Origin of the sequence: Streptomyces sp. NPDC088147 (genome assembly GCF_044741565.1) — a bacterium.
Taxonomy (GTDB): domain Bacteria; phylum Actinomycetota; class Actinomycetes; order Streptomycetales; family Streptomycetaceae; genus Streptomyces.
Genome location: NZ_JBIUSY010000011.1, coordinates 1 through 115,343, shown reverse-complemented (window position 1 = coordinate 115,343; position 115,343 = coordinate 1). Strand labels below are relative to the sequence as shown.

The 115,343-nt window shown below is 71.3% G+C and carries 64 protein-coding genes, 1 pseudogene and 1 riboswitch (1 of these 66 running past the window's edge); of the genes and pseudogenes, 29 read left to right on the top strand and 36 right to left on the bottom strand.

The features are described 5' to 3' along the window. Positions 1-507, top strand: partial view of an ABC transporter ATP-binding protein gene (locus ACIOGX_RS33430; RefSeq protein ID WP_383971886.1) — the 3' portion only. The gene continues 255 nt to the left of window position 1, outside the view; only the last 507 of its 762 coding nucleotides appear in the window; its start codon lies beyond the left edge, outside the window; its stop codon occupies positions 505-507. Between the two features lie 163 nt (positions 508-670). Beyond that, positions 671-1,915, top strand: a complete 1,245-nt coding sequence (locus ACIOGX_RS33425; RefSeq protein ID WP_401918404.1) for a vanadium-dependent haloperoxidase — start codon at positions 671-673, stop codon at positions 1,913-1,915. Between the two features lie 59 nt (positions 1,916-1,974). Here the strand turns inward: ACIOGX_RS33425 and ACIOGX_RS33420 are convergent, their stop codons facing one another. The 9 genes from ACIOGX_RS33420 to ACIOGX_RS33380 all read right to left on the bottom strand — a co-directional run bounded on the left by ACIOGX_RS33420 (position 1,975) and on the right by ACIOGX_RS33380 (position 13,950). Next, complete coding sequence (locus ACIOGX_RS33420; protein WP_401918402.1) at positions 1,975-3,033, bottom strand: chitinase; 1,059 nt, start codon at positions 3,031-3,033, stop codon at positions 1,975-1,977. Between the two features lie 158 nt (positions 3,034-3,191). After that, positions 3,192-4,004 (bottom strand): class I SAM-dependent methyltransferase, encoded by an 813-nt coding sequence (locus tag ACIOGX_RS33415; protein ID WP_356517002.1) that lies wholly within the window; start codon positions 4,002-4,004, stop codon positions 3,192-3,194. Positions 4,005-4,229: 225 nt separating this feature from the next. After that, positions 4,230-4,943, bottom strand: a complete 714-nt coding sequence (locus ACIOGX_RS33410) for a response regulator (RefSeq protein ID WP_401918400.1) — start codon at positions 4,941-4,943, stop codon at positions 4,230-4,232. Then, a complete protein-coding gene (locus ACIOGX_RS33405) occupies positions 4,936-6,213 on the bottom strand; it encodes a sensor histidine kinase (protein WP_401918398.1) in 1,278 nt (425 codons plus the stop codon). Before ACIOGX_RS33405 ends, ACIOGX_RS33410 begins: the two co-directional genes overlap by 8 nt. A 287-nt stretch (positions 6,214-6,500) precedes the next feature. Next, positions 6,501-10,640 carry a Pls/PosA family non-ribosomal peptide synthetase gene (locus tag ACIOGX_RS33400; protein WP_401918396.1) on the bottom strand — a complete coding sequence of 1,380 codons (4,140 nt, stop codon included), beginning with the start codon at positions 10,638-10,640 and terminating at the stop codon, positions 6,501-6,503. A gap of 222 nt (positions 10,641-10,862) precedes the next feature. Next, on the bottom strand, positions 10,863-11,258 hold the full coding sequence (locus tag ACIOGX_RS33395; protein WP_356516994.1) for a DUF2267 domain-containing protein: 396 nt from the start codon (positions 11,256-11,258) through the stop codon (positions 10,863-10,865). A 118-nt stretch (positions 11,259-11,376) separates the two neighbouring features. Beyond that, positions 11,377-11,628, bottom strand: a complete 252-nt coding sequence (locus tag ACIOGX_RS33390; protein WP_356516992.1) for a DUF6296 family protein — start codon at positions 11,626-11,628, stop codon at positions 11,377-11,379. A gap of 223 nt (positions 11,629-11,851) precedes the next feature. Next, a complete protein-coding gene (locus tag ACIOGX_RS33385; protein WP_401918394.1) occupies positions 11,852-13,276 on the bottom strand; it encodes a sensor histidine kinase in 1,425 nt (474 codons plus the stop codon). Next, the gene (locus tag ACIOGX_RS33380; RefSeq protein WP_401918392.1) at positions 13,273-13,950 is read right to left on the bottom strand and encodes a response regulator transcription factor; all 678 of its coding nucleotides are present in this window, start codon (positions 13,948-13,950) and stop codon (positions 13,273-13,275) included. Before ACIOGX_RS33380 ends, ACIOGX_RS33385 begins: the two co-directional genes overlap by 4 nt. A gap of 255 nt (positions 13,951-14,205) precedes the next feature. On the opposite strand from ACIOGX_RS33380, the gene ACIOGX_RS33375 reads away from it, so the two are divergent. The 4 genes from ACIOGX_RS33375 to ACIOGX_RS33360 all read left to right on the top strand — a co-directional run bounded on the left by ACIOGX_RS33375 (position 14,206) and on the right by ACIOGX_RS33360 (position 18,641). Next, positions 14,206-16,206 carry a glycoside hydrolase gene (locus ACIOGX_RS33375; protein ID WP_401918390.1) on the top strand — a complete coding sequence of 667 codons (2,001 nt, stop codon included), beginning with the start codon at positions 14,206-14,208 and terminating at the stop codon, positions 16,204-16,206. Then, positions 16,203-16,454: a hypothetical protein gene (locus ACIOGX_RS33370; protein WP_401918388.1), complete on the top strand. Its 252-nt coding sequence runs from the start codon at positions 16,203-16,205 to the stop codon at positions 16,452-16,454. Before ACIOGX_RS33375 ends, ACIOGX_RS33370 begins: the two co-directional genes overlap by 4 nt. Positions 16,455-16,783: 329 nt before the next feature. Further along, complete coding sequence (locus ACIOGX_RS33365; RefSeq protein WP_356516982.1) at positions 16,784-17,500, top strand: lysophospholipid acyltransferase family protein; 717 nt, start codon at positions 16,784-16,786, stop codon at positions 17,498-17,500. An 85-nt stretch (positions 17,501-17,585) separates the two neighbouring features. Continuing rightward, entirely contained in the window at positions 17,586-18,641 is a 1,056-nt protein-coding gene (locus tag ACIOGX_RS33360) for an NAD-dependent epimerase/dehydratase family protein (RefSeq protein WP_401918618.1), read from the top strand. Between the two features lie 172 nt (positions 18,642-18,813). Here ACIOGX_RS33360 and ACIOGX_RS33355 read toward each other — a convergent pair whose 3' ends face one another. The 12 genes from ACIOGX_RS33355 to ACIOGX_RS33300 form a co-directional block, all read right to left on the bottom strand. Continuing rightward, positions 18,814-20,391: an alpha/beta hydrolase gene (locus tag ACIOGX_RS33355; RefSeq protein WP_401918386.1), complete on the bottom strand. Its 1,578-nt coding sequence runs from the start codon at positions 20,389-20,391 to the stop codon at positions 18,814-18,816. Between the two features lie 147 nt (positions 20,392-20,538). After that, the gene (locus ACIOGX_RS33350) at positions 20,539-21,330 is read right to left on the bottom strand and encodes an urease accessory protein UreD (RefSeq protein WP_401918384.1); all 792 of its coding nucleotides are present in this window, start codon (positions 21,328-21,330) and stop codon (positions 20,539-20,541) included. Then, a complete protein-coding gene (ureG, locus tag ACIOGX_RS33345; protein ID WP_356516976.1) occupies positions 21,327-22,004 on the bottom strand; it encodes an urease accessory protein UreG in 678 nt (225 codons plus the stop codon). The genes ACIOGX_RS33350 and ureG overlap by 4 nt, the downstream gene beginning before the upstream one ends. 56 nt (positions 22,005-22,060) lie before the next feature. After that, complete coding sequence (locus ACIOGX_RS33340) at positions 22,061-22,735, bottom strand: urease accessory UreF family protein (protein ID WP_356516974.1); 675 nt, start codon at positions 22,733-22,735, stop codon at positions 22,061-22,063. Continuing rightward, positions 22,735-24,456: an urease subunit alpha gene (locus ACIOGX_RS33335; RefSeq protein ID WP_401918381.1), complete on the bottom strand. Its 1,722-nt coding sequence runs from the start codon at positions 24,454-24,456 to the stop codon at positions 22,735-22,737. Before ACIOGX_RS33335 ends, ACIOGX_RS33340 begins: the two co-directional genes overlap by 1 nt. Further along, positions 24,449-24,760: an urease subunit beta gene (locus ACIOGX_RS33330; RefSeq protein WP_356516970.1), complete on the bottom strand. Its 312-nt coding sequence runs from the start codon at positions 24,758-24,760 to the stop codon at positions 24,449-24,451. Before ACIOGX_RS33330 ends, ACIOGX_RS33335 begins: the two co-directional genes overlap by 8 nt. A gap of 16 nt (positions 24,761-24,776) precedes the next feature. Next, positions 24,777-25,079 carry an urease subunit gamma gene (locus ACIOGX_RS33325; RefSeq protein ID WP_356516968.1) on the bottom strand — a complete coding sequence of 101 codons (303 nt, stop codon included), beginning with the start codon at positions 25,077-25,079 and terminating at the stop codon, positions 24,777-24,779. A gap of 266 nt (positions 25,080-25,345) precedes the next feature. Beyond that, positions 25,346-25,660 (bottom strand): type II toxin-antitoxin system Phd/YefM family antitoxin, encoded by a 315-nt coding sequence (locus ACIOGX_RS33320; protein ID WP_401762335.1) that lies wholly within the window; start codon positions 25,658-25,660, stop codon positions 25,346-25,348. Between the two features lie 84 nt (positions 25,661-25,744). Continuing rightward, entirely contained in the window at positions 25,745-26,764 is a 1,020-nt protein-coding gene (locus tag ACIOGX_RS33315; RefSeq protein WP_401918378.1) for a GNAT family N-acetyltransferase, read from the bottom strand. Between the two features lie 10 nt (positions 26,765-26,774). Then, positions 26,775-27,803 (bottom strand): L-threonine 3-dehydrogenase, encoded by a 1,029-nt coding sequence (gene tdh / locus ACIOGX_RS33310; RefSeq protein WP_401918376.1) that lies wholly within the window; start codon positions 27,801-27,803, stop codon positions 26,775-26,777. Beyond that, positions 27,800-28,342 carry a pyridoxamine 5'-phosphate oxidase family protein gene (locus ACIOGX_RS33305; protein ID WP_401918374.1) on the bottom strand — a complete coding sequence of 181 codons (543 nt, stop codon included), beginning with the start codon at positions 28,340-28,342 and terminating at the stop codon, positions 27,800-27,802. The genes tdh and ACIOGX_RS33305 overlap by 4 nt, the downstream gene beginning before the upstream one ends. Next, the gene (locus ACIOGX_RS33300) at positions 28,339-29,076 is read right to left on the bottom strand and encodes a class I SAM-dependent methyltransferase (RefSeq protein WP_401918372.1); all 738 of its coding nucleotides are present in this window, start codon (positions 29,074-29,076) and stop codon (positions 28,339-28,341) included. The genes ACIOGX_RS33305 and ACIOGX_RS33300 overlap by 4 nt, the downstream gene beginning before the upstream one ends. A gap of 279 nt (positions 29,077-29,355) precedes the next feature. On the opposite strand from ACIOGX_RS33300, the gene ACIOGX_RS33295 reads away from it, so the two are divergent. The 3 genes from ACIOGX_RS33295 to ACIOGX_RS33285 all read left to right on the top strand — a co-directional run bounded on the left by ACIOGX_RS33295 (position 29,356) and on the right by ACIOGX_RS33285 (position 32,684). Then, positions 29,356-30,726, top strand: a complete 1,371-nt coding sequence (locus tag ACIOGX_RS33295; protein ID WP_401918370.1) for a hypothetical protein — start codon at positions 29,356-29,358, stop codon at positions 30,724-30,726. A gap of 319 nt (positions 30,727-31,045) precedes the next feature. Then, a complete protein-coding gene (locus tag ACIOGX_RS33290; RefSeq protein ID WP_356516956.1) occupies positions 31,046-31,693 on the top strand; it encodes an ATP-dependent Clp protease proteolytic subunit in 648 nt (215 codons plus the stop codon). A 317-nt stretch (positions 31,694-32,010) separates the two neighbouring features. Next, positions 32,011-32,207, top strand: a riboswitch (cyclic di-AMP (ydaO/yuaA leader). Positions 32,208-32,210: 3 nt separating this feature from the next. Further along, the gene (locus tag ACIOGX_RS33285; protein ID WP_356516954.1) at positions 32,211-32,684 is read left to right on the top strand and encodes a C40 family peptidase; all 474 of its coding nucleotides are present in this window, start codon (positions 32,211-32,213) and stop codon (positions 32,682-32,684) included. A gap of 111 nt (positions 32,685-32,795) precedes the next feature. On the opposite strand, the gene ACIOGX_RS33280 is transcribed toward ACIOGX_RS33285, so the two are convergent. Then, entirely contained in the window at positions 32,796-33,236 is a 441-nt protein-coding gene (locus ACIOGX_RS33280) for an ATP-binding protein (protein WP_383975406.1), read from the bottom strand. A 256-nt stretch (positions 33,237-33,492) separates the two neighbouring features. On the opposite strand from ACIOGX_RS33280, the gene ACIOGX_RS33275 reads away from it, so the two are divergent. After that, complete coding sequence (locus ACIOGX_RS33275) at positions 33,493-34,347, top strand: helix-turn-helix transcriptional regulator (protein WP_356516950.1); 855 nt, start codon at positions 33,493-33,495, stop codon at positions 34,345-34,347. A gap of 8 nt (positions 34,348-34,355) precedes the next feature. Beyond that, positions 34,356-34,562 (top strand): DUF397 domain-containing protein, encoded by a 207-nt coding sequence (locus ACIOGX_RS33270; RefSeq protein ID WP_129769217.1) that lies wholly within the window; start codon positions 34,356-34,358, stop codon positions 34,560-34,562. A 19-nt stretch (positions 34,563-34,581) separates the two neighbouring features. Here ACIOGX_RS33270 and ACIOGX_RS33265 read toward each other — a convergent pair whose 3' ends face one another. Further along, the gene (locus tag ACIOGX_RS33265; RefSeq protein ID WP_356516948.1) at positions 34,582-35,733 is read right to left on the bottom strand and encodes an 8-amino-7-oxononanoate synthase; all 1,152 of its coding nucleotides are present in this window, start codon (positions 35,731-35,733) and stop codon (positions 34,582-34,584) included. Positions 35,734-35,875: 142 nt separating this feature from the next. Between ACIOGX_RS33265 and bioB the strand changes: the two are divergent. The 3 genes and pseudogenes from bioB to bioD all read left to right on the top strand — a co-directional run. Then, positions 35,876-36,911: pseudogene (gene bioB / locus ACIOGX_RS33260) on the top strand (biotin synthase BioB); the annotation flags it as partial. Between the two features lie 129 nt (positions 36,912-37,040). Next, the gene (locus tag ACIOGX_RS33255; RefSeq protein ID WP_384770032.1) at positions 37,041-38,330 is read left to right on the top strand and encodes an adenosylmethionine--8-amino-7-oxononanoate transaminase; all 1,290 of its coding nucleotides are present in this window, start codon (positions 37,041-37,043) and stop codon (positions 38,328-38,330) included. Positions 38,331-38,333: 3 nt separating this feature from the next. After that, the gene (gene bioD / locus ACIOGX_RS33250; protein ID WP_401762357.1) at positions 38,334-39,050 is read left to right on the top strand and encodes a dethiobiotin synthase; all 717 of its coding nucleotides are present in this window, start codon (positions 38,334-38,336) and stop codon (positions 39,048-39,050) included. 97 nt (positions 39,051-39,147) lie between these two features. Here the strand turns inward: bioD and ACIOGX_RS33245 are convergent, their stop codons facing one another. Together ACIOGX_RS33245 and ACIOGX_RS33240 are read right to left on the bottom strand one after the other, a co-directional pair. After that, positions 39,148-39,519: a fic family toxin-antitoxin system, toxin component gene (locus tag ACIOGX_RS33245; RefSeq protein ID WP_383975391.1), complete on the bottom strand. Its 372-nt coding sequence runs from the start codon at positions 39,517-39,519 to the stop codon at positions 39,148-39,150. Continuing rightward, positions 39,516-39,743, bottom strand: coding sequence for an antitoxin (locus tag ACIOGX_RS33240; protein ID WP_356516938.1), 228 nt, complete (start codon positions 39,741-39,743; stop codon positions 39,516-39,518). Before ACIOGX_RS33240 ends, ACIOGX_RS33245 begins: the two co-directional genes overlap by 4 nt. Positions 39,744-39,862: 119 nt before the next feature. Between ACIOGX_RS33240 and ACIOGX_RS33235 the strand changes: the two genes are divergently transcribed. From ACIOGX_RS33235 to ACIOGX_RS33200, 8 genes are all read left to right on the top strand, one after another. Then, entirely contained in the window at positions 39,863-40,744 is an 882-nt protein-coding gene (locus tag ACIOGX_RS33235; RefSeq protein WP_356517123.1) for a TIGR03621 family F420-dependent LLM class oxidoreductase, read from the top strand. A 54-nt stretch (positions 40,745-40,798) separates the two neighbouring features. Beyond that, a complete protein-coding gene (locus tag ACIOGX_RS33230; protein WP_356516936.1) occupies positions 40,799-41,302 on the top strand; it encodes a GNAT family N-acetyltransferase in 504 nt (167 codons plus the stop codon). A 103-nt stretch (positions 41,303-41,405) separates the two neighbouring features. Next, complete coding sequence (locus ACIOGX_RS33225) at positions 41,406-42,743, top strand: hemolysin family protein (RefSeq protein WP_384770047.1); 1,338 nt, start codon at positions 41,406-41,408, stop codon at positions 42,741-42,743. Further along, positions 42,743-43,756, top strand: coding sequence for a hemolysin family protein (locus tag ACIOGX_RS33220; protein ID WP_356517121.1), 1,014 nt, complete (start codon positions 42,743-42,745; stop codon positions 43,754-43,756). The genes ACIOGX_RS33225 and ACIOGX_RS33220 overlap by 1 nt, the downstream gene beginning before the upstream one ends. A gap of 118 nt (positions 43,757-43,874) precedes the next feature. Further along, a complete protein-coding gene (locus ACIOGX_RS33215) occupies positions 43,875-44,684 on the top strand; it encodes an SGNH/GDSL hydrolase family protein (protein ID WP_401918364.1) in 810 nt (269 codons plus the stop codon). Positions 44,685-44,839: 155 nt separating this feature from the next. After that, positions 44,840-46,273, top strand: coding sequence for an adenylosuccinate lyase (gene purB, locus ACIOGX_RS33210; RefSeq protein ID WP_129769208.1), 1,434 nt, complete (start codon positions 44,840-44,842; stop codon positions 46,271-46,273). Positions 46,274-46,336: 63 nt separating this feature from the next. Then, positions 46,337-46,873 carry a G/U mismatch-specific DNA glycosylase gene (mug, locus tag ACIOGX_RS33205; protein WP_401918362.1) on the top strand — a complete coding sequence of 179 codons (537 nt, stop codon included), beginning with the start codon at positions 46,337-46,339 and terminating at the stop codon, positions 46,871-46,873. A gap of 134 nt (positions 46,874-47,007) precedes the next feature. Next, complete coding sequence (locus ACIOGX_RS33200) at positions 47,008-47,520, top strand: DUF6328 family protein (protein ID WP_356516928.1); 513 nt, start codon at positions 47,008-47,010, stop codon at positions 47,518-47,520. An 18-nt stretch (positions 47,521-47,538) separates the two neighbouring features. On the opposite strand, the gene ACIOGX_RS33195 is transcribed toward ACIOGX_RS33200, so the two are convergent. Continuing rightward, positions 47,539-47,985 carry a hypothetical protein gene (locus ACIOGX_RS33195; RefSeq protein ID WP_401918360.1) on the bottom strand — a complete coding sequence of 149 codons (447 nt, stop codon included), beginning with the start codon at positions 47,983-47,985 and terminating at the stop codon, positions 47,539-47,541. 174 nt (positions 47,986-48,159) lie between these two features. On the opposite strand from ACIOGX_RS33195, the gene ACIOGX_RS33190 reads away from it, so the two are divergent. Next, positions 48,160-49,317 (top strand): ROK family transcriptional regulator, encoded by a 1,158-nt coding sequence (locus ACIOGX_RS33190; RefSeq protein ID WP_129769204.1) that lies wholly within the window; start codon positions 48,160-48,162, stop codon positions 49,315-49,317. A gap of 37 nt (positions 49,318-49,354) precedes the next feature. Here the strand turns inward: ACIOGX_RS33190 and ACIOGX_RS33185 are convergent, their stop codons facing one another. Together ACIOGX_RS33185 and sigJ are read right to left on the bottom strand one after the other, a co-directional pair. Beyond that, positions 49,355-50,119: a GntR family transcriptional regulator gene (locus ACIOGX_RS33185; protein WP_129769203.1), complete on the bottom strand. Its 765-nt coding sequence runs from the start codon at positions 50,117-50,119 to the stop codon at positions 49,355-49,357. Positions 50,120-50,377: 258 nt separating this feature from the next. After that, positions 50,378-51,274 carry an RNA polymerase sigma factor SigJ gene (gene sigJ / locus ACIOGX_RS33180; RefSeq protein WP_401918358.1) on the bottom strand — a complete coding sequence of 299 codons (897 nt, stop codon included), beginning with the start codon at positions 51,272-51,274 and terminating at the stop codon, positions 50,378-50,380. A gap of 307 nt (positions 51,275-51,581) precedes the next feature. Between sigJ and ACIOGX_RS33175 the strand changes: the two genes are divergently transcribed. The 5 genes from ACIOGX_RS33175 (at position 51,582) to ACIOGX_RS33155 (ending at position 60,745) form a co-directional block, all read left to right on the top strand. Further along, complete coding sequence (locus ACIOGX_RS33175) at positions 51,582-53,213, top strand: alkaline phosphatase D family protein (protein WP_401918356.1); 1,632 nt, start codon at positions 51,582-51,584, stop codon at positions 53,211-53,213. A gap of 72 nt (positions 53,214-53,285) precedes the next feature. Next, a complete protein-coding gene (locus tag ACIOGX_RS33170; protein ID WP_401918354.1) occupies positions 53,286-54,662 on the top strand; it encodes an SWIM zinc finger family protein in 1,377 nt (458 codons plus the stop codon). Next, positions 54,659-57,340, top strand: coding sequence for a DUF6493 family protein (locus tag ACIOGX_RS33165; RefSeq protein WP_401918352.1), 2,682 nt, complete (start codon positions 54,659-54,661; stop codon positions 57,338-57,340). The genes ACIOGX_RS33170 and ACIOGX_RS33165 overlap by 4 nt, the downstream gene beginning before the upstream one ends. Positions 57,341-57,371: 31 nt before the next feature. Continuing rightward, the gene (locus ACIOGX_RS33160) at positions 57,372-58,817 is read left to right on the top strand and encodes a GNAT family N-acetyltransferase (RefSeq protein WP_401918350.1); all 1,446 of its coding nucleotides are present in this window, start codon (positions 57,372-57,374) and stop codon (positions 58,815-58,817) included. Between the two features lie 245 nt (positions 58,818-59,062). Further along, positions 59,063-60,745 (top strand): DUF885 domain-containing protein, encoded by a 1,683-nt coding sequence (locus ACIOGX_RS33155; RefSeq protein WP_401918348.1) that lies wholly within the window; start codon positions 59,063-59,065, stop codon positions 60,743-60,745. A 151-nt stretch (positions 60,746-60,896) separates the two neighbouring features. Here ACIOGX_RS33155 and ACIOGX_RS33150 read toward each other — a convergent pair whose 3' ends face one another. The 5 genes from ACIOGX_RS33150 to ACIOGX_RS33130 all read right to left on the bottom strand — a co-directional run bounded on the left by ACIOGX_RS33150 (position 60,897) and on the right by ACIOGX_RS33130 (position 66,994). Further along, on the bottom strand, positions 60,897-61,748 hold the full coding sequence (locus ACIOGX_RS33150; protein ID WP_401918346.1) for an SDR family oxidoreductase: 852 nt from the start codon (positions 61,746-61,748) through the stop codon (positions 60,897-60,899). 123 nt (positions 61,749-61,871) lie between these two features. After that, a complete protein-coding gene (locus ACIOGX_RS33145) occupies positions 61,872-64,976 on the bottom strand; it encodes an AAA family ATPase (RefSeq protein ID WP_401918345.1) in 3,105 nt (1,034 codons plus the stop codon). Next, complete coding sequence (locus ACIOGX_RS33140) at positions 64,973-66,139, bottom strand: exonuclease SbcCD subunit D (protein WP_401918344.1); 1,167 nt, start codon at positions 66,137-66,139, stop codon at positions 64,973-64,975. The genes ACIOGX_RS33145 and ACIOGX_RS33140 overlap by 4 nt, the downstream gene beginning before the upstream one ends. Beyond that, entirely contained in the window at positions 66,136-66,381 is a 246-nt protein-coding gene (locus ACIOGX_RS33135; RefSeq protein ID WP_401918342.1) for a hypothetical protein, read from the bottom strand. The genes ACIOGX_RS33140 and ACIOGX_RS33135 overlap by 4 nt, the downstream gene beginning before the upstream one ends. Then, the gene (locus tag ACIOGX_RS33130) at positions 66,374-66,994 is read right to left on the bottom strand and encodes a YigZ family protein (protein WP_401918340.1); all 621 of its coding nucleotides are present in this window, start codon (positions 66,992-66,994) and stop codon (positions 66,374-66,376) included. The genes ACIOGX_RS33135 and ACIOGX_RS33130 overlap by 8 nt, the downstream gene beginning before the upstream one ends. Before the next feature lie 283 nt (positions 66,995-67,277). Between ACIOGX_RS33130 and ACIOGX_RS33125 the strand changes: the two genes are divergently transcribed. Further along, the gene (locus ACIOGX_RS33125; RefSeq protein ID WP_401918338.1) at positions 67,278-68,777 is read left to right on the top strand and encodes an MFS transporter; all 1,500 of its coding nucleotides are present in this window, start codon (positions 67,278-67,280) and stop codon (positions 68,775-68,777) included. A gap of 255 nt (positions 68,778-69,032) precedes the next feature. Here ACIOGX_RS33125 and ACIOGX_RS33120 read toward each other — a convergent pair whose 3' ends face one another. The 3 genes from ACIOGX_RS33120 to ACIOGX_RS33110 all read right to left on the bottom strand — a co-directional run. Further along, positions 69,033-82,169, bottom strand: coding sequence for an amino acid adenylation domain-containing protein (locus ACIOGX_RS33120; RefSeq protein ID WP_401918336.1), 13,137 nt, complete (start codon positions 82,167-82,169; stop codon positions 69,033-69,035). Positions 82,170-82,310: 141 nt separating this feature from the next. Beyond that, complete coding sequence (locus ACIOGX_RS33115) at positions 82,311-105,677, bottom strand: non-ribosomal peptide synthase/polyketide synthase (protein WP_401918334.1); 23,367 nt, start codon at positions 105,675-105,677, stop codon at positions 82,311-82,313. A gap of 165 nt (positions 105,678-105,842) precedes the next feature. Continuing rightward, positions 105,843-115,343 (bottom strand): amino acid adenylation domain-containing protein (locus ACIOGX_RS33110; protein ID WP_401918332.1); only part of this gene is annotated, 9,501 nt, incomplete at its 5' end.

The window sequence follows — 115,343 nt, the reverse complement described above, 5'->3', positions numbered from 1 at the left end:
TTCCAGGACGCACGGTTGCTGCCCTGGAAGCGGCTGCTGGGCAATGTCGTCCTGGGCCTGAGCGGCCCGGACGCCCAGGAGCGCGGCCGGGCCGCCCTCGCCGAAGTCGGCCTCGAAGGGCGCGAGCGGGCCTGGCCTGTCGAGCTGTCCGGCGGAGAGCAGCAGCGCGTCTCGCTCGCGCGCTCCCTGGTACGCGATCCCCAACTCCTGCTCGCCGACGAGCCGTTCGGCGCGCTGGACGCACTCACCCGGATCAGGATGCACACCCTGCTGCGGCGGCTGTGCGAGCGGCATCGGCCGGCCGTGCTGCTGGTCACACACGACGTCGACGAGGCGATCGTCCTCGCCGACCGGGTGGTCGTCCTGGAGGAGGGGCGGATAGCGGCCGACCTCCCCGTGGAGCTCCCGGCACCGCGCCGCCACGGCAGCACCGAGTACGCCGCTCTGCGCCACCGCCTGCTCGCCCAGTTGGGAGTGGACCTTGCGGAGGAGGAGAGCGCGGCATGACCGCGGTGCGGTCGCGGACGACTCCGGGACGACGAGACGCCGGTCGCCGACCGGACGGCGGGCGGCTTCGCCCGCACCGACCGGATCCACGCCATCGGCCATGACGAAACGCAGACCGACTGCCGGCGGCCCGTCGGCAGGTACGCCTCACTCAAGGAGACACATGAGTCCGTCCGGATCCCGTCCCGCCCTCGTCGCCCTCGGTGCGGCAGTACTGCTGACCACGTCCGTCGCGGTACCGCAGGCCGTCGCCGCCGGCGACCGCGGCTCCACGGCGCTCGCCTGGTACGACACCACCGCCGAGACCATAGCCGCAGCCGGCGCGCCCACTCAGATCACCAACAACCGTACGTGGGCCATCAGTTGGCTCGCGGCGGCACGGGCCACCCGTCATGTGCCCGCGGGCGTCCAGCGCGGCGCCTACCAGGACGCGGCGCTCGCGGCGGCCGTCCACCGTGCACTCGTGGCGCTGGTACCGGCCCGCACGGAGCAGCTGGGCATTGCTTTCAAGGAGACCCTGGACAAGATCCCCGACGGCCCGTCGGAGGAGCGCGGCATCGCGGCGGGAGAGCGGCAGGCCGACCTCATCCTCACGTCCAGGCAGGGTGACGGCCTCGACCCCGCCTCGGTGAACGCGCCGTACACGGTGCCCGCCGCGGCCCCCGGAATCTGGCAGCCCACACCACCCGCGTACGCCCCGGCGGCGCAGTACGGCAACCGCGTCGCCAAGCCCTTCCTGCTCAAGACACAGAGCCAGTTCCGGCTCGGCCCGCCGCCCGCGCTGGACTCCAAGCGCTACGCCGCCGACCTCACCGAGGTACGTACATACGGCGCCTCGGACAGCACCGCTCGCAGCGCGCACCAGACCGAGACCGCCGACTTCTGGTACGGCTCCTCGTACACCCTCTACACGGAACCGCTGCGCGTCGCCCTCTCCCGCTCGGCGCAGGGGATCGCCGGGCAGACGAAGCTGGTCGCCCTCTTCCATGTGGTGCAGGTGGACACACAGATCGCGACCTCCGACTCGAAGTACGCGTACGAGAGGTGGCGCCCCGTCACCGCGATCCGCACCGGCACCATCGACCCCGACCCGGACTGGACACCGCTGCACACCACTCCCGCGCACCCGGACTACCCGAGCGGGCACAACACCTACTCCGGTGCCGCGGAGGCCGTGCTGTCGACGCTCCACGGACCCCGCACCGCCCCGTTCGAACTGACCAGCCCCACCGCGCCCGGGGTGACCAGGACCTACACCACCTGGAAGCAGCTCTCGCGGGAGAACACCGACGCGCGGATCTTCTCGGGTATCCACACCCGGACGGCCGACGAGCGGGGTATCACGCTCGGCGCGAACGTGGCCAGGTACGACCTGGAGAACGCCGGGCAGCTCCTCGGCCCACGCTGACGCTCCGGTCGAGTGGTCCAAGGGCACTCCGGCGAGGGGGTGCCCTTGGACGCGGTGCCTCAACGCCCCTGGAGCGCCTTGACGTTGTTGCCGAACGTCCAGCCCTTCGACCCGTCCCAGTTGATCGACCAGGTCATCAGGCCCTTCAGCCCGTTGCCGTAGGTGTTCCAGGCCTGCGACACCAGGTTCGGCGCCATGTGGCCGCCACCGGCGCCCGGCTGCGCCGGGAGTCCCGGCACCTGCTTGTCATAGGGGACCTTGATCGTGGTGCCCTGGACGACCAGGCCCCTGTTCAGGCAATCCGTCTGCGCGGTGAACCCCTGGACCGTACCGGCGGAGTAGGAGTCGCCCGAGCAGCCGTACATGCTGCCGTTGTAGTACTGCATGTTGAGCCACCAGAGCCGGCCGTTGTCGGCGTACTTCTTCACGATGGGCAGATACGCGCCCCAGATCGAGCCGTACACCACACTGCCCCCGGTGACGTAGGCCGTCTCGGGCGCCATCGTCAGGCCGAAGTTCGAGGGCATCTGGGCCAGTACGCCATCGATGATGCGGATGAGGTTGGACTGCGACGCCGACAGTGTGTTGATGTTGCCACTGCCGACGAGCCCGGTCTCGATGTCGATGTCGATGCCGTCGAAGTTGTACTTCTTCAGGATCGGCACCACCGTCGCGATGAACCGGTCGGCGACGGCGCTGGAGCTGAGGTCGATCCCGGCCGCCGCCCCGCCGATGGACATCAGGGTCGTGAGGCCGGAGGCCTTGGCCTGGCACATCTCGGCCGGGGTCGCGACCTTCACGGTGGCGTCCATCCCGTCCTCCCACAGGACGGTGCCGTCCGAGCGGATGACCGGGAACGCCGCGTTGATCACGTTGTAACCGTGGTCGCGGATACGGGAGTCCGTGATCGGAATCCATCCGAGCGGCGGGTGTACGCCGTTCGCCGCACCGTCCCAGTTCTCCCAGTACCCCTGGAGCACCTTCCCCGTGGGTTTCGACTTGACCGCGCAGGTGTCGGCGGCCGGCGCCGCGCCGGGCGCCGCCGCGGCGACCAGTGTCTGCATGACGAAGGCCATGGCGAGGCCGGCCCCCAGCACGCGCGAGATTCGGCGGATCATGCTGTGCCCCTTCCGACCATGTCCGCCCGCGACCGCATCGGGTGCGGCGAACTGGGAACGTACGTCGGGTAGTTGGGGGAACCGTAGAGTGGTCCAGACCTTCCGTCAATAGGTCTGGACCAACTACAGTCGCAGCGGTGCAGTCGACCGCCGCCCGGTCACGGAAGCCGGCCGGACTCCGTGGTGTGAGCGGGCGCGGAGACACGGATCTTGGACTGGCCGTGCGGTCGCTTCTCCCAGTCGTCCATGAAGCGCGCGGCGAGCCCGTGCTTGTGGGCCAGGGCGATCAAGGTCTCCGTACGGTAGTAGAAGTCCTCCCGCAGCACCTGGTGTTCGGTGCCCTCGGTGCGGTCGAAGGTGAAGTCGAAGAATCCGCCGGGGGCCAGGATGCGGCCCACGTGCGCGAGGCACTCGTCGATGACCTCGATCGGCGAGTGGGAGAAGACGCTGTGCGCGTGGACCACGTCGAAGTGCTCCTGGGGCAGGAAGTCCAGGGACAGGTTCTCGGTGATGGTGAGATGCGGAAGCTTGTCCTGGAGGTGATAGGTGGTGAGGGTCCGCTTGGCGGCGATGAGGATGTCGGGCGAGATGTCGATGCCGTAGTAGTTTCCGGCGTCCAGGTGGTCGATGAAGCGCCAGCCGGCGCGCAGATTGCCGCAGCCGATGTCCAGCATGCGGTGGCGGGGAGTGAGGCCGTGTTCGGCGAGATACGCGAACTGCATCTCCCCGAGCGCCAGCCAGCGTTCGTGGGTCTGACTGCCGACGGCCGCCTGGGGATTGCGGCTGGTGTCGGAGGCCATCACCGCGCGGTAGTAGTCGACGTGGTTCGGGTGCTTGTGGCTCAGCCACTTGTCCCGCAGGGAGCGTCGTATGTACGGGGCGATACGAGCGGGGTTGCGCAGGGCGTAGCCGACGCGGTGGGAGAGGGCGGAGCGGTCGGCGGTCAGGGACGCCGTGGTCTTCTTCGGCATTGCGTGTCTTTCGTGAGACGGAGGGACAGGAGCGGGGGACATGGGCAGGCGGGGGTAGGGAGTTGGCCCTGGGAGAGGATGCGCGGGCGGGAGGGACGCGCGGGGTGCGGGACGCGCGGGGTGCGGGACGCGAGGGGTGCGGGACGCGAGGGGTGCGGGACGCGAGGGGACGCGTGCCGGATACGAGGGCGGCAGGCGGGCGGGCTCGGGCTCAGGTCATCCAGGTCATCGACGGCGCCCGTTCGCGCTCGCGGTGACCACCACCCCGTTCTCGTAGGCGAAGATCGCCGCCTGGGTGCGGTCACGCAGGCCCAGTTTCACGAGCATCTTGCTGACATGCGTCTTGACGGTGGATTCGGTGACGAACAGATGGCCGGCGATCTCCCCGTTCGACAGGCCCTGCGCGATCAGTGCCAGGACCTCCGTCTCCCGTTCCGTCAGACCGGCGATGCCGGTCCTGGCCGGGGGCCGCGGGCCGGTGCCGGTTCCGGCGGCGGTGCCGTGCAGGCGGGTGAACTCCGTGATCAGCCGACGGGTGGCGGAGGGAGCGAGCAGCGAATCGCCGGCGGCCACCACCCTGATGCCTTCGGCGAGTTGGCGTGCCGAGGCGTCCTTCAGCAGGAATCCGCTCGCTCCGGCACACAGCGCCTGGTAGACGTACTCGTCCAGGTCGTAGGTGGTGAGGATCAGCACCTTGGTGTCGGGCGTCCTGGCGGTGATCTCGCAGGTGGCCTCCAGACCGTCCATCTCGGGCATCCGGACGTCCATGAGGACGACATCCGGGCGGAGTTCATCGACTTTGACGAGGGCCTCGCGGCCGTCCGCCGCGGCGCCGACGATCTCGATCCCCGGTTGCGCCGCCAGTACGACGGAGAACCCCTCACGCACGATGATCTGGTCGTCCACGACGAGAACCCGCACGGCCGGCCGCTCAGACATCCTGGTACCCGTTCTCGTCGGCGGGCGGCACGTCGGGCAGGAACGCGCTGACCTCGAAGCCGCCCCCGGGGGTCCGCTGTGCCGTCAGTCGTCCGTCGAGCATGGCGACCCTCTCGCGCATGCCGAGGAGTCCGTGTCCGGCTCCGGGCGAAGCCCCGGCCGGCTGCTCGGCGGATCCGTTGACCACGCGCACACCGAGACCGGTCACCACGTAGGAGAGCTCCACGCGGACCTCCGCGCCGGGTGCGTGCCGCATGGCGTTGCTCAGCGCCTCCTGGACGATCCGGTAGGCCGACAGCTCGACGCCGGGGGCCAGTTCACGCACTTTCCCGGTGACCGTCTTCTCCACCGGCGCCCCGGAGACGCGCACCGCGTCGATCAGCCGGCCCAGGCCGGAGAGGGTGGGCTGTGGGGGCAGGGCCCGCCCGGCGAGCCCGTTGTGCGGTGTGTCCGCGCGGATGACGCCCAGAACGCGGCGGAGTTCGGCGAGGGCGGCGACGGCGTTCCCGCGTACCGCCGCGAGCGTCTCCGCGAGTTCGGGCGGCGGGTCCTGCACCCGGTACTGCGCCGCCTCGGCCTGGATCGCGACGGCCGACATGTGATGCGCGACGACATCGTGGAGTTCCCTGGCGATGGTCGTACGCTCCTCCAGCCGGGCGCGGCGGCCCCGCTCGTCCTCGGCGGCCGACGCCTGTTCCGACGCCCGCGCGCCGGCCCGCGACCAGCCGCTCAGCAGCACGGCGACGACCAGGGCGACAGCGAAGGCGAGGCGCGAGTCCCGGAGGCCGTCGCCCGTGAGCGCCCCGAACTCGACGAAGACGGCCGCGCTGATCAGCCACATCCAAGCCGCTGCCCAGGGCCGTAGCCGCAGTGTGCACAACACCAGCACCAGCGGGGCGGTCACGAACAGGACGGACAGCCGCAGGCTGCCGAAGCCCGCCAGATCGACCGCCGCGGCCGAGCCCGAGAGCAGGGTCAGCCACCAGGCCGCCACCGGCATCAGCAGAGTGAGTGCGACGGGGATCCCCACCAGCAGGCCGGCCGCCATTCCGGTGAAGGGGGATATCCAGGACTGCGCCGACATGGCCAGTACCGCGAGGGCGCACACCGCCAGGTGCGGTGCCCAGCGGACGGCGTCGCGCAGGCCGTGCGGCAGCAGGCGCCGGGCGCGGTCGAGCGCGGGTGACTCGGAGAGCGCGGGCAGGGGCCGCCGGGCGAGCGCATGGCGGACGAGGTCGTCGCGCAGCGCGGTGAACGCCGCCGTGGCCATCTGCCCCGCGGCTGCCTGCCCCGCGGGTGCCTGTCCAGCGGGTGCCTGTCCAGCGGTTGTCTGTCCTACGGCCGCCTGCCCCACGGCGCCCGGCGCACCGCCGGTGGTGTCGCGCACTAGGTCCGCCGTCCGGGAAGAGGGATGGATCGAAAGCTCATAGGACGACAGTAGAAAGCGTGGAGGGTCGCTGACATCCCTCGTTGGTCCTGTCCCCGGAACTCGGTCTTACGGGCTACAGATGCGGTACTTGAGTACAGGCCCGAGCACAGGACGGGCTTCCCGGCGCCTTACGAGCCTCTCGTCCGGCCGTCGAAGGCCGGGACGTCGAAAGCCGCCACGTCCCGGGCCGGGGCGTCCGGGGCCGGGGCGTCCGGGGCCTGGACGGGACGCCGCTCGACGACGCCCTCGGCGGGGATGCCGCGCCAGCTCGTGCCCGGTGTGAGGTGCTCGCCCTTCATGAGCAACGACAGCGCGCCGAGCTGGACGTCCCGGCCCACGACGGAGTCGTAGAGCACGACCGCGCGGGTGCCGACACTCGCGCCGTCCTCGACCGTGACCAGCGACATCTTCATCACGCGGTCCTCGAAGAGGTGTGTCTGTAGCGATACGCGCAGACCGATCGCGGCGTCGTCCCCGATGTCGACGAGGTCGAACTCCGTGAGGAAGGTGGTGCCGATCCAGGTGCCTCGTCCGATGCGCGCCCCGAACCGGCGCAGGATCACCGGCAGATACGGCGTTCCGATCAGGAAGCCCACCCCGGCCGGTACCGCCGCCGCCTCGAAGAGGCCGGTGACGAACTCGGTGCGGCGTACGAACAGACTCCACAGCGGTTCGACCCGGGGCCGATAGACCCCGATCACCACCCGCTTGACCGCCGCGCAGTACGCGATCACCAGGAGGCTCGCGATCATCACGAGGACCGGTGCCACGAGCACGGGCACCAGCAGGCCGGGACGGCTCGTCACCCAGGACAGCGCCAGCAGGTACAGATAGGCGCTCACGGCCAGCACCGACGCGGGCATCGTGATGCGGAAGAACTCGGTGCCCAGACGCTGGAGCACGGCCTTGCGGGCCGGCCGGAACGTCAGTTCCTCGGGGAACGATCCGCTGCTCTGGCGCACCGGCAGACGGATCGCGGGCGAGCCCAGCCAGGTGGTGCCGTCGGCCACATCGCCCTGCGGCGGGACCGTACCCACTCCGATCAGGGAGCCGGGTCCGGTCCGCGTTCCGGCGAGCAGGAGCGCCGAGTTGCCGATGAACGCGCGCTCCCCCACCTCGGTGGGGCCGAACGCGACCTGGCCGGCCGCGAAGGTGGCACCGCCGACGTTGGCCAGGTCCGCGACGAAGCTGCCGTCGCGGAGGGTGAGCAGGTCCGGGTCGATGTGCGAGACGGTCGAGACCTCGGCGCCCCGGCCGATCCGCGCGCCGAGCAGTCTGAGCCAGGGCACGGTGTAGAGCGTGGCGTACAGCGAGTTGGTGAAGGTGAGGCTGATCTCCAGCAGCTTGTCGGACATCCACTTGCGTACGCCGAGCGCGGAGCGCACCGGATGGACACCGACCGGCACTCTCGGCAGGATCAGCCACTTGCCCATGGCGACCACACAGCAGACGGTGGCCACGAACACCGGGCCCGACAGCGCGGTGGCGACGAGGCCGGCCGCGATGCCCCAGGTCAGCGTCGCCCACCAGAACAGCGCGATCCCCGGCACGGTCGCCGCCAACGCGGCGGTCTCCAGCAGCACCAGCCCGACGAGCGCGGCGGCGAGATGGCGCGGCCTCCATCCGTCCGTACCCCGGCGGGCGCGCATCATGGCCTCGACTCCGGGGGCGAGCGCGTCCACCGGGAGCGGTGGCGATCCGGCCCGGCGCGCGCCGGCGGGAATCGCCTCGTCCTGGCCGATGACGGACTGTTCGCCGAGGCCGGCGCCCGCTCCCATGCGCGCACCGGGTTCGAGGACGGCGTTGGCTCCCACGAAGGCGTGGGGCCCGATCTCGATGGGGGCGACCGTCACCCAGCCGTCCGCCACCCGCCACGGACTGACGGACACGCCGTAGCCGACCGAGGTGTCACCGCCGATCCGCAGCATGGCGGGCAGTGTGATCGTGCCGGTGGCGATGGTGGTACGGGGGCCGATGCGCGCGCCCAGCAGCCGCAGATAGGCGGCCATCATGGGCGAGCCGCTCAGCACCGGCAGCGGGCCGAGGCTCAGCAGCAGATTGACCACCCAGAGCCGTATATAGACCGAGCCCCACAGCGGATAGCGGCCCGGCCGGATACCCGCCGACAGCGGGCGCACGAGAGCGACCGGTACGAGCCAGCGCACGACCAGATAGCTGAGGTACACACCGATCGTCGTCTGTGCCGACGCACCGACCGAGATCCGGCCGCCGTGCAGGCTGTACACATACGCCACCGGCAGGGTGAGCACGAGCAGCAGCAGGTAGATCACACCGGCCTGGGCCGCTCCGGCGCCCGCGATACGGCCACTGGTGTGCCGGATCGGGGTGGGGCGGGGCGGCGCGGACCGCTGTCCGGTGTTCTTCGTCGCGCTCAGCCGGGCGGCCAGACCGCGCACGGTCGGATGGGCGTAGAGGTCGCGCAGCGCGGTGTTCGCGCCGATGTCCCGGCCGCGCAGCACGGATACGACCCGGGCCGCGAGGAGTGAGTGCCCGCCGAGGTCGGTGAAGAAGTCCGCCTCGGCCGACAGCGCCTCGGGCTCGATCCCGAGGACCTCGGCCCAGGCGTCCCGTACCCGCGTCTCCAGCTCACCGTGGACCGCGACCAGCCGACCGCCGCCCACCAGCCGCCGGCCGGTCGGGGCGGGCAGCCGCTTACGGTCCACCTTGCCGCTGGACATGGAGGGGAGAGCGGGGAGGATGTCCAGGAAGGACGGCACCATGTACGCGGGGAGTCTGCGCCGCAGCGTCTCGTGCACCCGGGTGATCAGGGTGTCCTCGTCCTCCGCGCTGCCGGGCGCACGGACCACGTAGGCGCACAGTTCACCGCCTCCGCCTCCGCCACCTGCGCCACCGCCTCCGCCACCTCCGCCACCTCCGCCACCTCCCCCATCGGCGCCGCGGTCCGGTGCGGCCGTCAATGTGGTGACCGCCTCGGCCACGCCGGGATCCTCCAGCAGGACGCTGTCGATCTCGCCCAGATCCACCCGGTATCCCCGGATCTTCACCTCGTCGTCGGCCCGGCCCAGGAACTCGACCTCCCCGTCCCGGGTCATCCGGCCGAGGTCCCCGGTGCGGTAGAGCCTGCTGCCCCGGGGGGCCAGCGGATGCTCGACGAACCGGTCGGCGGTCAGCTCGGGCCGTCCGACATAGCCGTCGGCGACGCCGGGGCCGCCGATGCAGATCTCACCGACCTCGCCGTCGGCCACGGGCCTGAGCAGTTCGTCGAGCAGCACGACCGAATAGGTGGGCAGCGGCTTCCCGATCGTCACCGCCCTGCCCGGCGTCAGTTCCGCCCAGGTCGCGGTGACGGTGGCCTCGGTCGGGCCGTAGGTGTTGAGCATGCGCCGCCCCGGCCTGCTCCACCGCTCGACGAGCTGACCGGGGCAGGCCTCACCGCCGACGACGATGCTGCGGAGGTACGGCAGTTCCGCCGGGATCGTCTCCAGCAGCGTCGGCACGCAGTACAGCATCGTGATCCGCCGGCTGTGCAGGAACTCGCCCAGTTCCGCGCCGAGATGACCGGCGCCGTCCGGGCCCGCGACGAGCGTCGCGCCGACCGACCAGGTCGGCCAGATCTCCTCGATGGAGAAGTCGAAGGAGATCGTCATGCCCTGGTACACACGGTCGTCCGGCCGCACGTCGTAGAGCTTGGGCACGACATCGAGGAAGTTGCAGATGCTCGACTGCGCGACCCGCACCCCCTTGGGCCTGCCACTCGACCCGGAGGTGTACATGATGTACGCGGCGGGGTGACCGTCCTCGGGGCATGGCTCGGGCCGGTCCGGGAGCGGCCGGCTGGTGGGTGCGCCGGCGACGTCGCGACCGTACGGGTCCAACTCGACCACCCGGCACGGGAGACCGCCCACGGCGGGCGCGAGAGCGGACGTGGTCAGCACCAGATCGACGGCGGCGTCCTCCATGATGAAGGCGAGCCGGTCCGGCGGGGACGCCGGATCGACCGGCACGAACACCGCGCCGGCCTTCCCCACCGCGAGCAGGGACACGTACATCTCGACCGACCGCGGTATCAGGATCGCGATCCGGGACCCCGGGCCTGTCCCGAGACCGCGGAGGAAGTGCGCGAGCTGGTTGGCGCGCGCGTCGAGTTCGGCGTAGGTGAGTGCGTGGTGCGCGCACTCGAGTGCGGTGGCCGAGGGGGTACGGTCGCAGGCGGCCTCGAAGAGGCGGTGCAGGCGCCGGTCCGCCCCTCCCGACGGTGTTCCACGCGCGGAATCGAGCAATCTCATGACGTCTGTCCTTCATCGCGGCGCACTGCGGGACTGCGGGGGTGAGATACCGAATCCCGGGATGTCATACGACGGAAGAGCCACCGGCCCGGACCTGGGGGCGCGGTCACGCCCCGGTCCGGCGAATCGTTCGATCCAGCGATCGATCAAGCCGCTTCATCAGTGAAACGGCATCCGCTCACTTCGGCATCCCGAGCGGACGGTTCCCCGAGCGCGGTGCGCTCACGTCGGCTCCGGCCGGCCGAAGAGGAGGTCGTAGCCCGGCGGGAGCTGGAGGAGGACCCGGCGCATCAGTTCCTCGCCCGCGGCGTCGGACACCACGCTCAGGACGGCGCCGACGTCCCACTTCGCGGTCTCCTCGTTCGCGCCTTCGATCCATGCGGCGGTGGCGCGGGCGAACCGTTCCGGGGTGAGCGGCTCGGCGGCCGGGAGCGGGTCGAGGAGCACCAGGGCGCACGATTCCGGCAGCCGGGCGGCCAGCTCGGCCCTCTCGGCGCCCACCACATGGGCGCCCAGCAGGGCCAGCACGACGCGGACCGCCCGTTCGGCTTCCTGCGGAGTGGGGTACTCACCGCGCTCCTGGACCGCGGCCAGGAACGCGTCCCACCGCATCACCATGGCGGCCGCACCTCCTCCTCAGCGCTTGTCCCGACGGGACCGACGGGACCGGATGGGACCGGGACCGGCGAGGCCCACGGGCCGACAGGACCGACTGGACCGACAGGAAGCCCGCGGCTCAGACCGGGCGCGCCCGGACCGACGCCTTGAGGTCCTGGTGCCCGCCGCTGGCGACCATCCGTACCTCGTCCTGGTCGCTGATCTCCGCCAGGACGATGCCGGTCTCGTCCGCGTACAGCGCGTGCCCGCCGGGCCCCAGCCGATCCGTACGGTGCACCACCACGACATCCTCGTCGTCCGGATCGGCCGGATCACTCACGGGCGCGTCCGGGTACGCGAAGACCAGCGTGTACGTATCCGAGATTCCCATGCGGCCTCCTGGAACAGCTCACCTCTCGCGGGGAGCGGTGCCTCGTGGCATCGGGAGCCGTACTCACGATGAGCCGGACCCCACCACCCGGCGGGCCCTCCCACCGATGTAATCAAACGGACCCCACGGCCGCATCCCGGCGAGGTTCGGCGATGGCGCCCGCTGTCGCCTGTGCCGGATGCCCGATCATCGTCGGATGCCTGATCATCCTGGGCGACCCGCGTCACGGCTCATGCGCTCGGCCGACGGAGTGGCCCGCTTCGGACAGCAGCCGGAACAGCGCCCCGCCGCCCGGTGCCGCCTCCGCGGTGAGATCGGCTCCGTGGGCGCGCGCGATCTGCCGGGCCATGGCCAGGCCGAGTCCCGAACCGGGCAGCGCGCGGGCCGCCTCCGCGCGGTAGAAGCGGTCGAAGACATACGGGATGTCCCGCGGGGCGATGCCCGGTCCGTGGTCGCGGACAGTCAGCTCCACCGTGCCCCCGGAGGCGGCCAGCGCGACCTCGACCGGGGCGCCCGGCGGGCTGAACTTGGCGGCGTTGTCGAGCAGGTTGGTCAGCAGGCGGGTGAGGCGGGCCGGTACCCCGGGCCGTGTCACCGGCGCGGCGTCCGGGGCGATGTCCAGCAGGAACGTGGTCATCGGCCAGTGGGTCCGCGCTGTCCCCACCGTGTGCTCGACCAGCACCGCGAGCCGTACCTCTTCGAGCAGGGGCCGGGGCTCCTCGTCCCGGGCCAGTTCGATCAGGTCGTTCACCAGCCCCGTCACTTCGCGCAGCTGGCGGCCCAGCGCCCCCGACGCCCGGTCGCGCTGCGTGGCGGTCAGCCGGTCGCCGCGGGCCAGCAACTCCGCGTTCGTGCGCAGCGCGGTGAGTGGGGTACGGAGCTCGTGCGAGGCGTCCGCGACCAGCCGGCGCTGGGCGGTGACCGACTGCTCCAGCTCGCCGAGCATCGCGTTGAAACTGGCCGAGAGCCGGGTCACCTCGTCCTGGCGGCCCGGCGGACCCGCTGGCAGTTCGATGCGGTGGCGCGGGTCACGGGTGGCCGCGATGCGCTCCGCGGTCGAGGTCAGCCGGGCGACCGGTGCGAGAACGGTGCGCGCCACCCAGTAGCCGAGCCCCGCGGCCAGCAGGACGCCTGCCCCGCCGACCGCCGCCAGCACTCCGGCGGCCTGGCGGACCCCCTGTTCCACCGTGTCCGAGCGCAGGGCGACCTGAAGCGCCTTCTCCCTGCCGAAGGGGGTGGTCAGCATGCGTACCGGCTCACCGAAGAGCGTGGTGTTGGTGAAGTACGGCGCACGCTCGCCCGCCGCGACCTCCCGGACCGGGGTGGAGACCGGCAGCAGGAACGGCCGGGCCGGATCGTCGGCCGGTGCGGCGGGGACGATCTGCGCGCAGGCCGGAGCGGACAGGTAGCGGCACTCGCCCGCGAGCACGTCGGGGCCGCCACCGCGATGCTCCTGGGTCAGCCGGGTCGCCGACTGGGTCAGATTGAGGTCGAGCTGGTGGAACATCTCGTAGCGGATCACGAAGAACGCCGCCGTGCACACTCCCACGGAGACCAGCGCCACCGCGGCCGAGGCCGCCAGTGCCAGCCGGGTGCGCAGCGGGCGCTGCCGCCGCCGGCGTGCTCCCCGTCCGCGGGCACCGCTCACACCACGTCCAGGCGGTAACCGACGCCGTGCACGGTGTGCACCAGGCGTGGTTCGCCGCCCGCTTCCAGTTTTCGGCGCAGGTAACCCACGTACACCGCGAGCGAGTTGGAGTCGGGACCGAAGTCCTGGCCCCAGACGCGCTCAAGGAGCGTCTCGCGCGGGAGCACCTGGCCCCGGTGGCGGATCAGCAGCTCCAACAGCGCGCATTCGGTACGGCTGAATTCGAGGGGACGGCCCGCCCGGTCGCCGGTGCGGGTCACCGTGTTCAGCGACAGACCGGCGAAGGCCAGTTCGCCGTCCGCCGCCGCGGGTGCGACCCGCCTCAGCAGCGCGCGTACCCGTGCTGTCAGCTCGTCCAGTGCGAACGGCTTCACCAGATAGTCGTCGGCGCCCGCGTCCAGCCCGTCGACGCGTTCGCTCACCTGGTTCAGCGCGGTCAGGACGAGGACCGGGGTACGGTCTCCCATCGCCCGGAGCCGGCGGCAGACCGCCAGCCCGTCCAGCACCGGCATCATGACATCGAGGACGATCGCGTCGGGCTGCCACATCGCGACCGCCGAGAGGGTGGCGAGGCCGTCCGAGGCGCCCCGTACCTCATGTCCCTCGATGGTCAGCGCGTCCTCGACGGCCGCCCGCACTTCCGGCTCGTCATCGGCCACCAGAATCTTCGTCATACCGTGAAGCCTGCCAAACCGGGCTCTTAGAACCTTCTTAGGCCACGTCGTGAGTGTGGCCGCCACGCGCACACCACGCTCCGTCGTGATCGGTGCCGGCGGCACCGGCGGCCCTGTCCACCCCGGGCTCGCGCCACCCCGGGCTCGCGCCACCCCGGGCTCGCGCTCGCCGAAGCGCCGCGCCGGGGCCGTCCCGACGCGGTGAGATCCCCCGAGGTAAGAAGCCCTCTTATCCTCGCCGACTACAACATCCCCATGCGCTACGTCACTTCACCTCACCGCACCCGTGCCGCCGCGGCGGCCCTGGTCGCGTCCCTGTCCTGTCTCGCACTCGTCGCTCCTTCCCAGGCGACCACGTCACCGCGGCCGCACGCGACGGGCGTCGTCCGGGGCAACCTCGTGGACATCCCCGTCAAGGGCGGCACGGCCACCGTCGACACCGCCTCGCTGAGGGTCACCGCCGGCACCGCCCGCGGCGCAGTGGAGTTGTCGGCCCCCGCCGCGACCGCCCCGGGCGCCCCTGGTCCCGTGACCACGGGCGCGGACGGCGCCGTCCGCTGGCAGCATCCGGGCAGCGGACTGTCCGTCACCGCCCGCGCCCAGCAGGGCCGTCTGGTCATGACGGTCACGGCGGCCGGCGGGACCGACCGCTCGCTGTCCTGGCCGGTCACCGGCACCGACCCCGCCGCCACCGCCCTTCAGCTGCCACGCGGCGAGGGCCTCTCCCTCCCCGTCGCCGATCCCTTCTGGAACTCCGCCGAGGCGCAGCTCGTCGGCGGCGACGTCGCCATGGAGGAAGCCCTGTCGCTGCCGCTGTGGGGTCACACTCTGGGCGGCCGGAGCGGCGTCAGCTATCTCGTCCCCACCGACATCGGCACCACCTTGGGCACCACCTCCGAGAAGGGCCGGCTGCGGACCACCGCCACCCACCGCTTCTCCCGTGCCGAGGGCACCACTCGGTACACCGTCGCCTTCTCCCTGACCGACGGCTCCCCGGTCGCCCCCGCCAGGGACTACCGCGCGTGGCTCGCCCAGCGCGGGCAGCTCGGCAGCCTCCGGAAGAAGATCGACGCCAACCCCGCGACGGGCAGACTCCTCGGCGCCTTCCACGCCTACCTGTGGGGTGACGCCCGCACGGCCCGGGGAGTCCGGCAGCTGAGCGCGCTCGGTGTGGACCGCATGTGGCTCGGCTACGACGCCGACGACCGGCCGATGGACTCCGAGGCCGTCGCCGCGGCCGAGGAGGCCGGCTTCCTCGTCGGGCCCTACGACTCGTTCGCCAACGGCCAGGACCCCGGGACCTCGGACGCCCCCACCTCCGTCTGGCCCGACCGCGTGTATCCCGACTTCTGTGTCCGGGACGACACCGGGCGCCCCGTCCCCGGCTTCCACGAGCGCGGCTGCTACCTCAGCTCGGAGGCGTTCGAGAAGGCCGAGCCGAGCCGTGGGTACCTCGCGGATCGCACCCGCGCGATGACGGCCAACGGGGCCGACAGCTATTTCCTGGACGTCGACGCGGCCGGCGACTTCTTCCGCGACTTCAGCGCCGACCACCCCATGACCGAGGAGCGCGACCGCGCCAACCGGCTCGCCCGCATGAAACGGCTGACCGGCTCGGACGGCCTGGTCCTCGGCTCGGAGTCCGCGGGCGGCTGGGCGAACCAGGTCCTCGCCTTCGGCCACGGCTCCGGCACTCCGGTGGCGGACGGGTACTGGGGCGTCCAGCAGGACAAGGAGACATGGGGCGGCTACGCCCCCGCCAACGCGCCGGCCCTCTTCTTCAAGCCCGCCAAGCTCCCCGGGAACGTGGCCAAGGCCATGTACGACCCGGCCTACCGCGTCCCGCTGTACGAGACCGCCCTCCACGACTCGCTGGTCACCACCGAACGCTGGGAGCTGCCCTACGACAAGCTGCCTGCGCAGAAGACCACCCGCGCCCTGCTCGCCATGCTGTACAACACACCGCTCAACTTCGTCCTCGACGGGACGTCGATCACCGAACGGGGCGAGGAACTCGCCACGCTCCAGGCGTACTTCGCGCCCCTGCACCGCGCGGCCGGCACGGAGCCCATGTCCGGCTTCCGGACCCTGACCGGTGACCGTACCGTCCAGCGCACCGAGTTCGGTGACGGCGTCCTCACCGTCACCGCCAACTTCGGTCCCACGGCATACGACGGCCTGCCCGGCGGCTGTGTCGACGCCACGCTCAAGGGAGACACGAAGCCGCGCCGCCTCTGTCCCGGCGCGCGGGAATGACCTTTCAGGACGAGTTCCTGGCCGTCGTCACCGGCCTCGTCGGGGAACGCAACGCACAGCACCACGGCGCCCTGCTGCTCGCGGGCACCCACGGCATCGCGGACATGGAGCTCAGCGGCCACCTCGGCACAGCCGCGTTGCGCACCACCGCGGACGAGCTCGTCGACACCCTCGTCCGCATGGTCGCGAACGCCGGCGAACCGACGGGGCAGCGCCCACGCCCCGACGATGACCCCGGCCGTCGGTGAGGCTCTGACCACGAAGGGGAACCACCGAACGGCGGAGCCGTCCGCCGAACCACGCCCGCGAGGTATCGGCCCCGGCCACCGGCCGACGGGACCCGACGCGTGTACGCCTGTCTCCTGAGGGCACACGGAGAGAGCGCGGCTCCGGCGAGTCGGCCACGATGGTCACATCGCGGGTGTGAGCGAACCCGGCACCGAGTCGGCGGGGACCTGCCCCGGGAAGGGGCGGTTACAACCGACGACACCCGCACATACACTTGCGACCGCCGGAATCCCCGTTGACCTGGGACAACGCGTCCCGTGGCCGGTCGGGCCAGTGAGGAGCGCTCTCCGTGTTCTATTACGTGCTGAAATATGTACTGCTGGGGCCCCTGCTGCGGCTGCTCTTCCGGCCCCGGATCGAGGGCCTCGAACACATACCCGCCGACGGTGCCGCGATCATCGCGGGCAACCACCTGTCGTTCTCGGATCACTTCCTGATGCCGGCCATCCTCAAGCGGCGCATCACCTTCCTCGCCAAGGCCGAGTACTTCACCGGCCCCGGGCTGAAAGGGCGGCTGACGGCCTTCTTCTTCCGCGGCGCCGGGCAGATCCCGGTGGACCGGTCGGGGAAGGAGGCCGGGCAGGCGGCGATCCGGGAAGGGCTCGGGGTGCTGGCGAAGGACGAGTTGCTGGGGATCTATCCGGAGGGCACCCGCTCGCACGACGGCCGGCTCTACAAGGGCAAGGTCGGGGTCGCCGTGATGGCGATCAGGGCGCAGGTGCCGGTGGTGCCGTGTGCCATGGTCGGCACCTTCGAGATCCAGCCGCCCGGCCAGGTCGTCCCGCGGATCAGGCGGGTGACGATCCGGTTCGGTGAGCCGATGGAGTTCGCGCGCTACGCGGGTCTGGAGAACGAGAAGGCGGCCGTCCGCGCGGTCACCGACGAGATCATGTACGCGATCCTCGGGCTCTCCGGACAGGAGTACGTGGACCGTTACGCGGCGGACGTGAAGGCGGAACAGGCGAAGGCGGAGCCGGCCGGGAAGTTCCCGCGGCTGCGTCGCTGAGAGCAGATTCGCGACCGGCGAACTCCCCTGGGCGCGCGGGCTCGGTACCTCTAGCGTCCCCCGTATGACCAGGGGACACGCAGTGGTGATCGGTGCGACGGGACAGACGGGGCGGGTCGCCGTGCGGGCGCTCGTCGAGGACGGCTGGGAGGTGCGCGCGGCCTCGCTCGGCGGCGGCCGGGACGCGCACTGGCCGGAGGACGTACGGGCGGTACGGCTGGACCGCGAGGACGACGCGGCGCTGGCCGCCGTGGTCGGCGACGGCTGCGATGTGGTCGTGGACATGGTCGCGTTCGGGCGGGCACACGCCCACCAGCTGACCGGGCTCGCCGGCCGGATCGGCTCGGCGGTCGTCCTCTCCAGCGGCGCGGTGTACGAGGACGACCGGGGCCGGGGCTTCGACACCCAGGGGGAACCCGACGGCGGCCCGCGCTATCCGGTGCCCATACCCGAGACACAGCGGACGGTGGCTCCCGGCGAGGCGACGTACGGCACGCGAAAGGTGCTGCTGGAGCGCGTGCTGCTGGCGGCCGGCGACGCGCTGCCCGTGACGCTGCTGCGGGCGGGCGCGATCCATGGTCCGTACTGCCGCACCCCGCGTGAGCTGTACTTCGTCAAGCGGCTGCTCGACGGCCGCCGGCGGCGCGTCCTGGCGTACGGCGGCCGGAGCCGGTTCCATCCCGTCCATGTCACCAATCTCGCCGAGCTGATCAGGCTTGCGGCGGCGCGCCCCGGCTCTCGCGTGCTCAACGCCGGTGATCCGCAGGCCCCGGCCGTCGCGGAGATCGGCGCGGCGATCGACAGGGTGCTGGACCGCGAGACCGAGACGGTGCTCGCCGACGGGGCGCCGGAGGACGGTGTCGGCGACACCCCGTGGAGCCTGGAGCATCCCGTGGTCTACGACATGGCCGCCGCCGAGCGGGAGTTGGGGTACCGGCCGGTCACGGGCTATGCCGAGTCCCTGCCCGGGACCGTCGCCTGGCTCACCGACCGGCTGCGCGGCCGGGACTGGGCGGAGGCGTTCCCGAAGATGGCCCTGCACTACGGACGGGACAGCCTCTTCGACTACGCGACGGAGGACGCCTGGCTGGCGCGGTACGACCGGGAAGCCGCGTCCAGGGCGGGTGGTCGTAGTCAGTAGCCAGGTCCTGGCCGACCCGGGAGACGCCCCGGAGACGGACCGGGGGCGCCGGGGACGGCCGCGGAAAAGGCGGACGGCCGCGGAGATGGCGGACGGGGGCGGAAATGGCGGACGGGGGCGGAAATGGCGGACGGGGGCGACCGGTGAGCCGGCCGCCCCCGTCCCCGGGTCCTTACGGCTTGGGCGTGGCGTGCGGAGCGCACGTCACATCGGCGCTGTCCAGCGCCCCCGTCAGCAGATAGGACTTCACCCGGTCGTTGATGCACGGGTTCAGCAGATTCGTGATGCCGTGCGAACCGGCGTCGCGCTCGGTGATCAGACGCGATCCCTTGAAGCGCTTGTGCAGCTCGACGGCGCCCTCGTACGGCGTGGCGGCGTCCCGCGTGGACTGCGTGATCAGCACGGGCGGCAGTCCCTTGCCGGTCTTGACCTCCACCGGGGTCTGCTGCTTGGCGCTCCAGGTGGCGCACGGCAGGTTCATCCAGGCGTTGGACCAGGTGAGGAACGGGTGGTCGCGGTGGAGCCGGGTGTTGTCCCGGTCCCACTGCTTCCAGCTCGTCGGCCACTTGGCGTCGGCGCACTCGACGGCGGTGTAGACCGCGTTGCCGTTCTCGGACTTGGCGTTGCCCGCGGTGTCCGACATGTCGGGGGCGGCAGCGTCGATCAGCGCCTGGGTGTCACCGGCGAGGTACTTGCTCCAGACCGAGGCGACGGGCACCCAGCTGGAGTCGTAGTACGGAGCGCCCTGGAAGAGGCTGAGCAGCTCGGCCGGTCCCACGACACCGCCGATGGGGTTCTTCTTGGCGGCGGCGCGGAGCGTGTCCCACTGCTTCTCGACCTGGGCGGCGGTGGTCCCGATGTGGAAGGACGCGTCGTTCTTGGCGACCCACTCCATCCAGTCCTGGAAGCGGGCTTCGAAGGCGACGTCCTGGTCCAGGTTGGCCTGGTACCAGATCTTCTCCTTCGACGGGTTGACCACGCTGTCGACGACCATACGGCGCACATGCGACGGGAAGAGCGTGCCGTAGACCGCGCCGAGGTACGTGCCGTAGGAGACGCCGACGTAGTTCAGCTTCTTGTCGCCGAGCGCGGCCCGGATGACATCCAGGTCACGAGCGGTGTTGGGCGTCGTCATCTGCGGCAGCATCCAGCCGCTGCGCTCCTGGCAGCCGTCCGCGTACTCGGCGGCCAGCTTGCGCTGGGCGCGCTTGTCGGCCTCGCTGTCGGGGACCGGGTCGAGCTTCGGCGCCTTGACGAACTCCTGCGGGTCGACGCAGGAGATGGGCGTGGAGTGGCCCACCCCGCGCGGGTCGAACCCGACGAAGTCGTAGGCCTTGGCGGTGTCGGCCCAGATCGCGTTCTTGGTGACGACACGGCGCGGGAAGGCCATGCCGGAGCCGCCGGGACCGCCCGGGTTGTAGACCAGGGAGCCCTGGCGCTCCTGCTTGGTCCCGGTGTTGCCGATCCGGTCGACGGCGATCTTGATCTGCCGTCCGTTGGGCTTCGTGTAGTCGAGCGGGACGCTCACCCAGCCACACTGGATGGGCTTCTCCAGTGCCCAGTCGGCCGGGCAGTCCTGCCAGTCGATGCCCTTGTTCGCGGCGCGCTCGGCGGCGACGGTGGCGCCGTACGCCGCCGGGTCACCGTGGTGGCGGCCGTCGGCGGTCGCCGCCGGCGCGGCTATCGCGCCCGCTATGAGCGTTCCCGTGAGCAGCGTGCCGGCCGAGCCGAGCACTGCGGTGCGTCTCAAGTGGAACCTCCCCCTCCGTGATGCGCTGCCTGCCTGCGACAACGCGTTCGATTGGACTCCCCGGGATCCTTTCGTCTGTGTGGTCGCCGAGAACAGGCCACCCGGCCATTTCTTTACCGAACCAATAACCGGTAGGCGCTGTCCCGCTCAGCGGTACGCGGCGACGGATCCCTGGGCCGTGTGCGCGCGCAGCACCTCGTCCAGGACCCGCCGCAGCCGCAGGGCGTCCGGGGCGACCGCCGTGACGAGGGCCGCGGGTCCGGCGAGCGGGGTGAGGACGGCGGTGTCGCCCAGCAGCCGGGGTTCCACCGGCTTCTCCTCGAACTCCGGCCCCGCGAGGAGGAGTTGCCCGACGGCCCGATAGCCGCCGAGGACCGCTCCGCCGTCCCAGCCGCCGGCCGCGCCGGGTCCGTGGGCGAGTTCCTGGTCGAGCAGCGGGCGCCCGGCGCGGTGGACGGTGAGCCGGGTCAGGAGCGTGCCGGGGCCTTCGCCGTGCCGGCCGAGGATCTGCTCGTCGCGCAGCACCAGCCGGGCGGTGGCGGCGAGGTCGACGCGGGTGCGCATCCGCAGATCACTGCCGTACGCCGAGATGAGCTGCTCGGGGAGCCAGTGCAGCTCCGCGCCCTCCCCCACGGTCAGCCGCACGTCGTAGTGGGCGGGGCCGGCGGCGCGTCCGGGCAGCGCGACGGTCGCCGCCGTCGCGTCCACGGTGAGCCGCGCGCCGTCCTGTACGTCGGCCTCGATCGCGAGCCGGTCGCCGCCGAGCGGTGCGCTCATGGCGCCGACGACGGTGACCCGGGTGCCCGCCCCGGTGGCGCGGGTGCGGCGCAGCGCCAGCGGTCCCTCACCGGTCAGTACGGGCAGTCCGGCGCGGGTGGCGACGATACGGGCGGTGGCGTGGACGCTCCTCTGGTCCGGGCGGTGAGCGTGGGCGCTCATGCGGTCCAGGCGGCGAGCCGCGCCAGCACCCAGTCCGCGACCGGCGCCACCCCGTCCTCGCCGGTCAACGAGGTGAAGGCGACGGGCAGTTCGCCGCGCTGCTCCTTGGCGTCGCGGGCCATCCGGCCGAGGTCGGAGCCGACGTACGGCGCGAGGTCCGTCTTGTTGATCACGAGCAGATCGGCGGTGGTGACACCGGGCCCGCCCTTGCGCGGGATGTCGTCGCCGCCCGCCACGTCGATGACGAAGATCTGCGCGTCCACGAGGCCCTTGGAGAAGGTCGCGGTGAGATTGTCGCCGCCGGACTCGACGAGGATCAGATCGAGCGGACCGACGGCGTCCTCCAGGTCCTCGACGGCTTCCAGGTTGGCGGAGATGTCGTCGCGGATCGCGGTGTGCGGGCAGGCACCGGTCTCGACCGCCTGGATGCGCTCGGGCGGCAGCACCGCGTGCCGGAGCAGGAATTCCGCGTCCTCGCGCGTGTAGATGTCGTTGGTGACGACGGCGAGCGACAGCCGGTCACGCAGAGTGCGGCAGAGCGCCGCGACGGTCGCGGTCTTGCCCGAGCCGACGGGGCCGCCGAGGCCGATACGCAGAGCGCGCCGCCTGCCGTCGGGGCGCAGGGCGTCGGCGCTGACGGCGGCCGGGCCCGAATGGCTGTGGTCGAGATGCATGGTGCGGCTCCTGTCGGGGCGGTACGGGAATGAGGATGCGGGGGCAGGGGCGGGTCTCACGAGGCGAACAGCCGCACCGGCCACCCCGCGTGCGCCTCCGCGGTGATGTCGAGCAGCGGGGCCGAGGCGGCAGGCAGCGCGTCGAGACCTTCCCGCGCCGCCCGTCCCGCCAGCTCCGCGGCCCGCCCGGCGACCCGGTCCAGTTCGGGTGCGAGACGGGCGAGGACGGCGGTGGCCTCGAAGGGGTCGAGGCTGAGCAGCCGTACGGCCGCGGTCGCGGGGCCGCTGACCGTTTCGTACCCGGCGCAGTACGCGGCGTCCTCGGGGCCGAGCCCGGCGGAGCGCGCGGTGAGGCCGAGGACGACGGGCTGGTGCGCGCCGCGCGGCCGGGCGGCGGCGAGCGCGTCCAGTTCGCCGCTGGGCCAGGTGGCGCGGGCGGCGCGCATCAGCTGTCGGCCGAGCTTGCGCGCGGTCGCCCGGAGCGCGGGTGAGGGCGTGCGGGCGTCGGCGGCCTCGTCGAGTTCCCGTGGGTCGAGGCCCCCGGCTGCCGCGGCGGCGAGGGCCGCCGCGGTCAGCCCGGTGGTGTGCAGCCGGCCCCGGCAGAAGGCGGCCAGGCTGGGGGCGTCGTGGATCCGCCCCGCCCTGACGGCCGGTTCGGCCCCGCCCGAGTGGGCGTGACCGCCGGCGGGGAACCGGCCGTCGGCGAGCACGAGCAGTGCGGCGCGGTTCATCAGAACAGGAAGTAACGCTGGGCCAGCGGCAGTTCGGCGGCGGGCGCGGGTTCCACCGGCTCGCCGTCGATGGTCACCGTGAAGGTGTCGGCGTCGACCTCGACGCGCGGCAGCGCGTCGTTCTCCCGCATGTCCGCCTTGGTGATCCCCCGGGTGTTGCCGATCGGCGCGAACCTCTTGGCCAGGCCGAGGCGTTCGGGCAGCCCGTCCTCGATCGCCGCCTCCGCGACGAAGTTGACCGAGCCCGCCGCCGCCGCGCGGCCCAGCGCGCCGAACATCGGTCGCGGCAGCACCGGTTGCGGGGTGGGGATGGAGGCGTTGGCATCGCCCATCTGCGCGTAGGCGATCTGTCCGCCCTTGAGGACGAGGTGCGGCTTGACGCCGAAGAAGGCCGGGTCCCAGAGCACCAGATCGGCGAGCTTGCCGGTCTCGACGGAGCCGATCTCCCGGTCGAGTCCCTGCGCGACCGCCGGGTTGATGGTGTATTTGGCGACATAGCGGCGGGCGCGGTGGTTGTCGGCGCGGCCGTCGCCCGGCAGTGCGCCGCGGCGCTTCTTCATCACGTGCGCGGTCTGCCAGGTCCGCGTGATCACCTCGCCGACGCGTCCCATGGCCTGGGAGTCGGAGGAGATGATCGAGATGGCTCCGAGATCGTGCAGGATGTCCTCGGCCGCGATGGTGGAGGGCCGGATACGGGACTCCGCAAAGGCGAGGTCCTCGGGCACGGCCGGGTTGAGGTGGTGGCAGACCATCAGCATGTCGAGGTGTTCCTCGATGGTGTTGACGGTGTGCGGCCGGGTCGGGTTGGTGGAGCTGGGCAGTACGTACGGCTCGCTGACCACGGTGATGATGTCGGGGGCGTGCCCGCCGCCCGCGCCCTCGGTGTGGTACGCGTGAATGGTGCGGCCCGCGATGGCGGCGAGGGTGTCGCCGACGAAGCCCGCCTCGTTCAGTGTGTCGGTGTGGATGGCGAGTTGGGCGCCGGACTCCTCGCACACCCGCAGACAGGCGTCGATGACGGCGGGGGTGGCGCCCCAGTCCTCATGGATCTTGAACCCCAGTGCTCCGCCGCGCAGTTGGGCGCGCATCGAGTCCTGGGACATCGTGTTGCCCTTGCCGAGCAGCCCGATATTGACGGGGAAGGTCTCCAGCGCCTCGAACATCCGCGCGAGATGCCAGGCTCCGGGGGTGATGGTGGTGGCCTTGGTGCCCTCGGCCGGTCCGGTGCCACCGCCGACGAGGGTGGTGACTCCGCTCGCCAGCGCCTGGTCGACGATGGTCGGCGAGATGAAGTGGACATGCGCGTCGATCGCACCGGCGGTGACGATCTTCCCGTTGCCCGCGATGACCTCGGTCTCGGGCCCGATGACCAGCTCGGGATGGACCCCGTCCATGGTGTCCGGGTTGCCGGCCTTGCCGATTCCGGTGATCCGGCCGTCCCGTACCCCGAGGTCGGCCTTGACGATGCCCCAGTGGTCGATGATCAGAGCGCCGGTGATCACGGTGTCGGGCGCGCCCTCGGCCCGGGTCGTACGGGACTGGCCCATCGACTCGCGGATCACCTTGCCGCCGCCGAACACCGCCTCGTCCCCGGCGCGCCCCGGACCGCCGGAGCGGTCCTCCTCGATCTCGACGAGCAGATCGGTGTCGGCGAGCCGGATCCGGTCGCCGGTCGTGGGGCCGAACAGATCGGCGTACCCGGCACGGGACAGCTCAGTCATCGAGGGGACCTCCGGTCTCTCCCCGCAGGCCCGGCACGACGCGCAGACCGGCGAGGGGTACGAGTACGACGTCGACGGGGATGCCGGGTTCGAAGCGCACGGCGGTGCCGGCGGCGATATGCAGCCGCTTGCCGCGCGCGGCGGCCCGGTCGAACTCCAGACCCGGGTTGGCCTCGGCGAAGTGGTAGTGGGAGCCGACCTGGACCGGCCGGTCGGCGGTGTTGAGAACGGTGAGCGCGGTGACCTCGCGGCCCTCGTTGAGGGCGATCGGCCCGTCGGCGTACAGGATCTCTCCGGGAATCATCGGCCGCGCTCCCCTGTCAGACGATCGGGTCATGGACGGTGACGAGCTTCGTGCCGTCCGGGAAGGTGGCCTCCACCTGGACGTCGTGGATCATCTCGGGGATGCCTTCCATGACATCGTCCCGGCCGAGCACCTTGCGCCCCGAGGCCATGAGTTCGGCGACCGTACGGCCGTCCCTGGCGCCTTCGAGAATGTGCGAGGTGATCAGGGCGACCGCCTCGGGATGGTTCAGCCGCAGTCCGCGCTCCCTGCGCCTGGCCGCCACGTCCGCGGCCACATGGATCAGCAGACGTTCCTGCTCGTGCGGGGTCAGTTGCACGCTTCCACCTCATCGTCTCCGGCCCGGTGACGGCCGGGCGCAGCGGAACCCTAGCCAACTTCAACACTCTGTTGAACTGTGATCCGGGTGGTCACAGCCAGGCATTGCACGTTAGGGCGGAAGTTTTTCCAACGCGTTAACTGATCTTTTGCCGGCCCATGGACGCAGGGCACGCAACCCGCTCCGCGCCACCTCGATGGGCACGTCCCCGAGGAGGACCGGGTCGTATACGGAGCCGTGGTCGTCATCCCGCCGGGGACGCGGCGTCACCTGCCAGGGCCCGGAGGCCGGTCTCCGGCCTCCGGGCCCTGGTGGTCCCGCTGGTGCTCCGCCGCGATCCCGAACCGCCGCCGCTCCCCGGGGGCGGACGGTACGGACCCGAGGGCCGAGACCGAACTGATCACCTGCTCCTCGACCGCCTCCGGCTCTCTCTCGAGCCGCTCCAGATCGGCGGCGGAGACCAGCGCGACCAGCGGCTTCCCGTGCCGGGTCACCACCACGCGCTCACCGCCGTAGACGACGCGGTTGATCAGATCGGCGAGCTCTGCCCGGGCTTGCGTCACCGGAATCTCGTAGGCCATGTCCCCCAGCTTAAGAGGACGACACGCCAGGGACTTTCGATCGGCCCATGGCGTCCGGTGGCGGGTCCCCCGCTCCGGAAGCGGTCACCGCTCCGCGAAATAGGCACGCAGGACACGGGGCTGGAGGCCGTACCGCCGTTTGAACGACGGGTTGCGCCGGCCCAGCTCGGCCCAGTCCCGGCCGGACGCCCAGGCTTCCCGCATCACGTGGGCGTAGGACACATAGAACGGGCTGTATCCGGGGGTGTCCTTCTGGGCGTAGCCGACTGCCCAGTAGTGGAGCCGGGTGTCGTCGGTGAGGGTGAGCGCGGAGGCGATCATCCGGTCCTCGACGCGGAGTTCCACGGCGTGGACGCAGTCGCCCAGTTCCCGCACGAAGTCCTGGAAGAGACCGGGCCGGTAGTAGTCGGCGTTGCCGAACTTGGCGGCGGTGGCACGCGCCAGCCGTACGAAGCCGTCCAGATCCGCGTCCCCCACGTCGGCCGTACGAACGCCGACCCCCGCCCTTTCCGCCTCGCGCAGATCGTGCCTGAGGTTGTGCCTGGCCTTCCTGCTGAGGGCGCGGGTGAGGTAGTCGTCGAATCCCGTGTACTGGTCCAGGGTCAACCCCCATCCCACATCGATGTCGACCCCGCTGAAACCGGCCTCGGTCAGCTGGGCGTCCAGCGGGCTCGCGGCGTCCGCGTTGACGATGCCGCACAGGCCCGCGTCCCACGCGGACGCCAGATCCCGCAGCGCGGTGACGGCGCGCCCGGCGGCGGACCGGCTTCCGGGGCCGGGCCGCACGGGCAGCACGGTGTCGTAGCAGTGCCAGGCGTGACTGAGCAGGGCGGTCCGGCCGGCCGCGTGGGGGTAGTGCTCCGCGATCACCCGCATCGGGTCGACATCGCGTTGCAGATAGGCGGGCAGGGCCGCGTGCGCCCGCCCCGACCCGTCCTCCACCAGGAGGTACGCGGTGCGCAGGACCGGGTGCAGCGGATGCTTCTCGAAGGCGCGCAGGAACGGGCGGCGATAGAAGACAGGGGCGCGGGCCGCCGTCATCAGGTCGTCCCACCGCTCGTCGACGTCGTCGATCGCGGTGTGGACACGCACGGTGTAGTCCATGACGGCCCCCTCAGTCCCGTGGGACCCAGTCGAGGATCACTTTGCCCGCGTGGCCTTCGGCGGCGGTGGCGAAGGCCTTCTCGTAGTCCTCCGCGACGAAGTGGTCCGTGATGGTGAACGACGGGTCCATGCCCTGGTCGAGCAGGTCGGCCATGGCGTGCCAGGTGTCGAACACCCGGCGTCCGCTGATCCCCTGGATGGTCAGCATGCGCAGGGAGATGTCCGCCCAGTCCGTGGGTACGTCCTCGTCGGGCAGGCCGAGGGCGGCGATCCGGCCGCCGTGGGCCATGGCACCGATCAGATCCCTCAGGGCGGAGGGGTTGCCGGACATCTCGAATCCGATGTCGAACCCCTGCGCCAGGCCGAGCGCGGTGGGGTCGATGGGTCCGTCACCGGCGTCGATGACGAGATCGGCACCGGCGCGGTGTGCGAGGTCGAGCCGGAAGGGGCTGACATCGCTGACGGCGACCAGACGCGCGCCCCGGTGGCGGGCGACCGCCGCGGCCATGGCACCGATCGGCCCCGCTCCGGTGACCAGTACCGTCCGGTCACGGACGGGGAAGGTGTCGGCGACATGGACGGCGTTGCCGAAGGCGTCGAACATGGCGGCGACGTCCAGGGAGACACCGGGCCGGTGCACCCAGACGCTCCGCGCGGGCACCGCCACGTATTCGGCGAACGCGCCGTCGCGCTGGACTCCCAGGCCCTCCACCGTGTCGCACAGATGCTGCCGGCCGGCCCGGCAGTTGGCGCAGGTGTCGCACGTCATATGGCCTTCGGCGCTGACCAGTTGGCCGGGCAGCAGGCCCCCGACCCCGGCCCCGGCCGCCACGATCTCGCCGACGAACTCATGGCCGATGACCCGTGGTGCCGTCACCGTCCGCGTCGCCCACGGGGTCCCCTTGAGGATGTGCAGGTCCGTGCCGCAGATGCCGGTGCGCAGCACACGGACGAGGACGTCGTGGCGTCCCGGCTCCGGCGTGGGTACGTCGGTGAAGTCGAGCCCTTCGCCGGGCCCGCGTTTGACGAGGGCCTTCATCGCGCACCCGCCGAACCGGCGCCGTCGACCGCCCGGCCCCTGACCGCGTCCAGCGGGACGGCGATGCGCTGGTCGTTCTTGTCCACGAGCCACTGGTCGATGTCCAGCAGCCACCACCGGTGGACTTCGAGCAGATAGAAGCGGCGCGGTCCCTCGCCCCTGAACTCGTCCAGCGGCAGGCGCCACTGGCGGCGGACCTCCTCGTCCGGGAAGTTCCGCTCGTAGTACCAGGCGCTGAGCTCTTCGAGTTCGTCCGCCCCCACCGGCCGCGCGGTGCCGGTGAACTGCGCCCCGTCCAGCCCGAAACCGGGCAGCTCGGTCAGATAGATCGAGCCGGATATCCGCGGGTCCGCGTCGATATTGCGTGAGTGCCGGGCCCGGCGCAGTGAGTACCACAGCAGCCGGAGGGGGTTGCGCAGCGGTACGTAGTTGACGGTGGAGGCCCAGGCTCCGTCGGGACCGTGGGTGGCCAGGGTGGTGAAGCGGCCGTTCTCGATGAGGAAGCCGCTGCGTTCGGCGAGTTGAGGCAGGGGTGTCATGACGGCTCGTACTCCTTGGCGGTGTCGAGGATCGCGGCGTGCGGCGCGGACAGGTAGGGCGCCCAGAACTCGGGCGGGCCGGCGGCCGACGGCGACAAGCGGTGCGACTGCCACCGCACGGGACCGAATCCGGCCTCCCGCAGCGCCTGCTCCAGGGTCGTCACGCTCCAGTAGCGGGCGGTGATGCTGACGTCGTGCGAGGCGAAGGACAGGGCGAGATCCACCGGGGAGCCGTCCTCGGGGGACTCGCCCGTGCGCAGCCGGAATCCGTAGCGTTCGTAGTGGCGGGGGTCGTGGTGGGCTTCGGGATGGATGGGCAGGGTGACGAACCTGCCGCCCGGCCGCAGCGCGTCAGCCGCGGTCCGGCACAGACCCACGAGTTCCTCGTACGTGGTGGCGTACGGGAGGACGTACACGCCGAGGACGAGGTCGAAGCCGCCCTCCAGTCCATCCGGCAGGTCACCGTCGGCATAGCGGACGCCCAGGGGCTCCGCGGCCTCCTGCGCGCGGGCGTGGTCGATCATGCCGCCGGACTCGTCGAGCCCCACGACCAGCGCGGCGCCGCTCCGTGCCAGCGCCCGGCTGTAGACGCCGCTGCCGCAGCCGAGGTCCAGGACCTTGAGCCGCGAGAGGTCGCCCAGCAGCCCGAACACACTGGGGAATTCGAGGTCGCGGCGGAACGGCAGCCGCGAGAAGTCGTCGTAGATCTCGGCCAGTTCATCGAATTGCGTCATCGAAGGCTCTCTTTCCGTGTGGGTCGCGGGCACAGCGGTGGCTGCCATCGGGCCTCCTCGGGGAGGGTGCGGAGAGGAATCGGGCCATACTCGTCCCAGGCACCGGGATCGGGATGAAACGCCGCGAGACCGGGAATATCTCCAACAGTTACCCATCGGCCCGCCCCCAAGCGCGGTCCGCCGTGATCGATGCGTGCACGCGTTGAACGCTTGTGCCATCGCGCATGCGACGGAATCGAACGAGGCGCACCGGGCACGTCCTGAGGAGACCAGGGGGCCGTGGCCCGCCATCAGCCCAACCGACACCTTGCCCGGCTGCTCAACGAGGCCCGCTGGAATCCGGCGGAACTGGCCCGGAGCGTCAACGATCTGGGCGCGGCTCAGGGCCTGCGCCTGCGCTACGACCGCACCTCGGTCGCCCACTGGCTGACCGGATCCCGCCCCCGGCCTCCCATACCCGACCTGGTCGCCTCGGCGTTCAGCCGCCGCTGCGGACGGCTCGTCACGACGCTGGAGACCGGCCTCGCGCAGGGCCCGCAGGCGACCGAGGATCCGCTCCTGGCCGACCAGGACATGCCGGGCACCGCCCTGGACCGGCTGGCCGCCCTGACGCACGCCGACACCGACCCCGCGCGCCGGGCCGTCCTCACCGGCTCCGCCTATGACCTGGGGGCCACCAGCGCGACCTTCTGGAGCCCCGAGCGGCCCGCCGTCCCGCCGCCGGCACGCGTCACGGGCCCCCGGGCCACCCCGGCCGACGTCCAGCGCCTGCGCTGGATGGTCCATGTCTTCGCGGATCTGATGGAACGTCACGGCGGAGCCCACGCGCGCACCGCCCTGACCGCCTACCTGACCGACGACACAAGCCGTCTCCTGGCCGCTCCCGCCCGCCCCTCCCTGCGCCGGGAGTTGTTGAGCGGTGCGGGGCAACTCACCCATCTGCTGGCCCGTATGAGCATGGACGCGGCCCATCCGAGCCTGGCCCAGCGTTACTTCACCGCGGCCCTGGGGCTCGCCCGCGAAGCCGACGACCGCGGCCTCTTCGCGACCACCCTGCGCGCCATGAGCACCCAGGCCCTGTACCTCGGGTTCGAGGAGCACGCCGGAGATCTCGCCGACGCGGCCGTCGACACCGCCGGCCGGCGCGCCGACCCGGCCCTCCGGGCCTTCGTCCTGAGTCAGCGCGCACTCACCCACGCCCGCGCGCAGCGCCGCCGCGAGGCCGTCAGAGATCTCACGGCGGCGGAGACGCAGCACGACCGCGCGACCGGCCTGCCCGGACCGTTCACCCACTACCCCCGGCCCGGACTCGACTACCAGCACGGCAGGACGCTGATCGCCCTGGGGGACACCGCGGGAGCGACGCGGCTCTTCGCCGGCGCGGCCGAGGCCCGCGCCGAGGACCGCCACAGATCAAGTGCCCTCACCCGGGCGCGGCTCGCCGACACGCTCCTGACCCTGGGTCACCTTGAGGAGTCCTGTGTCCAGTGGCACGTCTTCCTCGACCACTACCCGAGTCTGCGGTCGGCCCCCGCCGACCAGGCGCTCAGGCGTCTGCGCGGATCTCTGAGCGGGTTCCGAAGACGGCCGTACGCCGCCGCCGTGCTCCACCGTGCCCGGGGTCTCACCGTCCCGCCGTCGCCCACCTGACCGGGGCGTATCCGAGCGGGGCCCATCCGAGCGGGGCGACCCCGACCGGGGCGTCCGCAACGGGCTGAAAGCAAAAGGATCGTCCATGCCCGAGGTGTAGCGCCACGCCACCACCGGCGAACCGCCGGAGCGGGCGAGGCGCGGAGAGTACACCCGCAGAATCGCTTCCTGTCTGCTCCATTCGACCGAACGCGCCCACGGCGAACGCCTCTTGCTCCGGATTCCCCGGCCTACCCCGCATCTCATTTTCTGTACGTCCTGTACATTTTTCACAGAGCCCGCGAGAACCGCGAGACGCGCGTACGAGGAGAGGCACGCCATGAACCGTCCGTCAGCCCGCTACGTCCTGCCCGAGTTCACCGAGCGGACGAGCAACGGGACCCGCACCCTCGACCCGTACTCGAAGCTCCTCGAAGGGCGGATCATCTTCCTCGGCACGCCGGTCGACGACACCGCGGCCAACGATGTGATCGCGCAGCTCATCCACCTCGAATACGCGGCGCCCGACCGGGACATCTCGCTCTACATCAACTCCCCGGGCGGGTCGATCAGCGCCATGTCCGCGATCTACGACACGATGCGGATCGTGACCTGCGACGTGGAGACCGTCTGCCTCGGGCAGGCGGTGTCGACCGCCGCCGTACTGCTGGCCGCGGGGGCACCGGGCAAGCGGCTGGCGCTGCCCGGCGCGCGGCTCCTCCTCCGGCAGCCCGCCATCGAGGAGCCGGTCCAGGGCCGGCCGTCCGACCTGGAGATCCACGCGCGGGAGATGCTCCGACTGCGGTCGCTGCTCACGTCCATGCTGGTGCGTCACACCGGGCAGAGCACCGAGCGGATCACCGAGGACATCGAGCGCGACACGATCCTCGACGCGCCGGCCGCCAAGGCGTACGGACTGCTCGATCACGTCATCCGGAACCGCGAGGCGTCCCTCGACACGCCGCGCGACCCCTTCGGCGGGCGGTGAACGCCCGCGCCGGCACGGCGAGTCGTTCCCGTATGGACGCCGCCCATACGGGAACGACTCGCACGTTCGGCGTATGAACCGTCCGGACGAGTACGGGGTCCCGAGTTGCGCGATGCGACCGGATCGTCCAGGCGCCCCGAACTCCCTTGCAGGTACGGCCCTCGTCGGGGCTCATGCCGTCGGCGTGACACACCCCTTCACCACCCCTTTGGGGCATCCGTGATGAACTTCACATATCGTCGTTTCGTCTCGGATATCCACCTGTTCCTGCGTCAAGATCCGTGGGACGACAAGCCCCCGCCACCGCGGCGGGGCGGTCCGGGCGGACGCCGAGTCCTGCCGCCGCACCGGATGCCTGGTCGACAGGAGTGGATCGGCAGGAGTGGAGGACCCAGGCAGAACGGGACGACGCCCGGTGTGGTCGTCCCTCGGGGTGAAGTCGTGAGAGCGGCCGGGCAACTTCGCCAGCCCGAACCCGACAGGTCATCCTTCACAGGCGGCTGACGAAGGGTTGCGCATGACCGCGCAGACGAATGTCCCGTCTCTGCTGTCCAGGACCGGTGCGGTTTCGGTCCTCACACTCGCCGCGCTCGGCGGCACGATGCTCGTGCCCGGCGCCACGTCCGAGGCCGAGGCCGCCACGCGCGCGGTCAACGCCCTCAAGATCGCCGCCTCGAAGAAGGGCTCTCCGTACCGGTGGGGAGCCACGGGGCCCCACCGCTTCGACTGCTCCGGGCTGACGCTCTACTCGTTCAAGAAGGCCGGCAAGAAGCTCCCCCGTACCGCCCAGCAGCAGTACAACTCGTCCCGCCATATCTCGCCCTCCCAACGACGCAAGGGGGACCTGGTGTTCTTCCACTGGGGCAACAGCGTCTACCACGTCGGCATCTACGCCGGCAGGGGAAGGATCTGGCACTCGCCCAAGACCGGGTCACTGGTGCGGCTGGAGCGGATCTGGTCCCGGAGCGTCCTGTACGGCCGGGTGAACTGACCCCGGCCGCCGGCACCGGCCCTCTCGCCATCACCGCCCCCGGACGCGTCGGAGGGGGCCGTCCCCGCTCCGGCGGGGACGGCCCGGGACCGGGGGCACCGGCCGACCGGCTCAGCTCACGTCGGCCGCCACCGGGACCGTCCATGGCAGGACGATCCAGACCGTCTTGCCCCCCTCCGCGGTCGGGGTGACGGAGAGCTGTCCCCCCTGCTCGGCGGTGAGCGAGCGGACGATCACCATGCCGCGGCCGTTGTCCTGCTGAACGGCCGCGGGCAGCCGTTGCGGCCAGCGCGGATGGCTGTCGGTGACTCCGACGCGCAGCTGCTCGTCACGTTCGAGGCTGACCTCCACGGTGAACGTGGGTGACTGCCCGAAGGTGTGCTGTACCGCGTTGGTGGCCAGTTCCGAGACGATCAGCCGGACCGTCTCGGCCATGTCCTCCCGCACCGGCAGCCCCCACTCGGCCAGCAGGTCCACGACGTATCTTCGCGCCGCGGTGACCGAGGCGGGATCGCTCGGCAGGGTGATGGATGCTTCCTGGTGGTCTGCCATGGCGACGCCGTCCCTTTCCCGCCGGGCCTGGCTCCGGCACAGAGCGAATGACTGCGCGGACGGCCTCGGACCGTGCTTCGCGCCAGCCTCCCACTGATCGTGCCGTTCCCAGGGCCGATCCACCGAGATCTGCATATATCTGTCGCTCAAAGCGGTGAACTCTGCAACGCGAGACCGTATTTGGGCGCCGGAAAGATATCTTCTCCGCCGCGGCGCCCGAGGGCGCGACGAACACAGGGCGGGGAGGCAATCATTCATGCGGCATATTCCAGCGGTGCGCCGGCGCAGGCTCGGCGAGGAATTGCGCAAGCTGCGGCAGAGCGCGGGACTGACGAGCGGTGAGACCGCGCGGCTGCTCGGCTGGCACCAGTCGAAGGTCAGCCGGCTCGAGACGGGCGTCAGCGGGGTGAAGGACGAGGATCTGGCCGGACTGCTCGACGCGTTCGGCGTCACCGACGCACAACAACGGCTGCTGCTGGGCGCCTTGGCGGGGACCACCAGCAGCGGACAGGGGTGGTGGATGGCGTACGGCGGCGTGATCCCGCCACAGTACCGGGACTTCATCAGCCTGGAGTCCCAGGCCCGCACCGCGCGCACACTGGAGACCTCCGTGGTCCCCGGCCTGCTCCAGACCCCCGCGTACGCCCGTGCCGTGACCCGTGCCGCGCTCGGCGGACTGCCCGCCACGACGGTCGACTCCCTGGTCGAGGTGCGGCTCGCCCGCCAGGAGGTGCTGCGCGCCGGCATACCCCTGGAGCTGCACGCCGTGCTGGACGAGGCCGTTCTGCGCCGCGAGGTGGGCGGGCCCGGTGTGATGCGGGAGCAGTTGCGGCGGCTCTCGGAGCTGGCCCGTCTTCCGCATGTCTGCCTTCAGGTGCTGCCGTTCACGGCCGGCGGCTATGTAGGACTGACCGGCCCTTTCGTTATCTTCTCATTCCCGCACATTACTGATCTGGATTTGGTCGTTCTCGACCATTTGACGAATAGCCTCTATCTGGAGCGGAAAGAAGACCTTGAGGCGTACTGCGCGGCGTTCGGCACCATGCAGGCGCATGCCCTCTCGACAGAGGATTCATTGGATCTCATCGCCGGGATCGGTGACGGCGCCTAGGGAGCATCATGACCCCCCACCTGACATGTCCATCCGCATGGCATCGCAGCAGCTACAGCACCGGCGCGAACAACTGTGTGGAGTGCGCCCCCATCGCCGTGGGCGGACTGGCCGTACGTGACTCCAAGGAAGTGACCCGACCCCATCTGTTCTTCTCGGCGGACGCGTGGACTTCCTTCGTCTCCGCGCTGCGCGACGAGGCGCCCGCGCACTGACCGCCCGGGGCCGGTCGGCTCAGCTCGCGTCCCCCGGCGCGAGCGCGACGATCGTGTCCACCGCCGTGCCGATCTGCTGATCCGTCAGATCGGCACGCGCGGTGAGCCGGATCCTGGAGATGCCGTCCGGCACCGAGGGCGGACGGAAGCACCCCACGGCCAGCCCCGCCGCACGGCACTCCGCGGCCCAGCGCACCGCCGCTTCGGGCGACGGCGCCCGTACGGAGACCACGGCGGCGTCCGGTCGTACGGCCGTCAGACCCGCCCCGGTCAGCAGCCGGTGCAGCGTACGGGCCACCTCGCGCGCCCGCTCCGGCCGGGCGGGCTCCCGGCGCAGCAGCCGCAGACTCTCCAGCGCGCCGCCCACGGCCGCCGGCGCCAGTCCGGTGTCGAAGATGAACGTACGGGCGGCGTTGACCAGATGGCCGATGACCCGTGCCGGGCCGAGTACCGCGCCGCCCTGGCTGCCCAGGGACTTGGAGAGCGTGACGGTGGCCACCACTCCGTTGGCACCGGCGATGCCCGCCGCGTACGGCGTGCCCCGGCCTCCCGCGCCGAGCACCCCCAGTCCGTGCGCGTCATCGACGAGCAGGGCCGCGCCACGGGTACGGCAGACCTCGGCCAGTTCACCGAGCGGCGCCGCGTCGCCGTCCACGGAGAACACCGCGTCGCTCACCATGAGCGCCCGCCGCCCGGCGTGCGCGTCGAGTGTCTTGCGTACGGCCTCGGGTTCGGCGTGCGGGACGACCACGGTCTCGGCGCGCGAGAGCCGGCAGCCGTCCACGATCGAGGCGTGATTGCCCGCGTCGGACAGCAGCAGCGCGTCGCGGGCCGTGAGCGCGGTGAGGGCGGCCAGATTGGCCGCGTATCCGGAGGAGAGGACGAGCGCGGCCTCGAAGCCGCAGAACGCGGCCAGTTCACTTTCCAGTTCGGCGTGCAGTTCGGTGCTGCCCGTGACCAGCCGGGAGCCGGTGGCGCCCGCGCCCCAGCGGCGCGCGGCCTCCGCCGCCGCGCCGGTCACGGCAGGGTGGCGGGTGAGCCCCAGGTAGTCGTTGCTCGCCAGGTCCAGCAGTCCGGATTCGGCGGGGCGCGGCCGGAGCGTACGGACCAGACCCGACTGTTCACGGCGGCGCGCCTCGTCGTCGGTCCAGTCGAAGGGGTCGCGCTCCATGGTCCGGTCCTTTTGTAGGCAACGCACAGACCTTAGCCGGGCCGCCACGGGGGCAGGGTGTGGTCATACACACACGTCGATCCGATGGCCTTGTGGGATTCCTCCTTTTCCCGGACGTCCTCCGTGGGCAAGGATCAGCACCATGGACCTGCTGAACACGCTGGTGGAGAAGGGTCTGCGGCGCGAGCCGCCGACCCGCGAAGAAGCGCTCGCCGTACTGGCGACCTCCGACGACGAACTGCTCGATGTGGTGGCCGCGGCCGGGAAGGTGCGCCGTCAGTGGTTCGGGCGGCGGGTGAAGCTCAATTATCTGGTCAATCTGAAGTCCGGGCTGTGCCCCGAGGACTGCTCGTACTGTTCGCAGCGGCTCGGCTCCAAGGCCGAGATCCTCAAGTACACCTGGCTGAAGCCCGACGAGGCGTCGAAGGCGGCGGCGGCCGGAGTGGCGGGCGGGGCGAAGCGGGTCTGTCTGGTCGCGAGCGGCCGGGGTCCGACGGACCGGGATGTCGACCGGGTCTCGCAGACCATCGAGGCGATCAAGGAGCAGAACGAGGACGTCGAGATCTGTGCCTGTCTCGGGCTGCTCTCGGACGGCCAGGCGGAGCGGCTGCGGGCCGCGGGCGCCGACGCGTACAACCACAACCTCAATACGTCCGAGGGCACCTACGGCGACATCACCACCACCCACACCTACGCGGACCGGGTGGACACGGTGCAGCGGGCGCAGACCGCCGGGCTGTCCGCGTGTTCGGGGCTGATCGCCGGCATGGGCGAGAGTGACGCGGATCTGGTCGATGTCGTCTTCTCGTTGCGCGCGCTGGACCCCGACTCGGTGCCGGTCAACTTCCTGATCCCGTTCGAGGGGACACCGCTCGCCAAGGAGTGGAACCTCACCCCGCAGCGCTGTCTGCGCATTCTGGCCATGACGCGGTTCGTCTGCCCCGATGTGGAGGTCAGGCTCGCGGGCGGGCGCGAGGTGCATCTGCGCTCGATGCAGCCCCTCGCGCTCCACCTGGTCAACTCGATCTTCCTCGGGGACTATCTGACCAGCGAGGGCCAGGAGGGCAAGGCGGACCTGGAGATGATCGCGGACGCGGGTTTCGAGGTGGAGGGCGCGGACACGACCACGCTGCCCGAGCACCGTCGCGACGGATGCGGCCCGTGTGGCGGAGACGCGTCCCGGACGTCCGCCGAAACCACTCCGGCCGAACAGGCCGAACAGGCCGACCCGGTCACGGACACCGGGGCGCCCCGTACGGACCTGGTGGCGGTACGCCGTCGCGGCGCCGGTACCGACTTGGCGCCCAATGCCTGAGACCGCCCCTGGTGAGCTGCTGGCCCTGGACCGGGCCCATGTCTGGCATCCGTACGGCCCCATGCCCGGCCGTGCCGAACCGCTGGTCGTGGAGTCCGCGTCCGGGGTCCGGCTGCGGCTCGCCGAACCCGCCCACGGACAGCGCGAGTTGGTCGACGGCATGTCGTCCTGGTGGTCGGCGATCCATGGCTACAACCACCCCGTGCTCAACGCGGCGGCACACGGCCAGCTGGACCGTATGAGCCATGTGATGTTCGGCGGGCTCACCCACGAGCCCGCCGTGCGGCTCGCGGCGCTGCTCGTCGACATCACCCCGGAGCCGCTGCGCCATGTGTTCCTCGCCGACTCGGGCTCGGTGTCGGTCGAGGTCGCGGTGAAGATGTGTCTCCAGTACTGGCGTTCGGTGGGCCGCCCGGCGAAGCGGCGGCTGCTGACCTGGCGGGGCGGCTACCACGGGGACACCTGGCAGCCGATGTCCGTGTGCGACCCCGACGGCGGGATGCATGACCTCTGGTCGGGGGTGCTGCCCCGGCAGATCTTCGCGGACGCGCCGCCCACGGAGTACGAGGAGACGTACGCCGACGGCCTGCGCGCGCTCATCGCCCGCCACGCGGACGAACTGGCCGCGGTCATCGTCGAGCCGGTGGTCCAGGGCGCGGGCGGGATGCGCTTCCACTCCCCCGCGTATCTGCGGGTGCTGCGGGAGGCCTGCGACGCGCACGATGTGCTGCTGATCCTCGACGAGATCGCGACGGGGTTCGGCCGTACGGGGACGCTCTTCGCCGCCGAGCAGGGGGGCGTCTCGCCGGATGTGATGTGTGTCGGCAAGGCGTTGACCGGCGGGTATCTCACGATGGCGGCGACGCTGTGCACCTCACGGGTGGCCGAGGGCATCTCGCGCGGCGAGGTCCCGGTACTGGCGCACGGGCCGACGTTCATGGGCAATCCCCTGGCCGCCTCGGTCGCCCGCGCCTCGATCGAGCTGCTGCTCGACCAGGACTGGGCGCGGGAGGTCAAGCGGATCGAGGCGGGCCTGCGCGAGGGGCTCGCGCCGGCCGCGTCCCTTCCCGGTGTACGGGAGGTACGGGTGCTGGGCGCCATCGGCGTCGTCCAGCTGGACCACGCGGTGGACATGGAGGCCGCGACACGGGCGGCGGTACGGGAGGGCGTATGGCTGCGGCCGTTCCGCGACCTCGTGTACACCATGCCGCCGTATGTCACGGATGACCGGGATGTCGAAACAATCTGCCGCGCGGTGACGGCGGCGGCGAGAGAGGGCTGAAGCATGCCGGTGGTGATCGTGACGGGAACCGGGACGGAGATCGGCAAGACCGTCGTCACGGCGGCGGTGGCCGCCGTCGCGCTGGCGCGCGGGCGTACGGTCGCGGTGCTCAAGCCCGCGCAGACCGGTCTCGGCCCCGACGCGCCGGGTGATGTGGCGGAGGTCGCGCGGCTGGCGGGCCCGGTCACCGCCGTCGAACTGGCGCGCTACCCCGAGCCGTTGGCCCCCGCGACCGCGGCGCGGCGGGCCGGGGCGCCGCCGGTGGGGCCGGACGAGATCGCCGTCGCGGCCGAGAAGCTGGCGACCGAGCACGATCTGGTGCTGGTCGAGGGCGCGGGCGGACTGCTCGTACGGTTCGACGAGAGCGGCGCGACGCTCGCGGACGCGGCCCGGCTGCTGGGGGCGCGGGTGCTGGTGGTGGCCCCCGCCGGGCTCGGCACGCTGAACATGACCGCGCTGACGGCGGAGGCGCTGCGCGCGAGATCGCTGACGCTGGACGGGGTCGTGATCGGCCGCTGGCCCGCCGTGCCCGATCTCGCGGCGCGCTGCAATCTCGCGGATCTGCCGGACGCGGCGGGCGCGCCGCTGCTGGGCGCGGTCCCGGAGGGCGCGGGCGGGCTGGCTCCGGAGGAGTTCCGGGAGCGCGCGGTGTCCTGGCTGGCGCCGCGTCTGGACGGACGGTGGGACGCGGGGACGTTCGCGCGGGAGGCGTCCGCCTGAGGCGGCCGGGGCGGCTGAGGTGGCCGGGGCGGATGAGACCGGCCGGATGCGTGGGGCAGCCGGGACACCGGAGAACTCCAGAAGTGTCCGGACGGTCTCAGAGGCTCCAGCCGCGCAGTTCGGCGGCGATGGCCTGGACGTCGGCCGTACCGTCCTTGACCAGTTTCGCCAGGTCCCGGACGCGCTCGGGCGAGGTCACGACCCGCAGCCCGCTCGCCACCAGATAGCCGTAGGCCACGGCGGAGGCGAACAGCGCGTTGGAACGTTCCAAGGCCGGGACATGCAGCAGCAACTGGAGGAGAGCGGCGGCCCGTGCGTGCGGGTCGCCGTAGACGGGCGTGCCGAATATCTCCGCCTCGTGGCGGCTGACGGCGGCGACCAGGGCGCCCCAGTCGGTGACCTGCGGATCGCCGGGCGTGTTGTGCTCCGCGACCATGAGGAGCCAGGCGAGTTCGATCCGAAGGGTCAACGCGCGCCCGCGCGCTCCGCGCCGAACTCCTCGGTGAAGACCGATTCGTACTGCTTCATGAAGTCGGCGGCGGACTCCACGAACGTACGTCCGGCCTCCCCCGCGTCCTGTTTGACCAGCTCCTCGATATAGCGGTTCACGCTCATCCCCCGTTCGGAGGCCCGCAGGCGCGCGGCCTCCGCGGTGGTCTCGTCCACGCGTACGTTCAGCTGCGTCTTGGCCATACCACAAAGCTAGCGCGCCAGTGCTAGCAACGGCAAGACGGCCAGGGCGCGCCCTCTCTCCCCGGTGGCGGCGCACTACCCCTGGTGGCGGTGGGGCGCCTAGGGTCGGCTCCATGACCATGACACGCCCTTTCCGATTCGGTGTGAACATGACCACGCCCGACGTCGGCGACACCTGGCGCGCGCGGTGCGTACGGGCGGAGGCGCTCGGCTACGACGTGATCCAGGTGCCGGACCATCTGGGGATGGTCGCTCCGTTCCCGGCGCTGGTGGCCGCGGCGGCGGCGACCGAGCGGCCCCGGCTCGGCACCTTCGTCCTCAACGCCGCCTTCTGGAACCCCGCGCTGCTCGCCCGGGAGATCGCGACCACGGACGCCCTGACCGGGGGCCGTCTCGAGGTCGGGCTCGGCACCGGTTATGTGCGGGAGGAGCACGAGCGGGCCGGTCTGGAGTTCCTTCCGCCCGGCGAGCGGGTCGGTCATCTGATCCGTACGGTCACGGAACTGGACCGGCTGTTCGGCGACGGGACGGAGCTGCCCCGGCCCGTACAGCGCCCCCGGCCGCCCCTGCTGATCGGCGGGAACGGCGACCGGATGCTGCGGCTGGCGGCCGAGCGCGCCGAGATCGCCGCGTTCACCGGGGGCCGGGCCACCAAGGTGGGCAGTATGCGCGCGCTCGCCGCCCCTGAGCTGGCCGAGCGCGTCGAGGCGTACCGGGGTTTCGAGGCCGGGCGGGCGGTTCCCGCCGAGCTGAATCTGCTGCTCCAGTACGTCGCCGTCACCCCGGACCGCAGGGGGGCGGTCCGGGACCTGCCGGCGATAGCACCGGAGCTGACCGAGGACGAGCTGCTGGATCTGCCGCTGATCGCCGTCGGCACCGTACGGCAGATCGCCGACCAGCTGCGGGGGCTGCGCGAACACCTCGGCTTCAGCTATTTCTCCGTCCTCGACCCGTTCATGGAGGCGCTCGGTCCGGTGATCGAGGAGCTGAGCGGCAGCTGACCACGGAATGGAATCCGTTCGACCCGCCCGTCCGGACGGTGATGGGATCACCGTATGAACGATTTCCGGATACGGGCCGCCACGCCGGCCGACCTCGACGCGGTGCTGGCCTTCTGGAAGGACGCCGCGGAGGGGACCAGCATCACGGACGACCGCGACGGCGTGGAGCGGCTCGTGGCCCGCGACCCCGAGTCCCTGATCCTCGCGGAGCGGATTCCCGGGGAGCGGATTCCCGCGGAGCCGCTCCCCGGGAATCCGCTCCCCGCCGGGCGCGACGGCGCGAGGGCGGGCGCGGTGATCGTGGGCACGGTGATCGCTGGCTTCGACGGCTGGCGCTGTCATCTCTACCGGCTCGCGGTCCATCCGGACCAGCGGCGTCTGGGCATCGGCACGGCACTGCTGACGGCGGCGGAGGAACGCTTCGCAGAGCTGGGCGGGCGGCGTGGCGACGCGATGGTGCTGGACGACAACGAACGGGCGCACCACGCCTGGCGGGCGTCCGGCTACGGCCCTCAGCCGCAGTGGACCCGCTGGGTGAAGCCGCTGGGGGGCGGCTGATCCGTCCGGCACCGCGGGCGCGCCGCACCGCGCGGACGACGCCGGACGGCCGACATCGCGCGGACCTTCCCCCGCTGACCGATCATGAGACGGAGGTGAATCGATGACCGAGGTGCTACCGCTCATCGTGGCGGTGCTGCTGTCGCTCGCCTGCGGGGCCTTCGTGGCGGCGGAATTCTCCCTCACCACCGTCGAGCGCGGGGAGCTGGAGCGGGCGGCCGAGCGCGGGGAGCGGGGCGCGGCGGGGGCGCTGAAGGCCGTACGGAGCCTCACCTTCCAGCTCTCCGGCGCCCAGCTCGGGATCACCGTGACCAATCTGGTCGTGGGCATGCTCTCCGAGCGGTCCATCGCCCGGCTGATCCGCGGACCGGTCGAGGCCGTGGGGCTGTCCCCCTCCGTCGCCTCTTCGGTGGCGCTGGTGATCGGCACGGCCCTGTCGACCCTCTTCCTGATGGTCGTCGGCGAGCTGGTCCCGAAGAACTGGGCGATCTCCTCGCCGCTGGCCGTCGCCAAGGTGGTGGCCACCCCCCAGCGGTACTTCACCGCGGTCTTCCGCCCGTTCATCGGCCATCTCAACAACACCGCGAACCGGATCGTGCGCGGCCTCGGCCTCGAACCCACCGAGGAGCTGGCCTCCGCCCGCGGCCCGCAGGAGCTGGCCGCCCTGGCACGGCACTCCGCGAAGGAGGGCGCGCTGGAGCCGGACACCGCCGAGCTGTTCGTACGGACGCTCAGCCTGTCCGCGCTGACCGCCGAGAACGTGATGACCCCACGGGTGCAGGTGATGGCCCTCGATGTGCGCGCCACGGCGCAGGACGTCGCCAACGCCAGCCGCGCCACCGGTCTGTCGCGCTTTCCGGTCTACCGGGGCAGCCTCGACACCGTCGTCGGCACCGCGCACATCAAGGACGTACTGGCGGTCCCCGCCGAGCGGCGGCCCCGGCAGCCGGTGTCCGGCTTGCTGCGGGAACCGCTGCTGGTGCCGGAGAGCCTGACGGTGGACCAGTTGCTCGACCGGTTGTCGGGCGGCGCCACGATGGCCGTCGTCATCGACGAGTACGGCGGGACGGCGGGCGTCGTGACACTGGAGGACATCGTCGAGGAGGTCGTCGGCGAGGTGCGCGACGAGCACGATCCGCAGGAGACCCCCGGGCTGGCGCTGCTGGGCGAGGACGCGGAGGGGCATGGACTGTGGTCGGCGGACGGCGCCGCGCGCGCCGACCAGCTGAGGGCCGTCGGGCTGCGGATGCCCGAGGGGCCGTACGAGACGCTCGCCGGTCTGATCGCCACGGAGCTGGGCCGTATCCCCGCCGAGGGCGACCGTCTCGAACTGGACGGCTGGGATCTGGAGGTCGTGGACGCCACGGGCCGGCGCGCGGCCCGGCTGCTGCTGCGCGCGCCGCCCGGCGCGTCCGGTGAGGACAGCGAGGAGGAGGCATGATCACCGCGATCCAGTTGTTCATCGGTCTGCTGACGCTGGTCGTCAACGCCTTCTTCGTCGCGTCCGAGTTCGCCCTGATCTCCGTGCGCCGCAGTCAGGTCGAGCCGGAGGCGGAGGCCGGCAACCGGCGGGCGCACAGCGTCATCTGGGGCCTGGAGCATGTGTCGGCGCTGCTGGCGGCGGCGCAGCTGGGCATCACGCTGTGCACGCTGGTGCTCGGCATCGTCGCCGAGCCCGCCATCGCGCATCTGCTGGAGCCGCTCTTCGACGCGGTGGGGGTGCCGCACGGCCTGGTGCATCCGATCTCGTTCGTGATCGCGCTCACCGTGGCCACCTATCTGCACATGCTGCTGGGCGAGATGGTGCCGAAGAACGTCTCGCTGGCCGGTCCCGTGCGGGCGGCGCTGCTGCTCGGCCCGCCGCTGGTCGCGCTGGCGCGGGCGCTGCGCCCGGTGATCTTCACGGTCAACGCCTTCGCCAACGCCCTGCTGCGACTGCTCCGGGTGGAGACGAGGGACGAGGTGACCGCCACCTTCTCCGACGACGAGCTGGCCCGGCTGGTCACGGACGCGGGCCACGCGGGGCTGCTGGACGACCGCGAGGCCGAGCGGCTGCACGACGCGCTGGAGCTGGGACGCCGGCCGGTGCGCGATGTGGTGATGCCCCTGGAGCGGGTGGTCACCGCGCGGCTCGGGATCACTCCGGAAGGGCTGGAACGCCTGGCGGTGGAGACGGGATTCTCGCGCTTCCCGGTGGTGGACACCGCGCGCCGGATCCTCGGCTACCTCCATGTGAAGGACGCCCTAGACGCCGTTCCGCGCGACGAGCCGTTCGCCGTCCGGGGGATGCGGGCGATCGCGCGGGTACGGGCCACGACGCCGATGGACGACGTACTGACGGCGATGCGCCGCAGCCGTACACATCTGGCCGCGGTCGAGGACGAGGAGGGCAGGCTCGAAGGGCTGGTGACGATGGAGGACGTACTGCGCGAGCTGGTCGGCAGGCACGCGTAGCCCGCGGGGGCGGGGGTGGGCTCGAAGGCCCTGTCCTCAAAGTCCCGGCGCGCCCCCTCGCGGTCCCGCCGGGACCCCGTGAAACGCGGGGCATACCGAGCGGTACGATCGCTCCGCCATGGAGATGAATGCCAACTACACCAGTTTCGTCGCGATCGGTGACTCCTTCACCGAGGGCATGTCCGACGTCCTCCCCGACGGTTCGTACCGCGGCTGGGCGGATCTGCTCGCGGCCCGGCTCGCGGCCCGTACGCCCGGATTCCGGTACGCGAATCTCGCCGTACGCGGAAAGCTCATCGGACAGATCGTCCGGGAACAGGTGGATGTCGCCGCCGCGATGAAACCGGACCTGGTGACGCTGGTCGGCGGGCTCAACGACACCCTGCGGCCGAAGGTCGACATGGGGCGGGTGCGCGGACTGCTCGCCGAGGCGGTGGAACGGCTCGCCCCGGCCTGCGGGCAGCTGGTGCTGATGCGCAGCCCCGGCCGCAACGGTCCGGTGATGGAGCGGTTCCGGCCGCGGATGGAGGAGCTGTTCTCCTTCGTGGACGAACTGGCCGCCCGCCATGGCGCGCTCGTCGTCGATCTGTACGGGGTTCCGGCGCTCGGTGATCAGCGGATGTGGGACGTGGACCGGCTGCATCTCACCGGCGAGGGCCACCGCCGGGTCGCCGAGGCCGTCTGGCAGACGCTGGGTCTGGACGCCGAGGACGACTGGCGCGCGGAGCTGCCGCGGGCCGTGCCCGTGGGATGGCCCGCGCGGCGGACGAGCGACCTCCGGTTCGCCCGGCAGCATCTCGGGCCGTGGATCATGCGCCGGGTCACGGGACGGTCGTCGGGGGACGGGCGGCCCGCGAAGCGGCCGGAACTGCTGCCGTACGAGACACCGGCGTCCGCCGCCGCACCGGTATCCGATCCCGACGCCTGACCTGGACGCGTAAGTCCGAAGTCCCGTCTGCCCCCGGCGCCCCGCCCCGGTGCCCGGCCCGGCGCCCCGCCCACAGTCTCCGCCGGGGTCTCGTAGCAAGCCACAAAAACGCCCGCGGCGCCGGCCTGCACAAACCGCCTATAGAATTCCTTCACGTGACTGCCAAGCCTCGTATCCCCAATGTCCTCGCCGGCCGCTACGCCTCGACGGAGCTGGCCGTGCTCTGGTCCCCCGAGCAGAAGGTGAAGCTGGAGCGTCAGCTCTGGCTCGCCGTACTGCGCGCCCAGCGGGACCTCGGGATCGAGGTACCGGAGTCCGCGCTCGCCGACTACGAGCGCGTCCTCGACCAGGTCGATCTGGCGTCGATCGCCGAGCGCGAGAAGGTCACCCGGCACGATGTGAAGGCGCGGATCGAGGAGTTCAACGCACTCGCCGGCCATGAGCAGGTGCACAAGGGCATGACGTCCCGCGATCTGACGGAGAACGTCGAACAGCTCCAGATCCGGCTGTCCCTGGAGCTGACGCGGGACCGTACGGTCGCGGTGCTGGCGCGTCTCGGCAAGCTCGCGGGCGAGTACGGGGAGCTGGTCATGGCCGGCCGCTCGCACAACGTCGCCGCGCAGGCCACCACGCTCGGCAAGCGGTTCGCGACGGCCGCGGACGAACTGCTCGTCGCGTACGGACGCCTGGACGACCTCCTCGGCCGCTACCCGCTGCGCGGGATCAAGGGCCCGGTCGGCACCGCGCAGGACATGCTCGACCTGCTGGGCGGCGACACCGCGAAGCTGGCCGAGCTGGAGCGCCGTATCGCCGGACACCTCGGCTTCGCCCAGGCCTTCACCTCGGTCGGCCAGGTGTACCCGCGCTCGCTCGACTACGACGTGGTGACCGCGCTGGTGCAGCTGGCGGCGGCGCCGTCCTCGGTCGCCAAGACCATCCGGCTGATGGCCGGGCACGAGCTGGTGACCGAGGGCTTCAAGCCCGGCCAGGTCGGCTCCTCGGCGATGCCCCACAAGATGAACACGCGCTCCTGCGAGCGGGTCAACGGCCTCATGGTGATCCTGCGCGGCTACGCGTCGATGACCGGCGAGCTGGCGGGCGACCAGTGGAACGAGGGCGATGTCTCCTGCTCGGTGGTCCGCCGGGTGGCGCTGCCCGACGCGTTCTTCGCCTTCGACGGGCTGCTGGAGACCTTCCTGACGGTGCTCGACGAGTTCGGCGCGTTCCCCGCGGTCGTGGCGCGCGAGCTGGACCGCTATCTGCCGTTCCTGGCCACGACCAAGGTGCTGATGGGCGCGGTACGGGCCGGGGTGGGCCGCGAGGCGGCGCACGAGGTCATCAAGGAGCACGCCGTGGCCTCGGCCCTCGCCATGCGCGAGCAGGGCGCCGAACGCAACGAGCTTCTCGACCGGCTGGCCGCGGACGACCGTATGCCGCTCGACCGGGCCGCACTGGACGCGCTGATGGCGGACAAGCTCTCCTTCACGGGGGCGGCGGAGGACCAGATCGCGACGGTGGTGTCCCGCGTCGAGGAGATCGTGAAGCGCCACCCGGAGGCCGCGGGCTACACGCCGGGCTCGATCCTGTGACCGCCGGACTGTGACTCCCGGCCTGTGACTCCTGGCCTGTGACTCCTGGCCTGTGATCTCCGGATGAAGCCCGAGGAACTCGAAGCCGCCCGCGACCGCGTCATCCCCGACGTGGTCGCGGGCGGGCTGCGTGTGCTGTTCTGCGGTATCAACCCGGGCCTGATGTCCGCGGCCACCGGCCACCACTTCGCGCGCCCCGGCAACCGGTTCTGGCCGGTACTGCACCTGTCCGGCTTCACCCCGCGCCGGCTGAAGCCCGCCGAGCAGGACGAACTGCTGACGTACGGCCTGGGCATCACGAATGTGGCGGCGCGGGCGACGGCGCGGGCCGACGAGCTGACCGCCGAGGAGTTCCGGGAGGGCGGCCGGATCCTCACGGCCAAGGTGGAGCGGCTGCGGCCGAGCTGGCTGGCGGTGGTGGGCATCATGGCGTACCGGACCGCTTTCGACGACAAGAAGGCGCGGATCGGACCGCAGGAGCGGACGATAGGCGACACGAGGATCTGGGCGCTGCCCAACCCGAGCGGGCTGAACGCGCACTGGACGGCGGAGACGATGGCGGAGGAGTTCGCGCGACTGCGGGTGGCCGCGGCCTCGTAGCGGACGTCGAAGGGCATGGCGATCGGACCGTCACCGCGTCGCCCGCCGGCGCGGTCCTGACAGCGCTTGGCCCGTTCGGACTCGATGCGGTGCGCCGCGTGATGTGGCCGGGCGGCAGGAGAACAATGAGACTCATGGCTCATATCTCGCCGGGTGGCCCTCCGTCTCCGTTGAGCTGGGAGACGCCCGCGGAGCGCGCCGACCGCAACCTGCTCGAACTCCTCCAGGAACTGAGGGTCGTGCAGACCGGCGTGCAGATCGTCTTCGCCTTTCTTCTCGGCGTGGCCTTCACCGACCGGTTTCTGCGCCTCGACACCTTCGAACGCGGCACGTATGTGGTGACGTTGCTGCTCACGGTGGTCTCCTCGGCCGTCCTCGCGACTCCGGTCGCACTGCACCGCGGTCTGTTCCACCGGGGCGCCAAGATCCGGATCGTCGCCGTGTCCGCGCGGTTCGCCGAAGTCGGGCTGGTCTTCCTCGCCCTCGCCCTCAACGGCGTCGTTCTCCTGCTCATGGATGTCGTCCTCGGCCTGACCGCCGCCGTCGCGGTCACGGCCGTCACCCTCATCCTCTTCGCCGGCCTGTGGTTCGTCCTCCCGAGGGCACTGCGCCGCCCCGCTCCTGGCGCGCCCGACGAGCCCCGATGAACGGCCCGGCACGATCGTCTACGGCGGATCCGTCTCGGTGACGGCGACGACGATACGGAACGGCCGCTCCCCGGCCCCACCGTCCGCTCCCGCCTCCCCCGCCGCCCCTTCCTCCCCCGCCGCGCCCAGCGCGAGCCAGCGGCCTTCCCACCGCCACAGGTGGAGGTAGGCGAAGGCGTCGCTCAACTCGCACCAGGGGTCCGGTATCTCCTCGCCCTCACCGACGCGGGTCCGCACGCTCCACAGGCTGATGTAGTACGGCTCACCGAACCGGGCGGTGAGAATGCCGGTCAGCGCGGTGTGCTCCGCACCGTGCTGGTCCGCGTCCGCCGCGCCGTCCCCCCGGAACAGGTCGGCGAGGTGGTAGCCGGGACCGCTGCTGCCCACCTCGGTGGGGCCGCGCTCCGCGGGGAAGGCGCGGACACGCAGCAGCTCGATGACGGCGAGTTGCTGTGCGGTGGTCATGCGTCCAGTAAACCTTCACGCACTGACAATTGGCTGCCCGTCAGGTTGCCGTGCGGCCACCGGCCCGTCCCGCCCCGTTCAGTTCGCGACGCCCGCGGTGGCACGCACCACTCGCAGCACCGGCGGCCACCGAGTACCATCCGCCTACACGCGCACGAGCTGGGAGGACACACCGTGGGGCGGCTGACCGGCGGAGACCCTTCGCTCCTGCGGCGGATCAACTCCGCGGTGGTGCTGCACTCCCTGCGCGACGCCGGTGATCTCACGCTGACGGATCTGACGCGGATCACGGGGCTCTCCCGGCCGACGGTCGAGGGCGTGGTGGAGGGTCTGATCGAAACGGGCCTGGTCATGGAGTCCGCGCCGGCGGAGGGCGGGACCCGTAAGCAGGGCCGCCCGGCGCGCCGGTTCCGCTTCCGGGTCGAGGCCGGGTATCTGCTGGGCATCGAGATCGGACCGCACCGCGTGGCCGCGCTGATCTCCGGACTGGACGGCCGGATCATCGGCGCCGGCTCGCGCGTGGTCTCGGAGACGGCCGACGCGGACGAGCGCCTCGAACGCGTACGGCAGGTCGTCACCGATGTGCTGCGCCGCACCGGCGTGTCACGCGGCGCGCTGCGCGCGGTCGGCGTCGGCAGCCCCGGCATCGTGGAGGCCGACGGCACGGTACGGCTCGGCACCGCGCTGCCGCAGTGGACGGGGCTGCCGCTCGGCGAGCGGCTGCGGCGCTCGTTCCGCTGTCCGGTGCTGGTGGAGAACGATGCCAACGCGGCGGCCGTGGCCGAGCAGTGGAAGGGCGCGGCCATCGACTCCGACGACATCGTCTTCGTCCTGGCCGGGCTCAGCCCCGGGGCCGGGGCCCTGATCGGCGGGCGGCTGCACCGCGGCTTCGGCGGGGCCGCGGGCGAGATCGGCGCGCTGCATCTGCTGGGGCGCGGCGAGACGCCGGAGACGCTGCTGTCGACGACGGACGAGCCGCTGCACCCGCTCGACGAGCAGGCGGTGGCGAAGGTCTTCGCCGATGCCAAGGGCGGGGACGTCCGGGCGCAGGAGGCCGTCGAGCGGTTCACCCAGCGGCTGGTGCACGATGTGGCGGCGCTGGTGCTGGCGCTGGATCCGGAGGTGGTGGTGGTCGGCGGCTGGGCCGCCGGGCTCGACGGCGTACTGGACCCGCTGCGCGACGAACTCTCCCGCTTCTGTCTGCGCCCGCCGCGCGTCGCGCTCTCGCTGCTCGGCGAGGCTGCCGTGGCCACGGGCGCGCTGCGGCTGGCGCTCGACCATGTCGAGGAGCAGCTGTTCGCGGTGGAGGGAACGGTGACGGCCCGCCGCTGAGCGACGGGCCGTACGGACCGGACGAGGTGAACGCGCCTCAGGAGGCGCGGCGCTCCTGCGGCTCCTCGCTGATCTCCAGGTCGCCGGAGTCCCCGAAGGTGAGACGGCAGGTGTCGGCGCGGTACGTGGCCACCGACACGGCGGCGGTACGGCCCGCCACGACATAGCGCGTCGTGACGACGAGGACGGGAGCGCCGGGCAGCCGGTCCAGCTCCCTGGCGTCGTCGGCGCGCGCGGAGCCCAGTTCCACGGCGCGGTCCTGGCCGTCGAGACCGAGGCGCTGGAGCTCGCGCAGGACGGAGCGGGCGCGCGCCGGGCCCTCGGGCACGTCGATGGCCGACAGCTCGGGCACCGACGAGGCGGGTACGTAGAGCAGCTCCGCCGCGACGGACTGGCCGTGCGTGGAGCGGACCCGGCGGACGGTGTGGACCTCTTCGTCGGCGGCCGTCTCCAGCAGCCTGGCCACCGCGGCGGGCGCGGGCGCCGTGGCGCAGCCGACGGGCTGCCAGGCGTCCCCCACGGTGCCCGGCCATTCGTGCTGGGTGGTGGAGACGTCGACGCCCACGCGCGGCGGGGCGACGGTCGTGCCGACCCCGCGGCGGCGCTGGAGCCTGCCTTCCAGCTCCAGCTGTTCGAGCGCTTGCCTGAGCGTGGCGCGGGCGACTCCGAAACGGGCGGCGAGGTCACGCTCGTTCGGCAGGACCTCCCCCACCGCGAAGTCGGAGTCGAGCGCTTCGCCGAGCACGGTCTTGAGGTGCCAGTACTTAGGCTCCGGCACTGCTTCCAGCTGCGTGGTCCCCACCCTGATCCTCCGCAATCGCCGTCTCTCCGGCGGGTTTTCCGTGCCCTTGTTTATTAAAGGTTCCTACACTAAATAGCGACGATAGGACGGGCCATCCCGTTGGTCAAGACCAATCCTCCGTCGGTCACGGAGAGAAGTCACTCTCCGACGCAGGGTGTTCACAGTACGTTCGTACGCTGGTGAGACGCGCGTGACAGGGGCCCGGTTCGTCCGGATCGGATCCGGGGCCGGACGAACGCGGGGAGCGGCGAGCAGGGCTTACGCGGTGGGACGCTCCAGGACGGCTCCGCTGAGCTTGTCCGGATTCCGCACGATGTAGACGCGCCCCACCTTGCCGTCCCTGATCTCCAACTGGATGACGAGATCGGGTACTCCGCCGGCGAGGACGAGCAGCGCGGGGGCGCCGTTGAACTCCACGATCCGGAAGTCGAACAGCACCGCCTGCCCCGAGACGGCGAACAGGAACCGGCCCACCTTGTCGGCGCCCTCGATGACCCGCAGCGGTGCCTTGGCCTTGCCGCCGCTGTCTCCCACCAGTTGTACGTCGGGCGCGAGCAGGGCGAGCAGCGCGTCGAGATCGCCGCCGCCCGCGGCGGCGAGGAACCGTTCGGTGAGCGCGCGGCGTTCGGCCGGGTCGACGTCGTAGCGCGGCCTGCGTTCCTCGACATGGCGGCGGGCGCGGCCGGCCAGCTGGCGGACGGCGGCCTCGCTGCGTTCCAGAGTGGCGGCGATCTCGCCGAACGGGAAGCCGAACGCCTCCCGCAGCACGAACACCGCGCGCTCCAGCGGCGAGAGGGATTCGAGGACGACCAGTACGGCCACGGACACCGAGTCGGCGAGCACGGCGTGCTCGGCCGTGTCGGAGACGGCGGGTCCGAAGTCGGTGACGATCGGTTCGGGCAGCCAGGGGCCGACATAGGTCTCGCGACGCGCCTTCGCCTGCCGGAGCCGGTCGATGGCGAGACGCGTGGTGATCCGTACGAGATAGGCGCGCGGCTCGCGGATGTCGGTGCGTTCGGCGGCGCTCCAGCGCAGCCAGGCCTCCTGCACGACGTCCTCGGCGTCGGCGACCACGCCGAGCATGCGGTAGGCGACCCCGGTCAGTACGGGCCGGTGCGCTTCGAATTCGTCGGTGCTCGCGGTGTCGGTCGCCACGTGTCCATCCCAGCCGATGGACACGCCATCTGTCCAGGTCATTAGGCCGCGGCGGCCGGACCGTGCACGGCCACCGGGTGGCCGGTGCGTGCTCCGGTGCGGGAGATCCGCCGTCGGCCACCGGCGGACGCGCCGCTGTCGGCCCGCCTACCGGGAGGGGGTACGGCCTCTGGCGCGGGCCGCCCGGGACGGGTAGGACAGGCGGGGCGCACGGCCGGTTGTTCACCCGGGGTTCGCGCTCCGGCCGCCGCCGGGCGTTAGGCATGGCACGACACCCCGGCGCACTATCTGCCCAGGAGACGCATCGATGTCGCACAACCCCCGCACCACCTCCTCTTCCTCCTCTTCCGCTCCGTCCGCCGACGCCCCGGCGGCCCCGGGCCGCCGCAGTGTGCTGCGCGGCTCGCTCGCCGCGTCGGCCGTGCTGGCCCTGCCCGGTGCCGCCGCGCTCGCGGGCGCCGTCCCCGCCCAGGCCCTGTCCGGCCGGCCGCGTGCCGCCTGGGGTGTGCAGGCCGGCGATGTCACGTCCTCGTCCGGGCTGGTGTGGGTACGGTCCGACCGGCCGGCCCGCATGATCGTGGAGACCTCGGCCACCGAATCGTTCCGGCGCGCCCGCTCCTGGCACGGTCCGCTGCTCGGCCCCGGCACCGACTTCACCGGTACGGTCCCGCTGCGCGGACTGCCGGCCGGCGAGCAGGTGCACTACCGGGTGACCCTGGCCGATCCCCACGACCCGCGCCGTACCGGCGAGCCGGTGTACGGCACGTTCCGTACGGCGCCCGCGAGGCGTCGGCAGGGCGTGCGGTTCGTGTGGTCGGGCGATATCGCGGGGCAGGGCTGGGGCATCAACCCGGACATCGGCGGCTTCACCGTGTACGACGAGATGCGCCGGCTCCACCCCGACTTCTTCCTGTGCAGCGGTGACACGATCTACGCGGACGGGGTGATCGAGCCGAGCGTGACGCTGCCCGACGGCCGTGTCTGGCGCAATGTCACCACTCCGGAGAAGGCGAAGGTCGCGGAGACGCTGGCCGAGTACCGGGGGAACTTCCGGTACAACCTGCTCGACGCGAACGTTCGAAAGTTCAACTCCGAGGTCCCGTCGATCATTCAGTGGGACGACCACGAGGTGCGCAACAACTGGTACCCGGGTCAGATCCTGGACGATGTCCGCTACACCGAGAAGAACGTGGACGTGCTGGCCGCCCGCTCCACACAGGCGTTCCACGAGTACTTCCCGATCTCGGCGCAGCCCTCGCGCGGGGCGGACCGGCGCGTCCACCGCGTGGTGAACCACGGTCCGCTGCTGGATGTGTTCGTGCTGGACATGCGGACGTACCGCAACGCCAACTCGCCCGGCCGGCAGACCGATGACACCAACGGCATCCTCGGCGCGGAGCAGCTCGCGTGGCTCAAGCGCGAGCTGTCGCGGTCGCGCGCGGTGTGGAAGGTGATCGCCGCCGATATGCCGATCGGTCTGGTCGTGCCGGACGGTACGGCGAACATCGAGGCGATCGCCCAGGGCGACCCGGGCGCTCCGCTCGGCCGGGAGCTCCAGATCGCGGAGCTGCTGCGGCACATCAAGCACCACCGGATCACCGGCACGCTGTGGCTGACGGCGGACGTGCACCACACCTCGGCGCAGCACTACACGCCGGAGCGGGCCGCCTTCAAGGACTTCGCTCCCTTCTGGGAGTTCGTCTCGGGTCCGATCGCGGCGGGCCAGTTCCCGGCCAGCACGCTGGACGACACGTTCGGGCCCGACCGGGCCTTCGTCAAGGCGCCGCAGGGCCAGAACCTCTCCCCGATGGAGACGCCGCCGCTCTTCGGCGAGGTGGACATCGACGGCGCAAGCGGTGAACTGACGGTCCGGCTGCGGGAAGAGGGCGGGACGGTGCTGTTCACCAAGGTGCTCCAGCCGGGCAGGGTCGGCCAGTAGGAGCCCGCGGCTCCGCCCCTGCCGGGGTTCGCCCGAGGCCGGTTGTCAGTGCCGGGATCTAACGTCGTTTCCATGACGCGATCCGTACAGGCGCTTGCCTATTCCCGTCCGTCCGCCCTGGAGAGTGCGCGGGGCGGACGGCTGCTCGGTCTGGAGACCTCGGGCGGGCTCACTCCCACCGGTACCGAGGCGCATCCGCGTTTCTTCTCCGGGTTCCTGTCCTCGCCGCGGGTCGCCGCCCAGGGGCTGCTCGCGGTCGCGGATGTGGCGGGCGCCCGGTATTTCCAGCAGGTGTCGCGCGCGTCGCTGGATCCGGTGGTGACGGGCAACGGTGACCGGCTGCGTTTCGAGTCGTTCTCCGGCTGCTGCGGGGTGTACGCGCGGCTCGATGTGGGGCGGGACGGGCTCGACGGCGCGGAGACCGGGCACGGCACGACCAATGTGGATGTGAACGATCCGCTGCGTGCGGCCCTGTCGCGGATGACCGATGACGATCCGCTGCATCTGCGGGTGGGGCCAGACGAGTTGGCGGTCACCACGCTGGACGGCTCGGTGGTGGAGAAGAAGGTGCCGCTGCCCGACCGGTGGCTGCGCGGTTTCGCCGAGGCGCAGGTCGTCTCGGCCGGTTTCGATCTGCGGGCCGAGCTGAGCGCGGCGGAGGCCGTCCGTTTCCTGCGCGCGCTGCCGAGCGGCACGGGCGGTGCCTCGCGCGGGGCGATGTGGGTCGTACCGGCGGGCAGGACGCTGCGGCCGACCACCCGGCCGGTGCCGGGTGCGGTGTGTCTGCCGGGCCCGCAGCGGCTGGTGGCGTTGCGGCGGGTGCTGCGGGAGGCGACGGCCCTGCGGGTGTACGGGCCGGTGGCCGACGGGGCCGCGACGGCGAGCGCCTGGGAGGTGGTGCTGCCGGGCATGCGGCTCACGCTCACGCTGTCGCCCGAGGCGGCGCGCGGATTCTCCGGCGAGGGCGGGGTGCTGGAGGCGCTGGCCACGGAAAAGGCCGCCGAGGACGCCGAGTTGGTGTCCGTACTGCTGGCGTGGGAGCCGCGGATCGACCCGGCGGAGCTGGCCGGGCGGGCGGGGCTGACGGTGGAGCGGGTACGGGCCGCGCTGGTCCGGCTCGGGACGGCGGGCCGGGTCGGCTACGACCTCGCGGACGCGGCGTACTTCCACCGGGAGCTGCCGTATGACGCGGACCGCGCCGAGCGGCACAATCCGCGGCTGGTCGCGGCACGCGCCCTGGTCTCCTCGGGGGCCGTCGTCCTCGACGGCGAGCTGGCCTCGGTGGCGTCGGAAGAGCGGCGCTATCAGGTGCGGGAGGCGGCGGGCGTGCTGAGCTGCACCTGTCGCTGGTGGGCGGACTACCGGGGGAAGCGGGGGCCGTGCAAGCACGCGCTGGCCGTCCGGATGGTACGCCGCGAGGCCGTCGTGAGCGCCGGCGGTACACGATGAGCGAGCTGGTCGATGCCGTACGGGCCGGCCGGGCCCGTGCTGTTCCCGGGCTGGTCGAGCCGCTGACGGCGGCGGACCGCAAGGAGGCGCTGACGGCGCTGAAGGCACTCCGCCAGGAGCTGCGCGACTGGCCGTGGGACCGGTGGCGTGAGCGCGAACGGATTCAGGAGGCGCTGGTGGTCGCCGGGGCCGGCTGCCATGCGGGGGCGGCGGCGACGGCCGCCTGGATCGGCGCCCGCGATCTGCGCGAGGGTCTCCCGCTGCCGCACGAGCTGTTGCTCGGACTGCTCGCGGACCGCGAGCCCGGCTGGCTCGGCGATGTGGCGCACCGGCTCGCGGGGCGGGCGTCGACCGCGCGGCTCGACTATCCGTTCATCGCGGGCCTGGTCCGGCTGGCGGGATGTCCCGTACCGACGACGGACGAGTATGTGCACGGCTGGACCGAGGCGGTTCCGTCCGCCGGCCGGCTGCTGCCCGCGCTGCGGGAGGATCCACAGCTGTCGGTCATGGTCCCGTGTCTCTTCGAGACGGCCGAACTCCCCGACGCGCTCGTCCGGTACGGCGGTGCCACCGACCCGCACCACTGGCCGTCGGTGCTCGTCGCCCTCGCCGAGGAGGGGGTGGTGGAGCGGCGGCTGCTGGTGGACGCCTCGGTGGCGCGGCTGCTGCGCGGCGGGAAGCCCGGCGCGCTGGACTTCTTCCTGAAACTGCTCGACCGGCTGGTCCTGACCGCGGAGGAGGAGCGCGAGCGCGCCGCCGACTGGATCGCCATGGCGTCGGACGGCATCTCGACGGTCGCCGGGCACGCTCAGGGTGTGCTCGCACGGCTGGCGCTGTCCGGCGCGCTGCCGACGCGGAGTCTGGCCGGTCTGTCGGGGGCGGTGCTGTTCCGGCCCGAGAAGAAGCTCGTACGGGCCCAACTGGTGCTGATGGGCAAGGTCCTGCGCGCGGACGGCGGCGCCGCGGGCGAACTGCTGCCCGTGGTGGCCGAGGCGTTCGGCCACGAGGACGCGGGCATCCAGGAGCGGGCGCTGAAGCTGGTGGTCCGGCATCTGCCGGCCGTGACGGACGATCGGCGGTCGGAGCTGGCCATGGCCGCGGCCCGGCTGAGCCCGGTCCACCGGGCGCGGGCCGCCGAGGTCTTCGGTGAGCTGCCTGCGGAGCCGGATTCCGGTCCGTACGAGGAGATCCTGCCGCCCGCACCGCGGCCGGCTCCGCTGGCTCCGTCCCCGTCGGACCTCGCGGAGCTGGTGGAGCGGACGTCGGCGCTGATCACCTCGGGCGGGACGATGCCCGATTTCGAACGGGTGCTGGACGGTCTGGTCCGGCACGCCTACCGGGACCGGGAAGCGCTGGCCGGGAGGCTGCGCGACGCGCTGGCCGCCTGCTGGTGGATGAGGGACGGAACGCCGCGCGACCGCCACGAGTGGCTCTCCCGGCACTCCGGCGGGGTGGAGGTGGTGGCCGCCTCGGTACTGGAGAGGGTGTCCACGAAGGCGCTGCGGAACGCGACCACGCGAGGGGCGGGCAGGGGATCCTGCGCGCATGTCACGCTGAACGGGGTGATCGACGCGCGGCTGTGGGAGGCCGCGTATCTGGTGCGTACACGACCGCTGCCGTTCCTGCTCGCCACGCCGACCCGGGAGACGGGGGCGCTGGATCCCGATGTGCTGGTGGAGCGGCTGGGCGAGTACCGGCGGCTGTGTGCCACCCCGGCTCCGGTGGACTTCGCGCAGGCGCTGCTCCGGGTACGGCGCGGCAAGGACCCGGAGACGGCGCGCGCGGCGGCGGCGCTCGGCACCCCCGAGGCCGGCCGGCTGGCCGCCTGGCTGACCGGGGACGGGACGTCACTGCCCGCGCTCGACGGCGGTGCGGAACGGGAGAGGTCCACATTGGCCACGCGGCTGGGTCGGAGCCTGGCCGTCCGGCGGGAGTTCCCGCGGGCGTTCCGCTGGCTGGGCCTTCCGGACGTCCCGGACCCGTCGCGGTGCTACCACTGGATCGGGGACCGGCACGGCGACTGGCCGGCCGTCCTGCCGGAGGACCGGGAGACGCTCGCCGCGTGGCTGCTGCCCCAGGTGACCGCCTGCGCGCGGGACGATCAGCGGGGCGGGTCCTGGTGGCTGCCGCCGCTCGCCGAGAGCGGCGGCCCCGCGGGCCGCTCACTGCACCGGGGCGTGGCATACGGCCTCGGGGCGCGTCACCCGCAGGACCGGCTGGCGGCGGTGGACGCGCTGCTGGTGCTGGCGGCCCGCGGCGATCTGGACGGCGAGCTGCTGGGCCGGGAGCTGGCCGCTCTGGTGAACACGGACCAGGTCAAGGGGAACCGGCTGGCCGACGCCGTCCGTACGGCCGCGGCGACCGGCGCCCATGCCACGGTCTGGTCGGTCCTGGGCGCGGCCCTGCCCGGTCTCCTGGCTCCGGGGACCGCGCGTCCCGGGCTCGGGGAGATTCTGTCGGTGGCCGCCGAGTGCGCGGAGCGGTGCGGGGCGACCGGGGAGACCGCCGGGCTGGCGGAGTTGGCGGGGCGCGGGGGCAGCTCGCGGCTGGTCGCGGAGTCGGCCCGGCTGCTGGCCACATTGCGCTCCCGAAGCGAACACTCCGCGCCAAATTTGGCCAAAGATAGGCCAAAAGTGAACAGATCCATCCTTAACCCATCAGTCACAAACCGTTCGTGATCACGCAACACCATTCCGTCAGAGTGGGTCCATGACCAATGTGACTTCTGCGAAGAGTGTCCGCCGCCCGCACCACTGGCGGCGGGATCTCGTCGAACTGGCCGCCCTGTTCACCGCCGTGGCCGTCGCCGACGCCCTGGCGAACATGATCGCTCATGGACCCGACGGCACGTTCCTGCTGGTCGCCTCCGCCGTGGCGCTGATCGCCACGGCCATGTTCCACACATGGTGGGCACGAAGGCACGGTCATGCCCCTCCGCCGTCCGACGGCCCGGCCGCCGCCGCCCCCGCGCCCGCTTCGGCTTCGGCTTCGGCTTCGGCTTCGGACGCACGGGAGGGTGCGGCCCCGGCCGGACCTGTGGAGACGACGCTCTGGCGCATGCGGACCACCGTGCGGGACGAGCCGGGAAGCCTCGCCGCGCTGTGCACGGCGTTCGCCGCGCACCATGTCGACATCCTCACCCTCCAGACGCATCCGCTGGCCGACGGCACCGTGGACGAGTTCCTGCTGCGCGCCCCGTCCGCGCTCCGGGCGAAGGACCTCACCCGCGAGATCTCGGCCGCGGGCGGCAGCAGTACATGGATCGAGCGCGCCGACGCGCACGATCTGGTGGACACCCCGACCCGGGTGCTCGGCCTCGCCACCCGTACGGCCCTGGACGCCGCCGAGCTGCCGCTCTCACTGCGCCAGTTGCTCGGCCGCTGCACGATCCGCTCGCGTCCGGCCGGATCCCTCGCCGACCGCCCGGCCGGTGAGGGCGCGCCCGTCGAAGGGGTGCTGGACGGGACGGAGATGCGGCTGAACGACCCGCACGGCGGCAGCATCATCGTCGAGCGTCCCTATCTGCCCTTCACCCCGACCGAGTTCGCGCGGGCCCGCGCGCTGGTCGAGCTGGACGCCCGGCTCGGCCCGCGTATCCCCCGCGGCCAGGATGTGCTCCTGCTGCCCGAGGGCGAGGAGATCACCGTCCGCCGCGCCGACCGCGGCGATCTCGACGCCGCGCTCGCCATGCACGCCCGCTGCTCCGAACGGACCCTGGGCCTGCGCTACCACGGGCCGGTCGGTGACGCCGACCGCTATCTGAACCATCTGCTCAGCCCGCGTTTCGGACGTACGCTCGCGGTCGAGACGGAATCCGGCAGGCTCGTCGCCCTCGGCCATCTGCTCTGGGACGGCGACGAGACCGAGGTGGCGCTGATCGTGGAGGACGCCTGGCAGCGGCGCGGTATCGGTGCCGAACTGCTGGGCAGGCTCGTGGCGCTCGCCGTCGAGGCCCGCTGCGCCAGCGTGTACGCCGTCACGCAGGCGTCCAACACGGGCATGGTCGCGACCATGCGGGATCTCGGTCTGCCGCTGGACTATCAGATCGACGAAGGAACGCTGGTCATCACGGCCCGGCTGGAGCCGACGGCCGCGCGGGTGCTGCCTCCGTACGGCGACCCCGAGATGTTCGACCACGAGCAGGCCGATCGCTGAACGGACCGATCGCCGACCGATCGCTGAATGGGGGCCGGGGCTTCGGCTACATCGTGATCCGGCCAAAATCGGCCGTGCCGCGAGTGCCGTGCTTCCCCGCACGGCCCGAAGTCGCCCACGCCGAGGCCCGGTTGATCCGCCGCCCGAGGACGGCGGTCCCCCGGCGGCGCCGTCATCGGCCAATCCGGCCGGTCCGCCGCAATCAAACATGTGACGCGGGGTGCCCTCTCGGAGAAGATGTCCGGATGTCAGACACATCCGGCAGCGCGCTGCCCCGCCAGGTCGCCGACGCCTACGTCGACGCACTCATCGAACTCGATCCGATCACCGGAACCTATCTGGGCGTCGCGGAGAGCTCCCGTCGCCTGCCCGACTTCTCCCCGGCCGGACAGCAGGCTGTCGCCGATCTCGGCCGGGCGACGCTCGCCCGGCTCGATGTGGCCGAAACCCTGCCGGGCGCGGACAGCGATGCCGAGCGGCGCTGCGCCCGGCTGCTGCGTGAGCGTCTGACGGCCGAACTCGCCGTTCACGACGCCGAGGAGGGGCTGCGGCAGGTCAGCAATATCCACTCGCCCGTGCACCATCTCCGCGACGCGTTCCCGCTGACCCCGGCCGAGACGGACGAGGACTGGTCGGCGATCGCCGAGCGGCTGCGGGCCGTGCCCACCGCGCTGGCCGGGTACCGCGAGTCGCTCACCCTGGGCCTGGAGCGCAAGCTGCTGGGCGGTCCCCGGCCCACCGCGACCTTCATCGGCCAGCTGACGGAGTGGGTGGGCGAGGAGCGCGGCTGGTTCGAGGACTTCGTCTCCGCCGGGCCCGAGGTCCTCCGTACGGAGCTGGACGCCGCCGCCCGCTCCGCGACCGCCGCCCTCGCGGAGCTGCGGGACTGGATGCGCGACGTGTACGCACCCGCCGTCGAGGGCGCCCCGGACACCGTGGGCCGTGAGCGGTACGCCCGCTGGTCGCGGTACTTCAACGGCACCGATCTGGATCTGGACGAGGCGTACGCGTACGGCTGGTCCGAGTACCACCGGCTGCGCGCCGAGATGACGACCGAGGCCGCGAAGATCCTGCCGGGCGCGACCCCCTGGGAGGCGCTGGCCCATCTCGACGAGCACGGGCAGCACATCGAGGGCGTCGACGAGGTCAGGGTCTGGCTCCAGAAGCTGATGGACGAGGCGATCGACGCACTCGACGGCACGCACTTCGAACTCGCCGAGCGGGTACGGCGCGTGGAGTCCCGGATCGCCCCGCCGGGCGGCGCGGCGGCCCCGTACTACACCGGTCCCTCCGAGGACTTCTCACGGCCGGGCCGCACCTGGCTGCCGACGATGGGCGAGACCCGCTTCCCCGTGTACGACCTGGTCTCCACGTGGTACCACGAGGGTGTTCCCGGACACCATCTGCAGATCGCGCAGTGGACTCATGTCGCCGATCAGCTCTCCCGCTACCAGGCCTCGGTCGGTCAGGTCAGCGCCAACGCGGAGGGCTGGGCGCTCTACGCGGAGCGGCTCATGGACGAGCTGGGCTTCCTGCCGGACGCGGAGCGCAGGCTCGGTTACCTGGACGCGCAGATGATGCGCGCCTGCCGGGTGATCGTGGACATCGGCATGCATCTGGAGCTGGAGATCCCGGCGGACTCGCCGTTCCACCCGGGTGAGCGCTGGACGCCCGAGCTGGCGCAGGAGTTCTTCGGGAACCACAGCGGCCGTCCCGCGGACTTCGTGGAGAGCGAGCTGATCCGCTATATGTCGATGCCTGCGCAGGCGATCGGCTACAAGCTGGGCGAGCGCGCCTGGCTGCTCGGCCGGGAGAACGCCCGCAGGGCGCACGGCGACGCGTTCGACGCGAAGGCGTGGCATATGGCGGCGCTGTCGCAGGGCTCGCTGGGTCTCGACGATCTGGTGGACGAGCTGTCGAAGCTCTGACCCCGCCCCGGTACGTACGACGCGCCACGTACGGCGTGGTGCGTATACGGCGGTACGTACGCGGCGGCCCCTCTCCGTACAAGGTGCGTACGGAGAGGGGCCGGGCGCGTCCCACAGGTATGAGCCCGGCCGGCCGGCCCGTCGGCTCCGGTCAGCGGCGCAAGCCGCCCTCGGAGTCGATGACCTGACCGGTGATCCACTCGGCCTCGTCGGTGGCGAGCCAGGCGATCAGCCGGGCCGGGTCGTCGGGCATTCCCCAGCGGCCACCCGGGAACATCGCCGCGATCTCCTCGTACGCCGCCCCCGTCAGGTAACCCGTGTCGACGGGGCCGGGGTTGACGGTGTTGACCGTCACCGCCAGCTCCGCGAGCGTGGTGGCCAGCGACCGGGTCGCGGAGGCGAGGGCTCCCTTCGCCAGACCGTAGGCGATCTCCCCCGGCATCCCGCCCGCGATGTCCTGGCCCGACGTCATCATCATGACCCGGCCGCCGGGCGCACGGGCCGGAAGCGTCGCGCGCAGCCGGGCGTAGGCCTGGATGAGCAGGATCACCGACCGCGTGTCGATCGCCCAGTGGGCGTCGAGCATCGCCGCGTCGATGGTGTCGAGCGGGCCGTCGTCACCGCTGAGTGCGTGGTTGGCGACGAGGATGTCGAGCCGCCCGCCGAGCGCTTCGGCGGCGGTGGCGATCAGCGCGGCGGGCGCCTCGGCCCCGGACAGATCGGCGGGGCCGTGTACCACCCGCGCCGCCGGATCCGCGCGCGCCTCCCGTACGGCGGCGGCGACACCTTCCGGTCCGTCCGGGTCGGAGCCCCAGGGCTGTGCGGCGTCGTGCGGCACATGGTGATGGAGGTACACGCTCGCGCCGTACGCGACGAGGCGCCGGGCGACCGCGTATCCGATACCGCCGCGCCGGCTGGCACCGGTGACCAGCGCGGTACGGCCGCGCAGCGGCAGCGGGTCACGGCGGAGTGCTTCGGGGGCGGGGGGCTCAAGTTCGGGCATGGGCAACGATTTTGGGGTGCGGGCCGGTTGTTGTGCATCCGGTTTTCTTCTCAGGTCTTCTACTCGGGTCTTCTTCTCGGGTCTTCTTCTCGGGTCTTCTTCTCAGGAGGATCTCTCCGTTTCTCAGGGGGATCTCTCCGTCGCCTGCCGGACCGCCGAGCCGTTGCGGTCCTTGACGATCTCCAGCTGGGTGGGGATGCGACGGCGCAGATCGGCGACGTGGCTGACGATGCCGACGCTGCGGTCGCGCTCCCTGAGCGAGTCGAGAACGTCCAGGACCTCGTCCAGTGTCTGGTCGTCCAGACTGCCGAAGCCCTCGTCGATGAAGAGGGTGTCCAGCCGTACGCCGCCGGCCTCGTCGGTGACGACGTCCGCGAGACCGAGCGCGAGCGCGAGGGACGCGAAGAAGGTTTCGCCGCCGGAGAGCGTCGAGGTGTCGCGGGCGCTGCCGGTCCAGGCGTCGATGACCTGGAGCCCGAGCCCGGAGCGCCGCTGGCCGCCCGTTCTGGCGTCGGAGTGGACCAGGGCGTAGCGGCCGGAGGACATGCGCTGGAGCCGTACGGTGGCCGCCGCCGCGACCTGTTCGAGGCGGGCGGCCAGGACATAGGACTCCAGGCGCATCCTGCGTTCGTTGTCGGTGGAGGTGCCCGCGGTGAGACCGGCGAGGCGGGCCACCCTGTCGTACTCGTCGCGCACCGGGCCGAGTGCGCGTACCTCGGCCTCGGCCAGCCGGGAGAGTCTGCCCAGCTCGGCGCGGCGGCCTCCGGCGGTGGCCGCGGCGGACGACGCGTCGCGCAGGGCGCGTTCCGCGGTGTCGTGGGCCGCCTCGGCGGCCTCGGTCCTGGCGGGCGGATGATCCGCGGCGGCCCGGGTCTCCGGTTCGGCGAGCCGGTCGGCGACCGCGGCGGCCTCGGCCCGCCAGTCGTCCAGCCGGTGCTGGAGCTGCCGCCGGTCGGTGTCGGTGAGCAGGGCGTCCGCCGCGGCCTCCGGGGTGTCGAACCCGGCCCGGAAGGCGGCTCCCGCGAGCCGGCCGTCGGCCTCCTTGAGCCGGAGCGCGGTGGTTTCGACGGCGCGTACCGCCTCGGCCGCCCCGGCCAGATGGCCGGCCCGGTCCGCCAGCCGCGCGGCGCGCTCGGCGACGCTGTCCGCGTCTCCCCGGGCGCGGCTCAGCTCGGACCGCAGCGCGCTCTGTTCGCTTTCGAGGGCGTCCCGTCGCGACGTACGGGCGGCGACGCGGCGTTCGGCTTCGCGCTGCGCGGTGAGCCTGCCCTCGTACTCACGCTCGGCGCGGCCCAGGGCCTCGCGGGCCGCGTGCGTACCGGCGGCGACGCGGCGGGCCTCGGTGTGTTCCCGTTCCAGCCGTTCGGTGAGCGCGGCGAGTTCGGCCACACTCGACTCGCCGGCCGCCGCGCGGGCCGCCGCGTGTCGCTCCCGTACCGCCGTGTGCTCGCGTTCGGCGAGTCCGCGGGTCTCGTCGGCGCGCCGGTACGCCGCCAGCGCGGCGTCCTCCGCCGCGGCGTCGACCTGACCGTCGGCGGCCCGTGCGGGGCCGGGGTGGGCGGCGGAGCCGCAGACCGCGCAGGGTTCGCCGTCGACGAGCCGGGCGGCCAGCTCGGCCGCCATGCCGGCCAGTCGTCGTCCGCGCAGGTCGAGCCAGTGCTCGTGGGCCGTATTGGCCTGTTCTCGGGCCGAGTTGAGCCGTTGCCCGGCCTCGGAGGCCGCCGCGTCGAGGGTGTCACGCCGCCGGGCCGCGTCCAGCCGGTCGCGTGCGGGGTCGAGTTGTCCGGCGAGCTGTTCGGCGCGGGTCGCCGCCTCCTGTGCGGCCTCGATACGGTCCTGGAGGGCGCCGCGTCGGGACTCCCACCCGGCGAGCCAGTCGGCCGCTTCCTGGAGGACCTCGTCGTCGGCCCGCGCCTGCCGCTCCAGATCGGCGCGCTCGGCCGTGATCGCGGCGTCGCGGTGTTCGGCGCGCCGGGCGGCGTCGAGCGCGCCCAGTTCCTGCCGCAGATTCCCTTCCAGCGTGGCGAGTTGTTCCGCTCCGGCGTCCATGAGGCCGGCGGGCAGCAGCGTGCGTGTACGCGCGTGCTCGGCGGTGGCGGAGCGGTGTTCCTGTTCGGCGTCGGCGCGCAGCGAGAGCGCCGGGGCGACCAACTCCGCCTTGTGGGAACGCTCCAGCCGGGCCCGCGCCCGCTCGTGCTCGGCGCGCTGCTCCTCCAGTGCCTCGGCGCGGCGCCGTGTCTCCGCGAACCTGCCTTGCAGAGTGGCCAGTTCACGCGCGGCGTCCAGCGCGCGCCGGGCCGCGGCGGCGCGGCTCTCGGCGGCGGACAGAGCGGATTCGATGATGTCGGACCACTCGTGGGCGCCGGTGCGCACGACCGCCGACCACTCCAGAACGGCAGGGGCGAACCCGGCGTCGCCCGGCCGCAGTTCGGGCAGGGGCGGGGCCGTAGGGTCGGCCGGGGGCTGCGTACGTGTGCCTGAGGGTGACGCCGACCGGTCACCTGGAGGCTGCGCCGTACGGTTGTCCGTGGAGTGCGCCGTACGGTCGCCCGCGCCCGCTTCCTGGGCGAGGCGCTGCGCGACGGCGAGAAGCCGGTCGTCACCCGCGCGTACCCGGTGCTCGGCGGCGCGCCGCAGTTCGGCGAGGCGCTCCTCGACCGCGGCGAACCTGCGGGTGTCGAAGAGCTTGCCGAGGAGTCTGCCGCGCGCCTCCGCGTCAGCGCGCAGAAACCGGGCGAAGTCGCCCTGCGGCAACAGCACCACCTGGCAGAACTGCTCCCTGCTCATCCCGAGCAGCTGGCCGATCTCCTCGCCGATCTCCTGGTGGGAGCGGCTCAGCGCCCGCCAGGTGCCGCTCTCCGCGTCGTACTCACGCAGCCAGCTCTGCGCCTTCTCGGTCGTGAATCCCTTGGTCCGCTTCTTGGGCCGGAGCTGCGCGGGCCGTCGGACGATCTCCAGCCGCCGCCCGCCCACGGTCAGATCGAGGCCGATCTCGGTCGGGGTTCCTGCGGGCGCGTGATCGCTGCGGAGAGCGGCCCCGGGGCTCTGGCGGGCGCCCGGCACGGCGCCGTACAGCGCGTAGCAGACCGCGTCGAGTACGGAGGTCTTCCCCGCACCGGTCGGGCCGTGCAGCAGAAAGAGTCCGGCGGCGCTGAGCGCGTCGAAGTCCACTTCCTCGGTGGTGGCGAAGGGCCCGAAGGCCGTGATGGTCAGCCGGTGCAGCCTCACGGGGTCACCTCGCGCGCCGTCGCGTCGACCCGTACGTCCTCGAAGGCGGCCCGCAGCACGCCGCGTTCGGGCTCGTCGGGCCCCGATCCACCCCGTACGTGCGCCACGAAGTCCTCCGCGATCTGCTGGTCGGTACGGCCGGCGAGACGCTGCGCGTAGGAGGATCGCGGGTCGTCGTCCTCCCGCTCCGGGTCGAAGACAAGGCTGAGTGTGTACGGGAAACGCTCGGCGAGCCGGGCCATGGGCTCGGCGGGTCGTGCGGGATCGGTCAGGGTCGCCTCGACCCATGACTCCTCATGGCGGGCGAGTCCCGGATCGTCGAGCAGTTCGTCGAGCGTGCCCCGGATCCTGGCCAGCGCGCGCGGCACCGGGCAGTCGATCCGCTCGGCTTCGATCCCGCCCTCCGGGCCCAGCTCCACCAGCCACATCGTCTTGCGGTGTGTGGTCTCCGAGAAGGAGTACGCGAGCGGCGAGCCCGCGTAACGGACACGTTCGGTGAGGGTCTGGGCGCCGTGCAGATGCCCCAGGGCGACATAGTCGACGCCGTCGAAGACTCCGGAGGGCACGGCCGCCACACCGCCCACGGTGATGTCGCGCTCGCTGTCGCTGGGCGTGCCGCCCGTGACGAACGCGTGCGCGAGAACGACGGAGCGGGTGCCCGCATCGCGTCCCGCGAGGTCGGCCCGTACCCGCTCCATCGCGGCACCGAGCACCGTCTCGTGGCCGGCCTTGGACACCTTGAACTCGTCCCGTACCAGGGCCGGTTCGAGATACGGCAGCCCGTAGAAGGCCACCTCGCCGTGCGCGTCCTTGAGCAGGACGGGCGTGGCGCAGCCGGCCGGGTCGGTCCGCAGATGGATCCCCGCGCGCTCGACCAGGCCGGAGAGCACGCCGAGTCTGCGGGCCGAGTCATGGTTCCCGGAGATCATCACGGTCGGGACGCCGGCATCGGCGAGACGGTGCAGGGCCCCGTCGAACAGCTCCACCGCGCCGAGCGGAGGCACGGCCCGGTCGTAGACGTCGCCCGCGACGACGACGGCGTCGACCTCGCGGTCCTGGGCCGTGGCCACGAGGTGGTCGAGGAACGCGGCCTGGGCGTCGAGCATGCTCACGCGGTGGAACGACCGCCCGAGATGCCAGTCCGACGTGTGCAGAATTTTCAAGACCGGCCCTCCAGCGGGCGAGAGACGCGGGACATACCTGACACCGCGCGGGCGCCGCGCTCGTCGTGCTCGTCGTATGCGTGGTGCGCGTGACGTGCGTGGTGTGCGTGGTACTCGTCGCGGGCGCCGCGCTCGTCGTACGCGCTGTCCTTGCCGGACGCACTGCTCCGGTCGTACGCGCTGCTCGGGTCGTATGCACTGCTCGGGTCGTACGTGCTGGTCCGGTCGTACGCGTCAGGCAAAGGCTTCTCCGCCCAGTTCCAGCTCGGCGGTACCCGCCGTCGTATCGGCCAGCCACGCCCGGAACGCGGGCACCTCGGAGTCCGGCAGTCCGATCTCGATCGTCACCGCCTCGGCGTACCGCACGCCCCGCACCACCCGCCCGGTCGCCCGCAGATCGTTCTCCAGCCGGCCCGCGCGCTGATGGTCGACGGTGACCGTCGCCAGCCGGAAACGCTGCCGGGTCAGGGTGCCGACGGCGTCCAGGGCCTCGCCGACGACTCCGCCGTACGCCCGGATCAGACCGCCCGCACCGAGTTTGACCCCGCCGTAGTAGCGGGTCACGACCGCGGCGGTGTAGCGCACCTCGCGTCGCATCAGCATCTGGAGCATCGGCGCCCCCGCCGTACCGCCGGGCTCGCCGTCGTCACTGGCCCTCTGCACGGAGGCGTCGGCGCCGATCACATACGCGAAGCAGTTGTGCGTGGCCGTCGGGTGCTCCTTGCGGACGCGGGCGATGAACTCCTGCGCCTCCTCCTCCGTCGCCACGGGCGCCAGCGCGCAGATGAAACGCGACCGGTTGATCTCGGTCTCGTGCACGCCCGCGCGGGCGACGGTTCGGTACTGCTCCTGCATCCCCCCACCCTATGCGGGGCCCGATCCGCGCTTCGACCGGCATGCGGCCTGCGTGCGCTCGGCGTGCGACCGGCGCGCGCTCAGGCGGCGGGGCAGAGAGAAAGGCGCGGTCGCGCGGCCGTCGCGCGTTTCGGGCAGTGCGGAAACTCCTTGTCCGGCTTCGCGCGGTTCCGGGAGGGTGGGCGAGCGGCGCGGTCCCGCGTCCGCGTCCGTGGTGTCTCCCCCGCTTCCGGGTCGGCAGGACACAGGGCAACCGGACCACCGGACCAGAAGGCAGGATCGTATGACGGCGACGACCACCGAAGCCGGCAAGGCCCCGACGGGCCATCCACAGCGCTGGCTCATTCTCGGCGTCATCTGTCTCGCCCAGCTCACCGTGCTGCTCGACAACACCGTGCTGAATGTCGCGATCCCCTCCCTCACCAGGGAACTGGACGCGTCCACCACCGACGTGCAGTGGATGATCAACGCGTACTCGCTGGTCCAGTCGGGCCTGCTGCTCACCGCGGGGAGCGCCGCGGACCGCTACGGCCGCAAGAAGATGCTGATCGCCGGTCTCGCGCTGTTCGGTATCGGCTCGCTGGTCGCCGGACTCGCCGACTCCACCGCGCAGTTGATCGCGGCGCGCGCGGGGATGGGGGTCGGTGGCGCGCTGCTGATCACCACGACGCTCGCCGTCGTCGTGCAGATCTTCGACGAGACGGAGCGGGTCAGGGCCATCGCCCTCTGGGCGACCGTCAACTCGCTCGGATTCGCCGTGGGCCCGCTGGTCGGCGGCGTCATGCTGGACCACTTCTGGTGGGGCGCGATCTTCCTGATCAATATCCCGGTCGCGGTGATGGGCCTGGCCGCGGTGATCGCCCTCGTACCGGAATCGAAGACCAAGGAGGGCGACCGGCCCGATCTGCTCGGGGCGCTGCTCTCCACCATCGGGATGACGGGCGTCGTGTACGCGATCATCTCCGGTCCCGAGCACGGCTGGGCCTCCGGGCATGTGATCACCTCCGCCAGCATCGGCCTGGCCGTCCTGGCCGGGTTCGTGGCGTGGGAGCTGCGGATCCCGTACCCCATGCTGGATATGCGTTTCTTCCGCGACCAGCGCTTCGTCGGGGCGGTCGCGGGCGCGGTGCTGATCGCCTTCGGCATGGGCGGCTCGCTGTTCCTGCTCACCCAGCATCTGCAATTCGTGCTGGGATACGGGCCGTTGGAGGCGGGTCTGCGTACGGCGCCCCTGGCACTGACGGTGGTGGCCCTCAATGTCGTGGGTGTGGGTGCCCGGGTGCTGCCCAAGCTCGGCACTCCGGTCACCATCGCCGTCGGGATGACCCTGCTCGCCGCCGGTCTCGCCGCGATCGCGCTGCTCGGCGGACACGCGTACTCCGGGATGCTGCTCGGTCTGGTCGTCATGGGGGCGGGCATCGCGCTCGCCTCGCCGGCGATGGCCAACGCGATCATGAGCGCGATCCCTCCGGAGAAGGCGGGCGTGGGCGCGGGCGTCAACGGCACGCTCGGCGAATTCGGCAACGGTCTCGGCGTCGCCACCCTGGGCGCGGTGCTGAACTCCCGCTTCGCGGCTCTCGTTCCGGGAGCGGTGGGCGCGGCGTCGCTGCCGACGGCACTCGCCGCCGCGCACGACGCGGAGGAGAAGCGGCGTGTCGCCGAGGGCTTCGCGTCGGGCCTGGAGACCAGTCAGCTGGTGGGTGCGGTCGCGGTACTGGCGGGCGGACTGCTCGCCGCGCTGCTGCTGCGACGCGCGGAACGGTCGGACACGGCGGGGGCCTGAAACTCCGCTGCGGGTGCCCGCGGCTCTGCCGCGGGTGGCCGTGGCTCCGCTGCGGGTGGCCGTGGAGCCCGTTGAGGCTCCCGCGTTGGTTGACGCGGGAGCCTCAACGGGCTTCGTGGGTATCTCAACCTGCTGCCGCGGGCGCCTGAAACGCCGCCGCCGTACGCCTCAACGACACCTGCGGCGGGCAATGTCGCCGCCCGCCGCGGGTAACTGAACCGCCGCCGTGAACGCCTGTGCCGGCGTTCCCGTGCGTCAGCCCTCTTCGGTCCGCTCCACGCTCCGCGCGATCTCCCCGAGCGCCCGCGCGTAGGCGGTCGCCAGCCCGTCCATGGTCTCGCGCGCGTACATCGCCGACGAGTACGACCAGGTGACCGTGAGCCGTCCGTCCTGCACCACCGCGCCCACGTCGATCAGGTGCGGGCGCTCCTCCTCCAGGCTGAAGTCCCTCCCGGACACGTCCAGTTCGGAACGGATCAGCCCGTCGGCGACGCCCCCGCGTCCGCTCGCGACATCGAACCGGCCGAGGTAGTTGAAGCTGATCAGCGGCTCCCGCGCGGGTTCGGCGGCGAGCGTACGGCCCGGGGTGCCGGGGGCGCTGAACGCGCGCAGCGCGCCGTAGCCGACCCCGTGGTCCGGGACCGCCCGCAGCTGCCGCTTGACCGACCTGATCGTCCGGTCCCAGTCGGCGTCCACGGCCGCCTCCAGCGCCACGGGATGGATCGCGGTGAACCAGCCGACGGTGCCGGAGAGATCGATGTCGTCGAACAGATCCTCGCGCCCGTGGCTCTCCAGGTTGACGACGGTACGGTCCCGGCCGGTCCAGGAGGCGAGTACGCGCGCGAGCGCAGCGAGGAGCACGTCGTTGATCTGCGTGCGGTAGCGGCCGGGGGCGAGGTTGAGCAGGGCGTGTGTCTGCCCGGCGCTCAGCGTCGCCGCGACGGCGTCCAGTTCCGCGCCGGTGTTGGCCGCCCCGGGCCGGTCCACGGGGAGGGGCACGGCGGCGGGGTCGGTGACCGCTCGCCAGTGGTCGAGCTGCGCGTCGAATCCGCCGTCGGCGACCCGGCGGGCGAGGCGTTCCGCCCACTGCCGTACGGACGAGGTCCTCGGCCGCGGTACCACGGGTTCCCCGGCCAGGGCCTGCGCGTAGGCCGCTTCCAGGTCGTCGAGCAGGATGCGCCAGGAGACGCCGTCGACCACGAGGTGGTGTGCGACGACCGTGAGCCAGGGCGGCCGGCCGGGACCGCGCGTCCCGAACAGCACACGGAAGAGTGGCCCGGTCTCCAGCCGGAACCCCGCCTGTACGTCCCGGACCAGCGTGTCCCACCGGGCCTCGGGGTCGGCCGCGCCGGCCAGCTCGTGGACGGTGAACACCGTTTCCTCGCCGACGAGTTCCGGTTCCAGGATACGTCCCGACCAGCCACCCGCACCGGTCGGCTCGAAGACCGCGCGCAGCATGCCGTGCCGGGTGAGCAGCGCCGCCACCGCACCGCGCAGGGCCGATTCCTGTGCGTCAGGGGCCAGTTCGAACGACATCGTCATGTCGAAGTGCGCCGGGGCGGTGGTGTGTGTCGCGAAGAACCACTCCGCGACGGGCGTGGGCGGCAACGGCCCCGCCTCGGATTCCTCGCCTGCCGGGCCGGGGGTGGCGGAGCCGCGGGCGGCGTCCATCTCCGCCGCCAGGCCGGCGACCGTCTGTCCCACGAACACATCCCGGGAGTACAGCTCAAGGCCGGCACGGCGGGCCCTGGAGACCACCTGGATGCTGAGGATCGAGTCGCCGCCCAGCTCGAAGAAGCTGTCGTGGACGCCGACGTGGTCGATTCCGAGGACGTCCGCCCAGATCCGGCACAAGGCGCGCTCGGTCTCCGTACGGGGCGGGGTGTGCGCGGCGCGGTCCGCGGCGGGGTCGGGTGCCGGCAGCGCGGCACGGTCGATCTTGCCGCTGGCGTTGACCGGCAGCTCGGGGAGGGTGACGAAAGCGGTGGGCAGCATGTACTCGGGCAGGGAGGCACCCGCGAAGGCGCGCAGCGCCTCGGCCGACAGAGCGTTCGGCGAGGTCTCGGGCGCGGCCGTCGGCAAGGACGCGGACGCGGCTGTAGAACGGGGCTCAGGCGCGGCCGTCGGCGGAGGCTCCGGGGCGGCTGTCGGCAGGGGCTCCGGCGTGGCTGTCGGCAAGGACTCCCGCAACTCCCGCAACTCCCGCACCACTGTCGGCTGAGGCTCCGGGGCGGCTTCCGTTCGCTGATCGGGGACCCCGTACGCGCTTCCCGGCTCGGGCACCACGTACGCGACGATGCGTTTGACGCCCGGCCTGTCCTCGCGCACCGTCACCGCCACCCGCGCGACCGCCTCGTGCCGGGCGAGCACCGCTTCGATCTCTCCCAGCTCGATCCGCAGTCCGCGCACCTTCACCTGGTCGTCCGCGCGTCCCACGTACTCCAGCTGGCCATCGGGCCGCCAGCGTGCCAGGTCGCCCGTACGGTACAGCCGGCCGCCGCCGGAGGGATCGGCCACGAAGCGGGACGCCGTCAGTCCGGGCCGCCCCAGGTATCCCCGGGCCACCACGGCGCCCGCCACATACATCTCTCCGGGCACGCCCACCGGCACCGGCCGCAGCCGCCCGTCGAGTACGGACACCGCGGCGCCCGACACCGGCCCGCCGATCGGCGGCGTACCGCCAGGCGCGAGCGCGGCGCTCATCGTCGCGACGACCGTAGTCTCCGTAGGGCCGTAGGCGTTCACCATCGTCCTGCCGCCGTCGGCCCAGCGCTCCACCAGGTCGGGGCCGCACGCCTCGCCGCCCGCGAGCAGCGTCCGCAGCTCGGGGGCGCGCCCCCGCGGGATGCTGCCGAGGACGGTCGGCGGCACCAGGGCATGGGTCACCCGGCCCTCCTCCAGCACACCGGCCAGCTCCTCCCCGGCGAGCGGCCCGTCGACCGACGGCAGTACGAGCGTGCCCCCGCCGCCGAAGGCCAGCAGCAGTTCCAGTACGGAGGCGTCGAACCCCGGCGACGCGAGCTGGAGGACCCGGGTGGATCCATCGGCCGCGCAGCCGTCGGCCAGCGAAGCGGCCAGTGAGGTGAGTCCGGTGTGCGGCACGACGACGCCCTTCGGCCGCCCTGTCGAACCCGAGGTGTAGATCACGTACGCCGCGGCGGTCACCGGCACCGCGACCCGAGGAGGCAGGACGGAGTGGCGGGCCAGTTCCCCGGCCACCGTCGGATCGTCCACGGCCACGAGCACCGCCGCGCCGACACCCGCCGGCAGCCGACGAGCGTACTGACGATCCGTCAGAAGTATTCCGGCGCCGCAGTCTTCGAGCACGTACCGCAGCCGGTCCGTCGGCCACGCCGGGTCCACCGGTACGTAGACGCCACCGGCACGTACCACCGCGAGCACCGCGACGACCCACTCCGCCGACTTCGGCAGGAGTACCGCGACCGGCGCCTCGCCGCGCAGGCCGCGAGCGCGCAGCAGCCGTGCCAGCCGGTTCGCCCGCCGGTCCAGTTCCCGGTACGACAGCTCCTCACCGCCGCAGGCCACGGCGGGGGCGTCGGGGTGCTCCGTCGCGCGCCGGGCGAACCACTCCCCCAGCGGCTCGGGCCGCGCCGCCGCCGTGCCCGTGCCCCAGCGGGCCGCGCGTCGCGACTCATACGCCGACAGTGGCGCTATGTCGCTCAGCACACGGACCGTGGCCGGGTGCGCGTCGGCGGCCGGGCCCGTGCTCAGTTCCGCGTCCGCCGCCTCCGCGTCCGCCTCCGTCCCGAGGGACAACTCCTCGACCATCCGGGCGAGATGGGTGGCCAGCCGGTCGGCGGTGGGGGCGTCGAACAGCCCCGGGTCGTACGCCAGCGTCATGCTCAGCCCGTCGTTCCCGCCCCCGTCCGCGCCCGCCGAACCCGAACCGGAACTCGAACCCGAACCTGAACCTGAACCCGAGCCTGAACCCGCTCCCGCGATCAGGGTGAGGGGGTAGTTCGTGGCCTCGATGGCGTCCACGTCGCGCAGTGCGATGCCGTGTCTGGCCGCCGCCTCGCCGTCCACCGGATAGTTCTCGAACACCACCAGGCTCTCGAAAAGGCTGGCGCCCGGGGGGAGTTCGGTCTCGACATCGCGCAGCGCCACGTACTCGTGCTGTCTGGCCTCGGAGGCCCGTTCCTGGATGTCGCGCAGCCACGGGACGAGCGGACGGTCCGGGTCGACGTCGACACGTACCGGCAAGGTATTGATGAACAGCCCGAGGATCTCCTCCGCGCCCGGCAGCTCGGCCGGACGCCCGGAGACCGTGGCCCCGAACACCACGTCCCGCGTACCGCCGTGGTGCGCGAGAAGCAGCGACCAGGCGCCCTGCACCAGGGCGTTGAGGGTGATCCGATGACGTCGGGCGAACCCGGCGGCACGGCTCGCGGACGCCGGGGAGAGAGGCACCTCGACCCGCGCGGTGGACCGGCCGCGGTGCGCCCACGCGGCGGGGCGGTCGTACGGGAGCGCCACCGGCTCGGTGAAACCGGTCAGCCGTCCGCGCCAGTACGCGCGTCCCTCGGCGTGGTCGCGGTCGGCCAGCCACGCCAGATAGTCGCGGAACGGACCGCGCGGCGTCGCCGCGAGGGGCGAGTCCGGCGTGTGGGTGAGTGACGCGTACTCGGCGATCACGTCGGAGAGCAGCGCGGCGCTGCTCCACCCGTCGAGCAGCAGATGGTGGAACGTCCAGACCACCTGCGTTCTGCCGCCGGGAAGACGGGCCAGCAGGACCCTCGTCAGCGGGGCCGTGCCCAGGTCGAGACCGTGCTCCCGCTCCTCCGCGAGTACGCCGGCCACCCTGGCCGCGCGCTCCGCCTCCGGGCAGCCGGTCCAGTCCACCACCCGTACGGGCAGCCGGACATGGCGGCGCACCACCTGTACGGGACGCTCCACCTCCTGCCAGGCCACGGAGATCCGCAGCGCGTCCGACCGGTCCACGACCCGCTGCCAGGCGCGGGCCAGCACGTCCGGGTCCGTCACACCGTCGAGCACGCAGGCGAACTGTTCCAGGTACGCGGCTTCGTCCGGTTCGGCGAGGGTGTGGAACAGCATCCCGGCCTGAAGCGGTGTCAGCGGGTAGACATCCTCCACGTCACGGCCGTCCCCGGCGAGCCGGTCCACCTCGTCCTGGGTGAGGGCGACCAGCGGGAAGTCGGCAGGGGTGCATCCGCCGGCGCCGGGCTCCGCGCAGTGCGCGACGAACCCGGCCAGTTCGGCGGCGAAGGCGTCGGCGAGACGCCGTACCGTCTCCTCGCGGTGCAGCCCCGGCGAGTACGTCCAGGCGAAGGTCAGACGTCCGTCCTGGATTCCGCCGACGACGTCCAGGAGGTGGCTGCGGCGCTCGCGACCGCTGCGGTCGCCGCCCGCGTCGGGGAGTTCGGCGCGGTACAGGCCGTTGTCGCCGTCCCGGCCGCCGTCCTCGTCCCGTCCCACCACATCGAACTGGCCGTGGTAGTTGAAGGAGATCCGTGGGGCGGGCAGTGCGCGCAGCGCGTCCACGGACGTCGCGCCGGTGCCGGCCCCGGTTCCGGTCCCAGTACCGGTACGGGTGTTGGTGCCGGTGCTGATGCTGGTGTTGGCGTTGGTGCCGGGGGCAGTGGGTGTGCCGCCGAGAGTGCGCAGCGCCCCGTAGCCGATTCCGCGGTCGGGTACGGCGCGGAGCTGCTCCTTGACGGCGGTGATGCTCTCCCTCCAGTCCTCTCCGGACGGCAGGGCGAGAGCCACCGGATAGAGAGAGGTGAACCACCCGACGGTACGGGTCAGATCGATGTCGTGGAAGAGTTCCTCGCGGCCGTGGCCCTCCAGATCGATGGCGACGCGATCGTGCCCTGTCCAGCCGCGCAGTGTGCGTGCGAGGGCGGCGAGCAGCACCTCGTCCGTACGGGTGCGGTACGCGGCGGGCACGCGGTGGAGCAGTGCGTCGGTCTGCTCGGTGCTCAGCGCGCACATGGTCACGGCCTCGTCGGCGACCGTGCCCGCGCCCCCTGGGGTGTCCACCGGCAGCTCGGTCACGGCGCCGTCCAGCGCCGATTCCCAGTAGCCGGCCTGCGTGTCGAAGCCACCGGACGCGACATGCGCGGCGAGCCGGTCCGCCCACTGCCGTACGGAGGTGGTTTTCCGGCCGAGATCGATCCGCCGGCCGGCGAGCGCCTGCCGGTACGCCGTCTCGATGTCGGCCAGCAGGACGCGCCAGGAGACGCCGTCCACCACCAGATGGTGCGCGGTGAACTGCACGCGCGGGTGACGCCCGTCGCCCAGCCGTGCGAGGGCCACGCGCAGCAGCGGGCCGTCGTCGAGCCGGATCCGGGCCGCGATGCCTGCCGCCAGCTCCTGCCACGCGATGTCCGGATCGGGCGCGCCGGACAGGTCGTGCTCCGCGAACACCTCGTCGAGGTCGATGCCGCTGACGGGGAGAATACGGCCGCTGACGACTCCTGGATCGAGTGCGCCGGCTGTACGTGTGAAGGTGGTGCGCAGCGCGTCGTGCTGGGCGAGGACCGCGCGTACGGCGGAGCGCAGGGCCGCCGTATCGGTCCCCGCCGTCAGCTCGAAGGCCATCGACATGGCGAAGTGCCCCGGGTCCACGGGATGGCTGTCGAAGAACCATTCGCGGATCGGAGTGGTTCCCACGGTGCCCTGCGACTCGCCCTGCTCCGCGAGCACTTCGGGGCCCGCGGGGCGGCCCGCCGAGGCCACGGCGGCGAGAGCGGCGACGGTCTGTCTGGCGAACACATCGCGTGAGGAGATCTCCACTCCCGCGCGCCGTGCCTTGGCGACGAGCTGGATGCTCAGGATCGAATCGCCGCCCAGGTCGAAGAAGTTGTCGTACGCGCCGACGCGTTCGGCACCCAGCACCTCGGCCCAGATTCCGGCGAGCACCTCCTCCACGCCCGCGCGGGGCGCCACATACCCGGCGCTCCCATCGGCGGCCGGGTCCGGCGCCGGCAGCGCGGCGCGGTCGACCTTCCCGTTGGCGTTGAGGGGAATACGGTCGAGAGTGACGAAGGCCGAAGGCACCATGTAGTCGGGCAGCACGGCGGCGGTGTGTTCCCGGAGCACTGCCGGGTCCACCACTCCACGGGAGACCGCGGACCCCGCCCCGGGCGCGGTCCCATACCCGGGCGCGGTCCCTTCCCCGGACTCGGACCCCGCTCCGGACTCGGAGCCTGCCCCGGACTCGGACCCCGCCCCGGGCGCGGGCACCACGTAGGCGACGAGTCGTGAACCGCCGGACGGGACGTCGACCGTCACCTGCCCGACCGACTCGTGCAGGGTCAACACGCTCTCGATCTCGCGGGGTTCGACCCGGAAGCCCCGCACCTTCAGCTGGTCGTCGCGACGCCCGACGTACTCCAGTGCGCCGTCCGCACGACGGCGCACCACGTCCCCGGTGCGGTAGAGGCGCTCGCCGGAGCCGAACGGGTCGGCGACGAAGCTCCCCGCTGTCAGCCCGGGACGGTGGAGATAGCCCCGGGCGAGGGCGTGCCCGGCGACGTACAGCTCACCGGCCACCCCGGCGGGGACCGGGCGCAGCCAGGCGTCCAGCACGTAGGACCTGGTGTTGGCGATGGGGGCGCCGATGGGCGGCGTCCCGGCGGCGCCCGCGCGCAGTTCGGTGCTCATCGTGGCGCAGACGGTGGTCTCGGTCGGCCCGTACGCGTTGATCATCGTCCGGCCCGGGGCGCAGCGGTCGACCGTCTCCGGGGGGCATGCCTCTCCCGCCACCACCAGCACGGGCGGCAGATCGGCCGTGTCCAGCGCGGCGACGAGGGCGGGCGGCAGCGTGGCGTGGGTGACGCCTGCCGTGGCGACGAGGGGCCCGATCCTGACGCCCCAGTCGGCGGCCTGCCCGTCGGGTCCTGCGTCCGGCTCGTCCACGACGAGAGTCGCGCCGGTGAGCAGCGCCATGGACAGTTCCCACCAGGAGGCGTCGAATCCGGGCGAGGCGAACTGGAGGACCCGGGCTCCGGGCCCGGCGCCCAGCTTCTCCGCCTGGGTCGCGGCCAGGCTCGCCAGCCCGGAATGCGTCACCAACACGCCCTTCGGGCGCCCGGTGGAACCGGAGGTATAGATCACGTACGCCCCGGCGGAGAGCGGCACCTCGACGACTCCCACCTCAGCGGCGGACGCGGAGGTCGCGCGCGTACCCCAGCCGTCGCGCGTACCCGAGCCGTGGGGCGCGGCAGGGACGGACAGGGCGCGGACGGTCTCCGGCGCGTCGACGGCGGTCTCCGGCACGTCGACGGCGAGGACCGGAAGCCCTGCCGGGAGAGGCAGTTGGGCGGCCCGTGACTGGCGGGTGATCAGGAGTTCGGCGCCGCAGTCCGCGAGGATGTACGCGATCCTGTCCGCCGGATACGACGGGTCCACCGGGACGAACACCGCTCCCGCCCTGAGCACTCCCAGCACGGCGACCACCTGGTCGACGGAGCGGGGCAGCACGAGAGCGACGCGGGACTCCGGACCGATCCCGGCATCGCGCAAGTGACCGGCCAACCGGGCTGCCCGCGCGTCCAGTTCGCGGTAGGAGAGCGCGGAGCCGTCCGCGCGCAGTATGGCGGGGGCGTCGGGTGTCGTGGCCACCCACGTGCCGAACAGAGCGGGGGCGGAGAGCGCCGGCACATCGACCGCCGTGTGGTTGTGCCCGTGCGTCAGGGCTTCGCGCTCCGTGGTGGGGAGTGTGTCGATGCCGTGCAGCGGTGCGGCCGGAGCCGCGAGTACGGCCTCCGCCAGGTTCAGCCAGTGCCGGGCGAGCCGCTCGATGGACGCGGCGTCGAACAGGTCGGTGCTGTACTCGATGCCCGCCGCCATGCTCCCGCCGTGGTCCTGGAACCCGAAGGTGATGTCGAACTGCGCCGTCTCGCGGGGCACCTGCACCGAAGCCACGTGGAGTCCGAGCAGGTCCAACGGCTCGTCGGGCGTGTTCTGGAGGCTGACCATCGCCTGGACGAGAGGAGTGCGACTGGTATCGCGGTCGGGAGCGAGATCGTCCACCAGGACGCTGAACGGTACGTCCTGATGCGTAAAGGCCTGGAGGACCGTCTCGCGCGCCTCGGCGAGCAGATCGGTGAAGGAACGCGACTCGTCGACGCGCGTGCGCAGCACGAGGGTGTTGACGAAGAAGCCGACCAGATTCTCCAGTTCGGCCCGTTCCCGTCCGCTGACCGCCGTACCCAGCGCGATGTCCCGCTGTCCGGTCCACCGTGACAGGAGAAGCTGGGTGATGGCCGTCAGCGTCATGAACAGACTCGTCCCCCGCGCCTGACCGTGCCTCTGGCCGTGTCCCTGGCCGTGCCCGTGCCCGCGCCCCGGTCCCTCGCCCGCCTCCCTCAGGCGGCGGGCCAGCGCGTCGGGGACATCGAAGGAATGCAGCGCGCCGACCGTGGTACGGACAGCCGGGCGCGGCCGGTCGGTCGGCAGGTCGAGCGTTTCGAGTCCGGCCAGCTGCTCACGCCAGTAAGGGAGTTGGCCGGACAGCGGGACAGCACGCTGCCAGGCGGCGAAGTCGGGGTACTGCACGGGAAGTGCGGGAAGAGCAGGGTGCTCCCCACCTCGTGTCGCGGCGGCGTAGAGGGCGCTCAGCTCGCGCGTGATGACGCCCATCGACCAGCCGTCGGTGACGATGTGATGCATCGACAGTACGAGGACGTGCGTGGTTGGCTCGCTCAGGTCGGCCGGGGCCTTCGACCGGGACGGGGAATCGGGTCTGCGCATCCGAAGCAGCAGAACCCGTATCAGGGGTCCGGTGCGCAGATCGAAGGGTCTCGCGGCCTCCGCACGCAGTACGTCGTTCAGCTCGGCCGAGTCATCGCTCACCTCCGTGGTACGGATGGGGAGGTCGGCCATCACGTCCACCGCATCACGCACGCGCTGCACACCGCGTCCCTCGACGGAGTCGAAGGTGGTACGCAGCGCTTCGTGCCGTGCCACCAGCGCCGACACCGCCGAGCGCAGCGCGTCGATGTCGAGGGTGCCGGTGAGCCGGAGGGCGTCCACGACGTTGTACTCGACGCTGCCACCGGCGAACTCGTCGAGGAACCACAGCCGTTCCTGTGCGTAGGAGAGCGGCAGCTCACCGTCCCGGGGAACGGGGACGACCGTACCGGGGACGACCGTACCGGGAACCATCGTGCCTCCGGGAGCGGTCTCGGATGAAGAGCGCTCGTCGTCGACGACAGACGCCAGGCCGGCCGCAGTGGGGCGGTCGAACAGGGCACGCGGCGACAGTGCGACCCCGCAGGTGTCCCGTATACGGGAGACCACCTGGAGGCTGGAGATGGAGTCCCCGCCGAGGGAGAAGAAGTTGTCGTGGACGCCGATCCGCTCGATGCCGAGGACATCGGCCCACACGGCGGCGACAGCGCGCTCGCTCTCAGTACGCGGGGCCACGTACTCCTCAGCGGTGTCCAGGTCGGGAGCGGGCAGGGCCCGGCGGTCGACCTTTCCGTTCGTGGTCAGGGGCAACGCGTCCAGGACGACGAAAGCCGACGGCACCATGTACTCCGGCAGAAGCCCGGCAGCGTGCTCACGTACGAGCGAAACATCCAGGTCCCCGGACGGTACGAGGTAGGCGACCAGGCGCTTCGCCCCCGGCCGGTCCTCCCGCACGACCACCGAGACCCGCCCCACCGACGCATGACGCGACAACACGGACTCGATCTCACCGAGCTCGATACGGAACCCACGGATCTTGACCTGACCATCACTCCGGCCCAGGAACTCCAGCCGCCCATCCGACCCCCACCGCACCACATCACCCGTCCGGTACAACCGCTCACCGGAACCGAACGGATCCGCCACAAACCGCTCAGCCGTCAACCCCGCACGACCGTCATACCCACGCGCCAGACCCCCACCACCCAGATACAACTCCCCCGGCACACCCACACCCACCGGCCGCAACGCACCATCGAGAACGTATGCGGAGGTGTTGTCCATCGGCCCGCCGAGGGGCACCGCCGCACCTTCGGTATCGGAACCAGTGACCGGCCCGCATACCGCGAAGGTCGTCGACTCCGTCGGACCATACACATGCACCAGCTCGGTACCCGGGCAGGCTTCCAGCACCCGCCCCATCGCGACGCCCGACGCCGCCTCACCCCCCGTCCACACCTCACCCAGACCCGCGAAACACCCCGCATCCTCCTCCGCCAGCACATCAAACAACGCCTTCGTCAAGAAGAGCCCCGACACCCCACGCGCCACCGCATCCCGCACCACCGACACACTCAACCCAGCCCCCGCCACATCCACCGTCCCACCGTTCAACAACGGCACCCACACCTCATACGTCGCCGCATCAAACGAATGCGGCGAATGGAACAACACCCGCCCATGCGCACCCGACGACCACCGGGAATCAGCAGCCAACGCCACCACATCCCCATGCGTCACCGCCACACCCTTCGGCACACCCGACGACCCCGACGTAAACATCACATACGCCAACGCACCAGAAGGAACCACAACCGGAAGCCGCACATCCCCCACCGGCTCCGCATCCACCCGCACAACCGGCACCCCACCGACCTCATCCACCGCACGGTCCGTCACCACCACCACCGCACCACTACGCCCCAGCACCTCCCGCACCCGCCCACCCGGATACGACCCATGCAACGGCACATACGCACCACCCGCCCTCACCACCGCAACCATCGCCACCACCACATCCACCGACCGCTCCAACAACAACCCCACCCGCGACTCCACACCCACACCACACCCCACCAACACCCGAGCCAGCCGACCAGCCCGAACATCCAACTCCCCATACGTCAACGACACACCACCACACACCACAGCCACCGACCCCGGCGACTCCGCCACCCGAACCGCGAACCCCTCCACCACCGAACCACCCGACACCACACCCACCACACCACGCCCCGCACCCACCACCCACTCCCGCTCAGCCACCCCCACCATCGACACCTCACCCAACACCCCACCCGACCCCGCAACCACCAACCCACCCGCCAAACCCAGCCAATGCCCCACCATCCGCCCAACCGTCCCCGCATCGAACAGATCCGTGCTGTACTCGATCGCCCCCGTCAACTTCCCGTCGCGCTCGTCGAATTCGAGCATGAAGTCGAACGGAAGCGCGTCCCGGGACACACTCATCGGCTCGGTACGGAGTCCGGCGAACTCCGGCGCCCCGTCGGTGGAGTTCTGGAGTACCACCATGGCCTGGACCAGCGGCATACGGCTGGGATCGCGCTCCGGCGCGAGAGCCTCCACCACGCGGTCGAACGGGATTTCCTGGTGGTCGAATGCCTCCAGTACGGTCCCCTTCACCGAGGTCAGGAAGTCACCGACCGTGGCCGCCGGATCCACCCGCGTGCGCAGGACCAGCGTGTTGACGAAGAAGCCGACCAGATTCTCCAGCTCCGCACGGTCGCGACCGGACGTCGCTGTGCCAAGCGCGATGTCGTCCTGGCCGCTGTAGCGCGAGAGCAGCAGCTGAGTGACCGCCGTGAGCGTCACGAACAGGCTCGCGCCACGGTCCCGGCCGAGTGCGGCCAGCCCTTCCGCCAGCTCCGGCGGGATGTCGAACGCGTGCACCGCGCCCGCCGCACTCCGTGCCGTCGGCCTGGGGTGGTCCGTCGGCAGTTCCAACGGCTGGAGGCCGTCGAGCCGCCGCCTCCAGTACTCCAGTCCGTCCCGGAGCTCCGTCTCGGTCAGCCGCTCGTGCTGCCAGGCCGCGAAATCGGCGTACTGCACTCGCAGCGCGGGCAGTTCGTCGGCGTCCCGCCCCCGGAGCGCGGCGTCGTAGCACGCGGTCAGCTCGCCGGTGAGAATGTCGAGTGAGCGGCCGTCGCTGATGATGTGATGCATCGACAGCAACAGGGCGTGATCGTCGTGGCCGAGCCGCACCAGCAAGACCCGGAAGAGCGGTCCGACTCGCAGGTCGAACGGCGTGAGCAGCCGCTCCCGCAGGATCCTGTCCGCCTCTCCGTCCCGTGCCGCCGGGTCGTCGTGCGCGGACAGGTCGACGTGTTCGACCGGCACGGTCATGGAGGGGTGTACGACCTGGATCGCGCGGCCGTCCACCGCGTCGAAGGTCGTACGGAGGGCCTCATGACGCGCCACGATCTGCTTGACGGCCCGCTCCAGGGCCTGTTGGTCCAGCGCCCCCGTCATCCGCAGGGCGAGTCCCGAGTTGTACTCCACCCCACCCGGCCGGAACTCCTCCAGAAACCACAGCCGCCGTTGCGCGAACGACGCCGGCAGCTCGGTCGCGCGGTCCACGGGCGCGATGGCGTCGGTGACCACGGTGTGGCCCGCCATACGCTCGCGAAGGAGCGCCCGCATGTGCTCCGGCAGCGCGCTGATCCGGCTTTCACGGGACGGTGGCGTGCTCATCTCGGCATCTCCTTGTGAAACAACGATCGGCGTTCAGCGAGGAAGTGGGAAGGAAGGGCGGAGGGACGGGGGGACCGAGGGGAAGGGGGGACGGCGGCTGCGACACGTAGGTGTGGTGCGGGGCGGGCGCGCGTACGTACGTCAGCCCCGGCTCACGCTCCGCAGCCCTGCGATGAAGTCCTCCGCCAGCGCGGTCACGGTTGATTCCCGGTGCACCGCGGTGGAGTAGAACCAGGTGACGACGAACCTTCCCTCGTCCACGACGGCGACGACATCGATCAGGTGATTGCGTTCCTGCTGGGGGCCGTGTTCCTGGCCGTCCGTGGCCAGCGAGGTGCTGAGCAGGCCGCGATCGGCCGCCGCGGCCTCCGTGCCCCCACCCGCGCTGCCCGTGCCGGCCGAGCTGCCCGCACTACCGATGCCGAACTGCCCCAGGTAGTTGAAGCTGATCCGGGGATCCGGGTCACCGGCCAGCTCACCGCTGAGGTAGCGCAGCGCGCCGTAGCCGACACCTCGGTCCGGAACGGCCCTGAGCTGCCGCTTCACCGACCTCATGGTGGCCGGCCAGTCATCGGTCTCCGGCAGTTCCAGAGCAACGGGGTAGATGGACGTGAACCAGCCGACGGTACGGGTCAGGTCGATGTCGTCGAACAGCTCCTCGCGGCCGTGCCCTTCGAGATTGACCGCGACGCGGTCATGACCGGTCCAGGTGCGCAGTGTGCGCGCGAGGGCTGCCAGCAGCACATCGTTGATCTGTGTCCGGAACCGGCCCGGCACCTGGTGCAGCAGTGCATGGGTGTCGTCCACGTCGAGATACGCCATGACGGCGGCCTGATCAGCGACCTTGTTCCCGCCGTCCGGTGTGTCCAGCGGAAGGCGCGTATCGGCCGCGCTCGTGACCGACCGCCAGTACTCCAGCTGTTCGCCGAACCCGCCTTCCCGTACATGTGTGTTGAACCGGTCCGCCCATGCGCGTACGGAGGTCGACTTGGGCCCGAGGTCCGTCGCGGCGACCGACACGGCCTGGTCGTAGGCCGTGGCGAGGTCGCTCAGCAGGATGCGCCAGGACACGCCGTCGATCACCAGGTGGTGTGCGGTGATCAGCAGGCGGGCCGGGCCACCGTCCCCGCACGGCACGCCGACCACGACGCGGAACAGGGGACCGTGTTCGAGGTCGAGCCCTGACTGCGTACGGACGACGAGGGCGCGCCATTGTGCGTCGACATCGGCATCGGCGCCGGCATCCGTATCTCCATCCCCATCCGCGTCCCCATCCGCATCCGCATCCGCATCCGCATCGCCATTGGCGGCACCGCCGAGGTCACCGGCCAACTCGTGCACGGTGAAGACCGAGTCGACATCCAGGGCCGACGTGATGTATCCGGTCCAGGTTCCTTCGTCGGTACGGGTGAACGTGCTGCGCAGTGCGTCGTGCTGGGACAGCAGCGCACCGACGGCGATCCGCAGTGCGTCGAGGTCGACATCCTCGGGAAGCTGGAACGCGGTGGACATGTTGAAGTGCTCCGGCGCCACCGGGTGCGTGTCGAAGTACCACTCGCGTACGGGAGTTGGCGCCACGGGACCCGAAACGATCCCCTGCTGGGCCGGCCCGGCGTCGTCACTCCCCTGGTCGGCCTCGGTGAGACCGGCGGCGAGGGTGGAAATGGTGGGGTGGAGGAAGACATCGCGGGAGGACAGGGCGAGTCCGGCACGGCGGGCGCGCGAGACGACCTGGAGGCTGATGATGGAGTCGCCGCCGAGGTCGAAGAAGTTGTCCTCGATCCCCACCCGCTCCAGCCCGAGCACCTCCGCCCACACCCCGCACAAGAGCCGCTCGGACTCGGTACGGGGCGCCACGTAAGCCGCGTCGGCCGAGGCGAACTCGGGCGCGGGCAGAGCGCGACGGTCAAGCTTGCCATTGGCGTTCAGGGGCAGCGCGTCCAGGACGACGAAGGCCGCCGGAACCATGTACTCCGGCAGAGCCGACGCCACATGCTCACGCAGCGCGTCCACGTCCGGAGCCTCGTCTCCGTCAGTGACCAGGTAGGCGGCCAGGCGCTTCACTCCGGGACGGTCCTCCCGTGCCACCACCACCGACTGGGCCACGGACGGATGGGAGGACAGGACGCTCTCGATCTCACCCAGCTCGATACGGAACCCGCGGATCTTGACCTGATCGTCGCCACGACCCGCGTACTCCAGAGTCCCGTCCGCACGCCACCGCACCACATCCCCGGTCCTGTACAACCGACCACCCGAACGGAACGGATCCGCCACAAACCGCTCCGACGTCAACCCCGAACGCCCGTGATACCCACGCGCCAGCCCACCCCCGAGATACAACTCACCCCACACACCCACCGGCGCAGGAGACAGACCCGCGTCGAGTACGTACGTCGCCTTGCCGGCCACGGGGCGCCCGATCGGCACCATCGGACCGTCAGAGTCCGCATCGGTGTCGGAGAACCAGCCCGTCGCATACACCGTGGCCTCGGTCGGACCGTAGATGTTGGCCACGACCGCACCCGGCATCGCCCGCCGCGTCTGCTCCAGCAGACCAGCCGGAAACGCCTCACCCGCCAACACCACCATCTCCGCCGAAACAGCGGACTCCTGCCCCAGCACCCCCGCAAACGCCGACGGCACCGCGGAAATCAGGGAACCACTCCACGCGTCGCGCTCCGTCAGCGCGAGGACATCCCGGACCACCTCCACCGTCCCACCGGCGGCCAACGTCCCGAACAGCTCGAACACCGACACATCGAAGTTGAGCGACGTCGAGAACAGAGTCCGCGAGAACCGCTCTTCCCCCAGATCCACCGCCCACCGCACCAGACCCGCCATCGCCGCATGCGGAACAACGACCCCCTTCGGCCGGCCCGTCGAACCCGACGTATAGATCACATACGCCGCCGACGACAACGACACCGGCCCCACAGGAACCGCCACCGCCTCCCCCACCAGGGAACGCGCCAACACCTCCTCCGTGATCACCACCTCCACACCACTATCCGCCTTCATGAACTCCAGCCGGTCCGCCGGATACTCCGGATCCAACGGCACATACGCACCACCGGCCCGCAACACCCCCAACACCGCCACCACCAGATCCACCGACCTCGGCAGACACACCCCCACCCGCGACTCCACACCCACACCCAACGCCACCAAATACCCCGCCAAACGCTCCACCCGCACACCCAACTCGCCATACGACAGCGAGACACCACCATCCCCGATCACCGCAACCGCCCCAGGAACCGCGGCGATACGATCCTGAACCAACTCCACAACCGACCGCTCACCCACCCCGACCCCCGGACCGGCCCACCCCATCAACAACCGCTCCAGCTCAGCCCCACCCAACATCCCCACCCGCACCACAGGCACCAACGGCTCAGCCACCACCCGCTCCGCCAACACCAACCAATGCCCACACAACCGCTCAACCGTCTCCACATCGAACAGATCCGTATTGAACTCGGCGACCGCGGCCAGGCCACCGCCCCCGCCGGTCTCCTGGAAGTGCAGACTCAGTTCGAACTGCGCGGCCTCGCGCGGCATCTCCTCATCGGTCACTCGCAGACCCGGCAGCTCGAACTCCCCTATCGGCGTGTTCTGGAGCGCCACGAGGGCCTGTACGAGCGGCGTCCTGCTGGTGTCCCGCTCCGGGGACAGCTCCTCGATCAGCCGGCTGAACGGCACATCCTGGTGCGCGAACGCGTCGAGTGTCGTCGCTCGTACGTCGGCGAGCAGATCGGCGAAGCCGGCGTCCGGGTCGATCCTGGAGCGCAGGACGAGAGTGTTGACGAAGAACCCCACCAGGCCCTCCAACTCCGCACGCTCACGCCCCGAGACGACCGTGCCCACCGCCACATCCCGCTGACCGCTGTACCGCGACAACAGCAACTGCGTCACCGCCGTCAGCACCATGAACAGACTCGCCCCGCCTGCCTGACCGATCCGCACCAGACGTGCGGTGAGGTCGGCGGGCACCTCGAAGGTGTGCATCGAACCGGTCGATGTCCGTACCAGCGGGCGCGGGCGGTCCGTCGGCAGCTCCAACGGCTCCAGACCGTCCAACTGCTCACGCCAGTAACCGATCTGGGAATCCAGCGCCTCCCCGGACAGCCTCTCCCGCTGCCACACCGCGAAGTCCGGATACTGCACCGGCAACAACGGAAGCCGAGCCTCCTCACCCCGCACCGCAGCCGCGTACAACTCACTCAACTCACGCGTCACCACACCCATCGACCACCCATCGGTCACGATGTGATGCATCGACAACACGAGCACGTACTCGTTCGCCGACACCTCCGCGAGCAGCACGCGCATCAGCGGACCGGTCCGCAGATCGAACGGCGTGAGGGCTTCGGTGCGCAGGACGGTGTCCAGGTCCGCCCGGGTCGGGGATACGACCGTGCGCACCGGTACGTCCAGCGAGGCGTGGACCACCTGGACGCCGCGCCCACCGACCGAGTCGAACGTCGTACGCAGCGCCTCATGCCGGTCCACCAGCCCGGACACCGCGGAACGCAGCGCGGGGAGGTCGAGTGTGCCGGTCAGGCGCAGACCGCCCGTGATGTTGTACTCCACCCCGCCGGGAGTGAAGTTCTCCAGGAACCACAGGCGCTCCTGGGCGAACGAGAGCGGCAGGTGGCCGTCCCGTGCCGCGCGCTCGATCCCCGCACCCGCGTCCGAGGCGTCCTCGTGGGCGGGAAGTTCCTCGGCCAGGCGGGCGATGGTGGGATGGTCGAAGAGTGCCCGGGGCGACAGTCCGGCCTTCAGCACGGATCGGATCCGCGAGACCACCTTCAGGCTGGAGATGGAGTCCCCGCCCAGTTCGAAGAAGTCGTCGTGGACGCCGACCCGTTCGACACCGAGGACCTCGGCCCAGACGTCGGCCAACGCCATCTCAAGGCTGGTGCGGGGTGCGGCGTACTCCTCCGCGGCGTCGAACTCGGGCGCGGGCAGTGCACGCCGGTCGACCTTTCCGTTCACGGTCAGCGGCAGCTCGTCCAGCACCACGAACGCCGACGGCACCATGTACTCGGGCAACAGGCCGGCAGCATGCTCCCGTACGAGCGCCGCATCCAGCTCACCGGACGACGGTACGAGGTAGGCGACCAGCCGCTTCACGCCCGGACGATCCTCCCGGGCCAGGACCGCGACACCGCCCACACTCTCGTGACGCGCCACCACCGCCTCGATCTCACCCAGCTCGATACGGAACCCACGAACCTTCACCTGCCCATCACCACGGCCCAGGAAGTCCAGCCGACCGTCCGGACGCCACCGCACCACATCACCCGTCCGATACAACCGCCCACCCGAACCAAACGGATCCGCAACAAACCGCTCCGCCGTCAAGCTCGTCCGACCGTCATACCCACGCGCCAGACCCGCACCACCGAGATACAACTCACCCGGCACCCCGACACCCACCGGACGCAGCGCACCGTCCAGGACGTAACCGGTCGTGTTGTCCATCACCTGCCCGAGCGGCACCGAACCACCCGCCGCATCCTCCGCCACGATCGGCCCGCTCACCACGAAGGTCGTGGACTCCGTCGGACCATAGCCATTGACCAGCACCGTCCCCGGGCACGCGGCCAGCATCCGCTCCGCCGCCACCGCCGGCACCGCATCCCCACCCGTCCACACCTCACCCAGACCAGCGAAACACCCCGCATCCTCCTCCACCAGCACCCCGAACAACGCCGCCGTCACCCACAACCCCGACACCCCACGTGCCACCGCGTCCCGCACCACCGGAACACTCAGCTCGCCGTCTGCCACATCCACCGTGCCACCACTCAGCAACGGCACCCACACCTCATACGTCGCCGCATCAAACGAATGCGGAGAGTGGAACAAAACCCTGTCATGCGCGCCCGACAACCACCGGGAATCAGCAGCCAGAGCCACCACATCCCCATGCGTCACCGCCACACCCTTCGGCACACCCGTCGAACCCGACGTGAACATCACATACGCCAACGCACCCCCCGGAATGACGGCCGGAAGCCGCACATCCGCCACCGGCTCCGCATCCACCGCGATCACCGGCACGCCTGCGATTCCCGCACGTTCCCGCAGCGTTCCGTCCGTCACGATCAGCGCTGCGCCGCTCTGCCCGACCACCTGACGCAGTCGCTCGTCGGGATAACCGGCGAACAGCGGAACATAAGCCGCACCCGCCTTCAGCACCGCCAGCATCGCGACGATCACATCCGCCGAGCGCTCCAGCAGCAGTCCCACCCGTGACTCGATACCCACGCCGCGCCCGGCCAGCACCCGTGCCAGCCGTACCGCCCGCGCGTCCAGCTGCGCGTAGGTCAGCGACACATCACCGCAGACCAGTGCCACCGCGTCGGGGGATGCCGACACCCGGGCCGCGAAGCCGTCCACCAGGGACCGCGGGGACGTGTGACCGACTCCGTCAAGGCCGCCGACAGCGCCGACGCTCCACTCACGCGATACGCGTCGCCACTCCTCATCGGGCAGCAGGGACAGCATGCCGAGCGGGGCATCCTCGGTCTCGGTCAGGCTGGTGACGGCCCTGGTCAGCCGCGCGGCCAGCATTTCGGCGGTGGTCGCGTCGAACAGTGCCGCGTCGTAGGCGAGCGTCATCTCCAGTTGGTCACCGATGGCGGAAGCCACCAGCGTCAGCGCGTAGTTCGTCGACTCGACGGCCTCCACGCCGCGCACACTCAGCCCGTGCCGCGCCGCGGCCTCTGTGTCCACCGGATAGTTCTCGAACACCACCAGGCTGTCGAAGAGCGAAGCGCCCGCGGCCACCCCGGAGTCGATGTCCGACAGCGCCACGTACTCGAACTGCCGTGATTCGGCCATGTGGGCCTGGAGGTCGCCCAGCCAGCCGGAGACCGGTCGAGCGGAATCCACGTTCACCCGGACCGGAAGTGTGTTGATGAACAGCCCGAGGATGTCCTCGGCCCCCGGCAGATCCGCCGGACGCCCCGACACCGTCGTACCGAACACCACATCCGACGCCCCCGCGTACTGCGACAGCACCAGCGCCCACGCGCCCTGCACCACCGCGTTCACGGTCAGCCGGTGACGCCGTACGAAGCCGGTCACCCGTGCGGCGACCTCGGGCGGCACGTCCACCGAGATCCGCTCGCTGGACCCGCCGCCGCGCGCCTGCTCCGGTGCCCGGTCGAAGGGCAGGGCCACCGGGTCACCGAACCCGGCCAGCGCGGCACGCCAGTACTCGCGGCCGGCGTCCTGGTCCTGGTCCGCCAGCCAGCGCACGTAGTCACCGAACAGCCCGCGCGACAGCGGCGGCCCCCCGGCGGACGACGTCCTGGCCTCCGGGTCGGAGTCCTGAGCCGCCGCGAGTACGGGCACCGGTGCGGCGTCCGGTGCTGGTGTGGGCGCGAGGGCCGCCTCCGCGCCGAGCGCCGCGTATTCGGCGATCACATCCGACAGCAGCGCCGAGTTGCTCCAGCCGTCCAGCAGCAGATGATGGAACGTCCACACCACCCGGACCGCGTCGTCCGACAACCGCGCGAGAGCGACGCGCAGCAGGGGTCCGGCGGTCAGGTCCATGCCCCGCTCACGGTCTTCGGCGAGGAAGTCCCGCAGCAGCGCGGCCTGTTCGGCCTCGTCGGCACCGGACCAGTCCATCCTGCGCACCGGGAGGCTGACGCGACGGTGCACCACCTGCACCGGCTCCGGGACGTCGTCCCACACCAGCGACACCCGCAGCGCGTCCGAGCGCTCCACGACCCGCTGCCACGCCTTGGTCAGCCGGTCGAGGTCGACGGTGCCTTCGAGAGTGAAGGCGAGCTGCTCCAGATAGGCGGCGGACTCGGGCTCGGCCAGCGCGTGGAAGAGCATGCCCGACTGCAACGGGGTCAGCGGATAGATGTCCTCCACATCCCGGCCGTCGCCGGCGATCCGGTCCACCTCGGTCTGGTCGAGCCGTACCAGGGGGAAGTCCGCGGGAGTGCAGCCTCCCGTGCCGGGCTCCGCGCAGTGTTCGACGAACGCCACCAGTTCCGCGGCGAAGTCCTCGGCGACGCCGCGAACCGTCTCCTCCCGGTACGTGTCGGCGGAGTAGATCCAGGAGAACACGAGCCGGCCGTCCTGGACGGCGCCGACGACATCGAGCAGGTGCGGGCGGCGCTCGGCCGGTGCGTGGTCCCCGCCCTCGCCGGGCAGCGCCTCCCGGAGCAGACCGTCGGCGGTGTCACCGGCCACATCGAACTGCCCGTGGTAGTTGAAGCTGATCCGCGGATCCAGCTCCCCGGCCGGCGCACCGGCCAGATAGCGCAGCGCTCCATAGCCGACACCACGATCGGGCACGGCCCGGAGCTGCTCCTTCACCAGTTTGATCGCCGCGGCCCAGTCGTCGACGCCTCCCGGCAGCGCGAGGGCGACGGGGTAGATCGAGGTGAACCAGCCGACGGTACGCGTCAGATCGGTGTCGTCGAAGATCTCCTCACGACCGTGCCCTTCCAGATTGACCGCGACCCGGTCATGGCCCGTCCACGTACGGAGCGTGCGCGCCAGGGCGGCCAGCAGGACGTCATTGGCGTGGGTGCGGTAGACGGAGGGAACGTCGTGAAGCAGGGCCCGCGTCTGCTCGGGCGTCAGCTCCACCGAGACGGCGCGCTGGGAAGCGACGCTGTTGTGACCGTCCGTGTGGTCGACGGGCAGCCGGGTGACCGCTCCGTCGGCGACCGTACGCCAGTAGGGGATCTGGTCGTCGAAGCCACCGCGCGCGGTGTGTTCGGCGAGCCGTACCGCCCACTGCCGTACGGAGGTGCCCTTGGGTCCCAGGTCGGGCTGTCGGCCGGCCACGATCCGCTCGTACGCCGTGGACAGGTCCTCCATCAGCACGCGCAGCGACACGCCGTCCATCACCAGGTGGTGCGCGATGACCGCGAGCCGGGCGCTGCCGGGGCCGGGGCCCTGCCGCCCGAGCACGACGCGGACGAGCGGACCGTTCTCCAGGTCGAACCCGGACTGGGCGTCGAGGACGAGTGCGTGCCAGCGCCTGTCGGCGTCGAGCGGATCCGGCAGGTCGTGGATCTCGAAAGCGGCGTCCACACTGACCGCGGACCGGTAGTCGGCGTCTTTGCCACCGTCCGCGCCGACACCGAACGTGAGCCGGAGGGCGTCATGCTGGGCGAGTACGGCCGCGACGGCCCCCCGTAGCGCGTGCTCGTCGAAGTCCGGCGCGAGGGCGACCGCCACCGACAGGTTGAAGTGTTCGGGTACCTCCGGGTGGGTGTCGAAGAACCACTCCCGTGCGGGCAGCGTCGGTACGCGCCCGGACAGGATGCCCTGTTCGGCGAGGATGTCGGACTGGTCGTCGGAGACCTGGACCGTCGAGGCGAGGGTGAGGACGGTGGGGTGGAGGAAGACGTCGCGGGAGGACAGGGCCAGTCCGGCACGGCGGGCGCGCGAGACGACCTGGAGACTGATGATGGAGTCGCCGCCGAGGTCGAAGAAGTTGTCCTCGATCCCGACCCGCTCCAGCCCCAGGACCTCCGCCCACACGCCGCAGAGAATCCGCTCGGACTCGGTACGGGGCGCGGTGTACGCGGACCCCGCGGCCTCGAACTCGGGCGCGGGCAGGGCACGGCGGTCGAGCTTGCCATTGGCGTTCAGGGGCAGCGCGTCCAGGACGACGAAGGCCGCCGGAACCATGTACTCCGGCAGAGCCGACGCCACATGCTCACGCAGCGCGTCCACGTCCGGGACAGAGCGCTGCTCAGCGACGAGGTACGCCGCGAGGCGCTTCACTCCGGGACGGTCCTCCCGTGCCACGACCACGGACTGGGCCACGGACGGATGGGACGCCAACACGCTTTCGATCTCGCCGAGTTCGATACGGAACCCGCGGATCTTGACCTGATCGTCGCCACGGCCCGCGTACTCCAGAGTCCCGTCCGCACGCCACCGCACCACATCCCCGGTCCTGTACAACCGGCCACCGGACCGGAACGGATCCGCCACGAACCGCTCCGACGTCAACCCCGAACGCCCGTGGTAGCCACGCGCGAGGCCGCCGCCGAGGTACAACTCACCCCACACACCGACCGGCGCAGGAGACAGACCCGCGTCGAGTACGTACGTGGCCTTACCGGCCACGGGGCGCCCGATCGGCACCATCGGACCGTCAGAGTCCGCATCGGTGTCGGAGAACCAGCCCGTCGCATACACCGTGGCCTCGGTCGGACCGTAGATGTTGGCCACGACCGCACCCGGCATCGCCCGCCGCGTCTGCTCCAGCAGACCAGCGGGAAACGCCTCACCCGCCAACACCACCATCTCCGCCGAAACAGCGGACTCCTGCCCCAGCACCCCCGCAAACGCCGACGGCACCGCCGACACCAACGACCCCGACCACGACTCCCGCTCCGTCAGCGCGAGAACATCCCGGACCACCTCCACCGTCCCACCGGCGGCCAACGTCCCGAACAGCTCGAACACCGACACATCGAAGTTCAGCGACGTCGAGAACAGAGTCCGCCTGAAACGATCCTCACCCAGCGACACCGCCCACCGCACCAGACCCGCCATCGCCGCATGCGGAACGACGACACCCTTCGGCCGGCCCGTCGAACCCGACGTATAGATCACATACGCCGCCGACGACAACGACACCGGCCCCACAGGAACCGCCACCGCCTCCCCCACCAGGGAACGCGCCAACACCTCCTCCGTGATCACCACCTCCACACCACTATCCGCCTTCATGAACTCCAGCCGGTCCGCCGGATACTCCGGATCCAACGGCACATACGCACCACCGGCCCGCAACACCCCCAGCACCGCCACCACCAGATCCACCGACCTCGGCAGACACACCCCCACCCGCGACTCCACACCCACACCCAACGCCACCAAATACCCCGCCAAACGCTCCACCCGCACACCCAACTCGCCATACGACAGCGAGACACCACCATCCCCGATCACCGCAACCGCCCCAGGAACCGCGGCGATACGGTCCTGGACGAACTCCACAACCGACCGCTCACCCACCCCGACCCCCGGGCCGGCCCACCCCATCAGCAACCGCTCCAGCTCAGCCCCACCCAACATCCCCACCCGCACCACAGGCACCGACGGCTCAGCCACCACCCGCTCCGCCAACACCAACCAATGCCCACACAACCGCTCAACCGTCTCCACATCGAACAGATCCGTATTGAACTCGGCGACCCCGACAAGACCTCCGTCGCCGCTCTCCTGGAAGTGCAGGCCGAACTCGAACTGCGCTGCCGTACGCGGGACTTCGTATTCCTCGACACGGAGGCCGGGGAGGTGGAACGCACCTCCGGGGGTGTTCTGGAGGGTCAGCATGGCCTGTACGAGCGGCGTCCTGCTGGTGTCCCGCTCCGGGGACAGCTCCTCGATCAGCCGGCTGAACGGCACATCCTGGTGCGCGAACGCCTCCAACGTGGTGTCGCGGACCGCTGCCAGCAGCTCATCGAAAGACTGTGACTCGTCGATATGTGCCCGCAGAACGAGCGTATTGACGAAGAACCCGACCAGGCCTTCCAGTTCCTCGCGCTCCCGGCCCGACACCGCCGTTCCCAGCGCGATGTCGCGCCGGCCGCTGTAACGGGACAGCAGGAGCTGCGTCACCGCCATCAGCGCCATGAACAGACTCGCGCCCCTGGTACGCCCCAGCGAGCCGAGCTGTTCCGTCAGTTCCACCGGGACCGTGAAGATATGGGTGCTCCCGGAGGCGGTCCGTACCAGCGGGCGCGGGCGGTCCGTCGGCAGCTCCAACGGCTCCAGACCGTCCAACTGCTGCCGCCAGTAACCGATCTGGGAATCCAACGCCTCCCCGGACAGCCTCTCCCGCTGCCACACCGCGAAGTCCGGATACTGCACCGGCAACAACGGAAGCCGAGCCTCCACACCCCGCACCGCAGCCGCGTACAACTCACTCAACTCACGCGTCACCACACCCATCGACCACCCATCGGTCACGATGTGATGCATCGACAACACAAGGACATGCTCGGTCGGCGTGATCCGTACCAGCAGTACCCGCACCAAGGGGCCGGTCCGCAGGTCGAAGGGGGTGACGGACTCCTCCCTGAGCGCCGCGTCGAGGTCCGAGGGGTCACTGAGAGTCACAGCGCGCACGGGTACGTCCAGCGAGGCATGCACCACCTGGACGCCGAGCCCGTCAACCGAGTCAAATGTCGTACGCAGCGCCTCGTGCCGGTCCACCAGCCCGGCGAGGGCCGTACGGAGGGCGTCCGGGTCGAGGACTCCGGTCAGCCGGAGCGCGCCGACGATGTTGTATTCGATACTGCCGGGGGTGAAGTTCTCCAGGAACCAGAGGCGTTCCTGAGTGAGCGACATCGGCAGCTGCCCGTCGCGTGCGACCGGGACGATCGCGTCGGAGGCCGACGTCTCCTCTGTCTCCCGCGCGGCTTCGGCGGCCGGGATCGTCGACGCGAGTCCGGCCACGGTCGGGTGATCGAACAGGACACGGGGGGAGAACCCGGCTCCCAGCGCGGCGCGGAGGCGGGAGACCACCTTCAGGCTGGAGATGGAGTCCCCGCCCAGCTCGAAGAAGTCGTCGTGCATTCCGACCCGCTCCACGCCCAGGACCTCCGCCCAGATCCCGGCCAGGACGCGTTCGGCCTCGGTGCGCGGTGCGACGTACTCCGCCGCCGCGTCGAACTCGGGCGCGGGAAGCGCGCGCCGGTCGACCTTTCCGTTCACGGTCAGCGGCAGCTCGTCCAGCACCACGAACGCCGACGGCACCATGTACTCGGGCAGAGCGCCCGCGACCTGAGCGCGTACCGCCGCGACATCGAGCTGCCCGTCGGCCACGACATACGCCACCAGCCGCTTGATCCCGGGACGGTCCTCCCGCGCCACGACCGTGGCCGTACCCACGTCCGGGCACCTCATCAACGCGGCCTGGATCTCGTCGAGTTCGATACGGAAGCCACGGATCTTGACCTGTCCGTCGCCGCGGCCGAGGAAGTCCAGCCGGCCGTCCTGGCGCCAGCGCACCACATCGCCGGTCCGGTACAACCGTTCGCCCGAGCCGAACGGGCCCGCCACGAACCGTTCCGCCGTGAGTCCGGCCCGGCCGTGGTAGCCGCGCGCCAGACCCGCACCACCGAGATACAACTCACCCGGCACCCCGACCCCGACCGGCCGCAGCGCCCCGTCCAGAACGTAACCGGTCGTGTTGTCCATCACGCGCCCGAGCGGCACCGAACCACCCGCCGCATCCTCCGCCACAATCGGCCCGCTCACTGCAAAGGTCGTGGACTCCGTCGGACCGTAGCCATTGACCAGCACCGTCCCCGGGCACGCGGCCAGCATCCGCTCCGCGGCCACCGCCGGCACCGCGTCCCCACCCGTCCACACCTCACCCAGACCAGCGAAACAACCTGGGTCCTCCTCGACCAGGACCCCGAACAGCGCCGCCGTCACCCACAGCCCCGACACCCCACGTGCCACCGCATCCCGCACCACCGGAACACTCAGCTCACCCTCGGCCACCACCACCGTGCCACCACTCAGCAACGGCACCCACAACTCATACGTCGCCGCATCAAACGAATGCGGAGAGTGGAACAAAACCCTGTCATGCACACCCGACGACCACCGGGAATCAGCAGCCAACGCCACCACATCCCCATGCGTCACCGCCACACCCTTCGGCACACCCGTCGAACCCGACGTAAACATCACATACGCCAACGCACCCCCCGGAATGACGGCCGGAAGCCGCACATCCGTCACCGGCTCCGCATCCACCGCGACGGCAGGTATCCCACCGATCTCGTCCACCGCCCGGTCGGTCAGCACGAGCACCGCGTCGCTCTGCTCGACGACCTGACGCAGTCGCTCCGCCGGGTACGCCCCATGCAGCGGGACATACGCCCCGCCCGCCTTCAGCACCGCCAGCATGGCCACGAGGACGTCCGCCGAGCGCTCCAGCAGCAGTCCGACACGGCTCTCCGCACCGACGCCCCGCTCGATCAGCGTCCGTGCCAACCGGTCGGCCTGATAATCGAGTTGGCGGTACGTCAGCGAGACGTCGCCGCACTCCACCGCCACCGAATCCGGGGCGGCGGCCACCCGCTCGCCGAAGATCCCGACCAGGGAGGCCCCGGCCCTCAGGGTCTCGCTGATCCGACCGCCACTCCACTCACCCACCACAGCGGCACGTTCGGCCTCGCCCAGCAGGTCGATGTCCCCGACGGGGGCGTCCGCGTGCGCGATGAGACGGGTGACCGCGTGTCCGAGTTGTGCCGACAGCCGCTCCGCCGTGGTCGCGTCGAACAGCGCCGGATCGTAGGCGAGCGTCATGTCGAGCCGGTCGCCGGTCGCCGACGCGATCAATGTCAGCGCGTAGTTGGTCGACTCCACGGCCTCGGCCGCGCGGACGCCCAGTCCGTGGCGCTCGGCCGCGGCTTCGTCCACCGGGTAGTTCTCGAAGACGACCAGGCTGTCGAAGAGCGACGCACCGGCCGGCACGTCCGACTCGATATCGGACAGCGCCATGTACTCGTAGCGGCGCGACTCCGACTGTCCGTCCTGGATCTGCCGCAGCCAGTCGGCGACCGGCTGGTCCTGAGTGGCAGTCACCCGGACGGGGAGTGTGTTGATGAAGAGACCGAGGATGTCCTCGGCCCCCGGCAGATCCGCCGGACGACCCGACACGGTCGTACCGAACACCACATCGGAAGCGGCCACACCGGAAGCACCCGCGCCGGTCGGTGGCGTGTCCGACGACGAGACACCGGACGCGGCGGCACCGGACACCCCCGCGTACTGCGCGAGCACCAGCGCCCACGCGCCCTGGACCAGCGCGTTCGCCGTGATCCGGTGGCGGCGGGCGTAACCGCCCACCTCTTCTGCCACGCCGGGCTCCAGCGCCACCCGTACCCGCTCGCTGGACTGTCCGCGCCGGGCCTGCTCGGGCACCCGGTCGTACGGCAGGGGTACCGGCTCGTCGAATCCGGCCAGCACACCGCGCCAGTAGTCGGCGGCCACCTGGTGGTCCTGCGCACCCAGCCAGCGCATGTACTCGCGGAACGGCCCACGGTTCGCCGGAAGGGCCGCCGCACCCGCCACCGTCCCGCCGAGCGCCGTGTACTCGGCCAGGACGTCGGAGAGGAACGCGGACGTACTCCAGCCGTCGAGCAGCAGGTGGTGGAACGTCCACACCACCCGCACCACATCGTCGGCGGTACGGGCCAGGGTGACCCGCATCAGCGGGGCGGCGGTCAGATCGAGTCCGCGCGCCCTGTCCTCGCGGAGGAAGTCACGGAGCAGGGTCTCCTGCCCGGCCTCGTCGGTGCCCGACCAGTCCAGGTTCGTCACGGGTACGGTCACCAGCCGGTGCACCACCTGCACCGGTTCCCCGACCGCTTCCCAGGCCAGGGAAACGCGCAGCGCGTCCGACCGTTCCACGGTCCGCTGCCAGGCGTTCGCGAGCCGGGCGAGGTCGTCGACCCCGTCCAGGGTGAAGGCGAACTGCTCCAGATAGGCGGGCGAGTCGGGCTCGGCCAGCGCGTGGAAGAGCATGCCCGACTGGAGAGGCGTCAGAGGGTAGACGTCCTCGATCTCCCGGCCGTCACCCGCGATCCGGTCCACCTCGCCCTGCGTGAGCCGCACGAGCGGGAAGTCCGACGGGGAGCAACCGCCCGCGTCCGGTTCCGCGCAGTGCGCGACGAAGTCCGAGAGTTCGGCGGCGAAGTCGTCCACCAGCGCCCTTACCGTCTCCTCTCGGTGCAGCCCCGCGGAGTAGTGCCACGAGAACACCAGCCGGCCGTCGAGGAGCCCCGCGGTCACATCGAGGAGGTGGGGCCGTCCTTCCCGAACGCTGTGTTCTCCACCGGGGTTGAGCGCGGCCGAGCGGTACCAGTCGTCCGCGCTGCCCGCCATGTCCAGCCGGCCGAGGTAGTTGAAGCTGATCAGCGGGTCCGCGTGGTGTGCTGTCGCGTCGCTGAGAGTGCGCAGCGCGCCGTAGCCGATACCGCGGTCGGGTACGGCCCTGAGCTGCTCCTTCACCTGCTTGATCGTGGCAGCCCAGTCGTCGGCCGCGGGCAGCGCGAGCGCGACCGGGTGGATGGAGGTGAACCAGCCGACGGTACGGGTCAGATCGATGTCGTCGAACAGCTCCTCGCGGCCGTGGCCCTCCAGATTGACCGCGACCCGGTCATGACCGGTCCAGGTGCGGAGCGTGCGCGCCAGCGCGGTCAGCAGCGCGTCGTTGATCTGGGTGCGGTAGACGGCCGGGACCCGCTGGAGGAGTTGCTCCGTCGCCTCCCGTGTCAGCTCGCCGGACACCACGGCCTGGTCGGCGACGGTGTTGGCGCCGCCCGGATGGTCGAGGGGGATGCCCGTCCGCGCTCCGTCCATGACGGAGGTCCAGTACGGGATCTGGTCGTCGAAGCCGCCCGCCGCCGTGTGCTCCGCGAGCCGCGCCGCCCACTGCCGCACGGAGGCGGTCTTGGGGCCGAGTTCGGCGGGCCGGCCGGCGGCGGCGCGGGCGTACGCGGTCCTGAGGTCTTCGAGCAGGATGCGCCAGGTCACCCCGTCCACGACGAGGTGGTGGGCGATGACGATCATCCGCAGGGTGTGACCGGCGGCGCGTGTGCCGACCAGGACACGGACCAGTGGACCGTCTTCCAGGCCGAACCCGGATTGCGCGGCGTCCTTCAGTTCCTGCCAGGCCGAGTCCTCGTGGTCCGCCCGCGCGTCGGTGAGGTCGTGAAGGGTGAGTACGCGGTCGAGGTCGATGCCGGGGGCGATCCGTCCCGACCACCGCCCGTGCGCGTCCTGGGCGAATGTCGTCCGCAGCGCGTCATGGTGGAGCAGGAGTGCACGTACGGCCTCCCGGAGCGCGGGCAGACCGGTGGACGGCGGGAGTTCGAACTCCATGGCCATGTTGAAGTGGGCGGGGTCGGTGGTGTGTGTGGCGAAGAACCAGTCGCGGACCGGGGTCGGTCCCACCTCGCCCGACACCACGCCCTGCTCCGCCACCGACGTGCTCTGCCCCGTGTCGGCCGCTCCGGCACCAGCGGCGAGAGCGGCCACGGTCTGGCGCGCGAACACGTCGCGGGAAGAGAGTTCCAGCCCCGCCTGCCTGGCCCGTGAGACCACCTGAATGCTCAGGATCGAATCCCCGCCCAGGGAGAAGAAGTTGTCGTGGATTCCCACACGGCCGGCATCGAGAACGTCGGTCCAGATGGCTGTCAGCACGCGCTCGGTCTCGTTGCGCGGTGCGGCGTACTCGTCGGCGGGTTCGTCCGACGGTGCGGGCAGGGCCTTGCGGTCCACTTTCCCGCTCGCGTTCACCGGCAGCGCGTCCAGCACCACGAAGGCCGACGGCACCATATAGGCCGGCAGCTCAGCGGCAGCATGCTCCCGCAACACCGCCGACTCGACACCCCCACCATCCGACTCCGACGGCACCACATACGCCACGATCCGCTTCACGCCGGGACGGTCCTCACGCACCATCACCGACACCTGTCCCACCATCCCATGCCGGGACAGCACCGCCTCGATCTCACCCAGCTCGATACGCAGACCACGCACCTTCACCTGGTCGTCGCCACGCCCCACATACTCCAGCTGACCATCCACCCGCCACCGCACCACATCACCCGTGCGATACAACCGCCCACCCGAACCAAACGGATCCGCCACAAACCGCTCCGACGTCAACCCAGAACGCCCGAGATACCCACGCGCCAACCCCGGCCCCGCCACATACAGTTCGCCGGGTACGCCGACCGGCACCGGCCGCAGCCACTTGTCCAGCACCCACACCCGCGCGTCCGCGACCGGCACCCCGATCGGCGGAGTACCGGTTCCGGGGTCCAGCCGTCCGCTGACCGACGCCGCGACGGTCACTTCCGTCGGACCGTACGCGTTGAACATCGCGCGGCCCGCGGACCACCGACCCACCAGTTCGCTTCCCAGCGCCTCGCCGCCCGTCACCAGCACCCGCAGATCAGGCAGCTCACCGGCCGGCACACTGCCCAGCACCGTCGGCGGCACCAACGAATGCGTAATCCGCTCCCCCACAAACACATCCAGCAACTCCTGCCCGGCCAACGGCCGACCACCCTCAGGAATCACCAACGTCCCCCCACCACCCAGAGCCATCAACAGCTCCATCACCGACGCATCGAAACCCGCCGACGCCAACTGCAACACCCGCGAACCGCTGTCCAGCCCGAACCGCTCCACCATCGCGGCCGTGAAACCGGCGATACCCCGATGCGACACAACCACACCCTTGGGACGCCCCGTCGACCCCGACGTATAAATCACATACGCCGCCGAATCCAACGACACCGGCCCCACAGGCACAGGAACAGCCACGGTCCCAAGCTCGGACTCGGACTCGGACCCAGCCTCCGAAGCAGCAGCCAGAACCCCCCACATCTCCTCATCAATCACCAGCTCAGCACCACAATCCGCCGTCACAAACTCCATACGCTCAACCGGCCACTCCGGATCCAACGGCACATACACACCCCCCACGCGCACCACCGCCAACAACGCCACCAACCACTCCACCGACCTCGGCAAACACACACCCACCCGCGACTCCACACCCAGACCCCGACCAACCAGCACACCCGCCAACCGCTCCACCCACACACCCAACTCCCCATACGACAACGACACCCCACCACACACCACCGCCACACCCACACCAGCACCAGCACCAGCACCAGCACCAGCACCGCCAGCACCCGCCACCCGCGACGCCACCAACCCCGGCAACGTCACCGGCACCACACCCGCACCCACCCCCGACACACCCCAACCACCAGCCACCAACCCCCACTCAGCACCCGACAACAACCCCACACCCGACAACACACCACCCGAACCACCCACCACCACACCAGCCAACTCAACCCAATGACGACACAACCGCTCCACCGACACCGCATCAAACAAATCCGTGCTGTATTCGGCCGCCGCGAGCAGCCTTCCGTCCTGCTCCGAGAACGCGAACGTGATGTCGAACTGGGAGGCTTCGCGGACCGACGGAACCGCCTCGGCCCTGAGGCCCGGCAGGTCGAACTCCGCGCGCGGGGTGTTCTGGAGCACGAGCATGGCCTGTACGAGGGGGGTTCGGCTGGTGTCGCGCTCGGGAGCCAGCTCCTCGATCAGCCGGCTGAAGGGCACGTCCTGATGGGCGAAGGCGTCCAGCACGGTCGTACGGACGCGATCGAGCAGTTGGTCGAAGCTCTCGGACTCGTCGACCGTCGTCCGCAGCACGAGGGTGTTGACGAAGAATCCGACGAGGTCTTCCAGCTCGGCGCGCTCGCGCCCGGAGACACCTGTCCCGAGCGCGATGTCCGTCCGTCCGCTGTAGCGTGCCAGCAGCAGCTGCGTCACCGCCGTGAGCACCATGAACAGGCTCGCGCCCCGCGCACGCCCGGTTCCCGTCAGGAGCCGGGTCAGCTCCGCCGGGACCTCGAACTGGTGCAGGGCACCCGCCGAGGTACGAACCGCCGGGCGCTGCCGGTCGGTCGGCAGCTCCAGCGGCTCCAGTCCCTCAAGCTTCCCCCGCCAGTAGGCGAGTTGGCCGTCGAGCGTGTCGCCCGCCAGCCGCTCGCGCTGCCACACCGCGTAGTCCGGGTACTGAATCGGCAACGGCCGCAGACCGGCGTCCTCGCCACGTACCGCGCCGGCGTAGAGGGCGCTCAGCTCACGCGTGATGACGCCCATCGACCAGCCGTCCGTCACGATGTGATGCATCGTCAGCATCAAGGTGTGCGTGTCCTCGGCCGTCGTGGCCAGCAGCGCCCGCAGCAGCGGCCCCGTCGCCAGGTCGAACGGGGCCGCCGCCTCGGCGCGGAGAGCGGCCTCCAGTTCGCCGTCCGTGCCGGGCGCCGTCGTACGTACCGCCACGTCCATGGTGTCGTGCACGACTTGGGTGCCGTGCCCGTCCACCGTCTCGAAGGTGGTACGCAGCGCCTCGTGCCGGGCGACCAGTCCGGCGACGGCGGTCCGCAGCGCGGGGAGGTCGAGCGCGCCGGTCAGCCGGAGGGTGCCGCAGACGTTGTACTCGGCGGCGCCGGGGGCGAAGTCGTCGAGGAACCAAAGGCGTTCCTGGGCGAAGGAGAGCGGCAGCCGTCCGTCCCTCGACGCGGGAGCGATCGCGTCGCCGCCCTGTACGTCGGCACCGCTGGCCGAACCGTCGCCACCGGGCGCTGAATCAGCACCACCGCGCGCCGAGTCATTCGCCCCGGACGTGCCGCCCGCCAGGGCATCGAGAGTGGCTGCCAGGTCGGCGAGCCGCGGAGCCTCGAAGAGGTGACGTACGGTCAGTTCCGTCCCCAGACCGCTCCGGATGCGGCTGATCACCCGGGTGGCGAGCAGGGAGTGCCCGCCGAGCGCGAAGAAGTCGTCCTCGGCGCCGACCTGTGCCGTATCCAGCACCTCGGTCCAGATGGCGGCGAGTGCACGCTCGGTGTCGGTGCGCGGGGCGAGGTACTCGGCGGACTCGGCCCAGTCGGGGGTCGGCAGGGAGCGGCGGTCGAGCTTGCCGCTGGAGGTCAGGGGAAGCGCGTCGATCGGCACGAAGGCGGCGGGCACCATGTAGTCGGGCAGACTCTGCCGGATGAGGTCGCGCAGTTCGCGGGCGGCGGGTACGGAGTGGCCTTCGGCGGGGACGACATACCCGGCGAGCCGGGCGGTGCCCTGGCGGTCGTCCCGTACGACGATCGCGGCGTCGCTGATCGCGGGGTGCCGGCGGAGAGCGGCCTCGATCTCGCCGGGCTCGATACGGAAGCCGCGTACCTTCACCTGGTCGTCGGCGCGGCCGAGGTGTTCCAGGGTGCCGTCCGAGGTCCAGCGGACGAGGTCGCCGGTGCGGAAGAGCCGCCCGGAGGGATCGAACGGGTCGGCGATGAAGCGTTCCGCCGTACGGTCGGGACGGTTGGCGTAGCCACGCGCGAGCCCGGCTCCGGCCACGTACAGCTCGCCCGGAACTCCGCGCGGTACGGGGCGCAGCCGGCCGTCGAGGACGTACACCTGGTTGTTCCAGACGGGCCTGCCGATCCGTACGTCCGGGCCGTCGGCCTCCCAGACCAGGCTGTCGGCGCTGATCTCGGAGGAGCCGTAGAGGTTGAGGAGCCGGGCGTGCGGCAGCTGCTCGCGGAAGCGGGCGGCGAGCGCGCGGCTGAGGGGCTCGCCGCTGCTGATCCAGCAGCGGCAGGAGGCCAGGGACGCCGGGTCGGTCTCGTCCAGGAGGACGGAGAGGAGGCTGGGGACGAGCGTCATCCGTTCCACGCGGTGCCGCTCGATCAGCCGGGCCAGCGCCAGGGGGTCCTTGGCCTCGTCGTCGGAGGCGAGGATGATGCGCCCGCCGTGCACCAGGGTGCCGAGGATCTCCGTCGCGCTGTCGAGGAAGCTCACGGAGCTCTTGGCGCAGACGACGGCTTCGCGCCACTCGGGGTAGGTCTCGGCGAACCACGCCCAGCGGCTGAGCAGGCCGCCGTGGAGTCCCAGGACGCCCTTGGGCCGGCCGGTGGAGCCGGAGGTGTAGATGACGTACGCGGTGTTGCTCGCGGCCAGGGCCACCCGCGGCGTACGCGAGGGCAGCGCGGCGATCCGGTCGCGCAGACGGTCGACGGCGACGACGGTGCCGTGGAAGCCGTCCGGCAGAGGTCCGGTGAGCGCGTCCACCGTGACCGCGACCCGGACCCCGCTCTCGGCGAGCATCCACGCCACGCGGTCCCGCGGAAGCGCCGGGTCCAGCGGCAGATACGCTCCGCCCGCCTTGAGCACGGCCAGGATGGAGACGACGAGATCGATGCCACGCGGCAGGCAGACCGCGACCGGCTCCTCCGGGCGGACACCGCAGTCGATCAGGTGGTGCGCCAACCGATTGGCGCGCTCGTCGAGTTGACGGTACGTCAGTGTTTCGGCGTCGTCACCGTAGGTCAGCGCGGGCGCGTCGGGTGTGCGGTCGGCCTGCTCGGCGAAGCGCGCGGGGATGGTGCCGGCGGCTGCCTGGGGCCGCGCGACCGACTTGCCGTCGGCGAGCAGCCCCGCCAGTTCGTCGGCGGTGAGCAGCTCGGCCTCGTCCAGTCGCCGGTCGGGGGCGGTGACCAGGGCGCGGGCCAGCATAACGAAATGCCGTCCCAGCCGTTCGACGGTGGCCGGGTCGAACAGGTCGGTGCTGTATTCGATCGCGCAATGCAGCTGCTCTTCCTCGTCCTCCTCGAATTCCCAGCTCACGTCGTACGGGGATTCCTGGCGGGCGAGGGTTCCGCGGGCCACCCGGACGCCCTCGAATTCGGCGGATTCGGCCGGGGTGTTCTGGAGCACCACCATCGACTGGACCAGTGGTGTACGCGAGGTGTCGCGTTCCGGCGCGAGGATTTCCACCAGCCGTTCGAAGGGAACGTCCTGGTGCTCGAATGCCTCCAGTACGGTCTCCCGTACCTCGGCGAGGAATTCGGTGAACGAACGGGTCTGGTCGATACGGGAGCGCAGCACCAGAATATTGATGAAGAATCCGACGAGGTTCTCCACCTCGGCCCGCTCACGCCCGGGTACCGCCGTGCCGACCGCGATGTCGTCCTGGCCGCTGTGCCGGGCCATCAGCAATTGGGTGACCGCGGTGAGCGTGACGAAGAGGCTGGCTCCCTGTTCCCTGCCCACGTTCCGGATGCCCGCGGCGACGTCGGCGGGCAGGGTGAAGGCGTGGACGGCGCCGGCGCCGCCGCGGACCGCCGGACGGGGGCGGTCGGTGGGCAGTTCCAGCGGCTCCAGGCCGTCCAACCGCTCACGCCAGTAGCCGACATGGCGGTCCAGCGCGCTCCCGGAGAACCGCCCGCGCTGCCAGGCGGCGTAGTCGGCGTACTGCACCGGAAGCGGGGGCAGCCCGGCCGCGCCGGCATCTCCGCGCAGGGCGGCGGCGTAGTACGCCCGCAGCTCCCGGACGATGATCTCCATGGAGGCGCCGTCGGTGACGATGTGGTGCATGGCGAGCAGGAAGCGGTACTCCTCGGCGCCGACGCGGACGAGCAGGGCGCGCACCAGCGGGCCTGTGCGCAGGTCGTACGGCTCGGCCATCGCCGCGGAGATCAGCCGGTCGGGGTCCGCCGAGTCGGCCAGGTCCACGAAGCGGAACGGCAGCTCGGCCTCCGGACGTACGATCTGCCGCGCCACCCCCTCCTCCGCGGCGAAGGTGGTGCGCAGCGGCTCGTGCCGTGCCACGACGGCGTCGAGCGCCGCCCGGAACGCGACGACGTCCAGCGGGCCGGTGAGCCGCAGGCTGAGACCGGAGTTGTTCTCCGTGGAGTCCCGCTGATACTCCGTCATGAACCAGAGCCGCTGCTGAGCGAACGACAGAGGGAGCGTTCCGCTGCGGTCCACGGACTCGATGGCGTTCCGGCCGCCGCCCGCGCGACCCGCGAGCCTGCTCCGGAGTCTCTCCTGCACGTGCTCCGGCAACGAACTGATCCGGGCCTCGCGCGAAGAAGCGGCGTCCATGGAAAGCTCCCTCATATCCACATCATGAAAACAAGCAGGCAAAAGCACCGCGTGCGCAGTCGACGGGGTTTCGGGCCTGTCCCGGCCCCGTTGGTCCGTCGACGCGCACGCGGGTGACACATGGTGCGTAGTGCGTGGTACGCGGTGCGGTGGTTTCCGGCCCGGCTAAAGGACCGGATCACCGCCGTTCTCGATATCCTCGATGATCAACTCCTCGATCTTCCCGGCGAGTTGTTCGACCGTGGGGAAATCGAACATCACGCGGGCCGAGGGGTTGATGTCGAACACAGTCCGGACCCTAGCAATCACGCGAAGACTCAGGACCGAGTTTCCGCCCAGGCTGAAGAAGTCCTCCTGGATTCCGGTTCGTTCCAGTCCGAGCACCTCCGCCCAGATCTCCGCCACGGCCTCTTCCGTCGGGGTGCGCGGGGCCACGAACGCGGCGCGGCTGCCGTACTCGGGCGCAGGGAGCGCGCGGCGGTCGAGCTTGCCGTTCGTGGTCAGCGGCAGCCGCTCCAGCGCCACGAACGCGGCCGGAACCATATAGTCCGGCAGCGCGTCGCCCAGCGTCCGCCGCAGCCCGGCCTCGTCGAACCCCGCGAGCCCGGCCGCCCCGCCGGCGGGTACGACGTACGCCACGAGCCGCTGGTCCCCGGGCTGGTCCTCCCGTACCACCACGGCTCCCTGGGCCACCGCCGGATCGGCCGCGACCAGGGCCTCGATCTCGCCCAGTTCGATCCGGAAGCCGCGGATCTTCACCTGGTCGTCGTTGCGTCCCAGATAGTCCAGCGTCCCCGCGGCGTTCCAGCGGGCGGTGTCGCCGGTCCGGTACATCCGGGCGCCGGGGCCGCCGAAGGGGTCGGCGACGAACCGTACGGAGCTGAGTCCCCGCCGGTTCAGATAGCCGCGGGCCAGGCCGCCTCCGGCGATGTACAGCTCGCCCCGTACGCCCTGGGGCACCGGGCGGAGCGCGGTGTCGAGCACGTACGCGCGCAGATGCGGCAGCGCCCGGCCGATCACGCTTCCGGCGCCCGGGGTCACGAACTCGGGCTCGGCCCGCCGGCTCGTGACATGCACGGTGGTTTCCGTGATTCCGTACATGTTGACCAGTACGGGACCGCCGTTGCCCGACCGCTCCACCCAGCTCGCGATCCGCGACCAGTCCAGGGCCTCGCCGCCGAACACGACCGTGCGCAGCGCGAGCCGCTCCCGCAGCCCGTCCACCGCGTCGATCTCCTCGGCCAGCCGGTAGAACGCGGACGGGGTCTGGTTGAGTACGGTCACGCGCTCACGTTCGAGGAGCAGCGCGAAGTCCTCGGGGGCGCGCGCCACATCGCGGTCCACCACGACCAGGCGCCCGCCGTAGGCCAGCGCCCCCCACAGCTCCCATACGGTGAAGTCGAACGCGTAGGAGTGGAACATCGTCCAGACGTCGTCGGGGCCGCACGCGAACTGCTCCTGGGTGGCGGCGAGCAGCTCCGCCACATTGCCGTGCGAGACCACCACGCCCTTGGGACGCCCGGTCGAGCCGGAGGTGTAGATGACATACGCGGCGGAGGCGGCGGAGACGGGCGCGCGACGGGGCGGGTCGGTCTCCTCGGCGTCCGGTCCGGCTGGTCCGGCTGGTCCGGCCAGTCCGGCCGCAAGGTCGGTCGCGGGACCCTGGGCCTGACCGGCCACAGGACCGGCCTCCGGGGCGTCCAGCACCAGCGACCGGTGCGCTGCGTCCCCGGGCAGGACAGCCGCCGTCTCCCGGCTGGTGATCACCAGATCGGCGGCGCTGTCCTCGATGATGTACGCGATCCGGTCGGCCGGGGACGCGGGGTCGACCGGCACATACGCTGCCCCCGCCTTCAGTACGGCCAGGACCGCCACCACCAGGTCGATCGAGCGCGGCAGCACCAGCCCCACCCGGGACTCCGGGCCCACCCCGTGCGCGGTGAGACGGGCGGCGAGCCGCGCGGCACGCGCGGCCAGCTCGCCGTAGTCGACGGTGGTGTCTCCGAACGTCACGGCGGGCGCCCCGGGCACGGCACGGGCCCGCTCCTCGAACATGGTGAGGGGCGACACCGCGGGCACACCCGGATCCCCGCTGTCGTTCCAGGAGTCCAGCAGCAGTGAGCGCTCCTCCGCCTCCAGCGGATCGTGCTCCAGCAGGGGCCGTTCGGGGGCGGCGGTGAGCCGGTCGGCCAGCGTCAGCCAGTGCCTGGTGAGCCGGTCGACGGTGGCCGCGTCGAACAGATCGCTGTGGACGGCCACGGCCTCCAGGCCACCGCCCGGCCGCGGCTGGAACTCCAGGTGCAGATCGAACTGCGCGGTGTCACGCGGCGGTACGAACTCACCGACCCGTACCCCCGGCAGGTCGAATTCGCCGCGCGGGGTGTTCTGGAGCACCAGCATGGCCTGTACGAGGGGGGTACGGCTGGTGTCACGCTCAGGGGCCAGCTCCTCGATCAGCCGGCTGAAGGGCACGTCCTGATGGGCGAAGGCGTCCAGCACGGTCGTACGGACGCCGTCCAGGAACCCGTCGAACGTCAGCGCCTCGTCCACCTGTGAGCGCAGCACCAGCGTGTTGGCGAAGAAGCCGACAAGACCCTCCAGTTCGGCCCGCTCACGCCCCGAGACGACCGTGCCGACCGCGATGTCGCGTCGGCCGGTGTAGCGGGCGAGGAGGAGTTGCGTCACCGCCGTCAGCACCATGAACAGGCTCGCGCCGCGCCGACGGCCCGCCTGTGTCAGACGGTCCGTCAGTTCGGCGGACACCTCGAAGGCGTGCAGCGCCCCGGCCGAGGTGCGGACCGCCGGGCGTGGCCGGTCCGTCGGCAGCTCCAGCGGCTCCAGCTCCGCCAACTGGTCGCGCCAGTAGGCCAGATGGTCGTCCAGCGCCTCACCCGTCAGTCGGGCACGCTGCCAGACCGCGAAGTCCGGGTACTGCACGGGCAGTTCGGCGAGGTCCGGCTGCTCTCCGCGTACGGCGGCCGAGTAGCAGACACTCAGCTCACGCGTGACCACGCCCATGGACCAGCCGTCGGTGACGATGTGGTGCATCGCCAGGACGAGCACATGCTCACGCTCGTCCACCTGCGCCAGGAAGACACGCAGCAGCGGGCCCATACGCAGATCGAACGGTGTCGAAACGGCGGCCGACAGGGCCTCGTCCAGCGCGGTGACCTGGACCGGGACATCGACCGCGTCGTGCACCAGTTGTACGCCGCGCCCGTCCACGGAGTCGAAGGTGGTCCGCAGTGCCTCGTGCCGGGCGACCAGGCGCGAGACCGCCGTGCGCAGGGCGGAGATGTCGAGATCGCCGGTCAGCCGCAGGGCGGTGACGACGTTGTACTCGACACTGTCACGGGCGAAGTCGTCCAGGAACCAGAGGCGTTCCTGTGCGAAGGACAGCGGCAGATCGCCGTCGCGCGGTACCGGCTCCGGCACCGGGCCGCTGTCGTCGGGGGCGGGGGCGGGGGCGGGAGCAGAGGCGGGATCGGTGCCCGGGAGCACCGTCCCGCGCGGCACGGTCTCCGCGAGGCGGGCGATGGTGGGATGGTCGAAGAGCGCCCGGGGAGACAGTCCGGTGCCCAGCACCGTACGGATCCGGGAGACCACCCGCAGGCTGGAGATGGAGTCCCCGCCCAGTTCGAAGAAGTCGTCGTGGACGCCGACGCGCTCCACCCCCAGGACCTCGGCCCAGGTCTCGGCGAGCACGCGTTCCTCCGCCGTGCGGGGTGCGACATACTCCGCCACCGCATCGGACTCCGGCGCGGGCAGTGCACGCCGGTCGGTCTTCCCGTTCACGGTCAGCGGCAGCTCGTCCAGGACGACGAACGCGGACGGCACCATGTACTCCGGGAGTACGGAGGCCACGTGCGCGCGGACGGCGGAGACGTCCAAGTCACCGGACGACGGTACGAGGTAGGCGACCAGGCGCTTCACCCCCGGACGATCCTCCCGGGCCAGCACCGCGACACCGCCCACACTCCCGTGACGCGCCACCACCGCCTCGATCTCACCCAGCTCGATACGGAACCCACGAACCTTCACCTGACCATCACCACGGCCCAGGAAGTCCAGCCGGCCGTCCGGACGCCACCGCACCACATCACCCGTGCGATACAACCGCCCACCCGAACCGAACGGATCCGCAACAAACCGCTCCGCCGTCAGGCTCGTCCGACCGTCATACCCACGCGCCAGACCCGCACCACCGAGATACAACTCACCCGGCACCCCGACACCCACCGGCCGCAGCGCACCGTCCAGAACGTAACCGGTCGTGTTGTCCATCACCTGCCCGAGCGGCACCGAACCACCCGCCGCATCCTCCGCCACGATCGGACCACTCACCGCAAAGGTCGTGGACTCCGTCGGACCGTAGCCATTGACCAGCACCGTCCCCGGGCACGCGGCCAGCATCCGCTCCGCGGCCACCGCCGGCACCGCATCCCCACCCGTCCACACCTCACCCAGACCAGCGAAACACCCCGGGTCCTCCTCCACCAGCACCCCGAACAACGCCGCCGTCACCCACAGCCCCGACACCCCACGTGCCACCGCGTCCCGCACCACCGGAACACTCAGCTCACCCTCGGCCACCACCACCGTGCCACCACGCAACAACGGCACCCACACCTCATACGTCGCCGCATCAAACGAATGCGGCGAATGGAACAACACCCGCCCATGCGCACCCGACGACCACCGGGAATCAGCAGCCAGAGCCACCACATCCCCATGCGTCACCGCCACACCCTTCGGCACACCCGTCGAACCCGACGTAAACATCACATACGCCAACGCACCCCCCGGAATGACGGCCGGAAGCCGCACATCCGCCACCGGCTCCGCATCCACCGCGACGGCCGGTACCCCACCGATCTCGTCCACCGATCGGTCCGTGATCACCACGACCGCACCACTACGCCCCAGCACCTGCCGTATCCGCTCGTCCGGATACCCGGCATGCAACGGAACGTAGGCGCCCCCCGCCTTCAGCACCGCGAGCATGGCCACGACCACATCGACGGAGCGCTCCAGCAGCAGCCCTACGCGCGATTCGACGCCCACACCACGCGCCGCGAGCACCCGCGCCAGCCGATCGGTCCGCGCGTCCAACTGCGCGTACGTCAGCGAGACGTCTCCGCACACCACCGCCACCGCGCCCGGCGAGCCGTCCGCGCGCCGCGCGAAGGCGTCCACGACCGACGGGCCGACGGGTACGGTCCCGCCGCCGTCGCTCCAGTCCCGTACCAGCCGTTCCCGTTCACCGTCCGGCATCAGCGGCAGCGCTCCCACCCGGGTGTCCGGGCCGACGGTGAGCGCGTGGAGGAGGTGCTCCATCTGTGCCGTGAGACGCCGCGCGGTATCGGCGTCGAACCGCGCGGGATCGTAGCCGAGGTCGAAGCTCAGCCGGTCGCCCGCGTACGCGGTCAGTGCCAAGGGGTAGTTGGTGGTCTCCCTGACCTCGATGTCGCGGAGCGAGAGGCCGAACCGCTCCGCTCCGTCGGTGTCGACGGGGTAGTTCTCGAAGACGAGAAGGCTGTCGAAGAGGGCTGTTCCCGGCGGCAGTTCGGTCTCCAGATCGCTCAGCGCGATCTCCTCGTACCGACGCGCCTCGACCTGTGCGGACTGAAGACCGCCGAGCCACTCCGCCACCGACAGCCCGGATTCGACCTTCACCCGCACCGGGAGTGTGTTGATGAAGAGACCGAGGATGTCCTCGGCCCCCGGCAGATCCGCAGGACGCCCCGACACCGTCGTACCGAACACCACATCGGACGAGTCGGCGTACTGCGACAGCACCAACGCCCACGCGCCCTGCACCACCGCGTTGAGCGTGAGGCCGTTCAACCGGGCGAAGGCCGTGACCTGCGCGGACAGCTCGTCGGAGACCGCGAGCGAGACGCGTTCCGTGGACTGTCCATGGCTCGCCCTGCCCAGAGGAGTCCGGTCGTACGGGAGCGCCGTCGGCTCCGTGAATCCGGCCAGCCGCTCACGCCAGAAGGACCGGCCGGTGTGCTGGTCGCGCGCGGCCAGCCAGGCGAGGTAGTCCCGGAAGGGGCCCCTGTCCGCCCTGGATACCGCACCACTGTCGTCGGCCGCAGCCGTACCCGTGCCGGACTCTGTACCCGTACCCGTACCCGTACCCGTGCCGGGCCCCGCACTCGTATCCGTGCGGGTGAGGGACGCGTATTCGGCGATCACGTCGGAGAGCAGCGCCGCCGTGCTCCAGCCGTCCAGCAGCAGATGGTGGAAGGTCCACACCACCCGGATCCTGTCGGCGGCGAGCCGAATCAGCACCAGTCGCATCAGGGGCGGGGATTCGAGAGCGATCCCACGCGCCTTGTCCTCCGCCAGCAACTCGTCCAGCGCGACGGCTCGTTCCGGCTCGTCCAGCCCCGACCAGTCCAGGCTGCGCACCGGCAGGGTCACCGCTCGATGGACCACCTGCACCGGAGTGCCGATGTCCCGCCAGACCACCGAGGCCCGGAGCGCGTCCGACCGCTCCACCACCCGCTGCCAGGCACGCGCGAGCGCTTCGGGGTCGTGAGCGCCCTGGACCACGAAGGAGAACTGTTCGAGGTACGCGGGCGACTCCGGCTCTGCCAGCGCGTGGAAGACCATGCCCGCCTGGAGTGCCGTCAGGGGGTAGACGTCCTCGATCCCGCTGCCGTCGCCTCCACGGACCAGCCGGTCCACCTCGCCCTGATCGAGCGCGGCGAGCGGGAAGTCGGATGGCGTACGGCCGCCCGCGCCCGGCTCCGCGCAGTGCCGCAGGAATGCGCGTAGCTGGTCGGTCATTTCGGTCGCAAGCCGCTCGATGGTGGTCCGGTGGTAGCGGGACCGGGCATAGGACCAGGTGAGGGTGAGCCGGCCGGCTCGTACCTCCCCGATCACATCCAGCTCGTGCGGACGGGCCTCGGCCGGACCGAACTCGCCGCCGGGGTTGAGCGTCAACGACCGGTACAGATCGTGCCGGCCGGCCAATCCGTCGAGCTGGCCGAGGTAGTTGAAACTGACCTGTGGCTCGACGGTGCCGAGGCCGTCCGCGTCCCGGTCCGTGGCCAGGTGGCGCAGGGCGCCGTGTCCGATGCCCCGGTCGGGGACGGCGCGGAGCTGCTCCTTCACCGACTTGATGTCCTTCGCCCAGTCGTCGGCCCCGGGCAGCGCGAGCGCGACCGGGTGGATGGACGTGAACCAGCCGACGGTACGGGTCAGATCGATGTCGTCGAACAGCTCCTCGCGGCCGTGCCCTTCCAGATTGACGGCTGTCCGGTCGTGCCCGGTCCAGGTGCGCAGGGTGCGGGCGAGGGCCGTGAGCAGCACATCGTTCACCCGCGTCCGGTACACCGGCGGGACCTGGTGCAGCAGCGCCTCCGTCTGCTCGGCGTCGAGCGTGACGGACAGCGTCTCCTGGGCGGCGACGGTGTTGTCCCCGTCGGGGAGGTCGACCGGGATGGCGGAGTGCGCGCCGTCGACCACGGACCGCCAGTAGTCGCGCTGCGAGTCGAAGCCGCCTCGCGCGGTGTGTTCCGCCAGACGCTTCGCCCACTGGCGCACGGACGTGGTCTTGGCACCGAGAGCGATGGGGCGGCCTTCGCGGGCCTGGGCGTGAGCGGTGGCGAGATCGTCCAGCAGGATGCGCCAGGACACCCCGTCCATCATCAGGTGGTGCACGGCGATCAGGACACGCGAGGCATGGTGGCCGCCGGCCGGGACGCCGACGAGCACGCGGATGAGCGGGCCGCGTTCGAGGTCGAAGCCCGCCTGCGCGCGCCGTGTCAGCTCCTTCCAGGCGGCGTCGGCGGCCGTGGCCGGACCGTCGTCAGGTCCCTGTCCGCCGCTCCGCGCGGCCTCGGGACCGCCGACGGGCCCGGCACCGGGTCCGCCCGGAAGCTCATGGACCGTGAACACGGTGTCCAGGTCGAGCCGGGGTTCGATGCGCGCGGTCCAGTGCTGCGGTCCGCGGCGGGCGAAGACCGTCCGCAGCGCGTCGTGCTGCTCCAGTACGGCGGCGAGCGCGCTCCGCAGCGCGGCCGGGTCGGTGCCGGGGGCCGGGATGAACTCCGTCGCCATATTGAAGTGTTCGGGCACCACGGGGTGGCCTGCGAAGAACCACTCCCTGATGGGTGTGGGGCCCACTTCCCCCGTGACGGTGCCCTGCTCCGCCAGCACGACGGCACCGGCACCGGCCGTGCGCGCCACGGCGGCGAGGGCCGCGATCGTCTGCCGGGCGAACACATCACGCGACGACAGCTCCAGCCCTGCCTGCCTGGCCCGTGAGACCACCTGAATGCTCAGGATCGAATCCCCGCCCAGGGCGAAGAAGTTGTCCTCGATCCCGACCCGTTCGAGGCCCAGCACGTCAGCCCAGATGTCACAGAGGGTCCGCTCCGTGTCCGTACGCGGAGGTGTGTATCCGGCGACCGGAACGGCGTCGGGCGCGGGCAGGGCCGTGCGGTCCACTTTCCCGCTCGCGTTCACCGGCAGCGCGTCCAGCACCACGAACGCCGACGGCACCATATAGGCCGGCAGCTCAGCGGCAGCATGCTCCCGCAACACCGCCGACTCGACACCCCCACCACCCGACTCCGACGCCACCACATACGCGACAATCCGCTTCACGCCGGGACGGTCCTCACGCACCATCACCGACACCTGTCCCACCATCCCATGCCGGGACAGCACCGCCTCGATCTCACCCAGCTCGATACGCAGACCACGCACCTTCACCTGGTCGTCGCCACGCCCCACATACTCCAGCTGACCATCCACCCGCCACCGCACCACATCACCCGTGCGATACAACCGCCCACCCGAACCAAACGGATCCGCCACAAACCGCTCCGACGTCAACCCCGAACGCCCGAGATACCCACGCGCCAACCCCGGCCCCGCCACATACAACTCACCCAGCACCCCCACCGGCACCGGCCGCAGCCACCCGTCCAGCACCCACACCCGCGCATCCGCGACCGGCACTCCAATGGGCGGAGCACCGGCCCCGGGGTCCAGCCGTCCACTCATGGACGCGGCGATCGTCACCTCCGTAGGACCGTAGGCATTGATCATCGTCCGGCCATCCGACCACCGTTCGACCAGCTCAGGCCCGCATGCCTCGCCGCCCGTCACCAGCACCCGCAGATCAGGCAGCTCACCGGCCGGCACACTGCCCAGCACCGTCGGCGGCACCAACGAATGCGTAATCCGCTCCCCCACAAACACATCCAGCAACTCCTGCCCGGCCAACGGCCGACCACCCTCAGGAATCACCAACGTCCCCCCACCACCCAGAGCCATCAACAGCTCCATCACCGACGCATCGAAACCCGCCGACGCCAACTGCAACACCCGCGAACCGCTGTCCAGCCCGAACCGCTCCACCATCGCGGCCGTGAAACCGGCGATACCACGATGCGACACAACCACACCCTTGGGACGCCCCGTCGACCCCGACGTATAAATCACATACGCCGCCGAATCCCACGACACCGGCCCCACAGGCACAGGAAGAGGGACGGATCCGGTCCCGGACCCAGCCTCCGAAGCAGCAGCCAGAACCCCCCACATCTCCTCATCAATCACCAGCTCAGCACCACAATCCGCCGTCACAAACTCCATACGCTCAACCGGCCACTCCGGATCCAACGGCACATACACACCCCCCAC

Excerpts from the sequence above, each read along its gene's own strand:
- ACIOGX_RS33425 (WP_401918404.1), top strand. The coding sequence starts at position 671 with ATGAGTCCGTCCGGATCCCGTCCCGCCCTCGTCGCCCTCGGTGCGGCA.
- ACIOGX_RS33420 (WP_401918402.1), bottom strand. The coding sequence starts at position 3,033 with ATGATCCGCCGAATCTCGCGCGTGCTGGGGGCCGGCCTCGCCATGGCC.
- ACIOGX_RS33415 (WP_356517002.1), bottom strand. The coding sequence starts at position 4,004 with ATGCCGAAGAAGACCACGGCGTCCCTGACCGCCGACCGCTCCGCCCTC.
- ACIOGX_RS33410 (WP_401918400.1), bottom strand. The coding sequence starts at position 4,943 with ATGTCTGAGCGGCCGGCCGTGCGGGTTCTCGTCGTGGACGACCAGATC.
- ACIOGX_RS33405 (WP_401918398.1), bottom strand. The coding sequence starts at position 6,213 with ATGGCCACGGCGGCGTTCACCGCGCTGCGCGACGACCTCGTCCGCCAT.
- ACIOGX_RS33400 (WP_401918396.1), bottom strand. The coding sequence starts at position 10,640 with ATGAGATTGCTCGATTCCGCGCGTGGAACACCGTCGGGAGGGGCGGAC.
- ACIOGX_RS33395 (WP_356516994.1), bottom strand. The coding sequence starts at position 11,258 with ATGGTGATGCGGTGGGACGCGTTCCTGGCCGCGGTCCAGGAGCGCGGT.
- ACIOGX_RS33390 (WP_356516992.1), bottom strand. The coding sequence starts at position 11,628 with ATGGGAATCTCGGATACGTACACGCTGGTCTTCGCGTACCCGGACGCG.
- ACIOGX_RS33380 (WP_401918392.1), bottom strand. The coding sequence starts at position 13,950 with ATGACGAAGATTCTGGTGGCCGATGACGAGCCGGAAGTGCGGGCGGCC.
- ACIOGX_RS33375 (WP_401918390.1), top strand. The coding sequence starts at position 14,206 with ATGCGCTACGTCACTTCACCTCACCGCACCCGTGCCGCCGCGGCGGCC.
- ACIOGX_RS33370 (WP_401918388.1), top strand. The coding sequence starts at position 16,203 with ATGACCTTTCAGGACGAGTTCCTGGCCGTCGTCACCGGCCTCGTCGGG.
- ACIOGX_RS33350 (WP_401918384.1), bottom strand. The coding sequence starts at position 21,330 with ATGAGCGCCCACGCTCACCGCCCGGACCAGAGGAGCGTCCACGCCACC.
- ureG (WP_356516976.1), bottom strand. The coding sequence starts at position 22,004 with ATGCATCTCGACCACAGCCATTCGGGCCCGGCCGCCGTCAGCGCCGAC.
- ACIOGX_RS33340 (WP_356516974.1), bottom strand. The coding sequence starts at position 22,735 with ATGAACCGCGCCGCACTGCTCGTGCTCGCCGACGGCCGGTTCCCCGCC.
- ACIOGX_RS33335 (WP_401918381.1), bottom strand. The coding sequence starts at position 24,456 with ATGACTGAGCTGTCCCGTGCCGGGTACGCCGATCTGTTCGGCCCCACG.
- ACIOGX_RS33330 (WP_356516970.1), bottom strand. The coding sequence starts at position 24,760 with ATGATTCCCGGAGAGATCCTGTACGCCGACGGGCCGATCGCCCTCAAC.
- ACIOGX_RS33320 (WP_401762335.1), bottom strand. The coding sequence starts at position 25,660 with ATGGCCTACGAGATTCCGGTGACGCAAGCCCGGGCAGAGCTCGCCGAT.
- ACIOGX_RS33315 (WP_401918378.1), bottom strand. The coding sequence starts at position 26,764 with ATGGACTACACCGTGCGTGTCCACACCGCGATCGACGACGTCGACGAG.
- tdh (WP_401918376.1), bottom strand. The coding sequence starts at position 27,803 with ATGAAGGCCCTCGTCAAACGCGGGCCCGGCGAAGGGCTCGACTTCACC.
- ACIOGX_RS33305 (WP_401918374.1), bottom strand. The coding sequence starts at position 28,342 with ATGACACCCCTGCCTCAACTCGCCGAACGCAGCGGCTTCCTCATCGAG.
- ACIOGX_RS33300 (WP_401918372.1), bottom strand. The coding sequence starts at position 29,076 with ATGACGCAATTCGATGAACTGGCCGAGATCTACGACGACTTCTCGCGG.
- ACIOGX_RS33290 (WP_356516956.1), top strand. The coding sequence starts at position 31,046 with ATGAACCGTCCGTCAGCCCGCTACGTCCTGCCCGAGTTCACCGAGCGG.
- ACIOGX_RS33285 (WP_356516954.1), top strand. The coding sequence starts at position 32,211 with ATGACCGCGCAGACGAATGTCCCGTCTCTGCTGTCCAGGACCGGTGCG.
- ACIOGX_RS33280 (WP_383975406.1), bottom strand. The coding sequence starts at position 33,236 with ATGGCAGACCACCAGGAAGCATCCATCACCCTGCCGAGCGATCCCGCC.
- ACIOGX_RS33275 (WP_356516950.1), top strand. The coding sequence starts at position 33,493 with ATGCGGCATATTCCAGCGGTGCGCCGGCGCAGGCTCGGCGAGGAATTG.
- ACIOGX_RS33270 (WP_129769217.1), top strand. The coding sequence starts at position 34,356 with ATGACCCCCCACCTGACATGTCCATCCGCATGGCATCGCAGCAGCTAC.
- ACIOGX_RS33265 (WP_356516948.1), bottom strand. The coding sequence starts at position 35,733 with ATGGAGCGCGACCCCTTCGACTGGACCGACGACGAGGCGCGCCGCCGT.
- ACIOGX_RS33255 (WP_384770032.1), top strand. The coding sequence starts at position 37,041 with ATGCCTGAGACCGCCCCTGGTGAGCTGCTGGCCCTGGACCGGGCCCAT.
- bioD (WP_401762357.1), top strand. The coding sequence starts at position 38,334 with ATGCCGGTGGTGATCGTGACGGGAACCGGGACGGAGATCGGCAAGACC.
- ACIOGX_RS33240 (WP_356516938.1), bottom strand. The coding sequence starts at position 39,743 with ATGGCCAAGACGCAGCTGAACGTACGCGTGGACGAGACCACCGCGGAG.
- ACIOGX_RS33235 (WP_356517123.1), top strand. The coding sequence starts at position 39,863 with ATGACACGCCCTTTCCGATTCGGTGTGAACATGACCACGCCCGACGTC.
- ACIOGX_RS33230 (WP_356516936.1), top strand. The coding sequence starts at position 40,799 with ATGAACGATTTCCGGATACGGGCCGCCACGCCGGCCGACCTCGACGCG.
- ACIOGX_RS33225 (WP_384770047.1), top strand. The coding sequence starts at position 41,406 with ATGACCGAGGTGCTACCGCTCATCGTGGCGGTGCTGCTGTCGCTCGCC.
- ACIOGX_RS33215 (WP_401918364.1), top strand. The coding sequence starts at position 43,875 with ATGGAGATGAATGCCAACTACACCAGTTTCGTCGCGATCGGTGACTCC.
- mug (WP_401918362.1), top strand. The coding sequence starts at position 46,337 with ATGAAGCCCGAGGAACTCGAAGCCGCCCGCGACCGCGTCATCCCCGAC.
- ACIOGX_RS33200 (WP_356516928.1), top strand. The coding sequence starts at position 47,008 with ATGGCTCATATCTCGCCGGGTGGCCCTCCGTCTCCGTTGAGCTGGGAG.
- ACIOGX_RS33195 (WP_401918360.1), bottom strand. The coding sequence starts at position 47,985 with ATGACCACCGCACAGCAACTCGCCGTCATCGAGCTGCTGCGTGTCCGC.
- ACIOGX_RS33175 (WP_401918356.1), top strand. The coding sequence starts at position 51,582 with ATGTCGCACAACCCCCGCACCACCTCCTCTTCCTCCTCTTCCGCTCCG.
- ACIOGX_RS33170 (WP_401918354.1), top strand. The coding sequence starts at position 53,286 with ATGACGCGATCCGTACAGGCGCTTGCCTATTCCCGTCCGTCCGCCCTG.
- ACIOGX_RS33165 (WP_401918352.1), top strand. The coding sequence starts at position 54,659 with ATGAGCGAGCTGGTCGATGCCGTACGGGCCGGCCGGGCCCGTGCTGTT.
- ACIOGX_RS33160 (WP_401918350.1), top strand. The coding sequence starts at position 57,372 with ATGACCAATGTGACTTCTGCGAAGAGTGTCCGCCGCCCGCACCACTGG.
- ACIOGX_RS33155 (WP_401918348.1), top strand. The coding sequence starts at position 59,063 with ATGTCAGACACATCCGGCAGCGCGCTGCCCCGCCAGGTCGCCGACGCC.
- ACIOGX_RS33150 (WP_401918346.1), bottom strand. The coding sequence starts at position 61,748 with ATGCCCGAACTTGAGCCCCCCGCCCCCGAAGCACTCCGCCGTGACCCG.
- ACIOGX_RS33130 (WP_401918340.1), bottom strand. The coding sequence starts at position 66,994 with ATGCAGGAGCAGTACCGAACCGTCGCCCGCGCGGGCGTGCACGAGACC.
- ACIOGX_RS33125 (WP_401918338.1), top strand. The coding sequence starts at position 67,278 with ATGACGGCGACGACCACCGAAGCCGGCAAGGCCCCGACGGGCCATCCA.
- ACIOGX_RS33120 (WP_401918336.1), bottom strand. The coding sequence starts at position 82,169 with ATGAGCACGCCACCGTCCCGTGAAAGCCGGATCAGCGCGCTGCCGGAG.
- ACIOGX_RS33115 (WP_401918334.1), bottom strand. The coding sequence starts at position 105,677 with ATGGACGCCGCTTCTTCGCGCGAGGCCCGGATCAGTTCGTTGCCGGAG.